This window comes from Pseudonocardia parietis, assembly GCF_017876315.1.
GTDB classification, from domain to species: domain Bacteria; phylum Actinomycetota; class Actinomycetes; order Mycobacteriales; family Pseudonocardiaceae; genus Pseudonocardia; species Pseudonocardia parietis.
In genome coordinates, this window is record NZ_JAGINU010000004.1 from 229,268 (window position 1) to 342,094 (window position 112,827).

The window sequence follows — 112,827 nt, forward strand, 5'->3', positions numbered from 1 at the left end:
CGTCGGAGTACGACTCGCTGCTGGCCAAGGTGATCACCTGGGCGCCGGATCGCGACGCCGCGTTGCGCCGGATGGACCGCGCGCTGGCCGAGACCCGGCTGCGGGGCGAGCGCATCGCGACCACCGCGGGCTTTCTCCGCGAGGTGCTCGCCGAACCCGACTTCCGGGCCGGACGGCACGACACCGGCCTGCTGGACCGCATGAAGGACCGACCTTTGGGAGGAGTGGCGGTATGACCGTGATCGAACGGCCCGAGCCGCGGAGGAAGACGATCTCGAGCCCCTACATCCACCGTTTACAGCGCAAGCACTTCCTGCTCTTCGACATCGCACCGATCATCGGGGCCGTTGCGGCGGTGGCGTTTTTGTGGGTGCACCCTTTCGGCTGGACCGAGGCTGCCCTGCTGTTCGCCGGATGGCTGGTCACCGGGCTCGGGGTGACCGTGGGTTATCACCGGTTGTTCACCCACCGCACTTTCACGGCGACGCCCGCAGTGCAGGCGGTGCTCGCCGTCCTCGGTTCCATGGCGGGCCAAGGCGCGGTCATCTCGTGGGTGGCGCTGCACCGCCGTCATCACGAGTACTCCGACCGCGAGGGTGACCCGCACTCGCCGAACCTGTCCGGCGGCGGTCTCGTCGGCGCGATGCGGGGCCTCGCACACTCGCATTTCCTGTGGATGCGCCGCCACGAATACCCCAACGTCGTCCACTACGCCCCGGATCTGATCAAGAACCGGGCGCTGGTGAAGGTCGCACGGCTCTACTACTGGTGGGTCGGGTTGGGCCTGGTGATCCCGACGGTGATCGGTGGGCTCGTCGACCTCTCGTGGCACGGGGCGGTGTCCGGGCTGCTGTGGGGTGGGTTCGTGCGGATCTTCGTGCTGGAGCACATCGTCTGGGCGATCAACTCCTTCCTGCACATGGTTGGGACCAAGCCCTTCGAGTCACGAGAGAACAGCCGCAACGGCGGCGTGTTCGCGCTGATCACCCTGGGCGAGTCGTGGCACAACAATCACCACGCCTTCCCGGAGTCCCCGTCGTTCGGCCTGGACTGGTATCGGCTCGATCCCGGGTTCTGGCTGATCAAGGTCCTTCAGGTCGCCGGTCTGGTCTGGGACCTCAAGACCCCGTCCGAGGAGCGCCGCGAGTCTCGGCGCATCCGATCTGTAGGAGCCTGACATGGGCGAAACGGTGGCTACGGACATCGCGTCGATCGTCGAGTGGTGCCGCGGGTACCTCGCCGACCTGCTCGACACACCCCTTGCCGAGATCGACCCGGATGCCGACTTCGATCGTCTCGGCGTGGACTCCGCGCTCGCGGTGTCCTTGCTGATCGAGGTCGAGGAGCGTTACGGGGTGGACATCGCCCCGGAGGAGCTCTTCGAGGACCCGACGATCAGTGCGGTGGCCGCGTACCTTCACCAGAGGTCGAGATGAGCTCTGCAGAGGCCATCCGCCGCCATTACGACGTCGGCAACGACTTCTACCGGCTCTGGCTCGACCCGACGCTGAGCTACTCCTGTGCGTGGCGGTCCGGGGCCGACTCGCTCGAACAGGCACAGGAGCACAAGCTCCGCCGCCACCTCGCAGTCGCCGGTGCCCGGCGTCGGCTGCTCGATGTGGGATGTGGCTGGGGTGGGGTCCTGGCGCGTGCCGGGGTGCCCGCGGTGGGGCTCACCCTGTCGGCCGCCCAGGGCGCACACGTCGCGGCACTAGGGTTGCCGAACGTCGAGGTGCGGGTGGAGGATTGGCGCGATCACGTGCCCGTCGAGCCCTACGACGGGATCGTGTCCATCGGCGCGTTCGAGCACTTCGCCGCACCCGGTGCCGACAAGGTCGCCATCTACCGGGAGTTCTTCACCCGGTGTCGGGAATGGCTATCCGGTGGTGCGTTGTCCCTGCAGACCATCGCCTACGCGGACATGGACCCGGCCGAGGCGAGCGCGTTCATGCAGCAGGAGATCTTCCGCGACGCTGAACTGCCCACCCTCGCTGAGATCGCTGCGGCTGCCGAGGGGGTCTTGGAGATCACGTCGATGTCCAACGGTCGTCTCGACTATGCCTGGACCTGCGCGCAATGGGCGCGCCGGCTCAAGGCCCACCGGGGCGAAGCACGCGAGTTGGTCGGTGCCGAGACGGTGGCCCGCTATGAGCGCTACCTGACGATGTCGTCGTTCGGCTTCCGGATGAGCAAGCTGGCCTTGTACCGGATCACCCTGCGGCCCTATGGCTCCCGGTGGGGCGCATGAGGTTCAACCCGTTCGCCGCGGGCTTTCGGCAGGACCCGTACCCGCACTATGCCGCGCTGCGCGAGGCCGGCCCCACTCGCTCCCTCGGCATGTGGGTGCTGGCCCGCCACGCCGACGTCCTGGCCGTCCTGCGGGACCGGAGCTTCAGCGCCGAGCTGATCCCTGCCCTGGTGGCCCGCCGCGGTGGGGAGCTCGAGCAGATCCTGCGGCTCGGCCGAGCGTCGCTCGTGTTCACCGACGACCCGGCTCATGCACGGCTGCGCGGCCTGGTGAATCGGGTGTTCACACCCGCGGCGGTCGCCGATCTGCAGCCGATGATCACCGAGATCGCCCGGCGCCGGACGGAGGGGCTGCGGGCCGATTTGATGAGCGAGGTGGCCGCGCCGCTGCCGGTCGAGGTGCTGTGCCGGTGGCTGGGTCTGCCCGCCGCGCTGCACGGCCGGGTTGCGGGTTGGACCCACGACATTCGGTCCCTCCTTGAGCCGGGGCTGCTGAACAGCGACGATCTCGCGCGCGTCGCGGACGTCGTCGAGAGCTTCGTGTCCGTGCTGGTCGCGGTCCTCCGCGATGCACCGCCCGGTTTGCTCACCGACCTTGCCACCGCCGGGACCGCTGGGGGCGATCGGCTCACCGAGGAGGAGACCGCCCTGTTGGGGATCATGTGCTGCGTGGCGGGCACCGAGACCACCTCCGCGCTGATCGGCAACGTCGCGCTCGCCGTCCTGCGTCGACCCGGCGGGATCGCCGCAGGCTCGGCCCCGACAGTTGTCCGCGAAACCCTGCGCTACGACAGCCCGCTGCAGATGACCAAGCGGATCGCTACCCGTGACGTCGAGATCGGCGGGACGCGGATCGCTGCGGGTGATCAGGTTCTGCTGTGTCTGGCTGCGGCCAATCGCGACCCGGCGGTGTTCGCGGACCCGGACACCTTCGACCCGACCCGCGAACCCTGCCCGCATCTCGGCTTCGGGTTCGGGATGCACGGCTGCCTGGGCAGCACCCTGGCCGAGATGCAGGCCTGCGCGGTGCTCGACGCCCTGGCTAAGGGGCCTGACCTGCGGCTCACGGGCACGGTGTCGTGGCAGACCGACAGCCTCATCGTGCGTGCCCCTCGAACGCTCCCGGTGGTCGCGGTCCCGGTCGGTGCGCGATGACCGCGGTGCCTGTCCGCCGCAGGCTCCGCGACACGCCACCGGTGGAGGGGACCGCGCTGGTGTGCTTGCCCCATGCCGGGGCGGGAGCGGCGTCGTTCGCGCGGTGGCTGGGGTTGTTCGATGCACCGATCGGGGTGGTGCGGGCCCAGCTTCCCGGCCGCGAGGACTGCGCAAGCGAGGAGCCGCTGCGCCGCGTCGCCGACGCCGTCGAGCTGCTTTTTCCCGAGGTGGCGGCGCTACCGCGGGTCGCGCTCTACGGGCACAGCATGGGGGCGGTGATCGCCTTCGAGCTGGCCAGGGCGCTGGCCGCAGCCGGCCGGGCGCCCGCACACCTGTTCGTCTCCGGGCGTCGCGCCCCGCACTGTCGGGCCCGGCACCGCGGCATTCACCGCCTGCCCGATGCAGAGTTCGCCGAGGCGTTGGGCAGCGCCGTCATCGGTCCACCCCACTTTCTTCGCTACGCCCTGGCGCTCACCCGCGCCGACCTCACCCTGTCCGAGGACTACTCGGGAGCAGCGGACCCGCGAGTGCCGTGCCCGATCACGGCCTTCCACGGCCGGGACGACCCGATCGTGGCCGTCGACGAGGTGCAGGCCTGGTCGGCCGCGACCACCGGCACGTTCACGCTGCACCTGCTCGAGGGCGAGCACCTGTTCCACCAGCCGCGACGCCGCGAGCTCGCGGCGCTCATGACGGGAGCGCTCACGTGATCGTGCCGGAGGTGTTGGCGAGTCGCGCCGCGCAGTCGCCCCGCCGGACCGCCTACGTGTTCGTCGACGAGGGCGGCGAGGAGACCCGGGTGCTGAGCTACGCCGAGCTGCACGATCGTGCGCTGGGGGTCGCCGCAGCGCTGCCGTGCCGTCCGGGGGAGCGGGCGTTGCTCGCATTTCCGCAGTGCCCCGAGTTCGTGATCGCGTTCCTCGGCTGCCTCTACGCCGGAGTGGTGGCGGTGCCGGTGAACCCGCCGCGGCGCAACCGGGCGCAGGAGGCGACGGCGGCCGTGGTGGGGGACTCGGCGCCATCGGTGGTGCTCACGCTGCGGTCGTCCATCCCGCCGTTGCAGCAGATACTGGCCGGTCCATTTGCGTGGCTCGCGGTCGACGAGGTCGAACCCGCCCGAGGTGCTCCCGTGGCTCGGCGGCCCGGGGACCTCGCGTTCCTGCAGTACACCTCGGGCTCGACGTCCACTCCCAAGGGTGTCATGGTCTCGCACGGCAATCTGGCCGCGAACCAGGAGATGATCGCCGCCGCGTTCGGGCACGACGAGGACTCGACCGTCGTCGGTTGGGCGCCCTTCTTCCACGACCAGGGCCTGATTGGCAACCTGCTGCAGCCCCTGTGGGTGGGCGCTCGGGCGATCATGATGTCGCCCATGGCGTTCGTGCGCCGGCCCCTGCTCTGGCTCGAAACGATCTCCCGGTATCGGGCGCACACCAGCGGCGGTCCGAACTTCGCCTTCGACGCCTGTGTGAGTGCCGCTTCCCGAGGACCGGTCCCGGCCATCGACCTGAGCTGCTGGAAGGTCGCCTTCAACGGCGCCGAGCCGGTCCGGCCGGAGACCGTGCGGGCGTTCACTGCGACGTTCGCCCCGCATGGGTTCACTGCCGCCGCGATGCACCCCTGCTACGGCCTGGCCGAGGCAACGCTGATTGTGACGAGCACCGGTAAGCTCCGCGGTCCGCGGGTTCTGCCCGCCGATGCCGCCGCACTCGAGATCGATGCCACGACTCGGGCAGCGCCCGCGGGGGGTCGGGTCCGCGAGCTCGCCGGTTCCGGGCAGGTACTTGCCGGGGAGACCGTCCGGATCGTGGACCCGCAGTCGTTGCGGCCGTGCCCGCCCACAGCGGTCGGCGAGATCTGGGTGGCCGGCCCTGCTGTGGCACAGGGCTACTGGCGTCGTCCCGAGGCGAGCGCGGACACCTTCCGCGCCCGGATCGACGGCGAACCGGACGACTACCTACGCACCGGGGATCTCGGCGTCATCGAGGACGGCGAGCTCTACGTGGTGGGGCGGGTCAAGGACCTCGCGATCATTCGTGGGCGTAACTACTACCCCCACGATGTGGAGCACACGGTCGCCTCGGCCCATCCCGCGCTGCAGCCTGGTGCCGGTGCCGCCTTTGCCGTCCCCGGCGCGGAGGGTGAACGACTCGTCGTCGTGCAGGAGGTCCGACGCGAGCACCGACGATGCGGCGATCCCCGCGAGGTCCTCGCAGCGGTGCGCGCTGCGCTCGCGCAGGAGCACGAGCTCTCCCTGGCCGAGCTCGTCGTCACCCTGCCGGGACGGGTTCCGAAAACCAGCAGCGGCAAGGTCCGCCGCGCCGCCGCCGCGGCGATCCACGCCGCTGAGGGATTCGACCGTTGGTCACCTGTTGCCCGCCCGTCGGCTACCGGAGTGCAGCAGGGTGCGCTCGTGCAGCCCGACGCCGAAGGAGTCTGATGAACAGCCCCAACCCCGACTTCGCCGAGGCTGTGCGCACGGCGATCGTCACCATGCCTGCCGCGGCCCACCTCGGATTCACCTTCGGCGCGCTGGCCCCGGGGGCGGCCGAACTGGTGCTGTCGGTACGCCCCGAGCACACCCAGCACAACGGCTACGTCGCCGGCAGCGTGATTGGCGCCCTCGCCGACTTCGCGGGTGGCTCGGCGGCGGGCACGCTCCTGCCGGTCGGCTGGGTGTCTATGACGTCGGACTACACGGTCAAGTTCCTCGCGCCGGCGACGGGCGACACGGTGTTCGCCCGAGGCCGGGTGCTGAAGGTCGGCCGGGCCATCTCGGTCGCCGCGGCGGACGTCGTCACTCTGGACGGTGGATCGGAGACCCTGTGCGCCACGGCCCTGGTCACCTTGCGGAACCTCGAGGTGAACTGAAGCCGCATCTGGAACCAAAAGGGCTCTTCCGGAAATGGAGTGCAGGTGAGGGCGTGAGCGACCGCGGGAGTCGGGTCGTGTCGCTGCACTGAGGCGGGCCCCGAGAAGTTGATGATGAAGGTTCCTACGCCGAACATCGTCGAACACCCCGGGGACCCGATGTCGCAGCCTACGTGCCCGCCTGCCCAGATCGTGGCCGACACGATCGTCCGTACCGTCGAGCTCGGTGTGCGGATCACCGACGCCGCGCTGGACGGTGAGACGACGGTGGTGTGGTGCGAGCTGATCACCGACGGGCCCGACGTGTGTCCGGGGTGCGGGTTGGTCGGGGTCTACCGGGACAGCACCGAGCGCCGCGTCTGTGACGTCCCGGTGGTCGGGCATCCTCTCGTGCTGCGGGTCCGGGTTCCGCGCTACCGGTGTGTGCATGACGGTTGCGCCCGCGAGATCTTCGCTCATGACTCGGCTCGCCTGGCCCGCCCCGGGGCCTCGACCACCCGGCGTTGCGCGGACTATGTGTTGCGCCGCTTGGCGATCGACAAGGCCACCGTCGCCGCGGTCGCCCGGGAGCTCGGCCGGAGCTGGGACACCGTGAACAGCGTCGCGGTCGCCGCGACCGAGCAGCTGCTGCTGCGCGCCGGCCCCGCCCGGCTCGACGGGGTGCAGGTGATCGGGGTCGACGAGCACAAGTGGGCCCACGTGTTCGGCGCCGCGGGCGACGGGTTCGTCACCGTGATCACCGACCTCACCGAGGTCGTCGCGGGCCGAGGACCGGCACGGCTGCTCGACGTGGTCGCGGACCGCTCGGCGGCAGCCTTGAAGACCTGGCTCGACGACCGCGACCAGGCCTTCCGCGACGGGGTCCGGGTCGTGGCGATGGACGGGTTCGGCGGCTACAAGAACGCCGCCACCGACGCCGTCCCGGACGCGGTCACCGTGATGGACCCATTCCACGTCGTCGCCCTCGCCGGCGCGAAGCTCGACCTGTGTCGCCAACGCGTCCAGCAGGACACCCTCGGCCACCGAGGCCGCACCGGTGACCCGCTCTACCGGGCACGTCGCACCCTGCGCACCCGCCTCGCGCTGCTCACCGACCGCCAACGCGCCCGGCTCGAGGCGGTGTTCGCCGCCGACGAGCACGTCGCGGTCGAAGTCACGTGGTGGGCCTACCAGCAGATCATCGCCGCCTACGCCGACCAGAACCGTCAACGCGGCAAGACCCTGCTCACCGCCGTGATCGACCGGCTGCGCACAGGACTACCGGCCGGGCTCGACGAGCTCGCCACCCTGGGAGGTCGCGTCCGCGGAGGTGGTGGATGGAGATAGCCACCGCGTGATCCTTCCCGGGGGTCAATCTAGGCGCTGATCGCGCCAGGGGACACCTCCTCGGACGCGGTCGGTCGGTCGATCGCGGCCCGGGCCTTGGCCAGAACCTCGAGCCCGATGTAGCGGCGGGCCTCGGCCCATTCGTCGGTCTGCTCGGCCAGCACGGCGCCGACCAGGCGGATCACGGCGGTGCGATCGGGGAAGATCCCGACCACGTCGGTGCGCCGGCGAATCTCCTTGTTCAATCGCTCCTGAGGGTTGTTCGACCAGATCTGGCGCCACAGCTCCCGTGGAAACGTCGTGAACGCCAGCAGGTCGGCTCGGGCCTCGGCGAGGTGCTCGGCCGCGGCAGGGAACTTCGCCTCCAGCCCGTCGACGACCCGCTCGAACTGGGCGTGCACCGACGCAGCGTCGGGCTGGTCGAAGACCGTGCGCAGCAGGGTGAGCACCCAGGGCTGGGCCGACTTCGGGACCTTCGCAGCCAGGTTGCGGGCGTAGTGGGTGCCACACCGCTGCCACGCCGCCCCGGGCAGCGTGGCCTCGATCGCACCGACCAGGCCCTGGTGGGCATCAGAGGTCACCAACCCGACCCCCGACAGGCCCCGAGCCACCAGCGAGCGCAGGAACGCCAGCCAGCCCGCACCGTCCTCCCCGGACACGACATCGAGGCCGAGGACCTCCCGTTGCCCGTCAGCGGTGACTCCGACCGCGACCAAGGCGTGCACGATCACCGTCCGCCCGTTCTCCCGCACCTTCTGAGTCAAGGCATCGAGCCAGAGGAACGTGTAAGGGCTGGCGTCGAGTGGACGTGATCGGAACGCTTCGACTTGGGCGTCGAGAGACTTGGACATCTCACTGACCTGCGACTTCGACAACTGCGTGATCCCCAGCTGCCCGACCAGCTTCTCCACCCGCCTCGTGGACACGCCCAGCAAGTAGCTGGTGGCCACGACCGACACCAGCGCCTGTTCAGCCCGTCGACGGCGTTCGAGCAGCCACTCCGGGAAGTACGTCCCGGTTCGCAGCTTCGGGATCGCCAGCTCCACCGTTCCCGCGCGGGTGTCCCAGTCCCGGGCCCGATAACCGTTGCGCGAGTTCATCCGCCCGTCGCTGCGCTCGCGATACCCGGCGCCGCACACCGCGTCGGCCTCCGCGGACATCAACGCCTCGGCGAACCCCTTCACCATCGACCGGAGCAGGTCCGGACTCGCCTCGGCGAGCCGGTCATCGAGCCAGCCCACCACATCGTTCACACTGTCTGACGCGGCCATCGCGTCTCCTCCCTCGAGAACCAGAGCACTCGAAGGATCACGCGGTGGCCGTCTCACATCCCGACGCCACGCCGTTGAACAGCAACTACGCCGTACACCACGTCCCTGGACGCAACCGGACGCGTCCGATCGTCTCGTCCATAGTGATGATGTAGCGGCGTTCCGCCTACGACGACGCTCCGTGGTGCTAACGCTGCGTTCTGCACAACCGAGGGGAGGGTTGCCGAGAAAGTGACGGTGGTCCGGGGGTCCGAAGATGACGACCGACGAGCGCGAGTCGTCCCGTGCGGTGTGCGCGACGTGTTCCTACGTCAACGACATCGGCGACCGCTTCTGCGGACGGTGCGGCCGTTCGACGGGGGCGAGCGTCCCGCCCCGCGCGGAGCCATCCCGCCGGCAGGTCGACTTCAGCACTCGGTACCTGTCGGCCGCCGCCCAGTTGGACCCGAAGTTCGCCGAGGCAGCCATCGCGGAGTCTCTGGTTGAGCGGACGCGGGCGATCGCCCCCTCCCCGGGGATCAGTTCGGCGACCGTCCTCCGCGAAGCTGTCGCCGCACGGGCGCGCCGACGGCTCCGGGACGCGATCCTCGTGGCGCTGGTGGTTGCGGTGTTCGTGACTTCTGCGCAGGCCGCGATGGTCTGGCTGGTCCTCGCGAGCGTCGGCGTCACGGTGTTCGGGATGACCGGCCGGACGCGGAGATGGCCCGTGATCGTGGCCGGCGTGCTGGCCGTGGTCGTGTTGGTCCCGCTGGTCCTGATTGGGACCGGCCTGGTGCCGGTCGACGGTGTCGACCAGCAGTTCGGGAACACTCGGCAGGTAGTCGTCCTGCTGTTCCTGGCGGCCGGGGTAGCGGCGGTCTGCCTGGTCGACGAGGCGCTGGTGGAGAGTCTGGTCCGTGACCGGTTCCGGCCGTCGACGTTCGCGCCCGCCGTCGTGCTCCCGTCCGGATGGGAACGGACGGTGCGCATGTTCGGGACCCGGCGCTGGGAGGGTGCCCTCGGCCGGGTGGCCGAGGCCGACGAGCGGTACCGGCGGGCCCACGACGAGGCGGACGTGATCGTCTACCGGGAGCGGATCCCGTTCGTTGGGTCCGGCCCGGTCGTCGACGACAAGATCGTTGCACTGCCGCTGACCCCGGGGACCGCACCAGACGGGACGAGGCTCGTGCCCCGGCCGTTCGCCGCGTCCGACCTGCACGCGCACGTGGCGGCCGTCGTCGGCGAGCTGCGCGACTCGGTGGCCCTGGCCCCGAGCCGACGGCTGTCCGCGATGACGATCCGGGAGCAGGTCCTGATCTCCGCGGAGCGTCTGGTGACGAACCTGCACCGCCAGCCGCAAGCTGCCGTGCTACCCGACGTCGCCGGCCCCCCGGTGACGCACCTGCGACTCGCCGACGTCCGTCACCTCGCGGACCGGCCCGAGGAGTGGATCCGCTACCACCGCTGCTTCCGCGTCGAGGCCTGGGACCACGACCTCGCGACGTCGACCTACTTCACCGCCGGGACCGACGCCCGGATGCTCTACCTCGAGTGGACGCACTGCGTGCTGTACCCGATCAAGGAGCGATACCGGGAGATTGACCGCACGCCGCAGTTCGGGGCCGTGCTGCGCGGGCTCGGTGTCGCGTTCGTTCTGCCGGTGACGCTGGGTGAACGAGCGCGGCGGGTCGTCCACTACTTCCGGCGGATGCCCCAGCGTCCGGGCGACTTGGTCCCGGCCAAGTACGGGGCGGGCAGAAGCCTGCGCGAGCTCGGCTCGGATCCGGGGGCGCAGGACTTCTTCCAGGACGCCGACGCTGTCCGATACGTCGGGATCATCGAGCGGGCCGTCTACCGCGCGGTGGGCCGGTTCCTGGAAGACCGCGGCTACTCCGTCGTCGACTTCATGGAAGTCGCGAAGGCCTCGATCACGAACAACACGGTGGCGGTCAGCGGTGGCACGTTCGCCGGCGGGCTGTCCGTCGGCATCGGCACCGTCACCCAGCAGAACAACCAGGGCGAGAACAGTCCGAGGGGGAGGAAGAAGCCATGACCGCGAGCACCGGGTCCTCAGGTGACTCTGTCATCCGCATCGGCGGTGGCACGTTCACGGGCGGCACCGCGATCGGCATCGGCACGACGAGCCAGGTGACCAACGTCGGCCCCCCGCCTGAGCGGGCCGACCTCCGGACCGCGCTGGAGGAGGTCCGCGAGCGGATCGTGGCCGGCGGCCGGGACGAGTCCGAGCGGATCGAGCTCCGCGCCGACGTACAGGCGATCCTGCGGGAGCTCGAGCGTGACGAGCCGCGGCCCGCCGTCGTCCGGAGCCGGTGGGACGCCGTCCGCGCCGTCCTCGGGAAGGTCCTCGACCACAGCGGTGAGCTCATGAAGATCACCGAAATTGTCGCGAACCAGTTCGCCGCTTGACGATGAGCCACTGCGAATCGTGCGGGCGCGGGCTACGCGCGGAGGCGCAGTTCTGCCCGGAGTGCGGCATACGCGTCGAGGAGACCCGCGACTTCGACGGCCACGGTGGCGGGCACGCTGATCGACCGTCCGGGCCGAGCGTCACCGGGTTGCGCCGGGGCGTCGTACCTGCGCTGGCCGCCGCGGCCGCGGTGGTGCTGGTCGCGGGCGGTGTCGGGATTTATCTCCTTGCCCGGCCCGGGCCAAGTCCCACAACCCCGACCAGCTCGCCGCCGATCGCGACCACCGCGCCGATGGCCTCGCCTCCGATCACGATGACCAAGCCGCGTACGGCGACCCCCTGGACGAGCGTGCCTTGGACGTCGACCGCACCCCCCACGTACGTCTCGGACGAGCAGTGGCTCCGGGACCAGGCCGGCTATGACTACCCGACCGCCGAAGCCTACTTGGGCTACTGGCTACCTCAGGTCTCTTCGAAGAGGATCGGGTCCGACGGCTACGACGCGGCCGCGATCGTCCAGGACTACCGTGACTCCGTGGAAAGTCGGCCCGACACGCGTTTTCTCCTCGTAGGGTCAGACGACTTCGCGAGCTTCACCGGCTCGGGGTACTGGGTCACCCTGGCCGCGCGTCCGTTCTCCACCGCGGCGGAGGCGAACGCGTGGTGCGACGCCGAGGACTACCCCGTGCAGAACTGCTACGCGAAACGACTTTCACAAACCGAGGGACCGGTCGGTAACTCCGTGCCGCGGGGATGAGCGGGGCAGGTGGCTGCGAAACCCTTCACCAATCCACGCGGCCGGGCGCGACGAGTCCCCGTCGACGGCCTCGACGAGTAGATCGCGGTGTGAGTTCAGCGGAGGGCGTGATCGGGAAATCCTGGGCACCGACGTGCCACCGGCCCACGTTGTCTCCTCCGATTCGGTGCGGCTGGTCCGGCCGCATCGATTGTGTGGTCATCAGCCTGGCAGTGACGGGGTCTGGTGGCCGGCGGGACGCGCGGCAAATGCGTTTGATCGATCGGCAGAGGGTGCTGTCTGCGGGGCAGATGGCTGTCAGTTCTGGCAGGTGACGATGGCATAGGTGTCCTCCGCAGAGATCTCTGAGATGTCGAGGCCCGCACGCTCTTCGTACGAGATCGGGGCGCTCCCGGGGTTCTGGGCGCGGAGACATCGGCGAAAGTCATGCCGCGTTCATCCGGCAGCCCTACGGTCGCCGCCATGAACGAGCAGCTGCACACTCGCCGAGCAGCTCGCCGTAGAACTCGCTGACGGTCTTGTCCTGGTTTCCCAGACGGCGATTCGGCGCGCGAGGCTCTGGTCCTTCGGCAGCTGTTCGCCCCGGGCGCGTGGCAGGGGCTCGTAGCTCGTGGACCCGGTGTTCTGGTCGTGGTCCATCTGCAGTTCCTGCCCCGCGCCACACCTCGGGGCCGGCGGGGCCCGCCCGCACGGTGGCGGGACAGGCGTCGGCGTTGGTTCCTCGGTGGTTGGTCAGACGGGGGTGGCGTCGAGATCCTGCGCCAGCAGTTCGGCCAGCGCGTCCAGTGCGGATTCGCCGTCGGCGTCGTCAGTCGAGGTCAGGACGACCTCCTCGCCGGACTGCACGCCCAGTCCCATGACGGACAGGATGGAGGCGGCGTCCACCGGTCCGCGGGTGCCGTCGGCGGTCGCGATCTGAATCTTGACGGACCGCTGCTGGGCGGCAGTGCAGAACAGCTTGGCGGGGCGGGCGTGCAGCCCCACGGACGAACCGATCTTCACACGGCGCTCTGCCATGTCGTGCTCCTCTTCGTTGCTGGGTGCGGGTCAGCCCGCGACCGGGGTGGCGGACGGGGTGGATGCGGCTGGTTCGGCGTCCTTGGCGGCGGGTGTGCGGCGGGCCGACTTCAGGCCGATCACCAGCGCGGCCGAGACGGCGGTGCCGGCGAGGATCGCGAGCAGGTAGGGGAACGGGTTACCGATCAGTGGGACCACGAAGATCCCGCCGTGCGGGGCTCGCAGGGTCGAGCCGAACGCCATCGACAGCGAGCCGGTGACCGCGGAGCCGGCCATGATCGACGGGATCACCCGCAGCGGGTCGGCTGCGGCGAACGGGATCGCGCCTTCGGTGATGAACGAGGCGCCCAGCAGCCAGGCGGCGCGGCCGTTCTCCTGCTCGATCTGGCTGAACTGGCTCCTGCGGAGGGCGGTGGCCAGTGCCAGCGCCAGTGGCGGGGTCATGCCGGCGGCCATCACCGCAGCCATGATCATCAGCGAGGTTTCGGAGCCGGTGGACAGGCCTGCGACGGCGAAGGCGTATGCGGCCTTGTTCACCGGGCCGCCCATGTCGAAGGCCACCATCAGGCCGAGTAGCGCACCGAGCAGGATCGCGTTGGTGCCGGACAGGCTGTTCAGCCAGTTGGTGAGGCCGGTCGTGGCTGCGGCGAGGGGTTGTCCGAGGAGCAGGAACATGACCGTGCCCACGATCGCGGTGCCGATCAGCGGGAGTACCAGCACCGGCATGATGCCGGCCAGCGCACGCGGTGGCTGCCACAGCTTGAGGCCGTAGATGAGGGCACCGGCCAGCAGGCCGGCGACCAGGCCGCCGAGGAAGCCCGCCTGGGTGTCGACGGCGATCATGCCGCCGACGAAGCCGGGTACCAGGGCGGGTCGATCGGCGATGGCGTAGGCGATGAAGCCGGCCAGTACCGGGACGAGGAAGCCGAAGGCCAGGGTGCCGATCTGGAATGACAGCGCGGCCCACGAGGTCAGCGAGCCCGGGTCGAAGTTGATCGAGGAGACGTTGTCCTCACCGATCGAGACGATGTCCGGTGCGTCGGAGATCTGGTAGCCGCCGAGCGCGAAGCTCAGGGCGATCAGCAGGCCGCCGGCGGCGACGAACGGGATGATGTAGGAGACGCCGGTCATCAGCCAGCCGCGTAGCTTCGCGCCGAAGCCGGTTGTGACGCCCATGTCTGCGCCGTCCGGGGCGGTCGCGGGGGCGGGGGTGTGCTTGGGCTGCTCGGTGGCCTTGGTGACGGCCTGCTCGATCAGGCCGGGCGCGCCGCCGATGGCCTTCTTGACCGGCGCGGCGACGGTCGGGAGGTGTGCGAAGCGTTCCTTGTCCCGCACTTCGACGTCGGCGGCCAGGATGATCGCGTCCGCGGCGTCGAGCTGCTGCTGGGTGAAGGGTGTGGAGCCGGCCGAGCCCTGGGTCTCGACCACGATCTCGTGGCCGGCTTCCTCCGCGGCGGCCTCGAGGGCCTCGGCGGCCATGTAGGTGTGCGCGATGCCGGTCGGGCACGCGGTCACGGCGAGGAGCTTCACGCTCCCACCTCCTGCTGGATGAACGACGCGACGGCGGCGGGATCGGTGGCACCCAGGAGCTCGTGTTTGAAGGAGGCACGGACCAGGCGGCGGGCCAGCGCGGCCAGCACGGTCATGTGGTCGGTGCTCCCGCCCTCCGGGGCGGCGATCATGAAGATCAGGTTGGCGTGGCCGTCCTCGGCGCCGAAGTCGACGCCGGTGCTGCTGCGGCCGAACGCGAGGCTCGGCTCGGTGACGGCGGTCGACCGGCAGTGCGGGATGCCGATCCCGCCCTCGAGGCCGGTCGGCATCTGGGCCTCGCGGGCCTCGATGTCGGCCAGGAACCGGTCCAGGTCGGTGACCCGGCCGGCGTCGACCAGGCGTCCGGCCAGCGCGGCGACGGTGGCCTTGCGGTCGGCCGACGGCACGTCGAGGTCGACCAGATCAGCGGTGATCAGTGCAGTCATGCGGCATCTCCCGAGAGGGCGAGGGTGACGTCGGGCGTGGGTGCCAGTTCGACGTCGTCGAGTCGGATGTCGGCCGGGCCCGGCGTGGCGGAGCCGGGCAGGCGGCAGGCGGCGGCGCCGTAGGCGACGGCGTGTCGAAGGGCGTCTGGGCCTTCTCCGCCCGCGGCCAGGAACCCGGCCAGGGTGGAGTCGCCGGCGCCGACCGTGCTGCGCACGGTGATTGCAGGGGTTCGGGCGTGGTACTCGCCGGACCGGTCGATCAGCAGGGCGCCGCCGGCGCCCAGGCTGACAAGCACCGCGCCGATGCCGCGGGCGCGCAGCTCGCGCGCGGCCAGCAGGACGTCGCCGAGGCTGCCCAGTGGGCGTCCGACGAGTTCGGTCAGCTCGGCGTGGTTGGGTTTCACGAGGTCGGGTGCGGCGGCCACCGCGTGGTGCAGCGGCGTGCCCGAGGTGTCGATCGCGATCCGCAGGCCGGGCCTGCGACAGCGCCGCACGAGCTCGGCGTGGTAGTCGTCGTCGACCCCGGCCGGCAGCGAACCGCAGCTGACCAGCCAGCTCGCGCCTGTACCCAGGGCACACGCCCGGTCGGTCAGCGCCGCGGCCTCCGCGGCCGACAGCCGCGGCCCCTGCTCGTTAATCTTGGTGGTGACGCCGTTTGGTTCGACCAGCGTGAGGTTGACGCGGGTCGCCTCGGTGATCGGGACGGTCACGGTGGTGACGTCGGTCGGTTCCAGCAGTCCGGCCAGCCGTTCGCCGGGGGTCATCCCGGCCGGCAGCAGCGCGACGACGCGGCGCCCGGCCGCGGCCAGGGCGCGTGCGACGTTGACGCCCTTGCCGCCCGGGTCGACGCGGACCGAGCTCGCCCGGTGAACCGCACCCCGGACCAGGTGCGGTAGCTCGATGGTGCGGTCCAGGCTCGGGTTCGGTGTGACCGTGACGAACAACGGCGGTGTCGCGGAACGCTCGTGGGCGGACGGGGTCATGCGCGTATCACCTTGGGTCCGGTGGCCTCCAGCGCGTCGACCTCCGCGGGATCGAGGCCGGTATCGGTGATCAGGGTGTCGATCGAGTCCAGCGTCGCGAAGCGGACGAACTGGTCGGAGCCGAACTTGCTCGCGTCGGCGACGACCACCGAGCGCCGGGAGGCGCGGAGCATCGCCTGTTTGGTGGCGCCCTCGTCCGGGTCCGGGGTGGTGAACCCGCGGGCGGCCGAGAAGCCGTTGGTGCCGAGAAATGCCACGTCGACGGTGAGGCCGGCGAGCAGGCTGACGGCCCAGTCGTCGACAGTGGCCAGGGTCGTCGCGCGTACCCGCCCGCCGAGCAGGCGCAGGTGCACGTTCGGGCGCCCGGCCAGCGACGACGCGATCGGCAGCGAGTTGGTGACGACGGTGATGTCCCGCTCTCGCGGGAGCACGTTGGCGAGGCGGGCCGTGGTGGTGCCGGCGTCGATCAGGATCGTGGCGGCGTTGCCGAGCTCGGCGAGCGCGGCCTTGGCGATCCGCTCCTTCTCCGCGCCGTACTGGGTGTCGCGCTGCCCCACGCCCGGCTCGAAGTCGAGCAAGTCCGACGGGATGGCCCCGCCGTGGACCCGGCGGACCAGGCCCTGCCGTTCGAGTCCACCCAGGTCCCGGCGGATCGTCTCGGGCGTGACGTCGAGTTCCTCGGCGACAGCGGCTACGTCGATCCGGCCCCGGTCGCGGGTTCGGTCGAGCAGCCACTGCTGACGCTCCGCTGCATACATCTTTGTTTGCCCCCGACTTGGTGCTTGCTTGTGTCTGAGTATGTGGGTTCTACTGTGTTTGTCAACGGGTCACGCCGAAGTCGCCCAGGGAGCCCTCCATGCCGAGCACGTTGAACGGAATCCCCGCGAGCCCCGGCCGCGCGGGCGGCCGCGTCGTCCGGGTCGCCGAGCCGCCGGGTGAGCCGGCCGCCGCGCCCGAGCCGGTGGACCCGGTCGCCGAGGCAGCGCGGATCGCGCCCGCCGTCGAGTTGGTGTCGCAGCGGCTCACCGCCCGTGCCGCGACCGTCTCCGGGGACGCGCGGGAGGTACTCGAGGCCACCGTGACGATGGTCGGTGACCCCGCGCTGCTGGAGAACGCGCAGCAGCTGGTCACCGGGCAGGGCCGGCCGGCCGCCCGCGCGGTGTGGGAGGCGGCCAACCAGTTCGCGCAGATGCTGAGCGCGATGGGCGGTTACATGGCCGAGCGCGCCCGTGACGTTCACGACGTTCGGGACCGCATCGTCGCCGAGCTGCTCGGGCTTCCCGCGCCGGGTGTGGCCGACCTGGAGGCTCCGGCCGTTCTGGTCGCATCCGATCTCGCGCCGGCCGACACCGCCGGGCTGCGGCCGGGCGTCGCGCTCGCGCTGGTCACCGAGCAGGGCGGCCCGACCAGCCACACCGCGATCCTCGCCCGCTCCCTGGGGATCCCGGCGGTCGTGGGTTGTGCGCGGGCGTGGAGCCTGGGCGAGGGTGCGGCCGTGACCGTCGACGGCGGTACCGGTGAGGTCCGCGAGGTCGGGACGCTCGACGAGGCGGCCGCCTTCGCGGCGGCGGCATCGGTGACCGCCGAGTGGGACGGCGTGGGTCGTACCGCGGACGGCCACGTGGTCGCGCTGCTGGCCAACGTCGGCGACGGCCCGGGGGCGGCGAAGGGCGCGGCCGACGGCGCCGAGGGTGTGGGACTGTTCCGCACCGAGCTGGCGTTCCTCGCCGCCACCGAGGAGCCGTCCGAGGTTCGGCAGCGGGAGATCTACACGGCCGTGCTGTCCGCGTTCGCCGGGAAGCCGGTCACCGCACGCACGCTGGATGCCGGCGCTGACAAGCCGCTGCCCTTCCTGTCCCTCGACGGCGAGCCCAACCCGGCGCTGGGCGTGCGCGGCCTGCGCACCGCCCGGGTCGCCGGCAATGGTTCGGGCGTGCTGGACCGCCAGCTCTCGTCGCTGGCTGCGGCGGCGAAGGAGACCGGTGTCGCGCTCAAGGTGATGGCGCCGATGGTCGCCACCGCCGAGGAGGCCGGCTGGTTCGTGCAGCGCTGCCGGGCGCACGGCATCACCGAGGCCGGCGTCATGATCGAGGTTCCGGCGGCGGTTCTCACCGGGGACGAGATCATGCGCGAGGTCGACTTCGTCTCGGTGGGCACGAACGACCTGGCGCAGTACCTGTTCGCGGCGGACCGGCAGTCCGGGCCGATGGCGGCGCTCAACGACCCCTGGCAGCCGGCGCTGCTACGCCTGGTCGGGATGCTCGGCGAATCCTCGGCCCGGACCGGGACGCCGGTCGGGGTCTGTGGCGAGGCTGCGGCAGACCCGGAACTGGCCCCGGTCCTGGTCGGGCTCGGTGTCGCGAGCTTGTCGATGGGGTCCGGCGCGCTCGCCGCCGTGGGGGCCCGGCTGGGCGGGCTGACCGTCGACCAGTGCCGGGAGCGCGCCCGGGCCGCCTGCGCAGCGGCCGACCCGATCGCCGCCCGGCGGGCCGTGGCCGCACTGGACGGCTGAGAACGGCGGACCTCGCCGGGCCATTTACCGCCAAGGGCTCGGTGCGTCCTACCGGGTCCAGGTACAGGGGCGCGGACGAGCCGCGGCCGGTGGGCAGCCGGCCGATGGTGAATCGTCCTGGGTGGGGGAGAGGCTCTGATCCAGCAAGGAGCCATGCGCGACCAGGCCCGCTCCAGCGAGCGGGCGACGATGTCCCTCGACGACCCACTGCGGGCCGCCTCGGCAGACCCGGGATCTGACCCACCGTCCCACCGAGGATCGTAGAACGGTGATCACTCTGCTCGAGCCCGCGACCTGTTCGATCTCCGAGGCGGACACCCTCACCGACCTGTGAGTCGTCACCGCGATCGACGACCCGATCGCCCTCGGAGAGGCCGCCGCCCGCGCCAGCGATCCTGGCACGACCTCGATCTCGCGCCCCGGTACGCGACAAATCGGTCGGGGACAACGGTGTCACCGGCTGCAGCCAGGGCATGAGCGGTGGCGAACCCGAGTCTCGCCGCGTCAGCGCCCCGACGCGCGGCTCGGAACAGGCGAAGCATCGCCTACCTCGGCCGCTCAAGCCGTGCGTGGGGTAGATTGTCTGCGGAGAGCGGGCGAAGCGACGTCTGGGACGAGGGAGGTACGGCGATGCTGGACCAGCAGAATCGAGCCGGTGTCTCCATTGGTCGGGCCCCGTTGCCGCCGCCGACCTGGGATCATGCAGCTCGTGACGCGATTGCGTCGGTGCGGGCGGAGGGCCTGGATCCTGGCCCCGACACGGTCGCTGCGCTGCGGGCGATCGGCGCAGGAGAGTGCAGTGCCGAGGACGCCGTCGCGGCGATCCTCGCTCCCTACCGCACGGCGTGAGCTGGGATCCCGACCTCGACCTCGAGCACGGCGTTCTCACGAACCTGCAGGGCATCACCGACCGTTGCGAGCTGTCCCGGGTCGAAGCACAGGTAACCGCAATCCGGATCGCCGAGCTCGCGGCCGATCCACCGCGCGGACGGTTCGACCTTCCGCACCTGCAGGCGATCCACTACAAGATCTTCGCCGACTTGTACCCGTTCGCCGGCCAGATCCGCCGGGTGCGACTCGGGAAGGCCGGCACTCTGTTCTGTCTGCCGGAGCAGGTCGTTGCGTACGCGGCAGTTGTGTTCGACCATCGCACCGATCCTGCACGGCTGCGGGAGCTCGAGCGGGCCGAGGTCGTCGATCTGCTCACCGCCCTGATGGCTGACATGGTGTTCTTGCACCCGTTTCGCGAGGGCAACGGGCGCGCGACGCGCGCCTACCTGCAGCTGCTCGCCACGGCTGGCGGGTGGCCACTGTCGTGGACCGGGCTGGGGCGCGACGACAACGCGCGGGCCGGCCGCGAGGCCTGCGCCGGAGATGTGAGCTTGCTTCGCGCCATTCTGGATCGTCATCTCGGAACGTGACCGGGTGAGCGCCATAGCGGTCCTTGGACGTGCCGGTGATCGGCTGGCGATGCCCGCGAGCAGCGACCTCGACGCTCCCGAGGGCCCGCCCCGAGCTGTTGTCCGAGGTCGGAGCGACACCTATCGCTATTTTCGGAGGCGCCGTGTCGGGCCTCTGGGCGTGGCATCGCGCCGTTCATCCCGCCTGCGAACGTCCGTCCCGACGGGATCGTGCTCTGGTTCCGGCATTTCTTCGCCGCGCTGGCGGCCACATACCCGGTACTGCTCCAGCACTGCGGTGAGCAGCGCCCCGATGCCATCGTCTACGACGCGACGAACTGGCCGGCTCGGCTGATCGCACGGGAGCTGGACATCCCCGCGGTACGGACGGTGCCGAACCTGGCCGAGAACCAGTCCTACTCCGAAGTCGATCAGGCTCCCGCGTGTACGGCCTCTTTGGTCGGGCGGTCGTCGTGGGCCTGAACGTAGGGAGCGGTGTTCGAACGGATCGGTGAGCTTGGCCCCCTGCGCCGGACACTGACGGAGTGGGGTCAGTGATCTTGGTCTGGCGGGATCTGGGCTGCTTCGTAGTCGACCGGGCTGAGCATTCCGATGCTGGAGTGACGCCTGATCGGATTGTACCAGCACTCTATCCACTCGAATATCGCGTTGGCAAGATCGGCGCGGGTTTTCCAGGTTCTTGAGTCGAGCAGTTCTAGCTGCAGCGTCCCCCAGAAGGACTCGACCATCGAGTTGTCGTAACAATCGCCGATCGAGCCCATGGAGCCGACGAGTCCGGCATCTATCAGCCGGCGTCCGAACGCCCAGGACGTGAATTGCGAGCCGTGGTCGGAGTGCAGGATCGCTGAGTACGGTTCGGGGCTGCGGCGAGTGATCGCCATGCCGAGCGCGTCGGTGACGAGTTCGGTGCGCATGTTGTCATCGATCGACCAGCCCACGACGCGCCGAGAATAGGCGTCGAGGACCGCGGCACAATATACTTTCCCTTCCTCGGTGGGATGTTCGGTGATGTCGGTACACCACAATTCGTTCGGGCCGTCGACCGTGAAGTCCCGGTCGACCAGGTCGGCGTAGGGCTCGGCGTGCGGGTCGCGGACTGTGCAGCCGCGGCGTCGCCGCCGGTAGAGGCCCTGGATTCCGGCCTCGCGCATCAGCCTGGCGACGCGCTTGTGGTTGACCACCTGCCCCAGTCCGAGCGTGAGCTCGGCGTGGACACGCGGCCACCCGTACGTTCCCCGGGATTCTTCGTGGATCGTGGTGATGTGTTTGAGCAGCAACTCGTTCTCCGCGGCTCGAACGGATTTATGCCCGGATCGCCATTCGTAGTAGCCCTGGCGGCGCACGCCAAGGACCCGGCAGGTCACCGCGACGTCAAATCCGTCGTCGGCGAGTTCACGGACCAGCGGGAAAACTACTTTGGGAGAACGTTCTCCCGTGCAAAATACGCGGCCGCGCGCTTGAGAATCTCGTTCTCCACCTCAAGCCGCCGCTTCTCCTTGCGGAGCTCGACCAGCTCGCGCTTCTCGGCGCTGGTCAGTCGCGATTCGGAGCCACCGGTGTCGTCGGCGTCGGCCTGGGCCATCCAGTTCCGCAAACACGACTCCGAAATCGACAGCTCTTTCGCGATCGCAGACACCGGCTTGTCGCCGGCACGAGCAAGGTCCACGGCGCGGCGCCGGAACTCCGGCGGGTGAGGTGCAGGCACGAACAACATCCTCCCTGGTGGACCGGGTCCACCTCAGGCGACGTGTCCGGCGTCAGGGGTCAAGCTCATCGGCGCGTCTGGCCGGACGCTGCACACAGCGTAGCCGCTGCTCGATGGTGGAGATTGCGAGACAGCTGCTGGTTGCGCCAGCCCTCGAGCATCAGCTGCAGCACCTGCTCCGCCGGCCGCAGGACCGGTATCGACCGCACCAGCCGGATGCGGCCGGCCCATCAAGGTGCATCGCACCTCCCGACAGTCCGGTACATCCGATGATTCAATGATGCATCTGATGAGACGTCAAGGGTGTCGCTGCAGGTCAGTCGCGAACCCGCACGGAGGCCTGCCGGTGCGTGCGGCACAGTCAGTCTCGCGGACCGACGCCGACGCGACCTGCGACCAGCAGCTCCGTCGCAGGTCAGACACCCGTCACGACCTACCTGGAGCGACAGGGCGAGAGACGGGCAGCTGATGCATCTGATGCGATACGCAGCCCAATACTGTCATAATCGTGATTATCGGCTCTAATACAACGGGAGTTGCATCAGATGCAAGAGCTCCCGTCTGGCGACGATGCAGCAGCTCTGCGAGCCAGCACCACGATGCCCGGGGCGGGTGGGCGGTAAGGCAACGGCCCCGGGGTCGAGCTCTGGCGCTGATCGCTGAAGGTCTTCTGCGTTAGATGCGGGAGACCTCGATGGTGAGGTCGCTGGGTGGATGCTGTGCCTGGGTTCGTGCGGCGGCTGTGCGACAAGGACGTCGGGCTGTTCCGCACCGAGGATCGAGTCTTCGAGGTCATGGTCGACGGTTGGCGGATGCAGATGCTGGCGCGTGGCCTGGTCACCGCGACCATCGAAACCCGGACCCGACTTGTCATAATATATCCCAACAGTTTGGCGACTACCCGTGGACATGGCCGGCCACTCTGCGGCTGGTCCGACTCTGCGAACGTACGTTCGGCGGGATTTCCGCGCAGATCTGCTTTGAGCGGAACACCCCACGCCAGACGACCGGTGACGCCGCCCCGGCGGGGCGGCGTGCCTTTAGGTCGAGCTGCAGCGCCTATTCGGTCATCTAGATGATCTCATAGGCCACGAGCACGCCGCCGGAAGCAAGCGTTGGCTGCCGTTGCTGCGGGCTCGATTGCCTTCAAGGTCTGCTGCGCCTTCGGGCTGCGGCGGCGGGAGGTCGCCATGCCCGATCTGCAGGCCTTCGGCCCAATCCGCACGTCCCCCCGATACCGACTCCATGAGCCCCAGCTGGCGTTGGTGGCGGCCACGTTGAAGTCGATGAAGCGCGCCAACAGCGGGCTGACCTGGCTCAAGCAGCCCACGTGACGACGTTGCTGTCCGAGCTGGCCATCGCACCGACGATCACCCACGAGAGCCTGGAGTAGCTACCACCGACGAAGACCCGAGGCAACGTTCGCCGCCTGCTCGCCGAGGACGGTGCGCTCCCCCTGCCGCGATGAGCTGGCCGCCCGCTATCGAGACTGCGCCAGGATCTGACCCGAGTCGTCGGCGATCACCACCGCGGGGCCATCGCACGCTGTGTGCTGGCACCCGCCCGCACCGGACAGGTCACCAACAACCCGCACCCAGCTACGGGCGACACGCCGGCGGCGCCCGGCGAACCTGTGAGCGGGCCGCACGCGGCCGGCACGGCCGGCCCCCGGATTCGCAGCCGATCCTAATCAGAGCAGGCCGCCGTCGCGGAAGCCGCTGGCTCCGACGGACAACGTCGCAACGGGCGAGGTTCTGTGGACCGGGAGCCGTCGCTCTGTCGGCGACCCGCGCTGACCGCGCCGTCGGTGAGCGTCATTGCCCAGCGGCGCCGGGTCCGCGCGGCCGACTTCGCCGCGATCCACTGCACGAGACGAGCTCACCCGCACCGCCGACCCCGGCTGCTGGCAGGTCCACGACCCCACCGGGCCGACAGCACCTCCCGGACCGGGATCTCCCCCGCCGGGGTCGGGTTGCCGCCGAGCAGGGCCAGCGCCGCACGGGTCGCGGCCACCGCGTGCCGCTCCGCCGGGTGGTGGGTCACCCCAGGGTGGTATCGGCGAGTACCTGTCGGTCGGTCCGGGTCGGCCTGACCGTGAACAGATAACGCGTTTTCGATCTTGCGCCAGCCGCCGGCGCGGTTGTTGGCGATGATCTGTCGGAACATGGCGAGCAGGGCGGGCCAGTTGGGACTGTTGATCGGCTCGCCCTCGGTGATCGCCACGGTTCGGGGCGTGTTCGGTCGCGGTTGTCGCGCCGGAAGGGGGCGGGAGGGAGAACCCCGCCCGAGGCCGGATGGCAGAGGCTGGGGCGCTCGGGCGGGGGGCTCGGTGTGCGCGCGTTCGCCGAACGAACACTGGGGACACGGGTGTCCCGGGGGAGATCTTGCGGTCGCGGCGGCGCGGCCGTCCAGTGTCATCGGTGTGCGCGTGTGCACCTGCGGTCGCGCACGCGTGCACGTGTGCGTCCGGGGCCGCCGGCTCGCACCACGGAGTATCACGTTGGGGTACGATGTGGGAGTGTGGCGGGAGATCCAATGGACCGAGCAGAGCGAGGCGCACATCGCGCGGCACGCCGTCACGCCCGACGACATCGAACAGCTGATCAACACCCGGCCGCGCTACACCACGGCCGGGCGCGAGGGCACGACGCTCGTCTACGGCACTACGACCGCAGGCCGCCACCTGCTGATCGTGCTCGCCGACGCCCCGGACGGCCGCAACTACGTCGTGACCGCCCGCGACATGGACGCCACCGAGCGGCGTCTGTTCGACCGCAAGGCCCGATGACCATCCACCCGGCGACCACCGCCCGACCCGGAGGGCAGCACACCATGGCTGAGAACAAGCTCGACGCCCTGCGCGACTACTACGACACCCACTGCACCGCCGACGAGATGGAGGACGGCACCTGGGAAACCGATGTCTACCCCAACCCGATGGTGTCGACGTCGCTGCGGCTACCCAAGGATGTCCTGGACTGGGTCCGAGCCCAGGCCGCCACCGAGGGGATCGGACACACCGCGCTGATCCGGCGCTGGATCGAGCAGCGCCGCGCGCTCGAGCAGGCCGACGCCGCCCGGGTCGATCAGCGCCTGGACGTGCTCGCCGAGGCCGTGCTGGCCGTCGGGTCGGCCGTGGCGCAGCCCAACGCGGCCCTCGCCGACGCCCTGCGCCGGGTCGCCGAGTCCGTCCCGACCCAGCAGCAGGGCGACCGCGACGCCGGTACCCCGGCGCACTGACCGCACACGTGTACGTGTGCGGTTGTGTTCACGTGCCCTCGTGCGCGTCCAGGTAGGCCGCCACGGCGTCGGTGAGCAGGTCCTGCAGGAGCGGTCCTCGCGAACGGCCTGCAGCTGCGCGCGCCGGCGCAGGCTCTTGGCACCTGCCCGGACAGATGCACCCGCGGCTCGGCGTCCTCGGCCGGCGCGGGCGGGTAGATCGCCGCGCGGCCGACGCCGCTGAGCGCGACGACGCGGTTCACGGTGACCTCCTCTCCCCGTTCGATGAGCGTCACTGCGGCCTCGAGGATCCGCTTGTCGTGAGCCTCGCAGCGGGGCCCACCGGGGCCGCGGCGAGTCGCAGCGGCCCCGGTGACCGCTTGGCCGGTGCGGGGTTCGACGGTGGTGGTCCTGCCGCCCCAGCAGCCACCGCAAGCACACCTCACCGCCCTCAGCCCAGCCCACCCTGACCGCGCGGGCGATCGCGTAGAGGCCGGGTGCCTGCGTTCGAGTGCAAACAGGTAGTTCGGGGGCGCGACGAGGGGTCCCAGGCCAGCAGTGTCGACCAGACCAGCGCCCACGCCTTCTCACGCTGCCAGCGGCGGAACAGCTCGTAGATCGACTGCCAGGGTCCGTAGCGTTCGGGCACGTCACTGAACAGTTGGCCTGCACATCGACGGACTGACGGCCCGGGGCCGCATGGCCAGGTGTTCACCGGGTTCGGCCCCGACGGTGTCCACGACTGCGCTGAGCACGGTGAGCACGGTGGTGTGGTCTGCACCCGGGCGGTTCGGCTGGGCAGATCTGATCAGCTGTTGTCGGAGGCGGGACGTTGCAGTGGTGGTTGCGGGAGCGGCCGCACGAGGGCGTCGAGCATCGCGGGCAAGCGGTGGGTGTCGCCGGCGAGTGCGTCACGGGATGCGCGCCCTGGTCCTCCAGTATGGCCGGGTCCATGCCGATGAGTCGGCCGAGGTGCAAGGCAGGATCTCGACAGCTCCGCGGCCCCACGCGTACCGTGCCGGCGGCTGGCGCGACGCCTTCCGCGCAGAGGACCGAGGTCGAGCTGTCGGGCCGAGCGCCGATGTGACCGAGGCGCATGACGTGGGCCCTATCTATCCTCAACCTTCACTTCCTGCGCTTGTGGCGCACTGAAAGATCAAGCTGAGTTGGTGTGCTCCGACGTCCACCGACCGGACTCGGTCGGTCAGTGACCGGCCCACAGCAGTCCTCCCCCGGCGTTATCGCGCTCGACAAGAACGGGTGGGCATGTGCCGTAGGCTTCGCCGTCATGGGAGCCCCCGATCCCCGCGTCGTTCGCCAGCTGCGCCACGATGTCGACGACGTCTACGACCTGCTGGACTCGACCAACCGCACAGTCACGTCGGTTGCGGGCATCCAGCGCCGCCACAGCACCCGTCTTGAGGAAATCCAGCAGGCCCTTGACCTGCAGAACGGCCGCCTCGAACGCATCGAGGACATTCAGCGGCAGGTCCTCGAACTGCTCCGTGGGCGTTCTGCCGAGTCGGAGGATTCATAGCGTCGACCCGCGAGCTCGTGCGCTGATCTTTCCGGGTGCGTTGTAGAACAGGCAGACCGGCGCTACACGCTTGAGCTGACAGGCACGCGGAGTGTGTCGGTGGCGAGCTGGCCCAGAGCACGCGGCAATGGGTCGGTACGCGTGTCGGTCACAGTGCGTTGATCTCGATGTGGGGGCCAGTCTGTCTGGGTCGGCGGCGAGCACGGGCGAGAGCCGCGTGGTGGCGATGTGCACGGCCACGTCCGGCGAGACCGTCCCACGCCCTGTGCCTGCGCGAGGAGCTCGGCGACGGCGTCGGCGACGGCGTCGTCGGCCGCTGAGTTCACCGAGGACCACCGATGGGTGGCCGAGCAACTCGGTCAGCTGTGGTCCAGCTACGGGCAGCACTGCGCGAACCTCGCCGGGTGCCAGCGACGGCGCCTACCGGGTGCGGTCCCGACCGTGCGGGGCGCTGGCGACCCAGGCGATTGCTGCACTATGGCCGCGTACTGGTGCTGCCGGCGCGGAGGCGTCGATGGCCTTCCCGCCGATCACGCGGCGTCGGTGACGGGGTGGATCCGGCGGACCTCCTCGTCGCCGGGCCACGCCACGCGGAGGTTGGCGTAGCCGGCGCGGTAGTGCTCCAGACCGGGCGCACCGTGTCGTTGCACCATGCGGGCAACGATCTTCTCGGCCCGGGTGTCGGCGTCCTCGCTGCCAGGCCGGGGGTCCGGTGCGCGATGGTCCTGCTGGGGCACGGGACCGACCATAGCCCGGGTATGCGACCCGCTGGAGCGATGCGTGTGCCGGGGTCGGTGACGCTACGTTGGCCGACGCTGTCATGGAGGGCGGTCAGTTCGTTGGCGGGACGGTGAAGCCGAGGCTTCGGTAGCCGGGACGGCGTTTGCGCAGCGACGAGGCGAGGACCGGGGTATGGGTGTCGTGGTAGTCGTGCACCTCGACGGTGTGTTTGTCGGGTGCTGCGCGCAGTACTCGGCCCACGTACTGGACCAGGCGTCCTTTGAACGCGATGGGCGCTGCCAGGAACAGGGTGTCGAGTGCGGGACAGTCGAAGCCCTCCCCCACGTACGGTCCGGTTGCGACCACGAGCAGCGGTCCCTCGCTGCTGCGGTCGAGGGCGTTCATCGCGTCACGGCGATGGCTGGCTTTCATCCCGCCGCGCAGGACGACGGGCTCATGTCCGCTGCGACGGAGCTGGTCGGCGAGGACGGTGACGTGGGTGGTCCACTGGGTCAGTAGCAGGCAGTGCCGCCCGCGGGCGAGCGCGGCGTGCACGTCGGCGACGATCTGGTGGTTGCGTTCCTCGTCGGCGAGGAGGTCGCGGTAGATCGCGGCGATCCCGCCGGGGGCTGCGGGGTCCGCGTCGCCGCGGTAGACGTACTCGGTCGGGTGCACGATCAGTGAGCGGTCCGGGGTGCCGCCGGCGGCCGCCGAGTCCAGCGTTCCCGGTTCGGGCGGGTTCATGGTGTGGCGTACCGGGCCGAGTTGCAGCGCGATGAGATCGTCGAGTCCGTCGCGACGGTAGGGGGTGGCGGTCAGGCCGAGCCAGCGGCGGGCCGGGATCTGGCGGACGGCGTTGTCGAACGCCGCTGCAGGTATGTGATGGCATTCGTCGACCACGATGAATCCGTAGCCGGCGGTCAGCTCGGGCAGGTCCTGGCGTCGCGACAGGGTCTGCAAGGTGGCGACGTCGACGGTGCCACGTAGCTTGGTGCGCCCGCCGCCCAGCTGCCCGGCGGTGACGCCGAGGTGTTCGTTCAGACGGGCGCGCCACTGATCGGCCAGCGTCTTTCGATCGACGAGCACCAGCGTCGAGGTGGCATGCTGGGCGATCAACGCACAGGCGATCGCGGTCTTGCCGGCGCCGGGCGGCGCGACCAAGACTCCCTGGTCTGCCGATCCAAGAGCGGCAACGGCGGATGTTTGGTCCTCGCGCAGCACGCAGGTGAGGGTGAACTGTTGCGGGGTGCCGGTGGCCCGCTGGTCGTCGATCTCGATGTCGCTTCCGGCCTCGCGGGCGGTGGCGATGAGCAGGTCGGCCAGCCCGCGAGGCAGGACCAGGTCGCCGTCGATGGTCTCGTCGAACGAGTGCAGGTGCCGCGGGATCCCCCAGGTGGAGAACCGGCGGCGCTGGCGGTCGTAGAACGCGGGGTTGGGCATCGATGCCGCGTGTTTGAGGGTCGCCAGCAGCGCCGGGGTCAGTGATGTCATCGCGACTGCGGCTCCCGCGTCGAGGCGCACACGCAGGACCGGAGCCGGACTCGGTCGGATGCGTGATGCGGTGGCGGGGACGAGCCGGGTCACGGCGGCGCCGACCGTCGGGCGGGTCACCCGCTTGGCGAGCTGCTCGATTTCTCGCGGTGAGAGCCGATGCAGTGAGGACAGGAAGGCCCACTGGTCGGGGTGTGGCTCCATGGTGGCCAGGTCGAGGAACACCGTGGCCCCCTGGCGTCGGGAGCGGCCGTGTAGCGGTGCGGCGATCAGGTTGCCGATGCCCTTGCCGGCGGGGAGCACGTCCTGGGAGGGGAACAGACGGTCGTAGGTGGTCAGGTTCATCGTTCCGCGCAGGGCGATTGCCTCGCGTACCAGCCCGGAACCGAGTGCGCGGGCGGTCGTGGCCGGGACTGGCCCGGTGAAGAAGATCCAGACGTGGGCTCCGAGTCCCGAGCGCGACACTTCCAGTGCCGCTGGTACGCCGATCGCTCGCGCCGCCTTGAGGTAGGCGAGCGCATCCAGCATCGCGGCAGAGCCGTCGAAGTCGACGGCGAGCCAGTGACAGGTGTCGTCGCGCAGCAGCGGGTACAGCCCGATATGGGCCTTCCCGGTCAGGTGTGCCTCGACCGCCTGGTCGGTGAGCCGCAGGTAGGGCCGCTGGGTTCCTTGTCGCCATCCGCCCTCGACGGCGGGTGACCAGCCCGTCCGGCCCGTGCGCGCGTTGTCCCAGCGGATCGCGTACACGTCGGTGCGGGCGGCGAACAGGGTCCGGAAGAACCGGACCTTGTCCGGTGCGGGTGATCGGGCGTGTACCGGTCCGGGGCGTTCGTGGAACAGCCCGGTCTGTGCTGGGGCGGGTGGGCGCGCTTGCTCGGGGGTGAGCTCCAGCAGTCGGCGCAGCCGTGTGTTCTCGGCCCGTAGTGCCGCGAGCTCGGCCTCGGGCGTGGCGAACGGCCCGTCGGTCATAGTCCGGCCCGGTCGAGGCGTTCGACGAATGAGGTCTTACGGGCGTGCTCTCGGCGTAGTGTTTTCAGTCGTTCGGTGAATACGGCCGGGTCGGTCACCTCCTCCAGATCCACCAGCAGCTCGACCGCGGCGTCGTAGTCCGAGGGCTTGCGGGCTGCGACGTGGTCGCCGACCCGTGTCCACGCATCGTCGCCGTGTGCGGCCAGTGCGGTCAGCCGTCGTTGACGGACGGCTTCGGCTCGGTGTGCGGTCTCGTGGGCTCGAGCGCGGTCACGCTCTCGCGTGCGACGCAGTCGTTCGTCGCGCCGCTGCGCGGCTCGGTCGCGGAGCTGGCCGGCGGTCCGACCGCCGCTGCCTCCGTCGGGCTGCGCAGGTTTGGCTCGGCGCAGCGTTTCTGCCCGCAGCAGTGGGTCGTCGCCCGCCAGTAGTGCCACCAGTAGCGTGTCCCGCTCCCCCGGCGGCAGTCCCGAGACCCACTGCGTCAGGTCAATCGGATCCGCGGGCGCAGGTGCCCCCGCTGCGGCGGTCTCGATCAGGTCCCGGTCGATGCGGAGGAAGTCCACCAGTGCCCGCTGGGAGCCGGTCAGGACACCGAGCGACTCCGGTACCGGCGGCTCCATCTCGTCCTCGGCGGCGTCTGCGCTCTGTACCCGCAGCAGCCACAACAGATACAGCGCACGAAGATCACCAGTGAATACCTCGGAGCGCACCGGAAGGATCGAGGCCAGTACTCCTTCCCCGCCGCGGTCGAACTCGGGGTCCTCATCGTCCGAGATGGCCGCGACCACCACGTGGTCGTCGGCCGTCCACGACGAGACGTCGTCGCCCGAGCAGTACGACTGCGCTGTCTCTGGATCCAACAGCCGGGCCGGGAATCGCAGAGCCAGTTCCCGGGTGCCCCAGTTCGCCAGGTACAGGAATGCGTCGAAATAGCGCTCGACGAGACGCTGTGGGTCGCCTTTGAAGTTGCCCCATTGGTAGGTGTTGACGAACGAGGTCGGGGTGATGTGCGCTCGTGTCGACAATGCGCGCAACGTCTGGAGTTGCGGCTGGTTCAGCGGACGGTCGAGCGCGGCAAACTCGTAGTACTGGTACTCGCTCACTCAGATCGCTCCCAGCGCTGCGGCTCGATCGGGTCACCTTATCGATCCGGAGACCCAGGCTCAGCGCGGGCGCCGCACGTTGCGTCGCAGGCTTCACCGCGAACGAATTCGGGGAGACCGTGGGTGGGGAGCGTGTGGACCTTCGGTGATTCTCCGCTCTCCTGCCGCCGAGGAGTCGTCTCGCGGCGGCGTGTCGGCCCCGTCCCCGTGGTGCGCGTTCGGCCAGGAGCGGGCACAAGATTGATCCACTCGCGGGATCGCTGGGGTGAGCAGGCGAGGGCGGCTCGCGCGCCGCTACTGGTCGCTCTGCTGGCCAGGGCACGGGGTCGTGCCCGTGTCGACGAGGAGAGATCGCCGAGGTCGCTTTCGACGGTCATGGCGGCGTAGTCGACGTGTGCCCGCGCCCAGGGTGGCCGCTGCGCGTGGGGCTGCGGTCAGCACTCTCCCGGACATCGCCGCAAAAGGTCAGCGCAGACGCGGCACCGTGATCCGCCTGTCCCGGCGGGCGGATAGGTGACGTCCTAGACCGCCCTAGACTCTCCTAGCCCGGCGACGGCGGCTGTTCTCCCCCGTTGTCACCGGCCGAGACGATGTGTCGGCTATGGCAAGGGCGAGGTTTCCGAGCGCTGTGGCGGCCTGGGATGTGCGCCCGCGCGGCTGGCCCGGTCCGGTCTGGGCTGCCCTGTGGTCCTGCCTCCAGCGAGGCGGTCGGGGTAGCCGAACGCGGGCGCCGCGCCCCTCTCCCGGCGCGGCCCCGCGGGGCCGCGCCGGTTCGATCGCGGCCGGCGCTCCACCACTGACCTCTTTCCACTTGGCGTCAGCCAGCGAGGATGAGGGTCTGGATCGCGTTGACCAGCGCGGTGGTCCGCTGCGGGCAGCACCGAATCTTCCGCAGAATCTTCCAGCTCTTGAACATCGCGTTCGCGCGTTCACCGGGGCCGCGTTGCGCCGCGTGGGCGGCGTTGACCTCCCGCTGACTCGGTGAGAGCCGTCGGCGCTCGCCGGTGTCGCGATCGGCGGGTCGGCGTCGCTGTGGGAGGTGGAACGTCGGCCCGGCGCCGCGGTATCCGCTGTCTGCGACCACCGGCACCCCGGCGGCGTTGAGGGCGTCGATGATCCCGTGCTCGCGGGCGGCACCAATGTCATGCCGCGCACCGGGCAACGCCGGCGACGCCCAGACCAGCCGCCCGGCCGGGTCGCTGATGACCTGGACGTTCATGCCGTGGCACTTCCACTTCCCCGAGTAGTACGGGCGGTCGCGCCCCGAGGCCATGGCGACCCGGTCGATCCGCAGCAGGGTCCCGTCGAGGATCACGAACGCCTTCCGCAACGCAACCGCGATCGCCTCGGCCAGGTTCGGTGCCGCGGCGGCGAGGACGTCGATCGCTTCGCGGACGTAGCGGAACGCCGTGGTGGTGCCGACTCCGAACCCGGCGGCGAGGTCGGGGTAGGTCTCGCCCTTGCGCAGATGCGCCAGGGCGAGCAGGGCGTGGCGGCCGACCGGGAGGCGCCGCCAGCGGGTACCGCGCTGGTTGCGGCTGTGCTGCAGGGCGTTGGTCAGGGTGATCAGCGCGCGAGTGGACACCGACAGCGCGGACGGGTAGGAAAGCATCGGAGCTCCTGGTGGACAACGAGTTGATCTAGGCAATCACTCGTCTACCAGGGGCTCTTTTGCTTTCCAGGCTGCCACGCCAGACACGACCAACCCGCCTGACCGCCAGGTTGGAAAAGGTTCACTGTCGGCCGAGCACGTCCCGAATGCGGTCGCGTGCTCGGTACCGACTGAGGCAGGCAGTTCGCGCGCTGTTCGACGAACGAGGACAAGGTTGCTGCTCTGTTCGGCGCCGACCCGGCTAGTACCGATCGCGTCGCTTTGACCTGCAGCTCCTCTGTGTCAGTCCCTTAAAAGTCCAGATAAATGCCGACCAGCAGCGCGCCGGGGCCACACGCCGCCGGACACTCCCGAAGGACGGGTTGGCGGTGTCGGGTGCCATCACGATGCTGGGTATCGGAGCCCTCACCACCACCTGGACCTATGTCGCACGGCGACGCGCGCCGGCATGATGCCGCATCCTGCCTGGATCTGCGCAGGCGACCGGAAGCCAACCGCCTGTAGGGCGTCCGAAGGTGCCCGCGGCGTCGTCGCCCCGGCGGGAGAGCCGCTACAGCCACTGGTGCGCGAGCGGGGGGCCAGGGGTGCCCGGTAGCACCCGTACCGCTCGCTGATCGTGCATCCCGTGGCCGATGAGGGGTCAGCTGCGAGATTGGCGGCCGAGTCGGCGCAGCACGGCGGCCTGCTGGTCCAACTCGGCGGCGATCAGCTCCGCGTGCAGGGTCTCGTCGGCCCCGTCCCGGGCGGCGAGCTTGCGGTGCCGCCGCACCAGATCGTCGATCGACTCGAGCAACCGGTGCACGGACAAGCGCTCGTGGGCGGGGACCTCTCGGATAGCAGACTCCGGCGCCGTCGACCAGCCGGGCACCGGCTGGTAGCCGGCCAGCCCCGCAGGCAGGCGACCGTATCCGTCGACGGTATCGGCGCTGATCGCGTCAGCGGGGAACGTGTCGGGCTCGGGCTCGGACATCTTGGGGTCCATCCGGTGGTGGCTGCGTTTCCTACACCCGATCAACGTCGCGCGAGGCGACGACGAGCCCGGTTGCGACACAGGACACCGTCCGGGCCTCCGAGGACCAGGAGCACACCAGGGATCGAATCCCGGCCCGAGCAGCGACGACGCTCAGCAGATCTCGACGCGTGGGACTACACCAGGCGCCGGCCTGTCACCGGCACAGATCCCCGACACAGTCGTGACGGCCCGCTCGTGGGGAGTCCTTCACCGTGACAGTCAACGGCCGCCCGGTAGCCGACGTGGTGTCACACGAGCACGACACGGGCCGCCGCAGGTTCGTACCTACCGCCGAGGTCGCTGCCATGACCGAGACCTCCCCGCTGACCACAGGCCAGGGGCAGCGGTGGCTGCGCGAGGTTCGCGAGGGCCGCGACGAGGAGCCCGAGGATCCGTGGACCCGGCAGGCGCCGAATCGCCAGCAGGAGACCGACTGGTGAGCACTGGGCCGCAGCGTCGCATGCTCGCGGACACCTCGGTGGTGATCGCCCCGAGCGCGGGGACCGACTATGCCGAGGCGGTGGCGGTGTCTGTGCTCACCATCGCGGAGTTGTAGTACGGCATCACCGCCGACGCCGACCCGATGGACCAGCAACGGCGTCGCCGCCGGATCCAGGACACGCTAATCCGGTGCGATGTGCTGCCGACCTGGCTACGGCCGAGTTCTACGGCGCCCTGGCCGCCCTGGTGCGCCAGACGGCCGCAGTCTGCGCGGGCGCCGGCTGGACCTGATGATCGCCGCGACGTCCGGTTCGACCTGCCGCTGCTCACGCGCAACGTTGGCGACTGCACCGGGCTCGAGCCCGCAGTGATCATCGTCGGCCTCTGACGCGGAGGCATGGGGATCCGGGTGCCGGTGAGGAAACGAACCACGGGTCGAGGTGCGTGCGATGTTCTGTGTGCTGACCAGGGCACGATCGTCAACTTCTCAGTTGCGGATCGCTGACCGGGAGTGGCCGGCACTGACGAGCCAGCCGACAGTCCGATTACTGGCGGTGGCCCGCTGTCGTCCCCGTGTTTGTGCCGCCGGTTGACCATCAGCGCGGTGCATTCGTTGTAGGCGGCCCAGGTTTGTCGCGGGTGCGGGTGAGCACCTGGGGTCGGCGCCTTGTCCGAGGAGGCACCGACCTCAGGTTGTCAGGGCGACGACCGGGAGCCCTCCCCCGCCGCCCCGGCTATCAGACGGGCTCAGCCGATACCCGTCCCCGCCCCGACGTCCAGCGGAACTGGCTGGGCACGGAACGGCTCGGTTCCGGGCACCAGCTCCACGGTTCCGGACAGGTCGCCGTTGTCGTTGGCGTAGTCCAGGGCCGCCCTCAGGTCGCTCACCCCGTTGGTGCCTGCCTCGGGGGCGATGTTCAGGGTCGACAGGATCCCGAACGCCGTTCCGTTGGCGGTGAGGTAGCCGCTGCCCGAGTCGCCGGGGATCCCGGGTAGGGCCGTCAGGACAGTGTGCGTGCGCCCGCCGCCACTGGTGCCCAGCGAGGTCCCGGTCTTTGGCCGCAGCGCCTCGATGCCCTGGCGCAGCGACGAGTTGCTGTAGGCGTAGACGGTGTCGCCGTTGTTCGTTCCGTCCGGCTCGACTGCGGACGGGCCGCCGTAGAACGGCATCGTCGGGTTGGTCCGGGACACGTCCGCCGGATCGAGGCGCACCAGCGCGAAGTCGTTGAACGCGCAGGTGTCAGGGTCGGTTTCCCCGGTCTCCTGCATCGACAACCAGGAACTGTAGGCCAGGGTCCCCGGACGCGACGCTCCTTCGACCTCGACCGGGGTACCCAGCGGCAGCGAGCCCGCGGTGCAGCCGTCGGTCTCGGTGCTCCCACCGGTACCGGCGCAGTGCGCGGCTTGACCGAGGAACACGTCCGTGCCGTCGGTGAATACGAAGTTCGCCGTGCACTGCGCGCCCTCGGTCCGGGTCATCACCCCGGGCTTGACCGTGGCATCCCCGGCCGAGGCGAACTCCGCCACCTCGGCGGCAGAACCCGCCGGGGCCACTGCCACCGTCAGCGCGGCTGCGGCCGCGATCCCGACGATCAGCGAGACGCATCGCCGGGAGCGCAGCCGGTTCACTAGCCGCATCAGGCGAACTCGCCCAGACCACCGTCGACGTTCATGCTGCCCTCGGCCGTGGTGTCCCCAGCGCTGCCCGACACCGACATATCGGACTCGGAGACCGAGCCGTTGCTCTGCATCTCGCTGCCGGCGAGGTCGCGCACCAGCGACTCGCCGTTGATCGGGGCGTCGTGGAGGGAGGGCAACTGGTCCGCCGACGGGGCCTGGTCCAGCGCGGGCAACTGCCCCATCGTGGGGGAAACACCCAGCGACGGCGCGTCGCCCAGCGACGGCGCGTCGCCCAGGGAGGGGACGTCCTCCAGCGAGGGGGCCGTGCTCACGGCGGGCCCGTCGTACTCCTGGGTCATCGCGGCGCCCGGGGTCATCTCCTCGGCCGGGCCGGTTTCGGCCGCGGCCAGGCCCGCCCCGCCACCCATCACAGCGCCCACGCCGGTCGCGAGCAGCAGGCCACGCCCGGCCCACACCCGGACCACGCCGCTACCGGCTGCCTTGTGTGCAACTTCGTGTCGACCCATGTCAGGCCAATCCCTTCGACGAGTGAAAACCATCCATTCAGGCCAACGTCGAGCACGCGATGAAGTTACTCGTCACTGGCGAGATCTTCTGGAGCGCCCGACCGAGTGAATAGCCTGATGTTGGCTCACTGGCTGCGATCGGGTGTCGACGTCAGTTCTGAGGACGCCACGGTCCGTGGCCGACCAGGTGGGCGGGGTGGAGCTACGCGATCCGGTTGTGCTGCTCCCGAACCTGGCTGATGTTGTGGGTGGGGTGGTCAATCCGCGCAGTGTCGCGGGGTCCGACACGGCCCGGCCGTGGTGCTGACCCCCGCGGTGTGTGCTGTTGCGGCGGGGCCGGATCGTTCGTCGCGGTCGCCGAGTGGGTTGCGTACCTGCCGTTCGATGTGGCCGCCGTATTGGGTGGCTCATCTGTGCCGGTCGGAGTCGACGATCCGCCGGATCCTGGGTCAGGTCGACGCCGACCGGTTCGACGCTGTGATCGGCGGGTCGTGCAGCGCCTGTGTGGCCAGGGCTCGGTGCGCGCCTCGGGGACGGAGGAATGGTGCGCGCGCTTCCACCTCCGCGGCCGCCGCCATCCGCAACTGCCCACACGCTGGCCGTGCCGGCCGATGAGTTCGCCGAGTCCGATCGGTCAGATCGTTGTTACCGCCTCGACCGCCGGAGGAATGCTCGTGAACGACGTCTGGAAGATGGTCCACGAAGAGCGCGCCGTGCTCGCTGATGACATGCGGGAGGTCGCGGACGAACTGTGGGACACGCCTTCCCTCTGTCCGGGGTGGACCGTTCACGATGTGGTGGCTCACCTCGTTGAGAGCGCCCGCACCAGTCGGACCAGGTTCGCCGTCAAGATGCTCCGAGCACGCATGGACTTCGATCGTCAGAACGCAGCGGGCATCGCCCGTGAGCGTGGTTCGACTCCTGCTGAGACGCTGACGCGGCTCGTGGCCTGCATACCGCTGACAGCCACTCCACCGGCTCCTTTGGACACGAGATTGGTCGAGATGGTCGTACACGGCGAGGACATCCGTCGTCCGTTGCGGATCAGCCGCACGTACCCGCACGAGGCCGTGAGGAGGGCCCTGAGGCTTCAGGCCCGCACCTCGACGTCGTTCGGAGGGGCTCGGCAATCGATCGCCGGCGTCCGTCTGTCGGCGACCGATGCCGACCTCTCGATCGGCGACGGCCCGGAGGTCGTCGGTACAGCTCTCTCGCTGCTCCTCGCGATTTCCGGCAGGCCCGTCGAGCCCGGCGAACTCGACGGTCCAGGCGTCGCCGAGCTGGTGCAGGCCTGCGGGGCGGCTTGACCTTCGGCGGACCCCGTCGACAACGTCTGTCGTACTGGCCCGCCACATGTCCTGGTTGTTCGTAGACGTGCCCGAAGCGCCGATCCCGCTCCCCGTCGGGTCGATCTGCGCCACGGCCGTTCGACGCCGACTTGGCTCGATGGACACGGCGAGCCGTGGGTGGCCGGGGACCTGAGCACACCGGGCGGACGGAGGCGCGATGATTGACAGGCAAGTAGCCGGGATCGGGGCTGACGCCGACCGGCACAGGCCCTTGCTGGTGCTGGTCGAGTCCCAGCGCCGCCACCGGCTCCCTGCCGATCGGATCGCCGAGCCCGACGCGTTCGAACTCACCGTGGCCACGCAGCATGTGTCCCGGCCCCGCCCGGGCACCCACCAACTGATCCTTGCGGTGTTGGCCAGCAACTACCGGCGACTGGCTCGCGTGGCCATCACCGCGCTGCAGCAGCACACCTTCCTCGCCGAACTCGTCCTCGACAATCAGGGGCGGATCTCGGCCCGCCCGAGCGACGCGGTGGCCTCGCGCTGCTCGCCGACGCCCCGATCGAGCCCACGAGACGGTCCTCGACGTCGCCGCGACCGAATACGGCATGACGATCACCTTCACCCGGCCCGACGACGCGGTCTCCGCCGCGGCGGCGGTGGAGCCGACTGCGCTCGAGCCCGATACCCACGCTCGGATCCAGGAGTTCCGTGATTTCCTCGATGCCGTCGAACCCGACGACTTCGACCCCGGCCGATAGGCGCGCGCCGCCGGGACGGCCGCGCTCGGAAGTCGTATGCCCCCCGGGGGGAGGGGTTGTCTCGGAGGTCGCCCACCGCGGGGCCAGCAGGTCCCGAATCGGTCGGGGCGTCGTCTCTACCTGCGGCAGTGCCGCCGAGACCGGCCTACGGTGGAGTATGGGCAGCGACTCCCACGGTGACGCGGCGGTGGCGCTAGTGCGGGTGCGGTTCACCGGCGGCTCGCTGGCCGGTGCTGTGCTCGAACTGCCGGTCGCGCTGGCCGCTCCGCACCCCGGCCAGCTGCTGCTCACCGCCAGCGGTGGGGTCTATGACGGCCACCGCAACTAGCGCCGCGCCTCTCACGCCCGGGTCCTGCGCGCGCCGTACTAGACCCGCGACATCCGCGCCATCGACCCGCGACCCGACATCGGGTAGCACCCGCATCTCCATTGATGGAGCGGCCTGACTGAGTGCTGAGGAGTCGACCTACGTCGTCCAGCGAACGCTGCGGGAGGTCATCACGGGATTCGTGACGTGGGCGCCGAGCCACAGTTGATCTCGGCGGGGCCGCTGAGGCGAAGTGCGGTCAGAGCTGGTCGGAGTCCTGGTCCTGGCTGCTCGGATCTCGGCGGCGGGCAGCGACGGCCTGCAGGGCTTCGTCGAGGATGATGTCGAGGTCGGCGTCGCTGCGCCGCTCGTGCAGGTACTCCAGCGGGGTGCGGTAGACCGGCGGTGGCGACGCGACAGGCGGGTCGTCGGGCTCCGAGCCCGCGGGACGGCCGCAGTAACAGTCCCAGGTGGGCGGTACCGGCGCGTCCACGGCAAACGTCACCTGGCAGGAGTGGCCGGCGTCGCACCCGTACTCCACTACCTGGCGCGGTGCCGGCGCGATATCGCTGTGCTGCGTGTCGGGCTCGCCGAACCGTGCTGGGCTGGACCCGCCCACCCGCACTCCCCCGATCGCGTCGCTGGCGAGTCTGGGGTGACGGTCTCTCATACGCGGCGAGGGTACGCCCGAACCCGTGGGCTTTGTACCCCGTTCGACCAGCGCGGGCGGGCCTGCGCGGATCCATACCGCGTGGTCAGAGCCTCGGGGGTCAGAGCTCGGGGGCCGGGGTGGAGCGGTGTCGGTCGGTCTGCTCCGTGTGCTTAGCCTGTCCACTCAGGTGCTTGTGCGCTCGCGCAGTCGCCGTTGACAGCCGGGACCTGCGCGGGGCTCCGGCTCCGGGCTGGCCGAGTTCGTGCAACGCTGGCCCTGTCAGCGTCTGCTGTACGGCGGGCGCCCGTTGACGCGCCGGTGGGCGCGTCGAGGCGGCCCCGCCCGGTAGCCACGGGTCCGCCACGGCGGCCACCGCAGCGTGGCCGGGCGGGGCCCGAGCCAGACCCGGAAGGGAGTGCCCGAGTGTCCGGGGTGCAGTCGGTAGACCGCGCGATCACCGTCTTGGAGCTGATCGCTGAACACGGCGAGGCCGGGATCGGCGAGCTGGCCACGGCGTTAGGGGTGCACAACTCGACCGCGTTGCGGCTGCTCGGTGTGCTGGCCGAGCACGGGCTGGTCGAGCAGGTCGGCGGCCGCGGCGTCTACCGGGCGGGGTTCGCGCTGATCCCGTTGGCCGGCCGGGTCGCCGAGCGGCTCGAGGTCACCACCCACGCCCACCCGGTCTGTGAGGAACTGGCTGCCCGGCTCGGTGAGACGGTCACCATCGCGATCCCGGATCGCGGCTACGCGGTCAACGTCGACCAGGCCCGCGGCCCGTCGATGGTCACCGCCCACAACTGGCTGGGCCGGCTCACCCCGCTGCACAACACCTCCACCGGCAAGGTGCTGCTGGCCTCGGCAGTGGCCGCCGACCCGGACTCGCTGGCCACCGCGCTGGCGCCCGGCACCCGCCTGTCCCGCCCGGCCCTGCGCACGCTGGCCGCTGAGCTGGCCCATGTCCAGGCCAACGGCTACGCCTGGGCGTTGGAGGAGTACGAGCCCGGGCTGCACGCGGTCGCCGTCCCGATCCGCGACCCCGACGGCGTAGTGATCGCGGCCCTGTCGGTGTCCGGGCCGTCCTACCGGCTCCCCCCGCAGCGCATCGCCGAGATCACCTCTGACGTCATCGCGGCCGCCCGGGAGATCAGCCATCGGATCGACCTGCACCGGCCGTGAGACCCGGCGACGGCGGGGCGCCGCAGCCCGCGGCTCCTCACTGGAACCGAGCCCGTACCGGCACGGGGGTAGTCCTCGGGCGCCGTACTCGGCACGCTGGGAGCAGCCATCGGATCCTGGCGGGCGCCGACGCGCCGGTCACCACCGTCCACGCCCGCAATCTGAACACGGGCGACACGGGTGGCTGTGCCGCTGTGCTCCGGAGGCGACCCGACCACGACAGTTCCGCGCATGACGTGGCGGTCCGGTCCGGCGCTGGGTTCAACCGAACCGGACCTCAGCCAGTGCGTCGTTCCCGGGGATGACCCGCCGACTGAGCGCGGTGCTGGAGCGCCGCCAGCAGCCCGGCGCCCCGAGGGCCGCGTCGCGCGCGGCCGCAGCGCTGAGCCCGACCAACGCCGGCACGTCCACCCCTCCAACGCCGAGGATCGCTCATGGCGCGCCTCCCTCCCGGGCGACGTCGCTGCCCACGACCGGCCGCGCAGCCGGCCCCGCAAGTGCCAGGAGCACACCCGGCGGCGCGTGGACGACTCGACCCGCGCTGGGGGCTGACGGCGAAAGGCATGTCAGCCCCGCGGCGGACCACGACGCATCCAGCCAGCGTCGGCGGGTTCCCGGTCGCCCGACACACCGGGGCCGGCCCGGCTGGCGGGACCCCGGCCGGGGTGATTGCATGTGCGGTGTTCGCTCCCCGGCGACAACGGGTGCCCGACCCGGTATCGGGTCCCGGGGCGTGCGCGGGCCGCACCACCTGGACCAGCTCGTCGAAATGGTCGGCAGAGGGCGGGGAGCCGTCCCGAGACGGCTCCCCGCCGCGCGGCCAACCGTCCGCTCCCCAGCGACGGCGGCAGTACATCCACTATGCCACCGATCCGACCCGGACCACCCAGGTCGAAATCGACCTGAGACGTGCCACGGTCCCCGCGCCGGCGGGCCCCACGAGCCTGACCGATGCGTGCATCGCAGATCCGAGGCGCGGCTCATCGTCTCTGTGGGCGGGATGTTTCGTCGGCGTCACGCGTGGCCCGGTCGAGTCGTCGCGTCGACTGCCGGTCTCACCGATTACTTCGGTACCGCTCTGACCGTGGGTGATGCGGACCTGCTGCATGAGCTCGCGCATCAACTTGAGCCCGCGGCCACAATGGCCGGGATTGACCGGGGGCTCGCGCCAGCGATCGTGGTCGCGCACCCGGATCTGCGGCTGCTGCTGGTCCGACCCGGGGGCTGTTCGACGTCGGCGGTGAGGTCCACGACCTGGTCGACGGCGCCGAGCTGGTCGCGCCCGTCCCCGGAGTGCTCCACCGCATTGGTGACCGCCTCGTTGACTGCCAGCGCTAGGTCGTCGTGGTGGTCGTGGGGCCAGTGAGCAGCCCCAGCCACTCGCGGAGATGGGTGCGTTCCCTCAGCATCGACTCCAGTGCGGCCGGCATCGACATCGCACACGTCGTGTGGTTGTGGTGCATCAACACAGTCCCGCCCGACGCCCGCCCCGTTACCTTCTTGATCAAGCCCGGTGAGGGCTTGCAGGCCACCGGCCACGGCATGACTTGTTGCCCCTGTCGTTGATGATCTGGGGGGTGTTGTCACCGTGGTCGGAGGGCGCCAACGACCGCTGATAGAGACCTGACCCGCTTGCGTGGTCTGCTCGTAACGTGGCTGCCGGCGCGGGTGCTCGAGGTCGGCCTGCCACGACGACGAGGGGAGCCGACGGGTGTCCGAACCCGGCGAGATCCAGGCGGTCCCGTTCGCAGTGTTCTGCGGGCTGGATGTGGGCAAGTCCGAACACCACGCCTGCGCGCTCAACGCCGCGGGCGAACGGGTGCACGACAAGGCGCTGCCCAACGACGAGACCGCGCTGCGCACCGTGCTCACCGCCCTGGCCGAGCACGGCCGGGTGCTGGTGGTGGTCGATCAGCCGGCCTCGATCGGCGCGCTGGCCGTCGCGGTCGCCCGCAGCATGGGCATCGACGTGGCCTACCTGCCCGGGCTGGCGATGCGCCGCATCGCCGACCTGCACCCCGGACAAGGCAAGACCGACGCCCGCGACGCCCACGTCATCGCCGAGGCCGCACGCAGCATGCCGCACACGCTGCGCCGGGTCGGCACCGACGACGAAACCCTCGCCGAGCTGTCCGTGCTGGCCGGCTACGACGACGACCTCGCCGGACAATCCACGAGGCTGACCAACCGGCTCCGCGACGCGCTTCTGCACGTCCACCCCGCCCTGGAACGCCTGCTCGGGCCCCGTCTGGACCGCGGCGGGATCCAGGACCTGCTCGCGGCCGCACCCACCCCGGCCGCGTTGCGCGAGCTCGGCGCCGAAGGCATCGCCGCGCTCATGCGACCGCGCTCGCCGCGCCTGGCCCGCACCCTGCCCGCCAAGATCCTGGACGCCCTCGACGCCCAGACCCTCGTCGTCGCGGGCACGGCCGCGTTCGCCCGCGTCATCAGCGGGGTCGCCGCGCAGCTGCGTGACGTGCACACCGAACGAGGCGACCTGGCCGCCGAGCTCGAGGCCCGCCTGGAGGCCCACCCTCTTGGATCGGTCCTGACCTCGATGCCCGGACTCGGGGTCAGGACCGCCATCAAGATCCTCACCATCGTCGGCGACGGATCCGCGTTCCCCACCGCCGGGCACCTGGCCGCCTACGCCGGACTCGCCCCCGTCACCCGCCGATCCGGCACGTCGATCAAGGGCGAGACCCGCTCCCAGCGCGGGAACCACGCGCTGAAGTCCGCGTTGTTCCTGTCAGCGTTCGCCAGCCTCGCCGACCCCGTCAGCCGCGCCTACTACGACCGCAAACGAGCCCAGGGCAAACGACACAACGCCGCCCTGATCTGCCTGGCCCGCCGCCGCACCGACGTCCTGTTCGCGATGCTCCGCGACCGCACGCCCTACGCCCCACCGACGGTCACCGAGCCCGATCCGGCGCTCGCCGCGGCTTGACAAACACATAGAGACACCCCCCGGCGCCACCATGCGGGGCGCGGCCGTGACGAAACCTGAAGTCCGTCGTAGGGCTAGGACTACCTCGAACGGTTCTCCGGATATACCTCGATGCCGCCGGGCGCCGCCGCCCGGCCGGCGCGCCATCAGTGCAGCTCCCGAGACCAACCGATTGCCGGGTCCGCGTCCGGCACACGGGCGAGGGAGCCGAAGATGCGGTAGCGGCGTACTGGCCCTAGCGTCGCGCGCCGTGACCGACTCGGCCCGCGCCATTGTCCTCGGCTTGATCGCCGACCCTGGCCTGCCCACCGAGCTGGCCCAGCGGCTCATGCGCGAGCTGCCGTCCGAGCTGGGGTGCCACGGCGAGGGGCGCTGGGAGGTGCGGATCTGTGAGGAGCCGATCGCGTTGGATCAGCAGGGCGCGTTGCCGATGCTTGCGATCGGCCGCGGCGCCTGCCAACAGGCGAGCACCGACGCGGTGGTGCTGATTACCGATCTGCCTCGGCGGGCCGGCGTCGTCCCGGTCGTCGCCGACGCCGGGACCGCCGATCGGGTGGGTCTGGTCTCGATTCCGGCTCTGGGCGCGCTGGATCAGTACCGGCGCTGCCGGGACACGATCGTCCAGCTGGTCACCCGGCACCTGTATCCCGCCGAGGACCGCGCCTCGGTCGTCGAGCAAGCACCGGTCGGGAGCGCGGGGCTCGCTCACCCGGATCGACCCCGACCAGCACACACACGAGCGCGACCAGGAGTCCGGGAGCGCCGGCGTCGAGCCCGAGGTTGATGTCCGGCTCGCGGTGGCCGGGATGCGTGGGCGGCTGCGGCTGTTGGGCGGGATGGTGCGGGCCAACCGGCCGTGGCGGCTGGTGCCCAGCCTGGCGCCCGCGCTCGCCGCCGCCGGCGCTGGTGCCGCGTTCGGCATCTTCTACTCCAACATCTGGCAGCTCGCGACGGCGCTGGGCACCGGCAGGCAGGTGACGGTCATGCTGCTCGCCCTGGTCGCCATGACCGCCTGGCTGATCGGAAACAACGGGCTGTGGGAGTCGAGCCGCCACCGCTCACTGCGCGAGGAGATGGTGCTGTCGAACCTGTCGACCGTGCTCACCGTCGCCTGCGGCGTGCTGATCATGTTCATACTGCTGCTCCTGTTCACCCTGCTCGCCGCAGCCCTGGTGATCCCACCCCACTATCTCGGCTCCACGCTGATGCAGCCGCCCGGGATCGGCGACTACGTCATGATCGCCTGGCTGTCGACCTCGATGGGCACCGTCGCTGGCGCACTCGGCTCCGGATTCGCCGACGAGAGCGCCGTCCGCCAGGCCGCCTACAGCCGCCGTGAACAGGAACGCCGCGCCCGCCTCGACCAACAGGACGAACCCGACGACACCGCCTAGAAGCACAGCGGGCCGCGCCTACGCGCTCACTCGTCGTCCCCGGCGTCCGGGGCGACGGGCCCGGCCAGGGCCCGCCGCCGACCGGCCGGGGCGTGAAGTCGGCGCGGGCCGCGTGGGTATCGCCATTGCTCATGTCGGCGGTGGATCCTTCCAGGACGGCCCGGCCGATGATCCCCCGTTCCCGGACTATGCGGGTCGCGGTGCGGCGGGTCTTGGGGGTCTGGGCTCGGTCGTGACCGCGCGGTGCGGTGGGTGTCGTCCATCGACGTGCCGGGCCGTCGCCGCGACGCTGGCGCGATCCGTCATCGGCTCGGTCCGTCGCCACCCCGCTCCGACTACGCAAATCTGCAGACGTGTGAGAGTTCCCTGAGAGGCACAGCTCACGCAACGGGGGTTGCTATAACTTCGAAGGGCCTCTGACCTGCTGTGTTGCTCTGCGGTTACGCCGTTTGGCCGGTCGCGAACTCTGCTATGACGTAACGGTAGTGTTCGTCGTGTCGCGGAGTTCTGCACGGTCCGCGTTCAGAGGGGATGTTCGTGAGCACATTGGCTGGCAGCTTCGATCCGCGGCGTAACGCGTTCGATGTCCTGCGCCTGATCTTCGCCGTGACCGTGGCGGTGATCCACGGCATGGATATCCACACCGGAAGTCAGCCCTTCTGGGGCAACACCTCGGTGGGCAACCTCGCGCTGGACGGCTTCTTCATCCTCAGCGGCTTCTTGGTGACGCGCAGTTACCTGCGGCTCGGTTCCCCGCTGCGGTATGCCTGGCACCGGTTTCTGCGCATCATGCCGGGGTTCTGGGTCTGCCTGCTCGTGGTCGCGTTCGTCGCGGCTCCGCTCGCGGCCGTGCTGCAGGGCATGCCGGCGGCGACGGCGTTCACCGAGGCCCCGTCGGCGCTGCGTTTCGTGCTGGTCAACTCGGGACTGGTGATGCTGCAGTACGAGATCGGCGGCATTCTCGATCCGAGCGTGGCGGACGGCAGTTTCAACGGTGCGCTGTGGACCCTGTTCTTCGAGGCAGCGTGTTACGCGCTGGTGCTCGGGTTGGGTGTGCTCGGTCTGCTTCGGCGCCACCGGTGGACGGTGCTGGCTGTAGCGGGTGTCTTCGTGGTGTTGACGGTGCTGCAGGAGGCCGGCGTCGAGACGATGGTCAATGACCGCGTGCTGCGTCTGGGTTTCGTGTTCGTGCTAGGGGCGGTGGCCTACCGGTTCGGCGATCGCATCCCGACGCGGGGCGCTCTCGTGCTCGTGGCGGTCGCGGTGTTCGGCATCAGCTTGTTCCTGTTCCAGGACTACCGTGTCCTCGGTGCGGCGCCGCTGGCCTATGTCTTCTTCTGGCTGGGGACCCGGCGTCGGCTGTCCTGGTCGATGCGCCACGACGTGTCCTACGGGATGTACATCTACCACTGGCCGGTACAGCAGGTTCTGAACCTGACGGTGGTCTCCGCCGTCCCGACGGCGTTGTTCGTCAGTGCCGGGCTCCTTACGACGCTTCCGCTCGCGGTGGCGTCCTGGTTCCTGGTCGAACGCCGGGCGATGACGTGGAAGAACGTGACTCCGCGGATCGGGCGTCGCCGGGCAGAGGGGCACGGGCCTAGTGCTTCCACGGTCGTGCTCCCAGCACCGCCGCAGGATCTCCGAAGTGCTCGAGAGCCCACTGGTGATCGGTCTTCGGTCCATGTCACCGACGGCCTCCCCACGGAGAGGATGCGAGTGTCCTGTCGGCTGGACGACACCGTGCCCATCAGTGTTCCGGTGGGCCGGGATCGGCTGCCACCACAGCGCGGCGGGCAGTGATCGAGGCTGAATCAGGCCGAATGGCAAGTCAATCATCGCCGAGGTGAGCTGGGTAGGTGAGCAGTCACATCGGGCGGCGCGCAGTGGCTGTTGCACAAGCCTAGGATCCGCTCGCAGCTTACGCGAGACGCGCATCAGCTTTGGTGTGGTTGCCGCCGTAACCTGCGCGTCCATCAGTGGGCCCAGCGCTCACGGGACGATACGCAAGATTGTGGATCTTTGCCCTCGTGACGGGCGTACGAGAGCCCGGAGCCCGATCCTGGGCCGGTGCCGCACCATCGCTCCGGCGTGCCCCGCCCGGCCACCGCGCGCCCCCGCGGTTATGCCGCACTTGCGCTCGGGGCTCTCGGGGCCGCTTTCGTCGCGGTCGCGATCGTCCTCGCGATCGGCACTCCGCTGGCCGTGGCCGGACTGGTCGCGTCCTCGCTCGGGGTGGTGCTTACCGGCGCGGGGCTGGTGCTCGGCACGCGCAGCGTGGCGTGCGGTCGGGCCCGCGGCGACCGCACCGCGATCGCGGCGGCCGGGATCTCGGTCGCGGGGCTGGCCTGTGGGCTGACCTGGCTGGCGGTCTTTGTCCTGACCGCGATGAGCGGCGGCCCGGTCGGTCCTGACCTGATCGGGGTCGAGCAGCCGGCCTGCACGCCTCTGGAGGTCCACGCGCATCGCTGACTGGACATGGCTCCCGGCGTCCGGAAGGGCGGTCGGCCGGGTGCCCGCCGAGCCGCAGCCACCCGAGGACACCAGCGCATTGCTGGGATGCCTGCTGCAACCTCGCGGGGTCGAACCCCAGTCCGATCCGGATCGCCGGCAGCGCATCGTCAATCACCGACGAGCACGACCATGAGCGCATCGAGCACGACCGTGAGCTCGGCTGTGCAGGCGAGCATCAGCATTAGCCCCTGTCTAGTACTGCAACGGCGGTTCGGCGTGTCGTGAGAGGCTGGTCCGGGTTCGGCGGTGATGATCGTCGTGTGGTGGATCTTGCTGGGTGGGTGGCGGCGTTGGACGAGGTGATCGCGTCGATCGGGCCGCGGTTCTTCCGTCGGGAGCCTCGCGGCCGGGCCGGCACCTACGTGCGTGGACTGCTCGCGGGGTTGGAACGCAAGAACGGCTGGACGCTGGCCGAACATGCGGGTGCAATGTCGCCGGACTCGACACAGCGGCTGTTGCGGACCGCGGACTGGGACGTCGACGGGGTCCGTGACGACGTCCGCGACTATGCCCTGGATGCGCTCGGCGACCCGGCGTCGGGGGTGTTCGTGGTCGATGAGACCGGGTTCGTCAAGAAGGGCGTGCGCTCGGCCGGGGTGCAGCGACAGTACACCGGCACCACCGGGAAGATCGACAACTGTCAGCTCGGGGTGTTCCTGGCCTACGCCAGTTCGCGGGGGCGGGCGCTGATCGACCGGGAGCTCTACCTGCCGACGTCGTGGACCGAGGACCGCGATCGCTGTGCGAAGGCCGACGTGCCCGACGAGGTGGGGTTCGCGACGAAACCGCAGCTCGGGTTGGCGATGCTCGACCGCGCCCACGCCACCGGGCTGCTCGCCCCCGGATCGTGGGTGACCGCCGACGAGGCCTATGGGCAGAACCCGACCTTCCGAACGTGGCTCGCCGACCGCGAGATGCCGTTCGTGCTGGCCACCCGCAACGACGACGTGTTGCGCAGTCCCGACGGGCACCGCCGCCAGGCCAAGATCCTGGCCAGCATCGCCGGGGCCCGTGACCCCGATACCGGCCGCAGTGGCTGGGAGCGGCGCTCGGTCGGCGCGGGCGCGCACGGCGACCGGGACTACGACTGGACCGTGGTCACTCTCGACCCCGCCGGGCTACCCGCCGGGTGGGGACACTGGCTGCTGGTCCGTCGCCAGACCGAACCTGGCGAGGGCAAGACCCTGCGGGAGTTGGCGTTCTACCGCTGCGCTGCACCGTCCGGGACGCCGCTGCGGGAGTTGGTTCGGGTCGCCGGCGCCCGGTGGGCGATCGAGGAATGCTTCCAGACCGCGAAGAACGAAGCCGGCCTCGACCAGTACCAAGTGCGCTCCTACCGAGCGTGGTATGCCCACATCACCCTGGCCATGCTCGCCGCTGCCTACCTCGCCGCCACCCGCACCCGGGAGGCCGAAAAGGGGGGCCTCCACCCGACAACGATCAGTTGATCCCCTTGAGCGGCAACGAGATCCGCCGCCTACTCGCCCGGCTGGTTCTCACTCCAGCGGCCTGCGTGGCGACCACGATCGCCTGGTCGGTTTGGCGCCGACGCCGACAACATCAGGCCCGGACCTGCCACTACCGCCGCCGCGGCCAACGCCCACCTACCTGACGAACCGCCGTTGCAGTACTAGGCCGGCGGCTACCGGGAGGGCGTCCCTGCTCCTGCGCACAGGCGGGGGGCGTTGGCCCGCCCATCGTTGTCGAGGCGGTCGTGGCCAGTCTGGCCGCGCTGGCCGACGGTTGGCCCGTCTCCGTCTCGCGGCTCGTGGGCACGCTCGACATGAACAGTTCTGGTCCAGGCGGTCATCCTCGCCCATGAGGCCGGGTGGGTCCGACCACATGACACGCTCAGCCGAGGGCCGGGATCCACTGTCCGTCGCCGTCCTCGATCTCGGGCAGCGAGCGGCGCAGCTCAGCGAGCAGGTCCGGGACGAACAGCAGGACCGTGTCGGGGCGTCGGTGTGTCAGCTCGTCGGGGCTGATCACGGGGATGTCGGTGCCGGGCATCCGCAGATCGTGCTTGGCGGGCGAGGCGTCGGCGACGGCCGGAAGCAGATCGGCGCCGATCCCGGCGAGTACGAGCAGCGGCACGGCCCGCGAGGCGGCCCCGTAGCCGAGGACGACCTCACCGCGGCCGCGGGCTTCGCGCAGCATGTCGGCCAGCGCGTCGGCGCCGGGTCGCACGTGGCTTTGCAGTTCACCCACCCGTGCGGCGTCGCCGACACCGATGACCTGCTCGTAGCGCGACAGGGTGTCCACGCTGTTGTTCCCGCTCACTCCGGCGCGCGATGCGACGAGGGTGACCGTCCCGCCGTAAAGGGAGAAGTCGCGCGCGGCGACCGCGGAGAGCCCGACCCGGGCGAGCATCTCGACCATTGCGGGCGTCGAGTAGTAGGCGAGGTGGCCGAGCCGGATCGCGTTCCACTGGCGCAGCCGCACGATCGCGGCCAGGGAGTGGAACTGCACCACCAACCGCCCACCGGGTCGCAGCCGTGCGGCACGCTCGCGCAGCGCGGCCTGCTGGTCGGCGGCGTGCATCATCGCGAAACAGCCGTCCACCACGAGATCAGCGGCTTCGCCGGGGCCGGCGACGCGACCGATGAGTCCGGCCTCGCGCAGCTGCGGCAGCCAGCTCCCGCCGTGTGGGCTGTCGTATTCGGCGACGGCGCCTCCGGGCGGGATCAGGCCCGATTCGGCGAGCCAGCCGGCCGACTCCTGGCGTTGCACGCGCAGGGCCTCCGGCTCGAGGCCAACGACCTCCTCGGGGACGTCGTCGTGGTCGGCGAGTTGCGCGAGGCCACACGCCTGGCATAGCCACAGACGTACCGGAAACGTCGGATCCGGACCCGGATCAGTACGGGCGGGGAAGAGTTCGGACGACGGCTGGTGGCCCAGATCGACGACGACATCACCCTGGTCCGACCCACAGAAGCGGCAGCTGATCACATCGCTCGTCACTCGCTAGACTCTACCTCTCGGTGAGAGTTACTCGTTCGATGCCCCGGTGGTTTCACCGTGCCGGCCATCAGCTCGGTGTCCCCGCGCACAACGACGCCGTGCCCGGCTGCCCTGCCCGGGAGACGGTCACGCCCGGAAACAGCAGTCGGGTGGTGCCTGGCGCTCGTCCGGCGAGCTTGCTGTGATGCGCCCCACGCGAGCGCGAGCGCGAATTCGGGATCGGCGATCCCCGCCGCGACGGGGGCGTCGTCGACGTGCGCACGTGGGCGCCGTCGACGGTGGACGTGACGAGCGGACGCGGGGGCTGGACGCCAGCGGTCGGCGAACACGGGCGGGTGTGACCAGGCGGCCGGCCATCGTGGGTCCGCGGGTGAAGGCGGGAAGCCGCCAGCGATACACCGGCGGCCGGGGCCGATTTCGGACCGGGTCGGGGCGCTCGGAGACGATTCGAGCGCGGCATGTGTCGGCCCGGGCCGGTCGCCGCCGCGGTGCACCAGCCCGGTATTGGTGGTGCCTGTGCCTCCCGCCCCGATGGCCTCGCAGAGCGTTGCCCGTACGCCCCCACCCAGAAGAGGCCCACTGGCGGCCGGCTCCCGCCGCCCCACCCTCGGTGGTCCGATCCGTCCCGAACCGCCGGTTCCGGGGCGTAGCACGGTCTGGCGCGACGCCCGTGTCCGCTGGGCCGTTGGCGCGCTCATGTGGGCGTCGTTGTTGCTGGTGGCGTACTGGTGGGCCACCGGTGGGGGCCTCACCGGTGTCAGTGCCGGTGGACTCTCGGCCGTCGCCGAGGTCGGCCGGCTCGCCGGCCTGCTCGCCTCGGTGCTGCTGCTGGTGCAAGTCCTGACCACTGCCCGGGTTCCCGTGCTGGAACGGTGCTTCGGGCAGAACCGCTTGGTCGTGCTGCACCGGCGGGCCGGTGTGGTCTCGTTCAGCCTGATGGTGCTGCACGTCGTTCTTGCGTGCTGGGCCAGAGCCCCCGGGGGGCTGGTCGCGGCGCCGCAGATGTTGTGGCACCTGACCTGGACCGAGCCGGGCATGGTGGCAGCGACGGTGGGCACCGTGCTGCTCGTGCTGGTCGTGGCCACCAGCGTCGGCCCGATCCGGGCCCGGTTACGTTACGAACGCTGGCATCTGCTGCATCTCTACGCCTACCTCGGTGTCGGCCTGGCGTTGCCGCATCAGCTGTGGACCGGGCGCGAGTTCACCTCCTCGACCGCGCGCACCGTGTTCTGGTGGGGGCTGTGGGCCGTGGTGCTCGTGGCCGTCGTGGTGTGGCGGATCGGGCTGCCCGTTGCCCGAACGCTGCGGCACCGGATCACCGTGGCCGCGGTCCTGCCCGAGGGTGACGGCAGTGTGTCGGTCCACATGACCGGTCGCCGCCTCGACGTCCTCGGCGCGCGGGCGGGGCAGTTTCTGATCTGGCGGTTCCGGGCCGGGCGGGGCTGGACCCGGGGGCACCCCTACTCGCTGTCCGCTGCTCCCGACGGGCGCTCGCTGCGCATCACGGTCAAGGAGCTCGGTGACGGCAGCGCTGGGGTGCCGAACCTTCGGCAGGGGACGCGGGTGTTGATCGAGGGGCCGTACGGGCGTCTGACCGGCCGGGCGCGCAGCAGCCCGCGGGTCGCGCTGATCGGTGCTGGGGTCGGTATGACCCCGATTCGGGCTCTGGCTGAGCAGTTCCTCGCCGAGTCGGCGGACGTCGCCGTGGTGCACCGTTTCAGCCGTGAGCCGCTGTTCGCCCGGGAGTTCACCCGGTTGGCCCGGGAGCGGGGGTTGCGGCTCGTCGTCTCCCCCGGTCCGCGGCGCGGTACGGGTTCCTGGTTCGGGCGCGGCGCCGGCCGGGTCGACGATGTCACCGCGTTGCGGGCCCGCATTCCTGACATCGCGGTGCGCGAGGTCTACATCTGTGGTCCCGTCGGGTGGACCACGATGGTTCGGCGGACCGTGGTCGCTGCCGGTGTCCCGGATCGCCGCGTCCACGTCGAGAACTTCGGATGACCACCACCTCACCCAGAGCGTCGTCGAGCCGGTCCCCTTCCTGCTCGTGACGGCCGTGACCGCGGCGGCGAACCGGCCCGGGCGACGCGTGCCGGCTGACGCGACTCAGCTGCTGTTTGTACAGGCGGGGGCGGCCGTTGCGGGTTCGCGGACGACGAGGACCGTGACCGCCAGGGCCGCCGGGAGAACGATCAGGGCCAGTAACAGCGGCCGGTAGGTGTGCGCGATGTCGTGTCCGAGTGCCAGCAGGACGGGTCCGATGGCGGAGCCGCCGACGGTCACCGCGTGGACGAGCCCGCGGACGGCACCGATCCGTGCGGTGCCGAAGTAGCGGGGCAGGGCGGCGGCCTCGACGGTGCGGAAGGTGTTGCCCGCGACGCCGAGCAGCCCGCCGTAGAGCACGGCCTGCCATCCCGGCACCAGGTATCCGCCCAGGGCCAGAGCACCCGCCATCGCGGCCATCGACCCGAGCATGACCGGACGAGGGGAGGACCGGTCCAGCAATCGGCCCGCGGCCAACGTGGCGGCCATGCCGGCGATCGTCTGCGGGAGGAACGTGGCGGCTGCCGCGGCCGGGCTCAGCCCGCGTTCGCCGAGCACATCGACCTGGTGGAAGGTCAGCGCGGTGCTGACCAGCGCGAGCACCCCGACCCCTGCGGTGATCACCCAGAACATCGGCTCGCGGAGCACCGGCCCCAGCGAGGCATGCTGCGAGGTGCCCCCTTGGGGCTCGGACACGGCGACGACGGGGCGGCGGGGCAGGCCCCACAGCGCCAGCGGAACCACCACCACCCAGACCGCGACGCCCTGGACCGCCCACGCGGTCCGGACGCCCTCGGCTGCGACGATGCGTTCCAGCAGCAGCGGGATCAGGGAGATTCCCGCGGACCCGAGCGCGGTCACCCAGCCGATCACCGAGCCCAGGCGCTCGGTCACGTAGTAGGCGACCAGGGTGGTGGCGGCCAGGGTCAGCGCGCCCTGTCCGGCCAGGCGGATCCCGACGAAGCCCGCGGTCAGCCCGACGACGCCGGTGGCCGGCTAGAGGTCGCGCGGATAGGGGGGTGACGCACGCCCTTCGAAGGCACACAGGTGCTCGCTGCTAGTGTTTGCGGCATGTCTGCCGCTTCGTGCTCGGCCGCTTGCGCGGCAGTGACCAGGACGTCCCGCTAGCGGCGGGACGTCCAGTCGAAGACCAACATCCACCTGGAACGTCCAGCTGCTTCGTGATCCATCCGGAGCGGCCCTTTGTGCTGCTCGGAAACTCTTCTGAGTGACGGAGCAATTGATGCTTTCAGGCACTTCTTCTCGCGGGCATCGCCCCGCCCCCGTGCGCGCATGGCTGGTGCTGTGCGCGATGTCCATGCTGCAGTTCTTCATCGCGGTCGACGTGACCGTGGTCAACATCGCGCTGCCCTCGATCGGCACGGACTTCGGCGTCGCCGGCCACTCGCTGACTTGGCTCGTGGTCGGCTACACCATCACCGGCGGCGGGCTGCTCATGCTCGGCGGCCGGCTCGGTGACCTGCTGGGCCGCCGCCGCACCCTGCTGGTCGGCACGATCCTGTTCGGCGCAGCGTCCCTGCTGGCGGGCCTGGCCCCGTCGTTCCCGGTCCTGGTCGCCGCCCGCCTGCTCCAGGGCGCGGGCGAGGCTGTCGCGCTTCCCGCGGCGATGGCCACCATCGTGCTGCTCTTCCCCGAGGGTCCTCGCCGGTCGCGCGCCCTGAGCGTGTGGGCCGCGGTAGCCAGCTGCGGTTTGGTGCTCGGGTTTGCTCTCTCGGGGATCGTCACTGCCCACCTGGGCTGGCGATGGATCTTTCTGATCTCGGTGCCGTTCATTCTGGTCGTGATCGTGGCCGCGCTCTTCCTGGTCCCGCCCGACCGGCTGGCCTCTCGTGAGCGGGTCCGCCTGGACCTGCCGGGCGCACTCCTGCTGACTGCGTGCCCGTTGCTGTTCACCTATGCCGTCGTCGAGGCGGGCGAGCCCGGGACGAGCCTGTGGGTGAGCCTGGCTGCGCTGGTCGGCGCAGTGTTGGCCGTTGTCGGGTTCGTGCGGGTCGAGTCGAGGTCGCTGAACCCGCTGGTTCCGCTGACCTTCTTCGCCGACCGGGCCCGGGTGCGGGCGAACCTGACCACGATGCTGCTCAGCGGCGCGTTGTCGACCTCGTTCCTGCTGTTCACCTTCTACCTGCAGGACAGGCTTGAGATGGGGCCGCTGGGAGCCGGTCTCACGATGCTGCCGCTGGCCGTGGCGCTGATCGCGGCCTCGGTGCTCGTGCCTCGCTTGCTGGGACGCTGGGGCGCACGCGCGTGCGTGCTGGTCGGGCTCGCGGCTGCTGCAGGCGCGATGGCAGTGGTCGCACTCGTGGCTGTCCTGGGTGGCGGGGCAGCGTGGCTGCTCCCGGCGATGCTGCTGATCGCAGCGGGCATGGGCTTTGGAATCGTGGGTCTGCAGTACATCGCGGTCAGCGGGACCACTGAGGAGGACGCCGGGATCGCCTCCGGCGTCCAGCGAGCAGCCGACCAGCTCGGAGGAGCCAGCGGTGTAGCCGTCTATGTGGGCCTCGGGTTCGCCCCAGCTCTGCACGCCGGCGACCCCTTCCTGATCGCCGCGGCCTTAGCCATCGCCGGCCTGATCATCGGTGCGGTGGTCATCAGTGGCTCTCCGGCCACCACGGTGGCGCAGCCGCAGGCCACATAGCAGTCCGCGCCGCCACGCCGCTGTCTGTTCAGCAGCGGCGTGGCGGCGGCCCCCTGCCTGTTTGCTCCGCCGGGAAGACAGAAACACTCGTGCCCGTCCGTCCTGCCCACCTTCATCACAGACCCTCTGTGGGAGCAGTTTCCAGGCGCTGCTTCCCGCACGGAACATCACCCACCCTGTGGGCTGCCACCGGCCCCGCATTCCTGACCGGGTCGTCTTCGACAAGCTCCTGGCGCGCCTCGTCCTGGGCGGCACCCATTAGCAGCACGCCGACGGGTCCGGCTCGGCCACCACGATGCGCGCCCGGCGCGACGAGTGGATCCGCGCCGGCGTCTTCGAGCAGCTCCACCACCTGCACTGGAGGCCCACGACCAAGCCGTCGGCCTCGACCTGCACAATCTCGCGGTCGACGGATGCATCGTCAAAGCACCGTGTGGCGGAGAGAACGCCGGCCGCAGCCCCGTCGACCGCGGCAAGTCAGGCCTCAAGAGATCGGTGCTCGTGGACGGTGGCGGCATTCCGGTCGGATGGGTCCTCGCCGGGCCAACCGGAACGCGCTCCCTGCTCCTGCCTCCCACGCTGAAGACTCTCGCCGTGCTCGGGTTCCGGCTTCCAGCGGCCATCACCGTCCACCTGGATGCAGGCTAGGACTTGGCTCGCACCCGGGAACGTCTCCTCGACCGTCCTGCGCTCGGAGCCGAACACCGGCTGCGCGTACTTGGTGGCGACGGTTTGCCGGTCGTGGCGTGGGTCAGCACCATCCCACGCTCGAACCGGCCCGAACAGATCCGCAGGAACGCCATCCGGTCCCGGTGCGCCTTTGTCCATCCCGGCCTGCACCTTGAACACCAGACCGGCGGTCGGGGCGGCGAGCGGCCGCTCGCACTGGCCGGCGTCGGGGTCGTGGTGTGGCTGGTGTCGCGTTCACAGGTTTGTGCCCGATGCAGCGCGAGTGAGTACCAGCGTCGACGGCCGCGCTGAGCAGACCGTAGTGCACCATCGTTTCCCTCTTCCGACAAACCCCTGCTGGCATGATCGGACGATGACTTCCAGCGGGCCGCGATGAGCGCCGGACCCAAGTTCCCCCAGGTCGAGTACGCCGAGTCGAGCGGCGCGCTGCGGCGATGCTATGACGACATGCAGTCGGTCCTGCGGGTGCCGTGGGTGATGTTCGCCGCGCGCAGCCTCGCCGTGTTCGGCGGGTTCGTCCCGGCCGCCTGGCAGGCGGCCGCACCCGTCTTCGGCACCGACCGGGTCGAGCGGGCCGCCGACGAGCTGCGAGCATTGGCGGTGCTGCCAGCCGCCGATCCGCCCGACCCGCGCCCGCGATTGGCCGAGCTCGATTTCGACGAAGCCAGGATCGGTGAGGTCCGCCGCGCACTGGATGCGCTGAACTACGGCAACGTCAAGTATCTGCTCTTGATTACCGCGTGGTGCGAGGGCATCCAGGGACGCTCCAGCGGGGGCACGGCGCCAGACGGGCCCGAACCCGCGACGCTGCCGGCGGGGCCGCCGGAGTCGATGGCTGCGCTGCACCTGGTGGACCCCCGCGGCGCGGACAAGCGGGTGCTCCAGCTGCTGACTCGGGTCACCGACATGCACCTGCACCACGGCCCGTCCAGCGACTTCCGAGTGCTTGCCGGCTGGCCGGACTTCCTGGAGGTCGCCCTGGACGACGTCCTGGGCCCGGTGGTGCGCAGCGCCTGCTACGAGACCACTGCCCTCGCCCTCCTGGAACGCGCCCGCGCCCATGTCCGGAGATTCCCAGGCCCGGCGGGGCTTACCCCCGAGCAGGCGCTCGCGGTCTGCACCGAGACCGAGGTCGCGGCGATCACCGGGCTGCTGTTCCTGTTCCAGCGCTTCATCCTCGACGTCACCATCGACATGGTGCGCTGCTCACAGGCTCTCGACGGGCGCGACGCCGCGGCGTCCTCGCCGTTCTCAGCGCGGTAACGCGGCGGGTCAGCACGGCCAGCTCGGTGGCTGCCAGCCCGAGCTCCATTCCGACGGCCCGACCGATCGAGGCCGCTGCTGCCCGACGGCCAGCCGAGCCGGCACGTCGCTCCGCCAACAGCGCGACATCCAGCTCAGCGGCCGACCATCGGGCCGTTCCTCGGCGCTCAGGCAGCCCGGTCGAGCTCACCGGTGCTCGGGGTTGGCGGGGTCGAACCGGCATCCGCGCGGTCCGGCTCGAGCGCCTTGACCGCGCCCGGGTCGCGCGTCACGAGCACGACCGAGCCCCTCGAACCGGCGCAGCGCGTCGAGCACCGGCTCGCGGCTCGCGGGGTCCAGGTGGTTCGTCGGCTCGTCGAGCAGCAGCGTGGTCGCCGACTGGGAGCCGCCGTCGGAGGCGGCGAACAGGATCCGGGCCAGCTCGACGCGGCGGCGCTGGCCGCCCGACAGCGTCCGCATCGGCTGCTCGAGCACCCGGTCCGGCAGACCGAGGTGGGTGCAGATCCGGGCCGCCTCGGACTCGGCGGCGTAACCGCCGAGCGCGGAGAAGCGCTCCTCGAGCCGGCCGTACTCGCGGACGGCCTTCTCGTTCTCCGGGCCGTCGACCAGCTCGGCCATCGCCGTCTGGGCCTTCTCCATCTTCGACAGCAGCACGTCCAGCCCGCGGGCGGAGAGCACCCGGTCCTTCGCGGTGACCGAGAGGTCACCCTCGCGCGGGTCCTGCGGCAGGTAGCCGACCGGGGTGTTCGAGCGGACCTCGCCGGAGTAGGGCTCGCCCTCCCCCGCCAGCACCCGCATGGTGGTGGTCTTGCCTGCGCCGTTGCGGCCGACCAGGCCGATCCGGTCGCCGGACTGGACCCGCAGGTCGGCACCGGAGAGCAGGATCCGGGAGCCGGCGCAGCTCGAGGTCGGTCGCGGCGATCACGGCGATGAGCTCCGTAGGAATGAGGAGGCGGAGGGGACCAAGCTCGGGCAGCCATCGCCACTGCGCCCGATCCGAACGAGCGGCCGCATGGCAGTGCTGTGGCTCGGCGTGCCGGGCCCGCGCACGTCAGGTAGTGCGGGAAGCGCTCTTGTTCGAGCGGGTGGAGCCCTCGAGGTTCTTCAGGTCGCGCGACAACGACTCGAGGCTGTCGACCTGGTATCGCAACGCCTCGAGCCGGCTGTCCACCGCCGCGCGGAACATCGACAGTCGACCCAGGAGGTCGTCGACCCGGACCGACTCCAGATCGTCGTGCTGCGCCAAGACGTCGACCGCGGCGAGCAACTCCTTGATCTGCTCGAGGCTGAAGTCGAGCGGCTTGAGCTGCTTGATCAGCGCCAGGCGATCGACGTCAGCCTCGGTGTAGAGGCGAAAACCTCCCGCCGAGCGCGCCGACGGAGTCACCAGATCCATCTCGTCGTAGTGGCGGATGGTGCGCAGCGACAGGCCGATGCGCGTCGCTACCTGGCCGATCTGCATCAGCTCATCGCTCATCAGGTTGTCCACCTCTCGCGACGGTTCGGTCGACGATGTCATCCGTCGAGGTCGTCAGCAGTTCGATCGAACGCTGCGGCGCGTCCACTGACCCGCACCACCACAACTAACCCTTACGTAAGGGTACGCTACCGTTCACTTGGCGATCGCGAGCGCAGGATACTGCAAGTGGGGGCCAGATAGCGCGACGCGGGAGCAGTACACTCCCACACCCTTCTCTCACGTGAAGGTAATGTAGCCATCACCTGACGCTCTCTGCCGATGAGGTCTGATGCATTTTCGATCCACGTCCCTGCCGGGGGTGCTGCTGTTCACGCCAACACCGCACCACGACGAGCGGGGTTTCTTCAGCCGTACCGCCGACGCCCGCACGCTGATCAATGCAGGTATCGATCCGGCCGGGTTCGTGCAGGACTCCCAGTCGCGCAGCCGCCAGGGTGTCGTGCGCGGCATGCACGGACGCACCGGGACCGGGGAGGCCAAGCTGGTGCGCTGTTCTCACGGCGCGCTCTTCGACGTCGTGGTGGACGCGCGCCCGGACTCACCGACCTTCGGGCAGCGGGCGCAGTTCCGGCTCGACGACGACCATCTCTGGTCGCTCTACCTGCCGCGCGGGGTGCTGCACGGTTTCCAGGCGCTGACCGAGACGGCCGATATCTGCTACCGCATCGACGCCGAGCACGACCCCCGCGACGATGTCGCGGTCCGCTACGCCGACCCCGACCTGGCAATCCCCTGGCCGCTCCCGGTGTCGTTGATCAGCGATCGGGACGCGGCCGCGTCGTCGTGGCGCGATGCCGTGCCGCATCTACGCCGCCACGGCAGCCGGTTGACCCCGGCCCCCTGAGCCGGTCCGGACGACGTCCGGGGCCTTCCAGCCCTCCGGAGGTCTCCGGACCGCACACGACGGTGCCCGCCCAACCCCCTCCCGGCGGGCGCCGTCGTCGTGGCCCCTCCGTCGGTGACCACCGATGTCAGTGACTGTTGGCCTACGTCAGTGACCGGTGGTGAGGTGGCCGGCGAGTCGCTCGTGGCGGGTGCTGCTGTCCTGGTTCATGCCGGTCACGGTCACCTCGACCCCGCGTGCGGCGTACTTGGTGGTGATCGCATCGAGAGACGCGACCGTCGAGGCGTCCCAGATGTGTGCGGCGGACAGGTCGATGACCACGTGCTGCGGGTCGTTCGCGTAGTCGAAGGAGAAGACCAGGTCGTTGCTGCTGGCGAAGAACAGCTGGCCGCTGACCCGGTAGACCTTGCTGCTGCCGTCCGGATCGAGCACCGCACTGACCTCGACCAGGTGCGCGACCCGGTGGGCGAACAGCACCATCGCGACCAGCACGCCGACCCCGACACCGTAGGCCAGGTTGTGCGTGCCGACGGTGACCGCGACGGTCGAGACCATCACCGTCGTCTCGCTCTTCGGCATCCGGCGCAGGACCGAGACCCGGACGCTGTGCCGGTCGAACGTCGAGATCGCCACCATGATCATGACGGCGACCAGGGCCGCCATCGGGATCAACGTAACGAGCTCGCCCAGGGCGACGACGAGGATCAGCAGGAACAGCCCCGCAAGGAGCGTCGACAGACGGGTGCGGGCGCCGGACTTCAGGTTGATCATCGTCTGGCCGATCATGGCGCAACCACCCATGCCGCCGAAGAAGCCGGTGACGACGTTTGCCACACCCTGGCCCCACGATTCGCGAGTCTTGTCCGAGTGGGTGTCGGTGATCCCGTCGACCAGCTTGGCCGTCATCAACGACTCGATGAGCCCGACCAACGCGATCGCGAGCGCGTACGGCGCGATGATCGCCAGCGTCTCACGGGTGAACGGCACCACGGGGAGACCGAGCACGGGCAGGGTGTCGGGCAGCTCGCCCTGGTCGCCGACGGTCGGGACCGCCACGGCCGCGAACACGGTGAAGGCGGTCAGGGCGACGATCGCGACCAGCGGCGCCGGAACGGCCGTCGTCAACCGCGGTAGCCCGACCATCACGGCGAGTCCGACCGCGGTGAGGGCGTACACCTGCCACGGGACGTCGACCAGGTGAGGCAGCTGCGAGGTGAAGATGAGGATCGCCAACGCGTTGACGAAGCCGACCATGACGCTACGCGGCAGGAACCGCATCAGCCGCGCGAAGCCGGTCACCGCGAGCAGCACCTGGACCAGCCCGCCCAGGACGACGGCCGCGAGCAAGTACTCGACGCCGTACTCACGCGAGAGCGGGGCGACCACCAGGGCGACGGCACCGGTGGCTGCGGTGATCATCGCCGGCCGGCCACCGCAGAACGCGATGACGACGGCCATCGTGAACGACGCGTAGAGGCCCACCTTCGGGTCGACCCCGGCGATGATCGAGAAGGCGATCGCCTCCGGGATCAGCGCCAGCGCGACGACGAGGCCGGCGAGCACCTCGGTGCGCAGGACGCGCGGCGCAGGCATGCGGATTTCGGACAGGAACCTGGGCAGGGCAGGACGCGACATCGCCACTTTCTCAGGGAAGGGGGAGGGGCAGCCACGACGGCGGGGCCGCGAATCAAGCGGAACTCTACTGTCACGTTATAGGAGAGTCATGCCGGTGTGACCATGGCGACCCTCCCGCGGCGCACACATCGAGATCCTGCTGCCCCACGGGCGACGGCCACTCCAGGCGTCGCTTGCTCGATCGCACACGCGCTCCGGCGTCGCGCAATCGCCCGCGCTCCAGCAGCGGACAGCCCTGCCCGACAAGGACCCTAACTCTGCCGTGTTGGCAACACATCGCAGTACCGTGACGAACTTACAAAGCAGCATCCCAGCAGTTCATCGACGCGCCCTCCGAGCGTCGCATCACGAACGAGACACCACACACCCTCACATTGGGGTAGAGTATGTCCGTGCCGGTTGCCTGAGCGACAGCACCTGCCCCCGGACCCATCGCCACGTTGGGCTTCGCCCACGACACCGCGCAATGAGGGAGACGGATAGTGGACCATCCCCCATCCACGGCGCCCGAGGCCGGCACGAGCCTCGATCCGGGTGAAATCCTGGCCATCGCCGAGCAGTCGGATGCACCGCACGAGGTCCTTGCTGCCATCGACAGACTCGACCGTTCGGAGAGGTTTTACTTCCTCGTCGATCTCTGGTCGGCGCACTAGCAATCAGCGACACTGCCGGTGCAGCGCTCCCCGGCGCCGACCCGGCGCCACAGCCGCGACGCGCGAGCCCGGCCATCGTCGCCCCTCCGCAGAGGAGTCTTCATGACACACGACGACGTGCAGAATCTGGTCGAACGGTTCTGGCAGGGAAAAGCCCGCGGCTTGTTGCTAGGTCAGGCATGTGCCGATGGGCTGGCCACCCTATTCGATGGACGAGCAGCCCTCGGCCCAGCAGAGTTCGACGACCTCTCCGCCGCCGGTGAGCGGCCGTTCCGGCACACTGCGCCGACCGAGTTAGCCCTCGGGATCGCGGAGTACCTGGCCAACCACGGGATCGTCCGGCACGCCGGCGCCTGGGTACTGCAAACCTATCTGGCCAACACCTGGTGGGCCGGCCAGCAGCGCGCCGGCTTCGGCCTCGACGACACCGGATTGTTCAAGGCCGTCCTCGAAGGGCGCGACCTGCCTCGCGCCGCCACACCGCGCATGGGGGTCGACCCAGCCGCCGTCGTCGCCCCGTTCGCCCTCACCGCCCTCGGTGGTCCGGACCTGCCCGAGGCAGCGCGCATATGCTCCGGGCTGCTCACCGGCGATGCCACCGCCCATGCCGCAGCGGCGTTGTTCGCCTCCGCGGTGGCGCTGGCGCTCGCCGGTGATTCCGGCCGCCCGATCCGCACCGATCTCCTGCTCCGCCGGCTGCACGACGCAGCCGGCCCGGACGCGGCGCCTGCCATCGCGCTGCTGCAACAGCTTGCCGCCGACGGAGCACCCCCGTCGACAGCTCGGCGAGTGCTACTCACCGAGGGCCTCGGCGCCGCCGGGCCGGCCGCAGCAGGGGTGCTCGCGTTTCTGAGCCACCCGGACAACCCCCACCAGGCCGTCCGCTACGCCGTGCACATCGGGGGACCGAGCGCGACGATCGCCTCGATGACCGGCGCGCTCGCCGGCGCCCGGCACGGCGTGCAGGGGCTACCCCTCACGTGGCGCTCGCGCCTCGACGGAGCCGACAGGATCGAGGAACTCGCCGACCGCCTGGCACAACAGCACACCGCCGCCCTGAGCACCGGCGCGTGAGCGCCGAGCTCATGCGCCCGCGCTCCCCGCGCCTGGCACGCACCCTGCCGGCCCAGATCCTGGCCGCGCTCGACACCCAGACACTGGTCGTTGCGGGCACGGCCGCGTTCGCCCGCGTGATCGCCGGCGTCACCGCCCAACTGCGCGACGTCCAAGCCGAACGCAACGACCTTGCTGTCGAACTCGAAGCCCGCCTGGAGGTCCACCCTCTTGGGCTGGTTCTGACCTCGATGCCCGGACTCGGGGTCTCCGACCGCCATCAAGACGACCCACCCCCGCCGTAGATCCCCGAGATGTTGCCGTGGGCCGGAGCGCACGCAGACGAGGCGGCTCAGGAGGAGCGCGAGGCGTTCCCCGACCGACTCGAGATGTCGAGGTTCTTCAGGTCACGTGACAAGAATTCGAGGCTGTCGACCTGGTGGCGCAGGGCGTCGAGCCGACTGTCCGTGGCCGCCCGGAACATCGCCAGACGACCGAGCAAATCCTCGAGCCGCTCCGGGGTGAGCTCGTCCTGCAGCCCGTCCACCGTCGCCAGCAGCTCCTTGATCTGCTCGAGGCTGAAGTCGAGTGGCTTGAGCCGCTTGATGAACGCCAACCGATCGACATCCGACTCGGTGTAGAGCCGGAATCCGCCCGCCGAACGTGCCGACGGGGTCACCAGCCCCACTTCGTCCCAGTGGCGGATGGTGCGCAGCGACAAGCCGATACGCGTCGATACCTGACCGATCTGCATCAGCTCATTGCCCATCGAGATGGCCCACCTTCCGTCACCGCCCGTCGCAGGCGTCCTCGGTCGAGGATAGTCAGCGGCGCGGACGATAGGTGCACGACGCGCCCATCGCTGCGCGCCGTCTCCCATAACACTTACGCAGGGCGCACCAGGCCCCCTTGGACGCGCGGACCCCACGACCCTATATCTGCACGTAAGTTCAGTATAGTGCGTTCCAGATTCGACTGCTCACATTCTCGCTACGTTAGGGTAGAACTCGTGCGGGTCACCACTTCCCTGATGTGGCATGATGCGCCGTTCCACAACCCTGCCGGTGTGCTGCTGTTCGTGCCCACACCGCACCGACGAGCACGGCTTCTTCAGCCGCACCGCCGGGTCCCGCACACTGATCAATGCCGACATCGACCCTGCCGGCTTCGTGCAGGCCTCCCAGTCCCGCAGGCGCCAGGGTGTCATGCGCGGCGCACACCGGGACCGGCGAGGCCAAGCTCGTGCGCTGCTCACACAGCGCGCTCTTCGATGTCGTGGTGACCTGCCCCCGGACTCGCTGAGAGCAGGTGGGGCCTGGGGGTCTGCTCGTTCGACCGCTCCAGGGCGTCGAACCGGGCGCCCTGGGCGTCGAGTCGGGCGCTCGTGCTCTGTGTGAGCTGGTCGACCGTGCTTCGATGCGGGAACTGACCTCGTACACGGAGTCGACGTCGGCGCCCTGCTGCTCCAGCCGGCGCTCCGCCTCGGGAGGACATGGGGTGGAGCGCGCGGCACCGGGCGGCGCGCAATGATGGCGAAGAGTTGCCAGAAGGCACCCTGCCACCGCGCGGGGGCACTGTCCTCGCACACGTGAGCTGGCGCGGAGCCGCCTCGTTGAGCCGCGGTGTGCGAGATCGGTTCAGTCGGCGCGCCGATCCTGAGCGCAGTGGACCTGGCACGTGGAACCAGTCCACCGCCCCAGCGCGGGCCCGGCCAAAGCTACGTGTTGGCGTTGGCCAGGCCGCCGAGGTCGGCCCTGCCGACACTCGCTCGGTCCATGACCGGCCCGTCCCTCGGGCCGTTGCCGTTCTGCGACATTCCCGCTCCTCCCCGTCCGGGTGACAGATGGGTCCGCGCCGCCGGAATCCCACAGCCGAGCGCACGCTGGCCCGATGAGCCAGGAAGCCGACCAGCCGGTCGTCATCCGCTCCCTGTGCGCCGGCTGCCCAGTCCTGTCCCGCCTCGATCGACACGACCTCGCCGACGACGTCACCTGGGTCCTCCCCGATCTGTTGCCGGAGCTGGACGAGTTCGGCGGTGTGTCGCTGACGGGCGCTTCGGCGGGGCCGGGCCACGCGTGGACTACGTGCAGGGCGAGCGCGGACAGCGGACCGTGGTCAGCACCGCCGCGCTCGGGAGGGAGCCCACCATGGGCGGGAGTCCGCGGGCTGTCGAGGTACCGGGACTGGTCGGGCTTTGGTCACCGCGGTCTGCAGGCTGGTCGATCAGCGTGGCCTGATCGGCGTCGCCGGTGCCGCCTTCATGGAGACGGGACAGTCCGCTCGGCGGTGTAGCTGACGCGGCGCCGGACCGGACTCGCGGCCGACGCCGCCCTGATCGCGGCCCGCGACATCGTCCTCGAGGCGCACCGTGCCGGCCGTGCCGTCGACCGTCAGCCGGTCCCCGGTCCGGATCCGGCGGGTGGCCTCCCGCAGGCAGATCACGGCTGGGATGCCGTACTCGCGCGCTACCGTGGGGCCGTGCGCGATGGGCGACCCGGTCTCGGTGACCAGCCCGGCGGCGGTCATGAACAGTGGTGTCCATCCGGGGTCGGTGGTCGAGGTCACCAGGATCTCGCCCGGCTCCAAGTACGCGCCCACCGGGTTGTGCACCACACGGGCCCGGCCGCTGACCCGCCCGGGAGCGGCACCCATGCCGACCATGGCACCCTGCTCCGGCGGAGGGGCCGGTATCAGAGTCTCCACGTCGGTACCGTCCGAGAGCAGCAGCCCGGGCACCTGCGGACGGCGCAGCTCGCGGCGGTGGACGGCGCGGCGCTCGGCGACCCGCTCCCGCTGGTCGGTGCCGACCGTGACCGCGCAGCGCAGTTCGGGTAGCTCCAGGAACATGATGTCGTCGGCGTCGTCGAGGAGCCCGCGTGTGGCCAGGTCCTCGCCGATCAGGATCAGCTGGCGGCGCATCTCCCAGTACGGGATGAGCCAGGCGAACTTGGCGAGCTCTCGCAGACCGGCCAACTCGCGCGCGCGCCGCATGAGGAACACCCCGAGCCGACCGCGCAACGAGCGCCGGCGCCGGGCGCGCCGGTCCACCTCGGTGATCATCGCTTCCGCACGTTGGGCGGCGCGGGCGAAGCGTCGGGGCGGGGCCTGCTCCGGATCATCCACCCGTAGGTAGTTGGCGATGGTTCCGAACAGTGGTGACGGGTCGTCGCCCCACCGCGGCACGCCGATGTCCACCTCGGCCGCCGTCCGGTGTCCGTAGCGTTCCAGGAACACGTCCATCCCGATGTCGGGCAGCGTCCCGGCCCGGTACTGCTGGGCGAGTTCCTCGGGCGGGGTCTCCAGAAACAGCGCACGGTGGGCGGCGGCCCGCTCGGCCACCCGCCACAGCTCCAGGTCCATCTCGGTGGTGACGTTGTGCGGCATGCCCCCAGAGCGATGTCGGTCTCCTCCTCGGTGGCGATGCCCTTGAGCACCGCCGCGGGTAGTCCGGTGAGCACGAGCGCGGCCGACAGGGGCCACATCACCTGCATCAGGCCCCTGTAGAAGGCCTCGTCGCCGAGGCGGCCCTCCACGAAGCGCAGCCGCTGGGCGGCGGAGGCGGCCGCGGGCGGGATGGCGGTTCCTTCTCCCAACGTGCGCACACCGCGGAAAGCCCTGTCTCTCGCGGCTACGGGCTTGGCCAGGGCGTGCATGATCCCCGCTGTCGCGGGCAGCGCCCACTTCAGCGTGAGGCGCATCATCGGCCACAGGTTGAGTGACATGCCCCGCCGCGGGGCGAAGCGCGGGTCGGCCAGCAGGTAGTCTATGGCCGACTTCACCCGAGGGCCGTAGACGTCGGCCGCCGACGACAGTCGCGACCGCAGCGCCCTGCTGCGCAGGAAGTCGGTGATGTCGATGTAGAGCCGGCCCCCGATTCCCACCATGAGCGCGGCCGGGGTGCCACCCCGGGTGCTGGGCTTCATGAACGCGCCCAGCCAGTCCTGCGCGACCACGTTGAGCAGGGACATCCCCATCGGAGGTGGCCGGGCGTAGGAGCCCCTGGATGTGCCCTGCTTCCATATAGGCCCGCGGGCGGGGCAGATGCGCATCATCAGGGAGCGGGAACAACGTGGTGATCGGCCGCGACTGCAGCAGCCACAACACCCCCTGGGCGTCGTAGGCCCACTCGATGTCCTGCGGGGCACCGAAGTGCCGCTGCAGGCGCTCGCCCGCCGCCCTCAACTCCTCGACCCTGGCATCGCTCAGGCACCCGCCGTCAGGGCCGACCACCCCGGCCGTACCCAGGGTGTAGTGGTCAGGCGCGACGCTGCCGGGGCGGCCAGTGCCCTGCTGTGGCGCCGTGAGCTGGTCTGTGAGCTAAGACCTGTTCAGCCCGCAGCCACCACACCCCGAGCAGCTCAACGCCTTCGCCGGTTGCCGTTCCCGGACCAGCGCGTTGCGGTGCTTGCCCAGGGCCACGAGCAGGTCGCTGACGAGGATCGGCCATGTGGCACCGGGACTCGGGTGGCAGACGTCCGACCGCCGCGAGGGACCGGTCCATCCGTGATGGCGCCGGCGCCCGCGCTGCGGGCGGACGCCGGGCGTCATCCGCCGGGGCGCACGAGTCCGGTCTCGTAGGCGAGCACCACGAGCGCCGACCGGTCGCGCGCGCCGAACTTCGTGAGCAGGCGGCTGACGTACGTCCGCGCCGTCGCGGGGCTGAGGTGCAGCGCCTGCGCGATCTCGTCGTTCGTGTGGCCTGACCCGACCTGCTCCAGCACCTCGCGTTCGCGGGTGGTGAGCGAGGCGAGCCTGCCGTCGTCCGTGCGCAGGTGGAGCCGGTCGGCGACCGCCCGCATGACGGTCGCCGTGACTGATGGGGACAGAAGGGCGTCGCCGCCCGCGACCGTCCGGATCGAGCGGCGCAGTTCCTCGGGCACGATGTCCTTGAGCAAGTAGCCGGCCGCACCGGCGCGGATGGCCTCGAAGACGTGGTCGTCCTCGTCGAACGTGGTCAGAACGAGGACGCGGACGGCCCCCAGGTCTGAGTCGGCGACGATGCGCCGAGTCGCCTCGAGGCCGTCCATCTCGGGCATGCGGATGTCCATGAGTACGACATCCGGGCGGAGCTCCCGCACGCGGGACAGGCCGGACAGGCCCGTCGCCGCCTCGCCGACGACCTTGATGTCGCCGTCGTTCTCGGCGAGCGTGCGCAGCCCGGTACGGACGAGTTCCTGGTCGTCGACCAGCACGATCCGGATCACGATTCCAACCTCACCGGTAGATCGGCGGTCACGACGAACCCGCCGCCGGGGGCCGCCCCGGCGTCGAGCGTGCCGCCGAGCAGCGATGCCCGCTCACGCATCCCGGCGATGCCCTGTCCCTGGTCCGTGCGGCCCCGTGCGGGCCCGCGGCCGTCGTCCTGGATGCGCAGGTGCACGCGGTCCTCCTCGATGCCGATGGTGACGGTCGCCCGCGTGGCGTTCGCGTGGCGCACGAGGTTCGTCAGCGCCTCCTGGACGATCCGGTAGGCGGCCGCGTCGATCGTCCCGTCCATTGCGTCCGGTGGGACGGCGATCTCGGTGCCGACGTCGATCCCCGCCTCCTGCAACGGCGCGACCAGCGCGGCGATCCCCGCGAGGCTCAGTGCGCCACGTGGGATGTCCCCGGGGAGCGGGCCGCGCAGGACCTTCACGGTCATCCGCAGCTCGCGCAGCGTCGCCGACGTCGCCTCGCGAACCTTGGCGATCGCGTCGCGCGCCGCCTCGTCGTCCCGCCCTGTCTTCTCGGCGGCGACACCGGCGTGCAGGGCGATCACGGACAGGGTGTGCCCGACCGAATCGTGCAGGTCGCGGGCGATGCGGACTCGTTCGGCCGCGAGCCTGCGGTCCGCCTCGAGGGCCTGCTCGGCGGCGGTCAGGGCGCGGATCTGTGTGGCGTGCGTGCGCGACTCCCGGTAGAGGCGGACGGCCACGCCGAGCGCGAGCGCCGCCGCCGCGAGCGCGACGTTCGTGACGAGGTCGTATGCGGTGACCGCGGCCTCCGTCTCGTCCCCCGTCAGCCGGAAGTAGGTCGACGTGCCCACCAGCACGACGCCCGCGCCGACCGCCCAGCCGGTCCGGCGCTGCTCGGCGGCGGAGTACAGCGCGGCGATGGCGGGCAGCGCCTGCCCGATCGGCGCCAGCCCGATCGCGTAGTAGACGAAGATCCCGAGCACCGTCAGCACGAGCATGAGGCGCGGCGTCCGGCGTCGCAGCAGGATCAGCGCGCCGAACGCGACCGCGAACAGGTACGCGAGCGGTCCGGTGTGGCCGAGCCGCTCGACGTCGGCCGCGATCACGACCGCCACCACGAGCGCCATCGCGACCGCGAGTACCCCGTCGACCAGCCGCGGGTCGGGGTGCGCTGTCGAGGCGGGCACGGCGCCAGCATATTGCGGGTGCGGGCGGCGGAGGATCCGTCCGCACGCGATCGGGGGTGTCGCTCGGGAGCGACACCCGGCGTCGTCCGGACGCGATCATGTCGACGATCCCGCGCCGATGTGCCCGACCCGGTGGCCCGGCCACCGTGATCCCATGACCACCCAGCACCCGGCCAGGACGTTGTCATGGCCGCTCATCCTCGGGATGTCGGCCCTGGCGCTGCTCTGGCCGCTGAGCGGCTTGACCGGCATCGGCGGCACCGGCGCGCCCCGCGCGTTCGTGATCATCGGGATCACTCTTGCCGTCTGGATCGGGGTGGTGGGATTCGGCCGGCTCCCCCGGCCCGTCCTCACGCTCGTCCTCACCGGCCTCGGCTACGGGCTCGTCTCACACCTGCTCGGCGTTGCTCTCGGCGGGATCACCCTGGACTGGACGCTCGTCCCCGGGCTCCTGATGAACATCCTCTGGGGACTGATCGCGGGGGCCATCGCGGCGGCCGTTCAGCGCGCGCGTGGTCGGTGATGATCCGGCGCCGCCTGCTCGCCGCGCTCGGCAGCGTGCTCGTCCTTTCCGGGTGCGGCGCGGTCGGTCTCTCCGTCACTCCGGTGACCGTCCAGGATTTCACGAACGAGCTCGTCGTCCCGCCGCTCGCCGAGTCCCGCGTGGTGGACGGCACGCGGATCTTCACGCTCACCGCGAAGCAGGGCCGGAGCCGATTCCTCCCCGGCACCGACACACGGACCTGGGGGTTCGACGGCGCCCATCTCGGCCCGACACTGCGCGCGGAACGCGGAGAACGCGTCGCGGTCGAGGTGACGAACGCGCTCCCGGAGCCGACCAGCGTGCACTGGCACGGCATGCACCTGCCCGCCCGCATGGACGGCGGCCCGCACCAGGAGATCCCGCCCGGTGACACCTGGCGTCCGGAGTGGACGGTCGATCAGCCTGCGGCCACGCTCTGGTACCACCCGCATCCGCACGGTGTGAGCGAGGAGCACGTGTACCGCGGGCTGGCCGGGATGTTCTTGATCGACGACGACGCGCCGGTACAGCTCCCGCACACCTACGGCGTGGACGACATCCCCGTCATCGTGCAGGACAAGCTGTTCGACACCGCCGGGCAGCTCGAGCTCGCCGACGACGGCAGTGAGCCGGGCACGCTCGGGAACGTCGTGATGGCGAACGGGACGGTCGGCGCCTACCGGGACGTGACGACCGAGCGGGTGCGGCTGCGCCTGCTCAACGGCTCGACCGCGCGCACTTACTCCCTGGGGTTCACCGACCGGCGGATCGACCTCGTCGCGACCGACGGCGGCCTGCTCGACGCCCCTCTGAGCGTGGAGCGTGTCCGCCTCGCCCCGGGCGAGCGGGCAGAGATCGTCGTCGCGCTGACACCCGGGGATACGACCCGGCTCCGGTCGTTCCCGGTCGACCTCGGCGACGTCGCGGCACCGTTCGCGATGGGCGGCAACGACGCGTTCGACGTCCTGGAGCTGCGCGCCGCGCCGGAGCTGGCGAGCACGCCACCGCCGTCGTGGGGCCCGTCGGCGCACGCGCCGAACGATGCGCTGGACGAGACCGCGGTCGCCACGACCCGCACGTTCGAGCTACAGGAACGCACGATCAACGGGCAGCGCATGGACATGAGCCGCATCGACGAGGTCGTCACGATCGGCCACACGGAGATGTGGGAGGTGCGCAACGCGCTCCCGATGCCGCACAGTTTCCACGTGCACGACGTGCAGTTCGCGATCGTGTCGATCGACGCGTCACCGCCGCCGCCCGACCTCGCCGGGCGCAAGGACACCGTCTACCTCGAACCGAACCGGACGTACCGGCTCCTGATGCGGTTCGACGACTACCCCGACCCCGCGACGCCGTACATGTACCACTGCCACATGCTGCTGCACGAGGACGAGGGAATGATGGGGCAGTTCGTAGTCGTGCTGCCGGGGATGCCGGCCGCCGCTCCCGCTCCTGGCGTGGGGCACGGGGGACACCACGACTGAGCACGCCGGCCCCCGACTTCTCGCGGCGAGCAGCGTTCGCGCTGAACCCCGGATCCGACGGCGCTGTCATCCTGGTCGCGCGCCAGCGCTGTCGTTCTACCGTCGTTTCACAACTGGTGACCCTGTGAGTGTCCTCGGGGTCATCAGCGGGTGACCTCGGTCAGGCTTGTGATGGTCAGATGAACCGCAGAGGTGGGGCGCGTTGGCGGGTAAGGGCAGGACGAAGACGGACCGGCAGGTCCGTCGGATCGCCTCCCGCAGCGAGGAGGCTGGGGATCGGTGTCCGGACTCCCTGGGGTGGACGAAGAACGGATCGTCGTCGGTGGCTCCGCGCCCGACTCGGTAGGCCCGGTGCGCCGCTGGCATGCTCGCCGGACGTGAGCCCCGATCCGACCGTGCACCCCGAGACCCCGCAGGCCGACCCGCGAGATCTCGATCTCGCCCTGCGCCTGGCGGATCTCGCCGATGCGATCACGCAGCCCCGGTTCCGCGCCGCAGACCTGCGCGTGACCAGCAAGCCGGACCGCACCCCGGTGACCGATGCCGACACCGCCGCCGAGGACGCGATCCGCGCCGCGATCGGCCACGAGCGCCCGCACGACGCGATCCTCGGTGAGGAACGCGGCGGCTCCGGCTCGTCGCGCCGGAGCTGGGTGATCGACCCGATCGACGGGACGAAGAACTTCTCCCGTGGCCTCCCGGCCTGGGCGACGCTGATCGCGCTGGTCACCGACGGCGTCCCCACCGTCGGGGTGGTGAGCGCACCGGCGCTGCACCGCCGCTGGTGGGGCTCGTCGGGTGCCGGGGCGTGGGCGCGGGACCTGCCGTCGGGGACCCCGCGCCGGATCGCGGTGTCCGGGGTGACCGACGTCGCGGACGCCTACGTGTCCACCACGAACACCGACACGTTCCGGTCCGAGCCCGGGCCGGTCCACCGCGACGGGTGGATCGCGCTCACCGAGGCGTGCTGGGAGTCGCGGGCGTTCGGCGACTTCTGGCAGCACGTCCTGGTCGCCGAGGGGGTGCTCGACGTGGCCGTGGAGCCGGCCGCGAACCCGTGGGACCTGGCCGCGCCGACCGTCGTCGTCACGGAGGCGGGTGGACGGCTGACCGACCTGACGGGTCACCCGACGTTCTCCGGCGGGCACGGGTTGACCAGCAACGGCCTGCTGCACACCCGGGTGCTGGAGGTGCTCGGTGGCTGGGCTGGACGTCGGCGACGCTGGCCGCGGTGATCGCGACGACGTCGGTAAGCGAGTCCACCACATCCCTACCGGTCCGACGTGCTCGGCGAACTGGAGATGCGGTAACTGCCCACGCAGCAGACGGTAAACCGTCGAGTCGAGTCGAAGGTCAACGTTGAACGAATGGTCGGGAGTCGACTGAACCGCCGGCCGCCCGGGTGATCGTTGGGGGCGGTAGACTCGAGGCGTGATGGTGGGGGTCGACGTGACGCTGCGCAGGACTGCGCTGGCGCCGTTGCTGCCTCGTCTCGCGACTGGTGCCGACCGCCATCCTGGCACCAACGGGTGGGTCAGCTCGTGGGGTACGAACGCGCACGGCGAGATCGCCGGCTGCCCGCCGCCGCACCTGGCCTGACCCCGTTCTCCTCGCTTTCTCTTTGCCAGAGCCTGGCGTTGTCGGGCGGCGTCGTATGCGTCCTGGTGCTCACGTGCGAAAGGCCCTCGGCTCCTCATGCCCTCTTCTAGTGTGTCCGCGTGTGCGCGCGCCCTGACTGGCCGCGCGGCGGCGGTGATGCGCAGTGAACCCCTCGGTGGCGTGCTGTTGCTCGTCGCGACCGTCTCAGCCCTGTTGTGGGCGAACTCGCCGTTCGCCGACTCGTACTTCGCGGTGCGCGACACCGCCTTCGGACCGGCTGCCCTGCACCTGGATCTGAGCATCGGACAGTGGGCCTCGGATGCGCTGCTGGCCGTGTTCTTCTTCGTCATCGGGCTGGAGCTCAAACGCGAGTTCGTCACGGGCGACCTTCGCGATCCCCGCCGGGCACTGGTGCCGATCGCCGCCGCAGTCGGCGGCGTGGTGGTGCCTGCCGCGTTCTACGTGCTGGTGGTGCTCAGCAGCGGCGCGCCCGACGCGCTCAGCGGGTGGGCGGTCCCGACCGCGACCGACATCGCGTTCGCGCTCGCCGTGTTGGCGGTCGTCGGTCGCGGGCTGCCGCCGGCGGTGCGGACGTTCCTGCTGACCCTGGCTGTGGTCGACGACCTGATCGCGATCACGATCATCGCCGTCGGCTACACCGCCGGAGTGGTGGTACTGCCGTTGCTCGCGGCCGCCGTGCCGCTGGCAGCGTTCGCCGTGGTGACCAGGCGCGGCTTCACCGCCTGGTGGGTGCTGGTGCCGCTGGCCCTGCTGACGTGGGGGCTCGTGCACGCATCCGGTGTGCACGCCACGGTGGCCGGTGTGCTGCTCGGGCTGGTGGTGCCCGCCCGGGAGGTCGCACCTCGCCTGGAGCACCTGCTGCAGCCGTTCTCCTCGCTCGTCGCGGTCCCCGTGTTCGCCCTGTTCGCCGCCGGGGTCGCCATCGGCGGGCTCTCGGGCCTGCTCAGCGCCCTGACCAGCCCGATCGGCCTCGCGGTCGCGGGCGGCCTCGTGATCGGCAAGACCCTCGGTGTGTTCGGCGCTGCCTTCCTGGCGACCCGACTACCCGGTGTCCGGCTCGACGGTTCGATGCGATGGTCGGATGTCGCGGCGCTGGCGCCGCTGTCCGGGGTCGGATTCACCGTCGCGCTGCTGATCGGGGAGCTCGCCTTCGGCGGATCCACCTTGGCCGATGACCACGTCAAGATCGGCGTGCTCGCCGGGTCGCTCCTCGCGGCGTTGCTCGGCGCGATTCTGCTGTGGCTGCGTGCGCGGTCGAACAAAGCCGACAGCCTCCCCACAGCTACCCAGGCTCCGACAACGAAGGGACGAGGCCGATGATGCGCGGAACCCGCCAGGAGGCTCCCGACCGCAACCTGGCTATGGAGCTGGTACGGGTCACCGAGGCCGCAGCCATGGCAGCGGGCCGATGGGTGGGCAGGGGCGACAAGCTCCGCGCCGACGGCGCGGCGGTGAACGCAATGCGCCAACTCCTCGGCAGCGTCTCGATGCGGGGCACCGTCGTGATCGGCGAGGGCGAGAAGGACCAGGCGCCCATGCTCTACAACGGCGAGCAGGTGGGCAACGGCGAGGGTCCGTGGTGCGACGTGGCCGTCGACCCCGTGGAGGGCACCACCCCGACTGCCAAGGGCATGCCCAACGCCATGGCCGTGCTCGCCGTCGCCGAGCGCGACGCGATGTTCGACCCCTCCGCGGTCTTCTACATGGACAAGATCGCTGTGGGCCCGGACGCCGCGGGCGCCATCGACATCACCAAACCCGTAGGGGACAACATCCGGGCGGTCGCGCGGGCCAAGGAGATCGACGTCCGAGACGTCACGGTCACCGTCCTCGACCGGCCACGGCACGAGCAGTTGATCCGCGACATCCGCGACACCGGTGCCCGGATCCGGTTCCTCTCCGACGGGGACGTGGCCGGCGCGATCGCCGCCACACAACCGGCCAGCGGCATCGACATGCTGGTCGGCATCGGAGGCACCCCGGAAGGGATCATCGCCGCGGCCGCGCTGAAGTGCACGGGCGGTGAGATCCAAGGCCGGCTCTGGCCCAAAGACGACGAGGAGCGCGCCACAGCCGTCGCCGCCGGCCACGACCTGGACCGGGTCCTCACCACCAGCGAGCTCGTGACCGGTGAGAACGTGTTCTTCGCCGCCACGGGCGTCACCGACGGCGACCTGCTGCGCGGCGTACACCACCGCGCGGGCGGCTACACCACCCAGTCCATCCTCATGCGGTCGAAGTCCGGCACCGTACGACTCATCAACAGCGAACTCCCAACTGGCCAGAAATGAGAACCCCATGCCGCCAGCGGCCCAGGGCTGGCGGCTGACACAGAACACGCGGATCGCCGGCCAAGGCTGGAACCGGTCAATCACCCGGATATCCGATGAACACTGTCACCTTGGTGGCGTGCCAACGCTGTCATTCTACCGTCGTTCCACAATCGGGTGAATGTGTGCAGCGGACGTGTGCGTGGCGAACTCGGCGACGCGGGTCGGCGTCAACAATGGATCAACGCTGCTCAGTAGAAGCGTAGCGAAGCACTAGTGTCGCGTGTCGGAAGTTGGTTTACAGTTCTGCAGGTGGAATCATGGGCGCATGTCGACTGCGGCGCGACTCGAGGTGCGAACCAAGGACGTGAAGGTGTTGCAGCGCTGGTTGCGATCGACCTCGATCCCGGCGGGTCTGGCCCAGCGGGCCCGGATCGTGCTGTTGGCCGGGGAGGGGATCTCGAATGCAGAGATCGGCCGGCGGGTCGGGGCGTCGCGGCCGACGGTGCTGCACTGGCGGGGCCGCTACCTCGAAGGCGGGGTGGCCGCCCTGCGTGATCGGCCCCGGTCGGGGCGACCGCGCGAGGTCGACGAGCTCGCGGTCGTGACCACGACGTTGAGCAACGACGGGCGACCGCCCGAGCGGCTCGGAGTCACGCACTGGTCGGCGCGACTGCTGGCCACCGAGCTGGGGACCTCGTTCGCCACGGTGGCCCGGATCTGGCGGGACTGGGACATCGCGCCCGGTCGGATCGAGACGTTCAAATTCTCCACCGACCCGCAGCTCGAAGCCAAGGTCCGCGACATCGTCGGGCTCTACCTGCACCCGCCCGAGAACGCCGTGGTGCTCTGTGTCGACGAGAAGTCGCAGGTCCAGGCCTTGGATCGGACCCAGCCGACGCTGCCGATCCGGCCTGGGGACCCCGAGCGGCAGACCCACGACTACATCCGTCACGGCACCACCACGTTGTTCGCCGCGCTGGAGGTCGCCACCGGGCGGGTCACCGACGCCTGCTTCCACCGACACCGCCACCAGGAGTTCCTCAAGTTCCTCAAGCAGGTCGCCAAGGCCTACCCGCGGGTGCCGCTGCACGTGGTGTGCGACAACTACTCCACCCACAAGCACCCCCGGGTCAAGGCCTGGCTGGAGCGCAACCCGCGGATCACGCTGCACTTCACCCCCACATCCGGGTCGTGGTTGAACATGATCGAGATCTTCTTCGGGATCATCACCCGCCAAGCCATCCGCCGCGGCAGCTTCGGCTCGGTCCGCGACCTCGTCGACGCCATCCGCCGGTTCATCGACGGCTGGAACGACCGCTGCGAACCGTTCACCTGGACCAAGGACGCGGACACCATCCTGACCACAGCCGACCGTCAAACAACTTCAAACACGCGACACTAGGCAGAGCGGAAGCGACAGGGTCTGTCGGTGGCCGTGCTGGTGCAGCGGTCTCACGCTGCCAGCGGGCACGCTGCGGAGCGCGTGGCCCGGGGAAAGGAGAGAACGTGGGCGTCGTACACCTGACACCGGCAGAGATGCAGCATTGGGCGTCGCTGCCCGAGGACCATCCCGTCGCGGTGAACGACCGACAGGTCCGCGTCTACGCGGAACAGCAAGGAGGGCTGACTCTCCGATACTGGAAGCTCGCCCTCGCCAGAGTGTGGGATGATCCGTTCATGATGACCAACGACGAGGTCGCGAAACGCCTCGGCGTACCGGAATCGGAGCTTGAAAAGATCGTGGCCGACACCAGCGCCGCACTGGGCTGGGACGGCCCTAATTGCCACGTCGAGTAGAGAAACGGTCGTGAGTGGCACGTGGCTTCGGTGACACGCCTGGTGACTTTCGTCGATATCGATGATGCCGCCGCATCCGCGCGGCGAATGTCGGTATCGGCACGCCACGAGGCCGTCCTGACGAACGGCCGCCACGTCCTACTCCTCAACGACCGCGGCTGGAGCGCATCGGGGCCGCCTGACATCTGGGCACTGACATCGGTCGCAGACATCGTGGCCACCGCCCGCGTGGTGGTCGGACCCGACGAGCCCGGCGACGGGCGCTCGCACGAGGACATGGAGGCAGGCCACTGGGCTCAGCTGACTGAGGTCCTCCGGCAGCACGGGATCGCCGTGGATGCTCGGCAGCTGCAGCGGCGACCACACGGCGTGGCACTCAGCCGGCGGCTGTTCGCGCGCGTCCACCGATGACCCACGAGTGAACCTGCCCTGGGACACGTCGCCACGACAGCCATCTCGCTAGCGGTCAGCGCTCCTCATCGGCAGCCGGCCCGGTGGTGATGCCGGTTCGATCGGTTCTGGCCACCGCTGCTGTCGATGCGGGCGCGGGCCAGGGCGTTGAGCAGTGAGGCGGCGAGGCCGGTGGCGGCGACCACGGGTGCGATGGCGAACGCCGCGGTGGGCCCGTGGGCGTCGGCGAGCAGACCGGCGGCGAACTGTCCGGCCGCGGTCCCAACGGGTCCTCCCGCACAGAGCACAGCCATCGCGGTGGCCATGGCCGGCAGCGGGGTTTGGTCTTCGGTCAGCGCGTACAGAGTGACCATGTATGGGCCGACGGTCAGCCCGGCGATCGCGATCGCGACCGGTAGAAGGTGCTGGGCGGCTCCCCATAGCAACAGACCCATGCCGGCCGTGAGCGCGAGGGGGAAGATCCACCGCCGCAGGGCGAGCCCGAGTCGGTCCGGCAACCACGCGCACGCCGCCCCGGCCAGCGCGCTGCCGACGCCGAGCTCGGCGAAGTACAGGCCAGCCAGCTGCGGAGCACCGACCGCGGCGGCGTAGGCAGTCGCTCCGGTCTGGACCGCGCCGAAGATCGCGCCCACGCTCACCATCGCCACCGTCAGCGTCCCCAACGACGGCCAGTGCACCGCCGCAGCGGTCCGCTACCCGGAGCCGGACGCGGGTTCCTCGTGGGAGGGCAGGTCGGTGTAGCGGCGAGCCAGCGGCGCCGCCGCGGCCACGAGCAGAACCGCGGCGCCGACCAGCGGGCCGCCCTGCGCGACTCCCAGCGCCGCGGTCGGGACAAGAAGCAGCGCCCCGACCAACGCCGGGCCCAGGACGAAGCTGGCCTCGTCGGCGGCGCCCTCATAGGACATGGCCGTACGCGCCAGGCGGGGATCGGCGCCCCGGAACCACCTGGACCAGTGCACTCTCACCAGGGGCCCGACCTGGGGCTGCGTCACTCCGACCAGCACCGCTGCCGCCACGACGGTGGCCGGTCCGCCGGCACGGCTGGCCACCAGCAGCAGCACGATGGCGGCCGCGTTAGCCACGGCGGCCCAGAACCCGATCCGGCGAGGCCGAATCCAGCGGGCCGCGGTGCCGAGCACGAGGCCACCGGCGGCGATGGCCACGGTGAGCGCGCTACGCGACAGAAGCAGGGTTATGTTGCGTAGGTGCTAGCAGTGGGAGCCTGCCTCTAAATGTCAGAGACTCCGCGGCTCTGACAGGTCACGATAAATTTTCGTGCTAGGCTGTCATCGTGTCGGATCGCGTGGAGGGTGGCGGACCAGCCGAGGTCATCGTCAATCGGGACGGTCGGATCCTGATCCCGGCGCAGGTGCGTCGGGATCTGGGACTGAGTGCCGGGTCGACGCTGCTGTTGTCGGTGGAGGACGGGCGGGTGGTGATGGAGTCCCGCCAGCAGTTGGTCGCCCGGGTACGGCGGGAGATCGCCGAGTCCTGGCAGGGCGACCCGCAGACCTCCGTCGTCGAGGAGCTGCTCGCCGACCGCCGCGCCGAGGCTGCCGCCGAGGAGGACCGGTGACTCCCGGCGACGCCAGTCCCACACCGTTGGACCCTGCGGATGGGCCGGCGGTACTCGACGCCTCCGCCGTGCTCGCCTGGCTGCGCGACGAACCCGGCGCCGGGGTCGTCGACCGCTACCTCGACACCGCGGTGCTCGGCGCGGTGAACCTCGCCGAGGTCCACCAGAAGCTCGCCCAGCACGGCGTCGACGCCGACCGCGCCACCCGCCAGCTCCGCACCCTCGGGGTCCGGATCGAGCCGCTCGACACCCCCGACGCGATCGCCGCGGCGAAGCTGTGGCCGGCCACCCGCTCGGCCGGACTGTCGCTGGGCGACCGGTGCTGCCTGGCCCTGGCCGCCCGCCTCGGCGGGCCCGCGGTCACCGCCGACACCGCCTGGACCGCCCTCGACATCGGAGTAAGTGTCGTACCCATCCGATAGAACAGAGGTGCCCACCCAGGGCCCCACCCCCCGGCCCGGGGTTACGGCACACGCGAGCTCGAGCCCCTGGAATCGGGTGCACCCCAGCATGAACCCTCGGTCCGGCTCGGACGTGCTGCGGTCCCTGGCCGACTTCTGGCGCGGCGCGAGCGCGGCCCGGATGCTGAGTGTGGGTCAAGTGATCTGGCCCGATTCATAGTCCTCGTGTCTGGCCCCGCTTGCGTCGTCGGGAGCCTACGGAAGCGGCTGCGGGGCGATGGTGAGTCGGCTCAGGTGGTCCGGGTCGGCGATGACGTCAAAGCTGTGGATGAGGTTGTGGGCGATCACGAAGGTGATTGCGAGGACGGGGCGCCCGTCACGCTCCACGGCTGCGCCAAGGTCGCCGTCGATGAAGGCGGGGCCGGCGTCATGGGCGGGGCGGGAGAAGCTGCGTGCTTCTTCGACGATCGCGTGGGCGCCGCTGACGGTCGCCTTCTGCCCTGGTGTGAGCAGGGCGGGGTCGACGTGGCGTGTGGCGTCGGGAGCGAGAATGTCGAGCATCGCGTTCGTGTCGCCCTCACGGATCGCGTTGAGGAATCGGACGATGATGGCGCGGCGACCTGCCAGATCGGGCGGGGCGTCCGCGGCTCCCAGTCGAGCCCTGTCGCGGGCCCGGGCAGCAAGCTTCTTGGTCGCTTCGGTGGAGCGCTCGAGCACGGGTGCGATCTCCCGGAACGGGATCGCGAAGACGTCGTGGAGCACCAGGGCGACCCGTTCTGCGGGCGAGAGATTCTCGAGGACTACGACCAGAGCCCTGCCGACCGAGTCGGCAAGCGCCGCGTCGCCGGCGGGGTCGTCGGAGTTCGCGCGCAGGAGATCGTCAGCGTCGAGGGGCGATTCGGGTCGTGCTTGCCGTGCCCGCAGACGGTCCAGACACAGTCGTGAGGTGACCGTGGTCAACCAGCCGCCGAGGTTGTCGATCCCGCGAGCATCTGCGTGAGCGAGCCGCAGCCAAGCGTCCTGCACGGCGTCCTCGGCGTCGACAGCCGAGCCGAGCAGGCGCGCGGCGAGCGCCTGCAGGCGCGGACGGTGCTCGGCGAAGCGTCCAGCGATGTCATCGTTCTCGTCATTTCTCGCACGGTGATCCATGTGTCCCCTCTCGGCTGCGTGCTCCGTCATAAGTGATGACGGCTCGCGCAGCGGCTGCGGGACGCAGGACTCGACCCCCGATCGGGTCCGGGCGCCAACCCATGGGAAACGACATGACGGTGTTGATGGTCCAGTTCTCAGTCGAACCGGCCAATGTCGGCGAGATCGAGTCGGCCGCCGAGACGATGTGCGCCGCGCTCAAGGACGCCAACCTGTCCGGGGTCAGGTTCGCGGCCTGCAAGCTGGCTGACGGGGTCTCCTTCCTCAACGTCGTCCAGCTCGAGAATCAGACACCCAACCCGCTGCCCGGCCTCCAGGCCGCTCGTGAGTTCCAGCAACTCATGGCAGCCCGCGCGCTCGGCCACCAGCCCCCGGTGGCTGCCCAGGTGACCGTACTGGGCTCGCACCACCTGTTCTGACACCCATCTTTCCTTTTCTGGAGTTGCTCGCATCATGGTTCTTGCCTATGTCGGTGTGACGGTCGCCGCGATCGTCGCGAACGCCTTCATCGCCGCCGCGGACTTCACCCGCGCCAGATTCGTCCTCGCCAACTCCGCGTCCGTCGGGGTGCCGGAGTCGTGGCTGACCCCGTTGGGGCTGCTCAAGGCCGCAGGAGCCGTGGGGCTGCTACTGGGACTACTCGGGGTCCCGTTCGTCGGCCCCCTCGCCGCGACCGGACTCCTGTTGTTCTTCATCGGGGCAGTCGTCACTCACTTGCGCGCCGGGGACTACTCGGTCTCCCTCGGGTTCCCTGCCTTCTATCTGCTCCTCGCAGCCGCGTCACTCGTCCTCGACATCGCGGTGGGCTGACAGCGTCGCCCGCGGGTCGATCGACGCTGAACCGCGACCAGGGCCATCACGGATCCGCACCGTCGGGGGCGGGCGACGCGGAACGAGGCGTCGGTCGGCCTCCCACCTCTGCGGGGCGTGCGCGGTTACGGTCGGCGACCGTGACCGACAGTCCCTCGGTCGAGCAGGGCGAACTGCTCGTCGACCCCACCGACAGCCGCCGGCGGTGGCCCGAGCTCACGCCGCCGGCCGGGGAGGCGCCGCTCACCCCCGACGAGGCCAGCTACGTCCGTGCCGCGCGGGCCGACTCGACCGTCACCGCCTACCGCGCGGACTGGGCTGAGTTCTGCGACTGGTGCGACCGCGAGAACCACGACTGCTTACCGGCGCCGGCCGCGGCCGTCTCCGGCTACCTGGTCACCCTCGCCCGGGCCGGAGCCAAGATCTCCACGATGAGCCGGCGGATGGCCGCGATCCGGTTCTTCCACGCCGTGCGCGACCTGCCCGACCCGACCAGCCCGGCCCGGGTCACCACGGTCTGGGAGGGCATCCGGCGCGAACACGGCGCCCCACCGGACCAGGCCCGGCCGCTGATGCCGCCGCAGCTGTTCGACCTCGTCGCCGCCACCGGCACCACCCGACAGTTCCGCGGTCGACCGGCCGAACCGGACCTGGCCGGCGCGCGGGACCGCGCCCTGCTGCTGGTCGGGTTCTGGTCGGCGCTGCGCTGCTCGGAGCTGTGCGCGCTAACCGTCGACAACGTGCTCCCCCACGACCGCGGCCGGACCCTGACCATCCCCAGCTCCAAGACCAACCAGCGCGGCGAGCACACCGAGCTCGTCGTGCTGCCCTACGCCGCGCACCCCGATGCCTGCCCCGTCCGCGCCCTCACCACCTGGCTCAAGCTGGCCGCCATCACCGAGGGGCCGGTCCTGCGCCGCGTCTCCACCGGCAACCGGGTCACCCCCGGGCAGTTGCATCGGGCCTCGGTCAACCGCCGGATCACCGCACTCGCCGCCGCGGCCGGCCACGACGACGCCGGGTACAGCCCGCATTCGCTGCGGGCCGGGTTCGTCACTTGGGCCCACCTGCGCGGCGCTTCCGACCGCGAGATCGCCGCCCAGACCCGGCATCGCTCGCTCGCCTCGGTCGGCGGCTATGTGCGCGTCGAGAATGCCTGGACCGCGAACGCCGCCACCAACATGGGCATCTGAGGACCTTTTCCGACGACAGACTCGTGTGCTGCCGCCACGAGCGGCGCGGCGGGCCGCGGCCGTCACCGTGGTAGTGGCAGATCCGTCGGCCACCGCGAGAGGAAGCTGATCGGTGATCTCGTCGCTGACCAGCGTCGACTGCCCTGGGACCGCCACTTCCCGTAGCCCTCCGACCGCACTGGCGGGATGATCACAGGGCCGGGCGTACCACCGAACGTGACGGCCCGCGGCACCAACGCACCGGTGCCCGCGCCGTGAGCGGCCATCCCCGCGCCGCGCCGCCGGCAGCTCGCCCGCGGCCTGGTGTGCGGTTCGTTGTCGGGGGCCCGTGCCAGGCTGCCGGTGGCAGCCGTATAGCGGCGGGCGAGACGAGGAGGACACCGCGGCGATGAAGGCGCTACAGCTGGTCCCGCGCCCGCGTGTGGACCCGGAAGAGTTCGCCGGGCAACAGACCCGACGGTTCACCGACCACCGGCTGCGGATCGGGCGGTCCGGCGTCGTGCACGAGGTCGCCTGGCGCAGCTGGCTGGGTGATCTGGTGCTGCCCGTGCCGGCGTGTCACCAAGGCTGGTCGGGGTTCGCCGCCGCCGACGACCTCACCGCGACCGACGACCCGGCGACCTGCCGCAAGTGCGCCCACGGCACGGGCCTGCGTCGCGGCGAGGTGCAGCCGGCCCTGTTCGAGCTGGACCAGGATTGATCACCACTGAAGCCACTCCGCGTCACCACGGACGCTGGTGAGGCATTACTGACACGCGACGCGGCTGCTGGACGGGGCGGACCTCGACGGTACCGGGCAGGCACCGGCGGTAACAGACTTGATCACGGCGTGCAGCAGTCTGGACTGATCGACCGGGGGAAGCCGCACGCATCTCTGGGTGGCTGGTCAGACGGAGCAAACCCGGAGCGGGCCGCCTACGACCGGTCGGCACGCACGACGACCCTGCGACACGAGAGAACTCCCGGGCGTGTACTCACCGAGTCCGTTGCGTCGTTCAACGGGGCCGGCCGCGGTCGACACCGCTCTGGTTCGGCTCTGACCTGCTGGCGCTGGAGTCCGCCGGTCGAGCAGGGGCACGCGAGATGGTGTGGGGTGCCGGACCGGCGGGAACGTCATGGGGGCAGCATCGTCGCGCTGCAGAGGGACGGTTGGGATGAAGCATCGACAAGCCCAAATCACCGTGGAGCGCTCGGAACGGGCCCTGCTGATCCGCGCGAATGGGCTGCTGGACCGCCGCGGGGCTGCGGCGTTGTTGCGCCTGGTCGACCTCCACGCCGATCTGATCACCGCCGGCCGACGAGCGCCGATCGCGGTCGTGATCGATCTGCATGGCATCTCGCAGTTCGAGCCCGCCGGGCTTCGCCTGCTGCGAGATGCCCGATCCCGGGCCCGCCACGGTGGGTTTCGGCTGCTGGTGACCGGCTGCAGTGGGCGCGTGCATCTGCTCCCGTTCCCGGTCCAGCAGCTGCTCGCCGAGCGCGGCCCCGTTGCGACCATCGACATGGCGCTGGCGACGCTGCCGACGCCACCGCTGGCACCCGCCGGTGCCGCAGCTGCCGCATTGCGGCGCATCGAGGACCCGGAGCCCGCCGCGGTGCCGCAGCCCCGAACAGCCACAGCCGGCGCCGGCTACGGCACCTCCTTCGCTTCCGGACCGAACCGGCTGACACATCCGGTCACTACCAGCTCGTCCCGCCCCGCCCAGCGCCCGGGCCGGCCGCCGACCCGGGTAGGCGTTGCCCCGGCGTAGGAAACGACCACGCTTCCCCGCCGCCGTGCTGGCCGTGGCGTTGTCCGAGGATGCAGTGGCGCTAAGAGCGTCCGGCAAATGATGTTCAGCGGAGTCGGCGGGTGGTCGGCCGGGTGGGCCAGCGGTAGAGCACGCGTGCGCGGTTGATCAGGCGGCGGATCACGGTCAACGCGGCGGCGAGGTTGAGGTAGAACTCGGCGATGTCGCGGCGCTTGTCGGTGAACCGGCGCAGCTTGCCGAACCCGTTCATCCACGCGTGCAAGCGCTCGACCGGCCACCGCCGCCCAGCCTGGATCGGGGCGGGTTCGCCCTTGAGCGCGATGTGGGCGTCATAGCCGAGGACCTCGAGCAGGTCGCGAGTCTTGGCCGAGTCGTAGCCCCGGTCCAGATGCATGCCCGGCAGATCGGGCAACGGACCGATCATGTCGCAAACCCCGGCCAGGGTGGGTTCGAGCAACGGCGAGTCGTGATCATTGGCGCGGGCGGCGACCAGGTGCAGCGGGATCCCGTTCCCGTCGCCGGCCACCGAGCGTTTGGTGCCCTGTTTGCCCCGGTCAACCGGGCTGCGCCCGGATACCTCACCGCCGCACGGGGACTTGGTGATCGACCCGTCCACGGACAGGTCATCGAGGTCGAGTCCGATCATCTGGTCGTAGCCGGCCAGGGCCTGGCGCAGCGTTTCTCGACCGACGCCGGCCCGGGCCCAGTCGTCAAGGCGGCGGCGGATGGTGCGGTCCGAGCAGCCCGGTGAGGCGAGGCGTTCGTAGCCGCTGCCGTGCACCAGCGCGGCGAGCACGTGTTCGAACACGACCCGGTCCGGGATCCGGCGACGATGACAGCCCCACGGATGGGTCGGGGAGAACTCGGGCCGTCGTTCGGACCCGATCAGGTCAGCGAACTCGACCCACAGCGGCTCGATCAGGGATGCTGGCAACAGAGGCACGGACCCTCCAGGCGATCACAGGACTTCAGCAATCCCATGATCACTTCTGGGTCCGTGCCTCTACCTGCAACGACACGCGGCGACCTCATTTGCCGGACGCTCTAAGTCGCGCCCGCGCGGGCGCAAGCCGCCGTTAGCGGGACCGGAGAACGGCTACATCACGGCGCGAGGTGGACGCCGGATGGCGACGCCGTTTCGACCACGCCGCGCGCTGACACCTAGCTCTGCCCGCACGTAGCGGTGTCTTCTCGGGTCGCTCAGACCAGCATTGGCCGTACGTCGCTCCGAGTGCACCCGAGTTCGAGCAACTCGCTGCGTGCGGTCGAAATCCTCACCTCCGGGCGACCCGGTCGGATACCGAGTTCAGCGGACATATCCGCTGCCGGGCGGGTGATGTTGCCAGCGGGTCATCCGGTGCCGGCATCACGCCGCAGTCGGCTCCGACCGCTGTGGTCTCAACCATCGAAGCCTGGAGCTGCACGGTCCCCGCCGCGAGCGTACGCGCCATCGCCGGTCCGCTCGGTGTTCCGAAGTAGACCGCAGCCGCATGGTGTTCGCGGCCGCGACGAGGCGGTATCGCCCGGCGACGCGGGTGTAGCGTGGCACGCAGGTCGAAACAACGGCTTGCTCCGACACGGGCGCAGGTACTCATTGCCGCGCGTTCGGTATTCGTCGTGGGCACCTCGGCTACCCCCGAAGGTGGCGGGAGCGCAGTGCATGCCGCCTCGGCTCTGCCGTACAGCACAAGGTTGTCCTGCTGCACCCGTACCCCACTCGTCGCAAGGGCGGTACTCGTACATGCAGCCAGAACAGACCGACCAGCTGGTCGTCTCGCTCCGCCGAGCCGCACACGATCTGGTGGCGCGGCGCAGCATCAGCGATCTCGAACAGACCCTCGGCCAGATCGTGGCCGCGGCGGTCGACACCGTCCCTGGAGCCGACGCCGGCGGGATCTCGATGACCGAGGACGGCCACGTGGGCTCGCGGGTTCCGGTCAGCGAGGACGTGCGCAAACTCGACGAGCTGCAGGCCCAGCTCAACGAGGGCCCCTGCATCACCGCCGCGCAGGAACCGCCCGCCGACGGGATCGTCTACGCCCGCGACCTGGCCTGCTCACCTGACGCCGATCGGTGGCCGAACTACGCCCCGCAGGCGGTCGGGCAGGGCTACCGGTCGATGCTGTCGACCCAGCTCTCGACCAACGGGGGCACCCGCGCCGCGCTGAACCTCTACTCCCACCAGCCCGAGGCCTTCAACGAGGTTTCCCGCACCATCGCCGGACTGTTCAGCGTGCAGGCTGCGCTGCTGCTCTACGGTGCCGAGCACGCCGCCCACATGCAACAGGCGTTGGGCAGTCGCGACGTGATCGGGCAGGCCAAGGGCATTCTGATGGAACGCTTCGACGTCGACGGCGACCGTGCCTTCGAGATGCTGGTGCGCTCCTCGCAGGACACCAATATCAAGCTCGTCGACGTCGCCCAGTGGCTGACCAGCGCCGAGGGCCGGCACAAGCCGGATTCTCAATCTTCGGGTCGTTAAGACCCGGCGGGTCGAGGCCAGCCCCCATGACAACCGGCGCACGGATGCTGACCACGGTCCCGGGTGTCAGACGGCGCCCCCTCGGTACGGTCCGGCCGAGCTGCCGGTCGGGGAACCTACGGATCGGCGTCGATCTTCGAGCCGACGATCCGCCCCGCCCGCCCGGGCGCAGGCGCTACCTCCGGGCGCCGAGGACGTCGGTGACCGCACTGGCCCGGCCGGCCCATGCCGCGCCGCGTCGTCCGGCGACGCTCGCAGCAGGCTGGTGTCGGATTAGCGTGTGCGGCGCCCGACCCGGGCGCGCAGCATTTGCCCACCACCGTCGTCTATCGACGTGGCGCCGAGCAGCGCCAGTCCGGCCAGCAGCACCACCGCACCGGCGATGATGTTGGTCAAAAGTGCACCGAGGCCGGGTGTGGGACCGCTGACCGCCCAGAACGCCACGATCGTCCACGCCCCGAGGACTGGGCAGACCCACGCCAGTCGATGCGTACTGCCATACGCGGCGCCGAACCCGAACCCGAGCACCGCGATCGCCATCCCGACGATCAGGTTGTGGGTCTGCAGCGGGCCGGTGAACCCGACGATCCACCCGGACAGCGCGATGTAGAGCCCGGCGAGCAGGATCGTGCCCTCGAGCAGCTGCCCGGTGACCGTCTCGGCGGCGCGCTCGTAGCGCATCCGGACCTCTTGCAGTTCATGGCCCCGTTGCACCTCGGCGAGATCGGGGTGGTCGGCCATGGACGGGTTCTGAGGAGTGGACATGCTGCTCACCTCCATGAGACGACTGTGGTCCACCTCACCGCCATTATCGATCCGCTCCCGCCCGCAGTACAGAGGCGGATGGCGCGAGTTCGCACGCTTCAGACTCGCTCTGCTCGATCGGTCCGAGACCGATCTCACCAGGTCGATCGCCGAGGCCATGAGGAGGCCGACCTGGCCCGCCTCCTGGTTCCCGGGCGTCTATCACCGGCGAACGCCCGGGCTCGCCGCGGTGCGCGGCTGCCAGGGTGGGCCGGCGCGCGCGGGGTCCTCGGCCGCAGCCGGTTCAGTGCGGGCCGCCTCCGTGCACCCAGCGCTTCCGTCCGTGGTGGCGTGGGGGCACGGCGCGGGCACGGCCAGGGCGTGCAGCGCAGCGTCGAGGTCGGGAAATCCGCCGATACCGGCCAACAGCGCGCGCTCGGGCGGCCCGAGCTTCGAGGCCAGGTGCCCGCCCCCGATCAGGTGGAATCCGATCCCCCGGCGTCTGGTGGCGTAGTGGCCGTGTGGCAATGCACGTAATCCTTGCGGCGTCGCTGCGGCGACCTCACTGAGATCGATCATCACGTGCCGAGTCTGGACCGAGCCGTCATCGACCAGCTGCAGACGGAAGTCGACCTGGCGCAGCACCCGCGCCCCGACCCTGGTGTTCAGTATCCCGCACGGCTGGATCCGATAGAGGTCGGCGCGCGGGCTGTCCACCTTCACCCGAAGCTCATCGCTCACGTCTGCTCCTTCCCCACCACGACGGGTCGCGGGTCCCCGTTTCCGCCACCCGCCGAACATCGCACCGAGCACGGATTGACAGAAAAAACTACAGTAACCAAGATAGATATCTCTCAGGAGAGGATGCATCTATGCGGGAGGAGGACAGACGTGATGCCCGAGACGATCGATCCGCTGCGCGAGCTCGACCCCCTAGTCGCCAAACTCTGCCCCCCGCAGCCACACCACGGGGGCGACGACGTCGCTACCCCGATCTCCAGCGCGCCAGAGTCGTCGCCGCGTCCCGGCGATCCCGACCCGGGCCCACCGGCTGCGGAACCGGCCCAGCGCGAACGCGCCCGCCGCGACCGGGTCAGCGCCGGCGCTGCTTCGATCATCCCGCGTGCCATCGACGTGTGAGCGCGCAGCTCACGACGCGACGCGTCACCCGTCGGGTCCACTTGGTCGGGCCGGATGCGGGTGCGGCACCGAGGACGAAGCCGCCGCGCTGCGCACCATCGCCGGTTGGTACCGGAGGGTCGCCAGCGCGCCGACGCCCGGCTGATGGTGGTGGTCCAAACGGGCGGACCGGGTCGGGCCGGCGACCGCCACGTACCCGGTCAGCGCCCGGGTCACCGTCGTGGCATGCACAGCCTGGGCGCGTTCTGCACCCGTGAAATGCATGCTCATCGCCCTGCCCGGCACTGACCTCTTTCCACTTGGCGTCAGCCAGCGAGGATGAGGGTCTGGATCGCGTTGACCAGCGCGGTGGTCCGCTGCGGGCAGCACCGAATCTTCCGCAGAATCTTCCAGCTCTTGAACATCGCGTTCGCGCGTTCACCGGGGCCGCGTTGCGCCGCGTGGGCGGCGTTGACCTCCCGCTGACTCGGTGAGAGCCGTCGGCGCTCGCCGGTGTCGCGATCGGCGGGTCGGCGTCGCTGTGGGAGGTGGAACGTCGGCCCGGCGCCGCGGTATCCGCTGTCTGCGACCACCGGCACCCCGGCGGCGTTGAGGGCGTCGATGATCCCGTGCTCGCGGGCGGCACCAATGTCATGCCGCGCACCGGGCAACGCCGGCGACGCCCAGACCAGCCGCCCGGCCGGGTCGCTGATGACCTGGACGTTCATGCCGTGGCACTTCCACTTCCCCGAGTAGTACGGGCGGTCGCGCCCCGAGGCCATGGCGACCCGGTCGATCCGCAGCAGGGTCCCGTCGAGGATCACGAACGCCTTCCGCAACGCAACCGCGATCGCCTCGGCCAGGTTCGGTGCCGCGGCGGCGAGGACGTCGATCGCTTCGCGGACGTAGCGGAACGCCGTGGTGGTGCCGACTCCGAACCCGGCGGCGAGGTCGGGGTAGGTCTCGCCCTTGCGCAGATGCGCCAGGGCGAGCAGGGCGTGGCGGCCGACCGGGAGGCGCCGCCAGCGGGTACCGCGCTGGTTGCGGCTGTGCTGCAGGGCGTTGGTCAGGGTGATCAGCGCGCGAGTGGACACCGACAGCGCGGACGGGTAGGAAAGCATCGGAGCTCCTGGTGGACAACGAGTTGATCTAGGCAATCACTCGTCTACCAGGGGCTCTTTTGCTTTCCAGGCTGCCACGCCAGACACGACCAACCCGCCTGACCGCCAGGTTGGAAAAGGTTCACTGACCGGAGGCGTTGAGGCGATCACAGATCCGTACCACGCCGTTCCCTCAGTACCCCCGAGCGGCAGCGTCTCGCGGACGAGAGTCGATGACGGGCGCGATCGGTGGGCGGGCCGGAGTGGAGGAGGCCGGGGCGTCGGGCACGACGCCCCGGCCTCGGTGGCTACTCAGCGGCTCCCTGTCGATGAGTACAGAAACATGTACTCGCCTCGCCGGGCTGGGTTCGAGCATCGGCGCCGGTCACGGGCGCAGCACGTCCGGGCCGTGCGGTGTTTCTGCCGCGGCGCGGCAGCGCTACGTCGATGGTGAGTCGTCGGGGGTGGGGGCGCGGTCGCGCACGGCGATGGGGGCGCCGGCGAGGTCTTCCTCGTTGCAGAGCAATTTCACCTCGTAGTAGACGGCCTCGGGTCCGTCGTCGTAGTCGAGGTGGATCGCGAGCACATCGACTGGCTCACCGAGCCAGTCCTGGCTGCGGCGCAGCCAGCGCGCGGCCCGTTCCAGAGCCGTGGGCAGGTCGTTGTCCGAGAACACGACCGGACGGAACGGGACCTCACCGACCTGATCGCGGCGGTCGGTGGGCCGGGGCAGGCCCTGAGCCAGCCCTGCGTCGTCCAGATCGAGGGCAACCGGTTTCTCACTCATATCTCAAGGATCCCGAGCGGTGACCACACGCGGCAATCAGGTTCGCCGCGCCGAGGTGCCGAGCTCTCGCAGCATGCCGAGGACCGACTGCGGTATGTGGCGGCGTGAGCGCGACCGCGGGCGCCCCGGGTGCCGTTGCCGGTCAGCTGTTGAGGCGGCCGGAGAGCCGGTCGCGCATCCGGTCGATCATGCCCACCCCGGGGCCTGCCAGCTTGTGGAACACCTCCGAGTTCGGCGCATCCGGGTGCGGGCGGGTCGGCGCGATCTGCTTGGCCCGGTCCACCTGTTCCCGCATCTTCTGCAGCGTGTCGGGATCGACGTGCGCGCGCAGCCGGGGGAACTGTTCGTTCTCCTCATCCTCGGCGTGATGGCGCAGTGCCTCGGTCATCTCCCCGACGAGCTCGTCGAACCGGCCCTCACCGGGATCGGTCTTCTCGAGCTCCTGCATCACCCGCTCGAGCTGCGCGTGCTCGTCGGCATCGTGGTCGACCATCTCGGCGCCGTCGTCGAACCGGTCGCGCATGACCGGGTAGACATACATCTCCTCGGCCACCGAGTGCCGCACCACCTCCCCGATCACGGTGTCGACCAACGTGCGGCGTTCCTGCAGGTTCGTGCTCTCGCGGGAGACTTGGGCGAGGGTGTCCAGCGCCTCGCGGTGGTCCCGGGTCAGCTCGTCGACCACATCGCCCGCAGTCCCGCCCTGTGCCTGTGCCACGGTTGACCTCCTTCACGGTCAGTTCGGGTGCACTGGCCTACCCCGCCCGGACGCGCATAATCGGTGGTCATCGTGTCTCCGGTAGACGCACGCACCCGGGACACTCGCCGCACCGGTCTACGTCGACACGTGCGCCGGGGGTTGCGGGACGGACCTGTGGCAGCTGGGTGTTCACCTGACGCGGTTCGGGCTTCGGGCCCCGGGTAGGAGAGGCACCGCCGCCAGGGGAGCTGGTGACCCGATCGACCCAGGAGCGCGAATGTTTCGGCACACCAAGTTGCTGCAGTGCGAGGCCAAGCCCGACGGGCCCGATGCGGTGCTGGCCCGCAAGATCCAGGAGCTCATCGGCGGGGCGTGGGGTGAGATGACCGTGGCCACCCAGTACCTGTTCCAGGGGTGGAACTGCCGCGTCGAGGGCAAGTACAAGGACCTGATCATGGACACGGCGACCGAGGAGATCGGGCACGTCGAGATGCTGGCGACGATGGTCGCCCGGCTGCTGGAGAACGCCCCGGCCACCCAGGTCGCGCACGCGGTCACCGACCCGGCCGTGGCCGCGGCGATCGGCGGCATGGATGTGCAGCACGCGATCGTCGGCGGGGGTGGTGCGCAGCCACGCGACTCCAATGGTGTGCCGTGGAGCGGTGGTTACATCGTGGCCTCGGGCAACCTGCTGGCTGATTTCCGCACCAATGTGGCGGCCGAGTCCCAGGGTCGGTTGCAGACCGCACGGATCTACAACATGACCGACGATCCGGGTGTGCGGGAGATGCTCAAGTTCAATCTCGCCCGTGACACCGTGCACCAGAAGCAGTGGCTCAAGGCGATCGAGGAGCTGCAAGCTGACGGGATCGAGGGCGAGATCGTGCCGGACGACCTGCTCGACGTCGAGGACCAGGTCCACAACAACACGATCTGGCAGCTCTCCGACGGCGGCTCCGGCCCCAGCGGCGGGTGGAGCAGTGGCGAGGACGCCATCGAGTACCTCACCGACCCCAGCCCGCTCGGCGGGCCGGCCACAGCACCCAAGCCGGACCCGAAGCTCTACGGCAGCTACGCCGGCGGACAGAACGCTGCAGGCACGGTGAAGGGCAAGGCTCAACAGGCCGCCGAACGGCTGCGCTGAGGCCGGTCCGACGGGCCCCGCCACGGCGGGGCCCGTCGTTTCCGCACCGGCTGGTAGCCGGCCCTGCGGGGTGAGGGCCGGTCTGGATTCCATGGCGATGCACGACCGCTCCGCGACGGTGGGCGCTGCTCGCCGCGCCCGGGTGTCGCCGCAGAGGCGCGCGGTCGGGGAAGTCCGCCGTCACGAGTTGGGGGATCGAGCGGGCGGGTTCAGCCGCCGAGCTCCTCCCGTAGCCGCGCGACGGTCCGGCTCAGCAGCCGCGAGACGTGCATCTGGGAGACGCCGATCTCGGCGGCGATCTCGGACTGGGTGAGGTCGCCGAAGATGTCGACGACGCGCTGAGACTGACCCTCTAGCGACGGGTTGGGACTGACCCCTCCATCGAGGCTGGAGGGGTGATCACGTTGGAAGAGTGGGCTGAGGTCCGTCGTCTGCACCGCGCCGAGGGCGTGCCGATCAAGGAGATCGTCCGCCGGCTGGGACTGGCGCGAAATACGGTGCGGGCGGCGTTGCGGGCCGACGCGCCGCCCTCGCGGGAGCGTGGACCGCGCGGGTCGTTGGTGGACAAGGTGGAGCCGCAGGTCCGGGCCCTGCTGGCCGAGTATCCGAGGATGCCGGCGACGGTGATCGCCGAGCGGATCGGCTGGACACACTCGTTGACCATCCTCAAGGACCGGGTGCGTGAGCTGCGGCCGTTGTTCGCCCCTCCCGACCCGGCGGACCGGATCGAGTACGCCCCCGGTGAGCTCGCGCAGTGCGACCTGTGGTTCCCGCCGGTCCCGATCCCGGTCGGTGCCAGCGGGGCGCGGGTCCTGCCGGTGTTGGCGATGACCTGCGGCTTCTCCCGGGTGACGGACGCTGTGATGATCCCGTCCCGCAAGGCCGGCGACATCCTGGCCGGGATGTGGGAGATCATCGCAGGGTGGGGCCGCTGTCCCCGCACGCTGGTCTGGGACCGCGAGGCCGCGATCGGCGGCACCGGGCGACCCGGCGTCGAGGCAGCTGCGTTCGCCGGGACGCTCGGGGTGCGGATCAAGCTCACCCCGGCACGGGACCCGGAGTCGAAGGGACTGGTGGAGCGGCGCAACGGCTACTTCGAGACCTCCTTTCTGCCCGGACGCAGCTTCGTCTCGCCGTTCGACTTCAACGCCCAGATCGAGACTTGGTTGACCGAGGTGGCGGGCGCCCGGCACCTGCGCTCGATTGGGACCACCCCCGCCACGCGGTGGCCGATCGACCGGGCCGCGATGGTCGCCCTGCCGCCGGTGGCGCCGCAGGTCGGGCTGACCGGGCGGGTTCGGCTGGCGCGTGACTACTACGTGCGCGTCGACGGCAACGACTACTCGGTCAACCCGGCCGCGATCGGCCGGTTCGTCGACTGGATCGCCACTCCCGCCCTGGTCGCGGTCACCTGCGCCGGGCAGATCGCGGCCACCCACGAGCGGGTCTGGGCCAGCGGCGCCACGGTGACCGATCCCGAGCACCGGGCCACCGCCCGCGCCCTGCGCACTGCGTTCACCGCCGCCCGTGACCGCGCCCGCCATGACACGCGCTCCCACACCGATGGGCACGTCGTGGCCCTGCGCGCGCTGCCGGATTACGACGCGCTCTACGGCGTGAACTTCGACCCCGCACCCGACCCGACCGCCACCGCTGAAGGGCAGTAGATGACCACCCCGAAGACGACCGCGACGACCAGCACGACAGCAGCCACGGAAGCCACGAAGACCGGTGGCGTGAGCACCGAGCTCGGCTCGAAGCTGGCCTACCTGACTCGCGTGTTGAAGACGCCCACGATCGCCCGCGTCTGGGACGACCTCGCCGCCCAGGCCCGCGACCTGAACTGGTCGCACGAGGAGTACCTGACCGCGGTCCTGGAGCGCCAGGTCGCCGACCGTGAGTCCGCCGGCACCACCATGCGCATCCGCACCGCCCACTTCCCGGCCGTGAAAACGCTGGAGGAGTTCAACCTCGACCATCTGCCCTCTCTGCGCCGAGACCTGCTCGCCCATCTGGCGACCGGCACGTTCGTGGCCAAGGCCGAGAACGTGATCCTGCTCGGACCGCCCGGGATCGGGAAGACCCACCTCGCGATCGGGATCGGGGTCAAAGCCACCCAGTCCGGGCACTCGGTGCTCTTCAACACCGCCGGCAACTGGATCACCCGCCTCGCTGCCGCGCACCAGGCCGGGCAGCTGGAGGCCGAGCTACGCAAGATCCGCCGCTACAAGCTGATCATCATCGACGAGGTCGGCTACATCCCCTTCGACCACGACGCGGCGAACCTGTTCTTCCAGCTCATCGCCTCTCGCTACGAACAGGGCTCGGTCATGGTCACCAGCAACCTGCCCTTCGGACGCTGGGGCGAGGTCTTCGGCGACGAGATCGTCGCCGCCGCGATGATCGACCGCCTCGTCCACCACGCCGAGGTCCTCACCCTCTCCGGCGACTCCTACCGCACACGCGCCCGCCGCGAACTCCTCGCCAAAGACCGCGACAACTAGCACGAACCGGGCACACAGGGGTCAATCCCAAACCGTCGCCAGGGGGTCACTTCTAACCCGCCGTTGACAGAAGAAGCGCAGCAGCAGGATGCGCCGTTCGCGTGGGGGCAGGACGTCGATCCGGTCGCGCAGTTCGTCGCGCATCGACGCTGCCTCGAGGTCGGGGTCCTCGTCGCCGAGCCGGTCGCCGAGGGTGAGTTCGCCGTCCGAGCCGGGCACGTCGAGTGAGGACGCGCGGTAGGACTCGAGCGCGCCGAGCGCCTCGACGACGTCGGCCGTGGTGGTGCCGAGTTCTTCGGCGAGTTCGCTAGGCCGGGGTGCCCGCCCGAGCTGCTGGGTCAGCGTGACCGTGGCGCGGTTGATGCCGATGCTGAGTTCCTTGAGGTCGCGGGGAACCCGTAGCGCCCAGCTGTGGTCGCGCAGGTAGCGCAGGATCTCGCCGCGGATGCTCGGGATGAGGTAGCCGAGCGGGCCGCCGGTGGCGGCGTCGGGGTTGTAGCGGTCGAGGGCTTTGATCAGCCCGAGGGTGGCGACCTGCAGGATGTCCTCGGCGGAGTGGGTGGCGGTGAGGTAGCGGCGGCTGAGGTTGCGCACCAGGGGCAGGAACTCGCAGATCAGCCGTTCTCTTAACGGCCCGCGGGCCGGGTCGTCGGGTTCCATCCCGGCGAGCCGGCGCAGGTCCGGCTCGAGGTCGTCGTAGCCGTGGGGCCCGTCGCGGTGTGTCGGCTGGGGCCGTTGGGCGGGCAGTCGCGTCTGTGTGCGCACGGAGAACCCCCGGGGCGTGTACTCACCGAGTCCGCTGCGCGTTCAACGGGGCCGGACGCGGTCGAGACCGCTCTTGTCCGGTGAGGACTACGGTAGAAACGGGTCGGCCGCGCCGCAACCGCGGCGGCCGGACCCGCGCAGCGACTCTGTATTCGTGCCGTGCTCCAGCTGCGTTACGTCATCGCCGTCGAGCGGCGGCGGTAGCTGTCGGTCCATGGCATGGCGGGCAGCGTGTGCCCGGGCGCCTCCCACGATGCGGAGCTGGGTTCCACGGTGGGTCGCCACGCGCTTGAGCTTCACGAGTGCCTCCACCCCGGCCGGAGTCAGCGCTGTCACCCCACTCAGGTCGAGCACGACGTGCGCGGCCGCATCGAACGAGGCGCTGATCTGCTGTACAAGGACATCCACCCCTGCGCTGTCCACCGTGCCGGCCACCCGGGCGAGCACCTCGTGCGGTCGCGGCGCGTGCAACCGCACACTCATCGTCGCGTTCGTGCGCTTCGCCTTCGGTTGCACGCGCCACCTCCACACCAACCGGCCGCGCTACCGGCCAGGGATGACGGGATACCCCTGGTAAGGCGCGCGGAACCCGGGTGCGGGGCGAGCCCGTGGCGTGGTGTCTGCAACATCACGCCTCAGCCGCTTCCAGGCGCCACGGCAGCGAGGGTCAGCGCCTCGCATGCGCGATCTCGTGCACGACATTACGGCGGCAGCCGCGTCGGGGTACCGCCCCGCCGATCCGCGTGGCCGGGTCCGCTGGCCTAGTTTCGTCGGCCAGCGGACCGTCCTCGGCACCTTGGCGAATGCTATGGCCCGGACGAGTGGCGCGCCATGGAGCGGTACTACTGCTGAGCCTTCTAGTACTACAGTCACAGTTATGGTGCTCGGGAGCGGGCGTTGTAGTGGCAGTGTTGCGCTCGGGCTTGATGGCGTCGTCGCCATCGTGACCAGCTCAGGACACTGGCCAAGCAGGGTGTGGGAGTCCAGATCAGCCCGGCGAGTAGGCGGCGGATCTCGGGCAGGGTGAGTGGGATCAGCTCTGCGGCCTGGCGTGATCGTTTTTTTGGGCGTCGGCGCGGGTGACGGTCAGGAAGGCGTGGGCGAGCATGGCCAGGGTGATGTGGCGGTACCAGCCGTCGTAGCGGCGGACCTGGTAGTGATCAAGCCCGACCTCGCCTTTGGCGGTCTGGAAGGATTCCTCGATCGCCCACCGGGTCCCGGCGATGCGCGCCAGCTCGCGTAGTGGGGTTCGGGCCGGCGCCGAGCACAGGTAGTAGGCGATGTCGGTGGGGTCGGTCAGGCTCCGCCGGGCGAGCAGCCAGTAGCCGGGCCCGGCCAGCGGGCGGACCGCCGCTCGGGCCCATTGGTAGACCCGGGGGCCCTTGGCTCCGGCGCCGGTCGAGACGGTGCTCCAGGCCTGCGGCGCGAGCCCGGCGATCACCTCGTCGGCGCGCACGTCGATCCCGCCACCGGCTGCGGTAGTCGGGTGCACCCGCTGGCTGCAGGGCACGGCCACCACGTAGGACAGGCCGCGGTCTTCGAGCATCAGGCGCAGGCGACTGACCTGCCCGTAGGCTTCGTCAGCGGTCACCCACGACGCCGGGATCCCGGCGTCTACGGCGCGGGCGAGCATGTTCATGGCCAGCTCGGGTTTGGTGGCGAACCCGACCGCGTCGGGTACTCCGGCTTCCCGGCAGCGCGCCCGGTCGTCGGTCCACGAGGCGGGCAGGTAGAGCTCGCGGTCGAGGAAGGTGCGCCCGCCCGGGGCGGCGTAGCCGAGGAACACCCCGATCTGGCAGTTCTCCACCCGCCCCGCGGTGCCGGAGTACTGGCGCTGCACGCCGGCGGACTTGGTGCCCTTCTTCAGGAACCCGGTGTCGTCGACCACCAGTACCCCACCGGGATCGCCCAGGTGCTCGATGACGTAGTCGCGCAGGTCATCGCGCACCAGATCGGGGTCCCAGTCCGCGCCGACCAGCAGCCGCTGCATCCCCGCCGGGCGGGACTCACCGGCGGCTTCGGCCAGCGTCCAGGCGTTCTTGCGTTCCAACGGCGCCAGCAGGCCCCGCACATACTCACCGACACGCTCGCGGGGCTCGCTACGGGCAAACCGCGGCGCGATCCGCGCCTGCAGCTCCTCCAGTCCCGCTGCCCAGGTCGCTACCTCGGTCACGTAGACCCGGGGGCCCTTGGCTCCGGCGCCGGTCGAGACGGTGCTCCAGGCCTGCGGCGCGAGCCCGGCGATCACCTCGTCGGCGCGCACGTCGATCCCGCCACCGGCTGCGGTAGTCGGGTGCACCCGCTGGCTGCAGGGCACGGCCACCACGTAGGACAGGCCGCGGTCTTCGAGCATCAGGCGCAGGCGACTGACCTGCCCGTAGGCTTCGTCAGCGGTCACCCACGACGCCGGGATCCCGGCGTCTACGGCGCGGGCGAGCATGTTCATGGCCAGCTCGGGTTTGGTGGCGAACCCGACCGCGTCGGGTACTCCGGCTTCCCGGCAGCGCGCCCGGTCGTCGGTCCACGAGGCGGGCAGGTAGAGCTCGCGGTCGAGGAAGGTGCGCCCGCCCGGGGCGGCGTAGCCGAGGAACACCCCGATCTGGCAGTTCTCCACCCGCCCCGCGGTGCCGGAGTACTGGCGCTGCACGCCGGCGGACTTGGTGCCCTTCTTCAGGAACCCGGTGTCGTCGACCACCAGTACCCCACCGGGATCGCCCAGGTGCTCGATGACGTAGTCGCGCAGGTCATCGCGCACCAGATCGGGGTCCCAGTCCGCGCCGACCAGCAGCCGCTGCATCCCCGCCGGGCGGGACTCACCGGCGGCTTCGGCCAGCGTCCAGGCGTTCTTGCGTTCCAACGGCGCCAGCAGGCCCCGCACATACTCACCGACACGCTCGCGGGGCTCGCTACGGGCAAACCGCGGCGCGATCCGCGCCTGCAGCTCCTCCAGTCCCGCTGCCCAGGTCGCTACCTCGGTCACATTGACATCATCGACCACCTGCCAGACGTGATCTCATCCGCAGGTCATCACCAAGCCGACACGCCGATCGAGATCGTATTAACTGTGACTGTAGTACTAGTCCGCGGTGCCTACCAGGTTCGGCACTTCTCCGCGCGCGGCCTCGTGTGTAGCGACGGACTGTGGGTAGCTGCTCGGGTATGGCTGAGAACGACGAGACCGTCACGCTCAAGCCCGGGCAACGTGCTCCCGTGTCTGGGTTCTACGACTGCGACGCCAGGTGCGGGCATCGGTGGAGCACCGACGTGAAGGGCCACCCGATGCCGCCGCTTCCCCAGGAGTGCAAGGGAACGGTCTGGCGGCTCGCCCAGCGGCGTCCGACCTCGTGAGTACAGCGGCCGCGTCATCGGATCGTGCCGATACCTGCGAGAGCCACGAGATCGTTGTCGGTGTGCTGGCCGATCCCGACCTCCCGACCGCGGTCGCCGACCGGCTGGAGGGCACCTTGGAGGCCAAGCTGCCCGAACAGCTGGCGCATGTGCCGGTGCGGTGGCGGATCGAGATCGCCCGCGACGCGTTCGAGATGCACTCCGGCTACGAACGGCTACTCGACCGGGCCCGCGAACGGGTCCGGACCACCGACTGGGACCTGGCCATCTGCCTGACCGATGCGCCACTGCGTGACGACCACAGCGTGGTGCTGGCCGAGATCGGGGCCGAGGACAGCAACGCGGTGGTGTCGCTGCCCGCCATCGGCGGCGTCGACGTGGTGCGCCGGACACGCCGGCTCGTCGCGCTCCTGGTCGAACACCTGGCCGCCGGCGTCCTAACCGTGGACGGCACCCGCTCGGAACTGCGTGACGACCCGCGCCTGCGCCGCGCCCGCACCCTGCACGTGGTCAACCCGAGCGAGACCGACATCGGCAGCAAGATCGTGCTCGGCTACCGGCTCGGAATGGCCCGGCTGCTGCTCGGCATGACCCGCGCCAACCGGCCCTGGCGCCTGGCATGGGGCCTCTCGGCCGCGCTGGGCGGCTCCCTGGCCGGCTCCGCGTTCGGAGTGCTCTACTACAGCATCTGGATGCTCGCCGACTCCCTGTCCGAATGGCGGATCGCCCTCGTGTGCGCCGGCGCGATCGCCATCTACGTCCTCTGGCTCATCACCAGCCACGGCCTGTGGCAGGCGGACACCACATCGACCCGTCGCGACGACGTCCCCACCTCGCTGCGCAACGTCAGCACGGTGCTCACCGTCACGCTCGGCGCCCTGGTGTTCTTCACCGTCCTGTTCACCGGCGTCCTGGTCGCGTGCCTGCTGGTCATCACCCCGGACTACCTCGCCACGAACCTCGGACATCCGAGCGGGTTCGGCGACTACCTCGACACCGCACTGATGGCGACCGTGATGGGGATGGTCGCCGGCGCGGTCGGGTCCGGCCTCGAAGACGACACCACCATCCGCCACGCCACCTACGGCTACCGCGAGCGGCAACGCATGGACACCTGAGCCGGCCGGCTCAGACGAGCGCCTACGGCGCACTCGATGGTCATCGACGCGCGCGGACGCAGACGTCCCGAGTCCCGGTGCGTAGCCGCTGCCGGAGGCGTACGCGGTCGGCAAAGTATGCGCGGACCCGCTACGACGGTCGCGCAGCCGACCGGCGGCGGGTGCTGCTGGGTTCAGCGTTCCGGCTGGTGCGAGCTGTGCTCGGCGTTGATGCGCCGGGCCTCCTCGAGCTGATCTTCCAGGATGACGATGCGGCACGCTGCCTCGAGCCCGGTGCCCTCGTCGACCAGCGCCCGAACCCGGGTGGCCAACCGCAGCTGATAGCGAGAATAGCGGCGGTGCCCACCCCGCGAGCGTTGCGGGACGAGCAGTTTCACCTCGTCAAGACTGCGCAGGAACCCGGGTGTGGTGCCCAGCATCTCCGCTGCGCGGCCCATGGTGTAGGCGGGGTAATGCTCGTCCTCGAGCTTGTCTGTCGCGGTTTGTAGCTCTTCGGCCATTGCACCTTCACAGGTCGAGGGGCCCCGGCGCAGTCGCACCGGGGCCCCTGGGTTTGTCTCTCACACCATCGACCGGCTCATCGCCGGCTTCCTCGACCCCGCAGGACTCGGATACCAGCTCCTGCGGAATCGCATGTGCGTAGTAACCGAAGATCACCTTCCGTTCCAGACGAGGCGGAACCCATCCCGGCCCAGACGGGCAGCGGTGGGTCGGACAGTGCGCGAGGTCCCTTCTCCTCAGTGTTGCTGATCTTGCAGTGTTGCGGTGTTGCTGTGTCGCTCGCGGGTAGTTACGTCATCTCCCGCGCTTCTCAGACTTTCTCTTCCCTGACAGGACGGACACTACACACGCCTGTCGACGGATGTCTACCCCAGCTGCGTAAGGTTTTGTGTGCGGCGCGGACCAGCCGTGCCGTCGGCATCAGGCTTGTCGGCGGCCGAGGTGGCAGTTCGGCGCCACGGGTGAGCCACCGGCGCTCGACGAGCCCTGAACGGCGCTGACCCGCGGGTGCTTCGGTGTCGCGGAGCGCCGTCGGCGCTCCACCAGTACCGGCTGGGCGATGGGGGCACCGTGGTGTCGTCGACTCACGACCGCGGCGCGGTGCCGACGAGTCCCTCGGCCGGTCGGGCTACATGGCGTAGCCCAGTCCCCTGAGCGCCGCCGACGTCGCCGACCGCTCGTCCGAAGCACGGCACGGCGACGGATTCTCACTCTGGGGCGGCGCCGTGCTCGTGTTCTGAGCCAGCCGGTGTGCATCGTTGTCGCCCATGGCGGCTGTAGGCGGCTGGCGGACCGTCGGTGTCGGCGCGGGTTCTACGTTCGCCGTTGCCTGGTGTGCCAGGTGGCTGTGCGCTGGACGGGCGCCACTGTGTCGGACCGGGTGAGACGATGAGGGGACCACGGTTGCCGTAGGAGAAGGGACGGTGACGGTGATGGACAGCCACCATCCTCCGGAGGGCACACCGGAGGGCGCGGCGCTGGTGCTGGCCGTGGTGACCGCCCGGGCAGCGCGTGGCGAGGCGGTGGGGGTGCTGCGCTGCTGGGGGCAGTGCGGCACCGTGCAGGCGTGTCGAGCGTTGCGTGCTTGCGGCGACGCCCGGGCCCAGGAGGTCGAGGCGGCGCGCGTGGTGGCGCTGGTTGATGCCGTCGCTCAGCTCGGCGCCGACCCTGACTGGGACTGACCCGGCTGATCCTGGTGGTGTGTGGCGGCCAGGTCGGCGGGGTTCAGGGTGCCGGCGATCAGTGCCCGGACGACGTCGCGCACCGGGACCTGCTGGTGGCGGGCGTGGGCCCACAGCAGCTGCCAGGCGGTGTCGACGTCCACGCCGGTCCCGCCGGCCACGATCCCGACCGCCTGGCCGGTGGTGACCCGCTCGTGCAGCACGGTGATGGTGTGGCTGGCCAGGCGCGCTGAGCGCTGTTGCGGGTCGGGTTCGGCCAGCAGGGCCAGCACCGCCAGATCGGCCAGTATCCGCGCGAGCTGCGCGGACGCGGGGGTCAGTGCGCGGGGCGTGGGGTAGAGCAGGTTCACCCCGCCGACCGCGGTGTGATCGAGCTGCATCGGCACCGCGTGCACGGCGCGATATCCCGCCTGCAGCGCCGCCGGGGTGAACTCGGGCCAGCGCTCGCGCGCACCGTGCAGGTCCGCGGCGACCACGGGCTGGGCCTGGGCGATGCAGTCCACACACGGCCCCTGATCGATCTGGGATTGCAGCAGCTCCAGGAACTGCGAGCGCTCATCCGAGGCCGCGCCGACCTGCAACCCCCCGCGGGGGTCGACCAGGACGATCCCGACCGCGGCACCCGCGAACAGGCGCGTGCCCGCCTCGATCACCAGGGCGAGGGTGGTAGCGGGGTCGGGATCTTCGAGCAGGCTGGCGGTGATCTCGGCCAGCAGCGTGGCCGGCTGATCGTGCGGCTCGATCGCCTCGTCGAGCATGGGGGTCACCTCTTCGGGTCCGGGCGTCACCAGCGGCCGCATCGTCTGGCTAGCGCTGTGGGCTCAGCACTGTGGGCGCTGGTCACTCTGCCAGCTGGTCGAGATCGATCCGGCGATGCACGAGATCGTGGGCCAACTCCAGTATCGACCGGTCCTGACCGTAGGCATGCGCCCGTAGCCGGGTGAACGCGTCGTCGAGGCTCAGGCCCAACCGGGCGGCGAGCATGCCGGTCGCGATGTGCACATCCTGATACGACACCAGCGGGCGCGGCGCGTCCCGCCCGGCGCGCTGGGCCCGGGCGAACTGGTCGATGACCACCGCGGCCGCCAACTCGGCCAGCACCGCCGCGTCCAGGGCCTCGCTCACCCCCAATCCGCCCGGGCGGCGCCGATACAACGTCAGCGTGCCCACCCGGATCGCCCCGGCACGCAGCGCGAACGCGAACACCGCGCCCAGCCCGGCCTGGCCGGCCTCCCCGACGAAGCCCGGCCACCGGGCCGCCTGCTCGGACAGGGTGTCGATCAGGACCGGCTCCTCGGCCGTGAGCGCCTCCATTCCGGGGCCCTCGCCGAGGGTGTACTGCAGCTGCTCCAGGCGTGCGGCCCACTCGTCGCTGGCGCCGTGCAGTTCCTCCGAGCGCGACGCGGTCCGCAGACTCAACGCCGCCGCATCCACCGACGCCAACTCCGCCACGCAGGCCACACACACCGCGTGGGCGCAGCCGTCGGAGCCCGTGGCGCCCCCGGCGGCGAGCACCTCGCGCCACAGCTGCTGCCGACGTTGCCTGTCCACAACGACCCCTCGATCGATCACCAGCCGAGGCCTGGGGCACTCCACCGCCGCGACGCCCGGCCTCTGGCTGGCGTCAGCCTACGAGCCCTGTCTTCGTACCATCCGCCCCGACCGCCCGCGGGGCGGATGAAGGGCACGCTCGTGCCGTCCGTGGCGCACTCGCCCGCCGATCACAGCCGTGGTGGCGAGGCGGCGGTAGCGTTGTGCGGCGCGGTCGAGCAGGCGGCCGCGGATCCGACCGGAACGGGGCGCAGGTCGTGATGACTGTGCGCACCCGGTACCCGGAGGCCATGCGGCGCCCTCATCGCGCCTCAGATGGGGAGCGCATGCCGCTTCGGCTCTGCCGTGCCAGCATGCGGCCCGACCCGCGCTGGCCCCGGATATGGTTTTGCTCGTGGTGGGAGTCCGCGCATGCACCCTGAACAGAACGACCAGCTGGCCACCGTCCTGCGCAGGACCGCCCGCGACCTGATCGCCCATCGCAGCATCAGCGACCTGGAGCAGTCCCTGGAGCAGATCGTGGCCGCGGCCGTGGACACCGTGCCCGGTGTCGACGCGGGCGGGATCTCGATGACCGAGCACGGCCACATCACCTCGCGCAGCCCCACCACCGACGACGTCCGCAAACTCGACCAGATTCAAGCCGAGCTGCACGAGGGTCCCTGCATCTCCGCCGCCGAACACCCACCCGCCGACGGGGTCGTCCTCGCCGCGGACCTGGCCGAGGAGCCCGACACGAGCCGGTGGCCGCGCTTCGCCCCGAAGGCCGTGGAGCAGGGCTACCGCTCGATGATGTCGACTTCGCTGTCGGCCAACGGCAGGATCCGGGCCGCGCTCAACCTCTACTCCCGCACCGCCGGGGTGTTCGACGAGTCCGCGCGGACCCTGGCCGGGCTGTTCGGGGCCCAGGCCGCGGTGCTGCTCTACGGCGTCGATCACGCCGCGCAGATGGCCCAGGCCCTGGCCACCCGCGACATGATCGGCCGGGCGAAAGGCATCCTGATGGAACGCTTCGGCGTCGACGACAGCCACGCCTTCCAGATGCTGGTGCGTTCCTCGCAGCACACCAACCTCAAACTCGCCGACATCGCCGCCTCGCTCACCGCCGACACCGGTCGCGAACACCGCCTCTGACCCACGCTCCCCGCGCCCCGCCAGCAGGGCGCCGTTCGTCCCGAGCCCCGGGCCCCGGGGCCCGGATCGCGGGGCGCCGGCCTCGGGGCCACCGTGGAGATCCCAGGGGGTGTTGCCTGCCTGACGGTCATGGTTGCGGCCGTGGACTCACGGGTATCCAATGCCCGAGTCGCACCGCGATCGGCACCCGGCGCCGTAGGCGAAACGCTGGGTGGATCGCATGTGGCGGGTCGAGCCACCGGCCGCCGTATCCTTTCCGTTCCCGCCGCCACCACAGCGCGGGCGGGAACTGCGAGCCAGGGGGTGTGGATCCCATGACCCAGGTATCGGCCCAGCTCACCGTCCGGGCCACCCGGCCCAATCCACGCAGCGTGCTGGTCACCGTCGGCGGCGAAATCGATCTGGCCACGGCGCCGACGCTGACCACCGCGCTACGCGACCTGGTCGCCATCCCCGGCGGCGGCCACACCGTGATCGATCTACGCGCAGTGTCGTTTCTCGCAGCATGCGGGGTTCGCGCACTGGCCGTGACCCGCGATCACGCCGCGACCACCGGCACCACCATGAGCACCACAGCGGGCACCCATAGCGTGGTCGGGCGCGCGCTCGCCCTGCTGGGCTGGGTGCATGATCCCTGCTGCACGCTCGACACGACCCCGACTCAGCTCGGGCTCGGCGCGCACCGCGACGAACCGACCACCGTCCCCTGCCTTGCGCGCCCGACACGAGCCGACCAGTACCGGCCCAGCGCCGCCGCCCCGCGGGAACCCACAGCACCTCTCACCGCGCCGTAAGCGGGTAACCCAGCACAGTAGCCGCCACCAGCTACACCGGGCGCAAGGCGATCAGATGGACCGCCGCCAGTCCTGCGGATCGGCCAACAGCAGAGCGGGCGCGTCGGTCTCGAGCAGCCCCGCAGCGGTCGCAGTGCCAGAATTTATCCCCCGCACCTGGAGCACGGCGCCCAGGCAGCCGGCCACGATCGCGCCGTGGAGGAAGTCTCGGACGGCGCCAGATCCGCGGGAGCCGATGTCGAGGTGATCTCCGCGTTTCGGGGGATGGCACGATGACGCGGCGCGTGACCAGTTGTGGGCGCCTTGCAGGTGGGTGTCTGCTCGCCGTCACCCCGGACCACAGCCGAGACTGATCGCGTCCGCAACTGGAACCTCTACGGCGCTCGGTCAGTCCACTGCCGGCACCATCCGAGACACCAGCGTCACCTCGGTGCCGGGATCAGCGGGCACGATCGCCATCTGCTCGACCAGCTCACGCATCAACGGGATCCCCATCCCGCGATACCGCGCCCACTGCGGGTCGGCGTCCGGTTCGCGCCACCGGCCCCGGTCGCGCACCTGGATACGGATTCGCCGTCCCTCGGTCGTCACCGTCACCTCGGCGGTGATCTGCACGGTCTGCTCGTCGTCATTGGCGCCGCGGGGAGCGGCCCCGGCATGCTCGATGGCGTTCGTGACCGCCTCGCCGACCGCTAGCAGCAGGTCGTCGCCACTGGTATCCGGCCAGGCCAGAAATTTCAACCAGTCGCGAAAGTGGCCCCGGGCCACCGGGATCGAGCCGGGATCCACTGACACCGTCACCGTGCACGCCGTGTCGCTACAGCACACCGGGCGCTCCCTCCTCGGCGCCCAGGGGCGCCTGCCAGCATTGTCATCACACCAGCGGCGGGCTACCCACGGTGGGACTCGGTCAACCGGGCTCGCCGCTGCCCCCAGCTGGCCTAACCTCCGGCGGTCCTCGGCTGTGTCCACGCGCTCGATCGCGGACCACAGCCGTCCATTCGTATCTGAAGCAACGATCGGATTCTTGATCGCGTCCCGAGCTGCTGCTCCCGATTGATCCGGATGCGCCCGGATTGACCAGCCCGCGGAACAGCTTCTGTTCGGCATTGGCGCGCCGGTGCCCCACACTCGGTGGCGTTGCTGCTCGACCACGAGGTCAGGGGCCATGGCCGCGACACGCGCGGACCCCGGCTGGTCCGATCTGGTCCGAGCCCGCCCGCGGCGCAGCATTCGGTGCGGACTCCCCAGTTACGGACATCCGATCTCGTTGTATCCCGAGGAAGCGCACGCAAACGCATCCCCGCCTACCCTGGGGTCCGGTTAGTACTGCAACGGCGGTTCGTCAGGTAGGTGGGCGTTGGCCGCGGCGGCGGTAGTGGCAGGTCCGGGCCTGATGTTGTCGGCGTCGGCGCCAAACCGACCAGGCGATCGTGGTCGCCACGCAGGCCGCTGGAGTGAGAACCAGCCGGGCGAGTAGGCGGCGGATCTCGTTGCCGCTCAAGGGGATCAACTGATCGTTGTCGGGTGGAGGCCCCCCTTTTCGGCCTCCCGGGTGCGGGTGGCGGCGAGGTAGGCAGCGGCGAGCATGGCCAGGGTGATGTGGGCATACCACGCTCGGTAGGAGCGCACTTGGTACTGGTCGAGGCCGGCTTCGTTCTTCGCGGTCTGGAAGCATTCCTCGATCGCCCACCGGGCGCCGGCGACCCGAACCAACTCCCGCAGCGGCGTCCCGGACGGTGCAGCGCAGCGGTAGAACGCCAACTCCCGCAGGGTCTTGCCCTCGCCAGGTTCGGTCTGGCGACGGACCAGCAGCCAGTGTCCCCACCCGGCGGGTAGCCCGGCGGGGTCGAGAGTGACCACGGTCCAGTCGTAGTCCCGGTCGCCGTGCGCGCCCGCGCCGACCGAGCGCCGCTCCCAGCCACTGCGGCCGGTATCGGGGTCACGGGCCCCGGCGATGCTGGCCAGGATCTTGGCCTGGCGGCGGTGCCCGTCGGGACTGCGCAACACGTCGTCGTTGCGGGTGGCCAGCACGAACGGCATCTCGCGGTCGGCGAGCCACGTTCGGAAGGTCGGGTTCTGCCCATAGGCCTCGTCGGCGGTCACCCACGATCCGGGGGCGAGCAGCCCGGTGGCGTGGGCGCGGTCGAGCATCGCCAACCCGAGCTGCGGTTTCGTCGCGAACCCCACCTCGTCGGGCACGTCGGCCTTCGCACAGCGATCGCGGTCCTCGGTCCACGACGTCGGCAGGTAGAGCTCCCGGTCGATCAGCGCCCGCCCCCGCGAACTGGCGTAGGCCAGGAACACCCCGAGCTGACAGTTGTCGATCTTCCCGGTGGTGCCGGTGTACTGTCGCTGCACCCCGGCCGAGCGCACGCCCTTCTTGACGAACCCGGTCTCATCGACCACGAACACCCCCGACGCCGGGTCGCCGAGCGCATCCAGGGCATAGTCGCGGACGTCGTCACGGACCCCGTCGACGTCCCAGTCCGCGGTCCGCAACAGCCGCTGTGTCGAGTCCGGCGACATTGCACCCGCATGTTCGGCCAGCGTCCAGCCGTTCTTGCGTTCCAACCCCGCGAGCAGTCCACGCACGTAGGTGCCGGCCCGGCCGCGAGGCTCCCGACGGAAGAACCGCGGCCCGATCGACGCGATCACCTCGTCCAACGCCGCCACCCACCCAGCAAGATCCACCACACGACGATCATCACCGCCGAACCCGGACCAGCCTCTCACGACACGCCGAACCGCCGTTGCAGTATTAGGTCGTGGAGGGCCTCGAGCAGGGCGCGGTGGAGCTGGTCGACGCGGTCGTCGTCGCGTTCGCGTTGCTCGGCCTGCGCTTGGTCCGGGTTGGTAATGGCGTCCTGGACGCTGCGGGCCAATCCGACGGCCAGGCGACACATCTCGGTGAACTGATCGGCCACCGGGTCGGGGATCGCGGATTCGGGATGGCGCAGGCGGACGGTCTCGGCGATGTGACGGGCCAGTCCCCATCCGTTCGGTCTTGTCGGCGATCTGGAGGCCGGTGACGACCTGGCGCAGGTCTCGGGCGACCGGGGCCTACAGCGCCAGGAGCTGTTCGGCGTGTCCGGCCCAGCGTGCGCGGTGGGTGTCGATCGTGTCGTCGTTGTCGATGACCTGTTCGGCCAGGGCCAGGTCGGTGTGGAGCAGGGCGCGGGCAGCGTTGTCGAGGGCGTCGGCGGCCAGCCCGCACATGGTGGCCAGCCCGCTACCCAATTGTTCGAGGTCGCCGTGGAAGAGCTCTCGCACCTGGCCAGTGTGACCGGTGCCGTCGGGCCGGCGTGCTGCGGCCGCTCCGGCGCGGTGGTCCCCGCTGAGCGACGGTTGTGCGGCCTTCGAGGCTCGCGGGCAAGGCGGCTCCCACAAGGGTCGTCGCACGAACTCGTCGATCGAGGCAGATGTGCACCGCGTGATGGCCGTCGACTGCGCTCCTCCTGTTGGGTTGCTACAGCGGCCGCGCGATCGGGCGAACACGCCGGCGAGCGCGGGTCGGGTCGCGGTCCTGCTCGCCCCCCTGTGCGACGACGCTCGCGTCCCAGCGATCCACCAGGTCTGAGTAAACCATCGGCGTGCGTTGACCAACTCTCGCTCCTGGCCACTTCATTGAACCGAGACTCTTGACGAACATAAACCTCCAGTGCACACTACAGATATGCGTTCGGGCGCTACCGAGAGCGGCCGGACGTCGGGTTGTAGGACATGGCGTCATGGGGGGCTCGCCGCTGCACGAGACCCCGTCGACCGCCGGATACGGAGGGAGTGAGCTTCCATGCTGATGAGGACTGACCCGTTCCGTGCACTGGATCGGCTGGCTCAGCAGGCATTCGACTCGCCGGGCGGCACCTGGTCGCGGCCCGCGGCGATGCCGATGGACGCCTGGCGGCACGGCGACGAGTTCGTGGTCGAGTTCGACCTGCCCGGGATCGACCCGGATGCGGTCGAGCTGTCGGTGGAGCGCAACACGCTCACGGTGAAGGCCGAGCGTCGCCCGCGCGCCGGTGAGGAGCCGGTGGAGTGGGTCGCCTCGGAACGGCCCTATGGCGTGTTCTCGCGTCAGCTACTCCTCGGTGAGGGCCTCGACACCGACCGGGTCCAGGCTTCCTACGACGCCGGGGTGTTGCGTATCCGGGTCCCGGTCGCCGAGGCGGCCAAGCCGCGGACGATCTCCATCGCCTCCGGGACCGATCACGACCGCACCCAGATCGAGGCCTGACGGCCCGGGCGCGGCGCGCCGCCGGAATCGTTCGCCGGCGCGCCGGGCCCGGACGACTCAGGGGGTGATATCGGTGCTCGTCGACGTCGACCTTGCCGGGGAGGTCGATGCGGTGTTCGACGAGGTGTTCGTCGAGCTGATGCTCGACAACGGGATGGCCGAACCGCAGGAAGAGCTTGCGCAGCCACCCCGCAGCTCGTCGCTCGGGTGTTGTCACGCACGACGTGTCGCACCGGGCACGGGCAGGGAGGCAGCTGCCTCGGCAGCAGTAGAAGCACCGTCGCCGCAGCGACTTCGACCGACCCAACGCTCACCTCCGCCCGTCGGCGACCCGACGCGGTGAAGAAGCCGAAGGGGGTGAGCTAGCCGGCGCACGATCGAGGCTGGGAGCGGCCATCGCCGCTCCCAGCCTCACTGATGCCACGTCTACTTCCCGGCCCTGGCAGGCGCTTGAAGCCGCCTCAACGGCGTGCAGAACGACGTCCGCTCTCACCAGCTCCACCTATGACCGATCCGATCGCGGCTGCCGCGATTGTTCGGTGCACCGAAGCTGATCTGTGAGCTGATCTGCGCCAGGGTCCCGGCGGTGACAGCGGTCGGTCCCCGGGTGTTGGCGCGGCACCTCATGCAGTAGACGGCGCGCTTTCCTTTGATCCGGCCGTGTCGAGCGTGGGCGTACTCTTCGTGTCGCGCCCCGTGCGGCCCGCGGGAGCAGCAATACGGCGGCGAGGCCCCCATCACTGCAGCGTCGGTCTCCGCTCAGCGTCGCTCCACCGACCCGACCGACGACACCGACGACATGGTCGCAGGCGACTCGGCTGGGCTCACTCGTCCCGCGCGCCTGCTCGCCACCCACTGATCGTGGACGACCATTCCGGCCCCGGCCAGCGGCAACGCCATCAGTGCGACCACCGCCCAAACGACGTCATAGGTGCGGCCGACCCAGTCGGCCAGAACCACTCCCCCCAGGACCACACCGAGCACCGCAACTGCGGCCCCGAGCGCACGACCCGTCCGGAGAACTGCCCGTAGCAGCACGCCCATCCCCCTCTCCATTACGTCGTCGAGTCCTTTCCCGTCGGCCTCCGTCACCCCGTTTCAGCGCGGGCGCCGCTCGGATCCGCCGCCGGTTCGAGAGCCCGCAGCGCCGTGTCCAGATCTGGATAGGTCCGCAGCCGGCGCAGCACGGCCCGCTCCCCTGGAGTGACGCGGGGGCCGAGGTGGTCGGTGCAGACCAGATGAAGCCCCAGTCCCCGCCGCTGCTCCACGGCGTGGCGGGCGTATTGCAGGGCGCGAATGCCGCGGGGCGTGGTCGTGGCGCCCGCCAGGTCCACGACGACGTGCCGCGTGGCCGCCCAGCCGGACGCCAGAAGGTGCAGGTGGGCATCGAGCAGCCGCAGCAGGTGTCCGCCGGCCTCCGCGTCCAGCACCCCGTCGACACGGATCCGATACACCCCCGCGCGCGGCTGATCACCCTTCACCCGGCTCATGCCCACGACTCCCGAAACTTGTAGTTTTCAGTGTAGGATATTGGTCATAGGCTGGTCAACATAGAGAGAGGTGGGTGCCGCACTAGTCAGCGCACCGGTCAAGGCTGAGATGGATCTTGAGGTGTGGGGCTGCACCTCGCTCAGACCGGCTTCGAGCACAAAAGTTGTCGTCACAGCGTTATTATTTGTAGGTGAACGGCGTGCGACACACGTGGTACGTCGCGACCGAGAGGAGGCTCCGATGGGAGTGGAGCGACTCGACGACCCCGACTACCCGGCGATGGCGATGGGGCAGGCCGCTCACCTTCTCGACGTCGAGCCGGCGTTCCTGCGCAGCCTCGACAACGCCGGCGCGGTCAACCCGCACCGCTCGACCGGCGGGCACCGTCGTTATTCGCGTCGCCAGCTCGAGCAGGCAGTGCGGCTCCGCGAGTTGCTCGACGACGGACACTCGTTGGAGTCGGCCGCAACGATCGATCAGCTCCGTGCTGATCTGAGCGCGAGCGAGTCCCGGTTGACCGCTGCGAACGCCGAGGTCGAGCGCCTACGCAACGAACTCGACAACCTCACCCGCCCGCCGTCGAACGAGGACGAGCCGACCGCGCGTGAGACGGCGGAGGCAGATCCGACCGCGACCGCGGTCTCCAGCGAGGACGCGACCCAATGAGCGCCTCCCCGATCACGAGCGTCGCCCCGCGAGCACCGGGCGCGGACGATGCTCGTGTCCGGGACGATGCCGTCCGGCGTCTGATCGGCGAGCATGCGCGCGAGCTCGTGGATGGTCGGCTCTCGACCCACGACATCGTCCAGGCCGTCGAGGACAGCTGGACCGATCTGCGCCTCGCCGGCGCCCCACCGGCCTGCCTGCCTGAGCTGATCGAGCGGCTCGCTCGGGTCCGCCTCACCGACACCAGCAGTCACGCCCTGCTCGCGGAAGACCCCTGCCGCCACTGAGCGCGCCGCGCAGCACCTTCCCTTTTCGACCCGCTCCATTGGCGACGCCGGTTCATCACGACGACCCGACGAAGAGTGGCGAGCACAAGACCCGCGCCGCGAACGGCTCCGCGGGCGGACGGGCACCGACGCTCGATATCGAGCCTTCGTGCTCATCCCGGCGCGAGAACGTCCAGCGCCTCTCGATCAGCGACGCCAGGGCTCAGCACGTAGCGGCCCCCAGCATGACCGACCGCAGGCACTCCTCCCGTGGGCCTTACCGGCAGCGATCCGGCTCGGTTTCGCCGTCGCCCCGCGCGCGTTCGTCCCCAGTCCTGTCTGGCGCTCCGACCGTGTCCCGTACCCGGTGCAGGAGGTCATCAAGAGTGTCGGCCTGTGGCTGGCTGAGCCCGAGCGTCGCGGGGGCGTTGAATTTCCGTACCTGGGGCCATGCAGCGGCGAGGAGTGCCCGACCGGCGTCGGTGAGTCGGATCCCGACGCGTCGTCCACGCCCACCCGGCCCGTCGCGCGCTATCAGTCCGCGTGCGAGTAGCGACTCCACCAGCTCACCCATGCTCTGCGGGCGCAACAGTACCCCGCGTGCCAGGTCGGCCTGTGTGCGCGGCTCGTGGTCCTCGAGCTGGGCCAGCACCCCGAACTGGGTCGGGGTGAGCCCGACCTCGGCGAACACCCTTCTCCAGTAACAGGCTCCTGATACACATTCTGACGAGCGCGCGAGGTGGAAGATGACCGTGCAGTGGTGAACACACCGGCTGTGGCTCGTGTATGTGCTCGGCGCGGGAGCGTGGCCGCCCGGATCGGGGCGGGCGCGTATGTCCTCTGGGGTGCCCTGCATCTGGGCGTGGGCGTGAGCATGGTGGTCAGCGCCCTCACGGACAGCTCCCGTGCGACCGCAGGCGAGCTCGGCGCCGAGAGCACCATGTTCTTCGTCTGTGCCGCCGTGCTCGGCGCTCAAGCGATCGGGGTCGGCGTCACTCTTAACCGGCGCAACGATCGGGCCGGCTACTGGATCAACCTGCTCACGCTCGGCGTGGTCGACGCGGCTTTTGTCCCGATCCTGGTGGTTCCTGGCCATGTCGACCTGATCGGCGGCCTCAGTGGTCCGGCGCTGTGGCTCGTCGCGGCAATTGCCACCACGACGGCCCGGCTGCACGACCAACGAGGGGTGCTGCTCCGCACCCCTCGGCGCAACCCTGCTGTTACCCGCTCGCGCTGAGCCTGCTGGGCCTGCTCCTGGCCCGGCCGGCTATGGCGGCGTCCACGGAGCGCCCGCGATCTTCCACGAAAGGGCAACGACATGACCGTGCTGCATTTCGCCGACGGACAAGTGATCACCATCGAGGAGTCGACTACGACGCTCGCGTTCTCAGCCGTGCTACCGCCAGGGCATGTCGGACCACCAGCGCACCGTCACCGATTCGAAACCGAGACCTTCACCGTCGAGGACGGGCGACTCCAGATGCGCATCGGACGTCGTCGATACGAGCTCGCCCCCGGCCAGTCACTGGTCGTGCCGCCCGGAACCACCCACTGCTTCGCGAATCCGTTCGACGAGCCCGCCCGGATTCGGACCGTCGAAAGTCCCGTCGGTCCTCTGCAGCCACTGCTGCG

General features: G+C 70.3%; 115 protein-coding genes and 7 pseudogenes (2 of these 122 only partly in view). 71 read left to right on the forward strand and 51 right to left on the reverse strand.

Annotation, left to right across the window (positions count from 1 at the left end; genetic code table 11):
* From JOF36_RS37200 to JOF36_RS37240, 9 genes and pseudogenes are all read left to right on the forward strand, one after another.
* Positions 1–236 carry the 3' portion of an acetyl-CoA carboxylase biotin carboxylase subunit gene (locus tag JOF36_RS37200; RefSeq protein WP_210036921.1) on the forward strand. It extends 1,132 nt beyond the left edge of the window, so 236 of the gene's 1,368 nt are visible here — the last part of the coding sequence; the start codon falls outside the window, past its left edge; its stop codon occupies positions 234–236.
* Positions 233–1,177 carry an acyl-CoA desaturase gene (locus JOF36_RS37205; RefSeq protein WP_210036922.1) on the forward strand — a complete coding sequence of 315 codons (945 nt, stop codon included), beginning with the start codon at positions 233–235 and terminating at the stop codon, positions 1,175–1,177. The genes JOF36_RS37200 and JOF36_RS37205 overlap by 4 nt, the downstream gene beginning before the upstream one ends.
* A gap of 1 nt (position 1,178) precedes the next feature.
* The gene (locus JOF36_RS37210) at positions 1,179–1,436 is read left to right on the forward strand and encodes an acyl carrier protein (RefSeq protein WP_245353246.1); all 258 of its coding nucleotides are present in this window, start codon (positions 1,179–1,181) and stop codon (positions 1,434–1,436) included.
* On the forward strand, positions 1,433–2,248 hold the full coding sequence (locus tag JOF36_RS37215) for an SAM-dependent methyltransferase (RefSeq protein ID WP_210036923.1): 816 nt from the start codon (positions 1,433–1,435) through the stop codon (positions 2,246–2,248). The genes JOF36_RS37210 and JOF36_RS37215 overlap by 4 nt, the downstream gene beginning before the upstream one ends.
* Entirely contained in the window at positions 2,245–3,402 is a 1,158-nt protein-coding gene (locus JOF36_RS37220) for a cytochrome P450 (RefSeq protein ID WP_210036924.1), read from the forward strand. The genes JOF36_RS37215 and JOF36_RS37220 overlap by 4 nt, the downstream gene beginning before the upstream one ends.
* The gene (locus JOF36_RS37225; protein ID WP_210036925.1) at positions 3,399–4,112 is read left to right on the forward strand and encodes a thioesterase II family protein; all 714 of its coding nucleotides are present in this window, start codon (positions 3,399–3,401) and stop codon (positions 4,110–4,112) included. Before JOF36_RS37220 ends, JOF36_RS37225 begins: the two co-directional genes overlap by 4 nt.
* On the forward strand, positions 4,109–5,842 hold the full coding sequence (locus JOF36_RS37230; RefSeq protein ID WP_210036926.1) for a fatty acyl-AMP ligase: 1,734 nt from the start codon (positions 4,109–4,111) through the stop codon (positions 5,840–5,842). The genes JOF36_RS37225 and JOF36_RS37230 overlap by 4 nt, the downstream gene beginning before the upstream one ends.
* Complete coding sequence (locus JOF36_RS37235; RefSeq protein WP_210036927.1) at positions 5,842–6,273, forward strand: PaaI family thioesterase; 432 nt, start codon at positions 5,842–5,844, stop codon at positions 6,271–6,273. Before JOF36_RS37230 ends, JOF36_RS37235 begins: the two co-directional genes overlap by 1 nt.
* 114 nt (positions 6,274–6,387) lie before the next feature.
* Positions 6,388–7,566 (forward strand): annotated as a pseudogene (locus JOF36_RS37240) (ISL3 family transposase); the annotation flags it as partial.
* Positions 7,567–7,628: 62 nt separating this feature from the next.
* Here the strand turns inward: JOF36_RS37240 and JOF36_RS37245 are convergent.
* Complete coding sequence (locus JOF36_RS37245; RefSeq protein WP_210036929.1) at positions 7,629–8,870, reverse strand: IS256 family transposase; 1,242 nt, start codon at positions 8,868–8,870, stop codon at positions 7,629–7,631.
* Positions 8,871–9,126: 256 nt separating this feature from the next.
* On the opposite strand from JOF36_RS37245, the gene JOF36_RS37250 reads away from it, so the two are divergent.
* Genes JOF36_RS37250 through JOF36_RS37260 form a run of 3 tightly spaced genes read left to right on the forward strand, consistent with a single transcriptional unit; the run spans position 9,127 to position 12,034 of the window.
* On the forward strand, positions 9,127–10,902 hold the full coding sequence (locus JOF36_RS37250) for a zinc ribbon domain-containing protein (protein ID WP_210036930.1): 1,776 nt from the start codon (positions 9,127–9,129) through the stop codon (positions 10,900–10,902).
* Complete coding sequence (locus JOF36_RS37255; protein ID WP_210036931.1) at positions 10,899–11,276, forward strand: hypothetical protein; 378 nt, start codon at positions 10,899–10,901, stop codon at positions 11,274–11,276. The genes JOF36_RS37250 and JOF36_RS37255 overlap by 4 nt, the downstream gene beginning before the upstream one ends.
* Positions 11,273–12,034, forward strand: a complete 762-nt coding sequence (locus JOF36_RS37260; protein ID WP_210036932.1) for a zinc ribbon domain-containing protein — start codon at positions 11,273–11,275, stop codon at positions 12,032–12,034. The genes JOF36_RS37255 and JOF36_RS37260 overlap by 4 nt, the downstream gene beginning before the upstream one ends.
* Before the next feature lie 732 nt (positions 12,035–12,766).
* Here JOF36_RS37260 and JOF36_RS37265 read toward each other — a convergent pair.
* Genes JOF36_RS37265 through JOF36_RS37285 form a run of 5 tightly spaced genes read right to left on the reverse strand, consistent with a single transcriptional unit; the run spans position 12,767 to position 16,768 of the window.
* Positions 12,767–13,051, reverse strand: coding sequence for an HPr family phosphocarrier protein (locus tag JOF36_RS37265; RefSeq protein ID WP_210036933.1), 285 nt, complete (start codon positions 13,049–13,051; stop codon positions 12,767–12,769).
* Positions 13,052–13,081: 30 nt separating this feature from the next.
* Entirely contained in the window at positions 13,082–14,581 is a 1,500-nt protein-coding gene (locus tag JOF36_RS37270) for a PTS fructose transporter subunit IIC (protein WP_210036934.1), read from the reverse strand.
* Positions 14,578–15,027 (reverse strand): PTS sugar transporter subunit IIA, encoded by a 450-nt coding sequence (locus JOF36_RS37275; RefSeq protein WP_210036935.1) that lies wholly within the window; start codon positions 15,025–15,027, stop codon positions 14,578–14,580. The genes JOF36_RS37270 and JOF36_RS37275 overlap by 4 nt, the downstream gene beginning before the upstream one ends.
* Positions 15,024–15,971: a 1-phosphofructokinase gene (pfkB, locus tag JOF36_RS37280; RefSeq protein ID WP_210037137.1), complete on the reverse strand. Its 948-nt coding sequence runs from the start codon at positions 15,969–15,971 to the stop codon at positions 15,024–15,026. Before pfkB ends, JOF36_RS37275 begins: the two co-directional genes overlap by 4 nt.
* Before the next feature lie 35 nt (positions 15,972–16,006).
* Positions 16,007–16,768, reverse strand: a complete 762-nt coding sequence (locus JOF36_RS37285; protein WP_210036936.1) for a DeoR/GlpR family DNA-binding transcription regulator — start codon at positions 16,766–16,768, stop codon at positions 16,007–16,009.
* Between the two features lie 98 nt (positions 16,769–16,866).
* Between JOF36_RS37285 and JOF36_RS37290 the strand changes: the two genes are divergently transcribed.
* From JOF36_RS37290 to JOF36_RS37305, 4 genes are all read left to right on the forward strand, one after another.
* Positions 16,867–18,522, forward strand: a complete 1,656-nt coding sequence (locus JOF36_RS37290; protein ID WP_210036937.1) for a phosphoenolpyruvate--protein phosphotransferase — start codon at positions 16,867–16,869, stop codon at positions 18,520–18,522.
* A 630-nt stretch (positions 18,523–19,152) separates the two neighbouring features.
* Positions 19,153–19,371, forward strand: a complete 219-nt coding sequence (locus tag JOF36_RS37295) for an antitoxin VbhA family protein (RefSeq protein ID WP_210036938.1) — start codon at positions 19,153–19,155, stop codon at positions 19,369–19,371.
* Positions 19,368–19,943, forward strand: coding sequence for a Fic/DOC family protein (locus JOF36_RS37300; RefSeq protein ID WP_210036939.1), 576 nt, complete (start codon positions 19,368–19,370; stop codon positions 19,941–19,943). The genes JOF36_RS37295 and JOF36_RS37300 overlap by 4 nt, the downstream gene beginning before the upstream one ends.
* A 210-nt stretch (positions 19,944–20,153) precedes the next feature.
* Positions 20,154–20,405 (forward strand): hypothetical protein, encoded by a 252-nt coding sequence (locus JOF36_RS37305; RefSeq protein WP_210036940.1) that lies wholly within the window; start codon positions 20,154–20,156, stop codon positions 20,403–20,405.
* Between the two features lie 68 nt (positions 20,406–20,473).
* Here JOF36_RS37305 and JOF36_RS37310 read toward each other — a convergent pair whose 3' ends face one another.
* Together JOF36_RS37310 and JOF36_RS37315 are read right to left on the reverse strand one after the other, a co-directional pair.
* Complete coding sequence (locus tag JOF36_RS37310) at positions 20,474–21,307, reverse strand: IS3 family transposase (RefSeq protein WP_307862810.1); 834 nt, start codon at positions 21,305–21,307, stop codon at positions 20,474–20,476.
* A 47-nt stretch (positions 21,308–21,354) separates the two neighbouring features.
* Positions 21,355–21,648, reverse strand: coding sequence for a transposase (locus tag JOF36_RS37315; RefSeq protein ID WP_210036941.1), 294 nt, complete (start codon positions 21,646–21,648; stop codon positions 21,355–21,357).
* Between the two features lie 1,115 nt (positions 21,649–22,763).
* Between JOF36_RS37315 and JOF36_RS37320 the strand changes: the two genes are divergently transcribed.
* Positions 22,764–22,982: a hypothetical protein gene (locus JOF36_RS37320; protein WP_210036942.1), complete on the forward strand. Its 219-nt coding sequence runs from the start codon at positions 22,764–22,766 to the stop codon at positions 22,980–22,982.
* A gap of 544 nt (positions 22,983–23,526) precedes the next feature.
* Here the strand turns inward: JOF36_RS37320 and JOF36_RS37325 are convergent.
* Positions 23,527–23,871, reverse strand: a complete 345-nt coding sequence (locus JOF36_RS37325) for a hypothetical protein (RefSeq protein WP_210036943.1) — start codon at positions 23,869–23,871, stop codon at positions 23,527–23,529.
* A gap of 295 nt (positions 23,872–24,166) precedes the next feature.
* On the opposite strand from JOF36_RS37325, the gene JOF36_RS37330 reads away from it, so the two are divergent.
* From JOF36_RS37330 to JOF36_RS37340, 3 genes are all read left to right on the forward strand, one after another.
* Positions 24,167–24,436 (forward strand): BrnT family toxin, encoded by a 270-nt coding sequence (locus JOF36_RS37330; protein WP_210036944.1) that lies wholly within the window; start codon positions 24,167–24,169, stop codon positions 24,434–24,436.
* A 44-nt stretch (positions 24,437–24,480) separates the two neighbouring features.
* Entirely contained in the window at positions 24,481–24,888 is a 408-nt protein-coding gene (locus tag JOF36_RS37335) for a hypothetical protein (RefSeq protein ID WP_210036945.1), read from the forward strand.
* A gap of 1,267 nt (positions 24,889–26,155) precedes the next feature.
* Entirely contained in the window at positions 26,156–26,404 is a 249-nt protein-coding gene (locus tag JOF36_RS37340) for a hypothetical protein (RefSeq protein ID WP_210036946.1), read from the forward strand.
* A gap of 530 nt (positions 26,405–26,934) precedes the next feature.
* On the opposite strand, the gene JOF36_RS37345 is transcribed toward JOF36_RS37340, so the two are convergent.
* The 5 genes from JOF36_RS37345 to JOF36_RS37365 all read right to left on the reverse strand — a co-directional run bounded on the left by JOF36_RS37345 (position 26,935) and on the right by JOF36_RS37365 (position 33,269).
* A complete protein-coding gene (locus tag JOF36_RS37345; protein WP_210036947.1) occupies positions 26,935–27,141 on the reverse strand; it encodes a hypothetical protein in 207 nt (68 codons plus the stop codon).
* Positions 27,142–27,235: 94 nt separating this feature from the next.
* Positions 27,236–29,584, reverse strand: a complete 2,349-nt coding sequence (locus JOF36_RS37350) for a DEAD/DEAH box helicase (RefSeq protein ID WP_210036948.1) — start codon at positions 29,582–29,584, stop codon at positions 27,236–27,238.
* A complete protein-coding gene (locus JOF36_RS37355; RefSeq protein ID WP_210036949.1) occupies positions 29,581–30,687 on the reverse strand; it encodes a hypothetical protein in 1,107 nt (368 codons plus the stop codon). Before JOF36_RS37355 ends, JOF36_RS37350 begins: the two co-directional genes overlap by 4 nt.
* Before the next feature lie 817 nt (positions 30,688–31,504).
* Positions 31,505–32,299 (reverse strand): transposase family protein, encoded by a 795-nt coding sequence (locus JOF36_RS37360; protein ID WP_210036950.1) that lies wholly within the window; start codon positions 32,297–32,299, stop codon positions 31,505–31,507.
* A gap of 640 nt (positions 32,300–32,939) precedes the next feature.
* Positions 32,940–33,269, reverse strand: a complete 330-nt coding sequence (locus JOF36_RS37365) for a hypothetical protein (RefSeq protein WP_210036951.1) — start codon at positions 33,267–33,269, stop codon at positions 32,940–32,942.
* Between the two features lie 347 nt (positions 33,270–33,616).
* Here JOF36_RS37365 and JOF36_RS40585 point away from each other — a divergent pair, with 347 nt between their 5' ends.
* Positions 33,617–33,751, forward strand: coding sequence for a hypothetical protein (locus JOF36_RS40585; RefSeq protein WP_281072851.1), 135 nt, complete (start codon positions 33,617–33,619; stop codon positions 33,749–33,751).
* 748 nt (positions 33,752–34,499) lie between these two features.
* On the opposite strand, the gene JOF36_RS37375 is transcribed toward JOF36_RS40585, so the two are convergent.
* Together JOF36_RS37375 and JOF36_RS37380 are read right to left on the reverse strand one after the other, a co-directional pair.
* Positions 34,500–35,390: a serine protease gene (locus JOF36_RS37375; RefSeq protein WP_245353248.1), complete on the reverse strand. Its 891-nt coding sequence runs from the start codon at positions 35,388–35,390 to the stop codon at positions 34,500–34,502.
* A complete protein-coding gene (locus tag JOF36_RS37380; protein WP_210036952.1) occupies positions 35,390–35,899 on the reverse strand; it encodes a hypothetical protein in 510 nt (169 codons plus the stop codon). Before JOF36_RS37380 ends, JOF36_RS37375 begins: the two co-directional genes overlap by 1 nt.
* 674 nt (positions 35,900–36,573) lie before the next feature.
* Here JOF36_RS37380 and JOF36_RS37385 point away from each other — a divergent pair.
* The 4 genes and pseudogenes from JOF36_RS37385 (at position 36,574) to JOF36_RS37395 (ending at position 38,277) form a co-directional block, all read left to right on the forward strand.
* Positions 36,574–37,206 (forward strand): maleylpyruvate isomerase family mycothiol-dependent enzyme, encoded by a 633-nt coding sequence (locus tag JOF36_RS37385; protein WP_372447489.1) that lies wholly within the window; start codon positions 36,574–36,576, stop codon positions 37,204–37,206.
* Between the two features lie 199 nt (positions 37,207–37,405).
* Positions 37,406–37,714, forward strand: a pseudogene (locus JOF36_RS41565) (bifunctional nuclease family protein); the annotation flags it as partial.
* An 82-nt stretch (positions 37,715–37,796) separates the two neighbouring features.
* Entirely contained in the window at positions 37,797–37,949 is a 153-nt protein-coding gene (locus tag JOF36_RS39840; RefSeq protein WP_245353249.1) for a hypothetical protein, read from the forward strand.
* A 157-nt stretch (positions 37,950–38,106) separates the two neighbouring features.
* Positions 38,107–38,277: a hypothetical protein gene (locus JOF36_RS37395; RefSeq protein ID WP_210036955.1), complete on the forward strand. Its 171-nt coding sequence runs from the start codon at positions 38,107–38,109 to the stop codon at positions 38,275–38,277.
* A gap of 238 nt (positions 38,278–38,515) precedes the next feature.
* Here the strand turns inward: JOF36_RS37395 and JOF36_RS37400 are convergent, their stop codons facing one another.
* The gene (locus JOF36_RS37400; protein ID WP_210036956.1) at positions 38,516–38,926 is read right to left on the reverse strand and encodes an RNA polymerase-binding protein RbpA; all 411 of its coding nucleotides are present in this window, start codon (positions 38,924–38,926) and stop codon (positions 38,516–38,518) included.
* 405 nt (positions 38,927–39,331) lie between these two features.
* Here JOF36_RS37400 and JOF36_RS37405 point away from each other — a divergent pair, with 405 nt between their 5' ends.
* From JOF36_RS37405 to JOF36_RS37435, 7 genes are all read left to right on the forward strand, one after another.
* A complete protein-coding gene (locus JOF36_RS37405) occupies positions 39,332–40,084 on the forward strand; it encodes an IclR family transcriptional regulator (protein ID WP_307862818.1) in 753 nt (250 codons plus the stop codon).
* Positions 40,085–41,795: 1,711 nt separating this feature from the next.
* Complete coding sequence (locus JOF36_RS37410) at positions 41,796–43,031, forward strand: IS110 family RNA-guided transposase (protein ID WP_210036957.1); 1,236 nt, start codon at positions 41,796–41,798, stop codon at positions 43,029–43,031.
* Between the two features lie 250 nt (positions 43,032–43,281).
* Complete coding sequence (locus JOF36_RS37415; protein WP_210036958.1) at positions 43,282–43,815, forward strand: hypothetical protein; 534 nt, start codon at positions 43,282–43,284, stop codon at positions 43,813–43,815.
* Between the two features lie 22 nt (positions 43,816–43,837).
* Positions 43,838–44,425 carry a hypothetical protein gene (locus JOF36_RS37420; RefSeq protein ID WP_210036959.1) on the forward strand — a complete coding sequence of 196 codons (588 nt, stop codon included), beginning with the start codon at positions 43,838–43,840 and terminating at the stop codon, positions 44,423–44,425.
* A gap of 537 nt (positions 44,426–44,962) precedes the next feature.
* Positions 44,963–46,225: an acyltransferase family protein gene (locus tag JOF36_RS37425; RefSeq protein ID WP_210036960.1), complete on the forward strand. Its 1,263-nt coding sequence runs from the start codon at positions 44,963–44,965 to the stop codon at positions 46,223–46,225.
* Positions 46,226–46,492: 267 nt separating this feature from the next.
* Positions 46,493–46,894, forward strand: a complete 402-nt coding sequence (locus tag JOF36_RS37430) for a hypothetical protein (protein ID WP_210036961.1) — start codon at positions 46,493–46,495, stop codon at positions 46,892–46,894.
* 302 nt (positions 46,895–47,196) lie between these two features.
* Positions 47,197–48,384 (forward strand): IS701 family transposase, encoded by a 1,188-nt coding sequence (locus JOF36_RS37435; RefSeq protein WP_372447481.1) that lies wholly within the window; start codon positions 47,197–47,199, stop codon positions 48,382–48,384.
* Positions 48,385–48,787: 403 nt separating this feature from the next.
* Here the strand turns inward: JOF36_RS37435 and JOF36_RS41275 are convergent, their stop codons facing one another.
* Positions 48,788–49,897 (reverse strand): class I SAM-dependent methyltransferase, encoded by a 1,110-nt coding sequence (locus tag JOF36_RS41275; protein WP_307862819.1) that lies wholly within the window; start codon positions 49,895–49,897, stop codon positions 48,788–48,790.
* Between the two features lie 696 nt (positions 49,898–50,593).
* Between JOF36_RS41275 and JOF36_RS37445 the strand changes: the two genes are divergently transcribed.
* Positions 50,594–51,895, forward strand: coding sequence for a ferredoxin reductase family protein (locus JOF36_RS37445; RefSeq protein ID WP_245353250.1), 1,302 nt, complete (start codon positions 50,594–50,596; stop codon positions 51,893–51,895).
* 105 nt (positions 51,896–52,000) lie between these two features.
* Here JOF36_RS37445 and JOF36_RS37450 read toward each other — a convergent pair whose 3' ends face one another.
* The gene (locus tag JOF36_RS37450) at positions 52,001–52,912 is read right to left on the reverse strand and encodes an MFS transporter (protein WP_372447493.1); all 912 of its coding nucleotides are present in this window, start codon (positions 52,910–52,912) and stop codon (positions 52,001–52,003) included.
* 310 nt (positions 52,913–53,222) lie between these two features.
* Between JOF36_RS37450 and JOF36_RS37455 the strand changes: the two genes are divergently transcribed.
* The 3 genes and pseudogenes from JOF36_RS37455 (at position 53,223) to JOF36_RS37465 (ending at position 56,546) form a co-directional block, all read left to right on the forward strand.
* Positions 53,223–54,593, forward strand: a complete 1,371-nt coding sequence (locus JOF36_RS37455; RefSeq protein ID WP_307862820.1) for an MFS transporter — start codon at positions 53,223–53,225, stop codon at positions 54,591–54,593.
* A gap of 102 nt (positions 54,594–54,695) precedes the next feature.
* Positions 54,696–55,367, forward strand: a pseudogene (locus JOF36_RS39845) (transposase); the annotation flags it as partial.
* 288 nt (positions 55,368–55,655) lie between these two features.
* Positions 55,656–56,546 carry a halocarboxylic acid dehydrogenase DehI family protein gene (locus JOF36_RS37465; protein WP_210036963.1) on the forward strand — a complete coding sequence of 297 codons (891 nt, stop codon included), beginning with the start codon at positions 55,656–55,658 and terminating at the stop codon, positions 56,544–56,546.
* A gap of 285 nt (positions 56,547–56,831) precedes the next feature.
* Here JOF36_RS37465 and JOF36_RS37470 read toward each other — a convergent pair.
* Positions 56,832–57,471 (reverse strand): annotated as a pseudogene (locus JOF36_RS37470) (ATP-binding cassette domain-containing protein); the annotation flags it as partial.
* Positions 57,472–57,597: 126 nt separating this feature from the next.
* On the reverse strand, positions 57,598–58,023 hold the full coding sequence (locus JOF36_RS37475; protein WP_245353251.1) for a MerR family transcriptional regulator: 426 nt from the start codon (positions 58,021–58,023) through the stop codon (positions 57,598–57,600).
* Positions 58,024–58,294: 271 nt separating this feature from the next.
* On the opposite strand from JOF36_RS37475, the gene JOF36_RS37480 reads away from it, so the two are divergent.
* Entirely contained in the window at positions 58,295–58,870 is a 576-nt protein-coding gene (locus JOF36_RS37480) for a dTDP-4-dehydrorhamnose 3,5-epimerase family protein (RefSeq protein WP_210036964.1), read from the forward strand.
* A gap of 147 nt (positions 58,871–59,017) precedes the next feature.
* On the opposite strand, the gene JOF36_RS37485 is transcribed toward JOF36_RS37480, so the two are convergent.
* The gene (locus tag JOF36_RS37485; RefSeq protein WP_245353252.1) at positions 59,018–60,463 is read right to left on the reverse strand and encodes a SulP family inorganic anion transporter; all 1,446 of its coding nucleotides are present in this window, start codon (positions 60,461–60,463) and stop codon (positions 59,018–59,020) included.
* A gap of 524 nt (positions 60,464–60,987) precedes the next feature.
* Here JOF36_RS37485 and JOF36_RS37490 point away from each other — a divergent pair.
* The 3 genes from JOF36_RS37490 to JOF36_RS37500 all read left to right on the forward strand — a co-directional run bounded on the left by JOF36_RS37490 (position 60,988) and on the right by JOF36_RS37500 (position 62,516).
* The gene (locus JOF36_RS37490; RefSeq protein ID WP_210036966.1) at positions 60,988–61,158 is read left to right on the forward strand and encodes a hypothetical protein; all 171 of its coding nucleotides are present in this window, start codon (positions 60,988–60,990) and stop codon (positions 61,156–61,158) included.
* A 102-nt stretch (positions 61,159–61,260) separates the two neighbouring features.
* Positions 61,261–62,232, forward strand: coding sequence for an ADP-ribosylglycohydrolase family protein (locus JOF36_RS37495; RefSeq protein WP_210036967.1), 972 nt, complete (start codon positions 61,261–61,263; stop codon positions 62,230–62,232).
* The gene (locus JOF36_RS37500; RefSeq protein ID WP_210036968.1) at positions 62,229–62,516 is read left to right on the forward strand and encodes a hypothetical protein; all 288 of its coding nucleotides are present in this window, start codon (positions 62,229–62,231) and stop codon (positions 62,514–62,516) included. The genes JOF36_RS37495 and JOF36_RS37500 overlap by 4 nt, the downstream gene beginning before the upstream one ends.
* Positions 62,517–62,563: 47 nt before the next feature.
* Here JOF36_RS37500 and JOF36_RS37505 read toward each other — a convergent pair whose 3' ends face one another.
* The 5 genes and pseudogenes from JOF36_RS37505 to JOF36_RS37530 form a co-directional block, all read right to left on the reverse strand.
* Entirely contained in the window at positions 62,564–62,980 is a 417-nt protein-coding gene (locus JOF36_RS37505; protein ID WP_245353254.1) for a MerR family transcriptional regulator, read from the reverse strand.
* 1,454 nt (positions 62,981–64,434) lie between these two features.
* A complete protein-coding gene (locus JOF36_RS37515; protein WP_210036969.1) occupies positions 64,435–65,595 on the reverse strand; it encodes a PEP-utilizing enzyme in 1,161 nt (386 codons plus the stop codon).
* Positions 65,596–66,291: 696 nt separating this feature from the next.
* A pseudogene (locus JOF36_RS40600) lies at positions 66,292–66,441 on the reverse strand (PEP/pyruvate-binding domain-containing protein); the annotation flags it as partial.
* Positions 66,442–66,755: 314 nt separating this feature from the next.
* Complete coding sequence (locus JOF36_RS37525; RefSeq protein WP_210036970.1) at positions 66,756–67,415, reverse strand: response regulator transcription factor; 660 nt, start codon at positions 67,413–67,415, stop codon at positions 66,756–66,758.
* Entirely contained in the window at positions 67,412–68,572 is a 1,161-nt protein-coding gene (locus tag JOF36_RS37530) for a sensor histidine kinase (protein ID WP_307862821.1), read from the reverse strand. Before JOF36_RS37530 ends, JOF36_RS37525 begins: the two co-directional genes overlap by 4 nt.
* A 154-nt stretch (positions 68,573–68,726) precedes the next feature.
* Here JOF36_RS37530 and JOF36_RS37535 point away from each other — a divergent pair, with 154 nt between their 5' ends.
* The 9 genes from JOF36_RS37535 (at position 68,727) to JOF36_RS37575 (ending at position 76,683) form a co-directional block, all read left to right on the forward strand.
* Positions 68,727–69,095 (forward strand): hypothetical protein, encoded by a 369-nt coding sequence (locus JOF36_RS37535; RefSeq protein ID WP_210036971.1) that lies wholly within the window; start codon positions 68,727–68,729, stop codon positions 69,093–69,095.
* Positions 69,095–70,582 carry a multicopper oxidase family protein gene (locus JOF36_RS37540; RefSeq protein WP_210036972.1) on the forward strand — a complete coding sequence of 496 codons (1,488 nt, stop codon included), beginning with the start codon at positions 69,095–69,097 and terminating at the stop codon, positions 70,580–70,582. Before JOF36_RS37535 ends, JOF36_RS37540 begins: the two co-directional genes overlap by 1 nt.
* A gap of 377 nt (positions 70,583–70,959) precedes the next feature.
* Positions 70,960–71,817 (forward strand): inositol monophosphatase family protein, encoded by an 858-nt coding sequence (locus JOF36_RS37545; RefSeq protein WP_307862822.1) that lies wholly within the window; start codon positions 70,960–70,962, stop codon positions 71,815–71,817.
* Positions 71,818–72,013: 196 nt separating this feature from the next.
* Positions 72,014–72,181: a hypothetical protein gene (locus JOF36_RS37550; RefSeq protein ID WP_210036973.1), complete on the forward strand. Its 168-nt coding sequence runs from the start codon at positions 72,014–72,016 to the stop codon at positions 72,179–72,181.
* A 156-nt stretch (positions 72,182–72,337) separates the two neighbouring features.
* On the forward strand, positions 72,338–73,522 hold the full coding sequence (gene nhaA / locus JOF36_RS37555; protein WP_307862823.1) for a Na+/H+ antiporter NhaA: 1,185 nt from the start codon (positions 72,338–72,340) through the stop codon (positions 73,520–73,522).
* Positions 73,519–74,493 carry a class II fructose-bisphosphatase gene (glpX, locus tag JOF36_RS37560; RefSeq protein ID WP_372447490.1) on the forward strand — a complete coding sequence of 325 codons (975 nt, stop codon included), beginning with the start codon at positions 73,519–73,521 and terminating at the stop codon, positions 74,491–74,493. Before nhaA ends, glpX begins: the two co-directional genes overlap by 4 nt.
* 307 nt (positions 74,494–74,800) lie before the next feature.
* Positions 74,801–75,877 (forward strand): IS630 family transposase, encoded by a 1,077-nt coding sequence (locus tag JOF36_RS37565; RefSeq protein WP_210036975.1) that lies wholly within the window; start codon positions 74,801–74,803, stop codon positions 75,875–75,877.
* A 104-nt stretch (positions 75,878–75,981) separates the two neighbouring features.
* Positions 75,982–76,272 (forward strand): hypothetical protein, encoded by a 291-nt coding sequence (locus JOF36_RS37570; RefSeq protein WP_210036976.1) that lies wholly within the window; start codon positions 75,982–75,984, stop codon positions 76,270–76,272.
* A gap of 30 nt (positions 76,273–76,302) precedes the next feature.
* Positions 76,303–76,683, forward strand: coding sequence for a hypothetical protein (locus JOF36_RS37575; protein WP_307862824.1), 381 nt, complete (start codon positions 76,303–76,305; stop codon positions 76,681–76,683).
* 65 nt (positions 76,684–76,748) lie between these two features.
* Here JOF36_RS37575 and JOF36_RS37580 read toward each other — a convergent pair whose 3' ends face one another.
* Together JOF36_RS37580 and JOF36_RS37585 are read right to left on the reverse strand one after the other, a co-directional pair.
* Complete coding sequence (locus tag JOF36_RS37580) at positions 76,749–77,330, reverse strand: MFS transporter (protein WP_210036978.1); 582 nt, start codon at positions 77,328–77,330, stop codon at positions 76,749–76,751.
* Between the two features lie 45 nt (positions 77,331–77,375).
* Positions 77,376–77,846 (reverse strand): hypothetical protein, encoded by a 471-nt coding sequence (locus JOF36_RS37585; protein ID WP_210036979.1) that lies wholly within the window; start codon positions 77,844–77,846, stop codon positions 77,376–77,378.
* 128 nt (positions 77,847–77,974) lie between these two features.
* On the opposite strand from JOF36_RS37585, the gene JOF36_RS37590 reads away from it, so the two are divergent.
* Both JOF36_RS37590 and JOF36_RS37595 read left to right on the forward strand, forming a co-directional pair.
* Entirely contained in the window at positions 77,975–78,259 is a 285-nt protein-coding gene (locus JOF36_RS37590) for an AbrB/MazE/SpoVT family DNA-binding domain-containing protein (RefSeq protein WP_307862825.1), read from the forward strand.
* A complete protein-coding gene (locus JOF36_RS37595) occupies positions 78,256–78,681 on the forward strand; it encodes a type II toxin-antitoxin system VapC family toxin (RefSeq protein WP_210036980.1) in 426 nt (141 codons plus the stop codon). Before JOF36_RS37590 ends, JOF36_RS37595 begins: the two co-directional genes overlap by 4 nt.
* Before the next feature lie 234 nt (positions 78,682–78,915).
* On the opposite strand, the gene JOF36_RS37600 is transcribed toward JOF36_RS37595, so the two are convergent.
* Positions 78,916–79,809, reverse strand: a complete 894-nt coding sequence (locus JOF36_RS37600) for a sigma-70 family RNA polymerase sigma factor (protein ID WP_210036981.1) — start codon at positions 79,807–79,809, stop codon at positions 78,916–78,918.
* A gap of 113 nt (positions 79,810–79,922) precedes the next feature.
* Here JOF36_RS37600 and JOF36_RS37605 point away from each other — a divergent pair, with 113 nt between their 5' ends.
* The 5 genes from JOF36_RS37605 to JOF36_RS37625 all read left to right on the forward strand — a co-directional run bounded on the left by JOF36_RS37605 (position 79,923) and on the right by JOF36_RS37625 (position 83,563).
* The gene (locus JOF36_RS37605) at positions 79,923–80,228 is read left to right on the forward strand and encodes a hypothetical protein (protein ID WP_210036982.1); all 306 of its coding nucleotides are present in this window, start codon (positions 79,923–79,925) and stop codon (positions 80,226–80,228) included.
* Between the two features lie 34 nt (positions 80,229–80,262).
* Complete coding sequence (locus JOF36_RS37610; protein WP_210036983.1) at positions 80,263–80,619, forward strand: DoxX family protein; 357 nt, start codon at positions 80,263–80,265, stop codon at positions 80,617–80,619.
* A gap of 140 nt (positions 80,620–80,759) precedes the next feature.
* Positions 80,760–81,812, forward strand: a complete 1,053-nt coding sequence (locus tag JOF36_RS37615; RefSeq protein WP_210036984.1) for a site-specific integrase — start codon at positions 80,760–80,762, stop codon at positions 81,810–81,812.
* A gap of 388 nt (positions 81,813–82,200) precedes the next feature.
* The gene (locus JOF36_RS37620; protein WP_210036985.1) at positions 82,201–82,512 is read left to right on the forward strand and encodes a hypothetical protein; all 312 of its coding nucleotides are present in this window, start codon (positions 82,201–82,203) and stop codon (positions 82,510–82,512) included.
* Between the two features lie 415 nt (positions 82,513–82,927).
* Positions 82,928–83,563 (forward strand): STAS domain-containing protein, encoded by a 636-nt coding sequence (locus JOF36_RS37625; protein ID WP_210036986.1) that lies wholly within the window; start codon positions 82,928–82,930, stop codon positions 83,561–83,563.
* Positions 83,564–83,648: 85 nt separating this feature from the next.
* Here the strand turns inward: JOF36_RS37625 and JOF36_RS37630 are convergent, their stop codons facing one another.
* On the reverse strand, positions 83,649–84,506 hold the full coding sequence (locus tag JOF36_RS37630) for an IS5 family transposase (protein WP_210026896.1): 858 nt from the start codon (positions 84,504–84,506) through the stop codon (positions 83,649–83,651).
* 798 nt (positions 84,507–85,304) lie between these two features.
* Here JOF36_RS37630 and JOF36_RS37635 point away from each other — a divergent pair.
* Positions 85,305–86,045, forward strand: a complete 741-nt coding sequence (locus tag JOF36_RS37635) for a GAF and ANTAR domain-containing protein (protein WP_210036987.1) — start codon at positions 85,305–85,307, stop codon at positions 86,043–86,045.
* A 273-nt stretch (positions 86,046–86,318) separates the two neighbouring features.
* Here the strand turns inward: JOF36_RS37635 and JOF36_RS37640 are convergent, their stop codons facing one another.
* Positions 86,319–86,810 (reverse strand): SPW repeat protein, encoded by a 492-nt coding sequence (locus JOF36_RS37640; RefSeq protein WP_245353258.1) that lies wholly within the window; start codon positions 86,808–86,810, stop codon positions 86,319–86,321.
* 201 nt (positions 86,811–87,011) lie between these two features.
* Positions 87,012–87,530 carry a hypothetical protein gene (locus tag JOF36_RS37645; protein ID WP_210036988.1) on the reverse strand — a complete coding sequence of 173 codons (519 nt, stop codon included), beginning with the start codon at positions 87,528–87,530 and terminating at the stop codon, positions 87,012–87,014.
* 153 nt (positions 87,531–87,683) lie between these two features.
* On the opposite strand from JOF36_RS37645, the gene JOF36_RS37650 reads away from it, so the two are divergent.
* A complete protein-coding gene (locus tag JOF36_RS37650) occupies positions 87,684–87,929 on the forward strand; it encodes a hypothetical protein (RefSeq protein WP_210036989.1) in 246 nt (81 codons plus the stop codon).
* Between the two features lie 305 nt (positions 87,930–88,234).
* Here JOF36_RS37650 and JOF36_RS37655 read toward each other — a convergent pair whose 3' ends face one another.
* From JOF36_RS37655 to JOF36_RS37665, 3 genes are all read right to left on the reverse strand, one after another.
* The gene (locus JOF36_RS37655) at positions 88,235–89,029 is read right to left on the reverse strand and encodes a transposase family protein (RefSeq protein ID WP_210036950.1); all 795 of its coding nucleotides are present in this window, start codon (positions 89,027–89,029) and stop codon (positions 88,235–88,237) included.
* A gap of 418 nt (positions 89,030–89,447) precedes the next feature.
* Entirely contained in the window at positions 89,448–89,795 is a 348-nt protein-coding gene (locus JOF36_RS37660; protein ID WP_210036990.1) for a hypothetical protein, read from the reverse strand.
* Positions 89,796–89,937: 142 nt separating this feature from the next.
* Positions 89,938–90,513: a hemerythrin domain-containing protein gene (locus JOF36_RS37665; RefSeq protein WP_210036991.1), complete on the reverse strand. Its 576-nt coding sequence runs from the start codon at positions 90,511–90,513 to the stop codon at positions 89,938–89,940.
* 259 nt (positions 90,514–90,772) lie between these two features.
* On the opposite strand from JOF36_RS37665, the gene JOF36_RS37670 reads away from it, so the two are divergent.
* Positions 90,773–91,639, forward strand: coding sequence for a manganese catalase (locus tag JOF36_RS37670; protein ID WP_210036992.1), 867 nt, complete (start codon positions 90,773–90,775; stop codon positions 91,637–91,639).
* Between the two features lie 209 nt (positions 91,640–91,848).
* Here the strand turns inward: JOF36_RS37670 and JOF36_RS41280 are convergent, their stop codons facing one another.
* Positions 91,849–92,076 carry a sigma factor-like helix-turn-helix DNA-binding protein gene (locus tag JOF36_RS41280; RefSeq protein WP_307862826.1) on the reverse strand — a complete coding sequence of 76 codons (228 nt, stop codon included), beginning with the start codon at positions 92,074–92,076 and terminating at the stop codon, positions 91,849–91,851.
* On the opposite strand from JOF36_RS41280, the gene istA reads away from it, so the two are divergent.
* A complete protein-coding gene (gene istA, locus JOF36_RS37680; RefSeq protein WP_210026967.1) occupies positions 92,035–93,306 on the forward strand; it encodes an IS21 family transposase in 1,272 nt (423 codons plus the stop codon). The genes JOF36_RS41280 and istA overlap by 42 nt on opposite strands.
* Complete coding sequence (istB, locus tag JOF36_RS37685) at positions 93,307–94,143, forward strand: IS21-like element helper ATPase IstB (RefSeq protein WP_245350810.1); 837 nt, start codon at positions 93,307–93,309, stop codon at positions 94,141–94,143.
* 21 nt (positions 94,144–94,164) lie between these two features.
* On the opposite strand, the gene JOF36_RS37690 is transcribed toward istB, so the two are convergent.
* From JOF36_RS37690 to JOF36_RS39860, 4 genes and pseudogenes are all read right to left on the reverse strand, one after another.
* Entirely contained in the window at positions 94,165–94,908 is a 744-nt protein-coding gene (locus tag JOF36_RS37690) for a sigma-70 family RNA polymerase sigma factor (protein WP_210036993.1), read from the reverse strand.
* Between the two features lie 87 nt (positions 94,909–94,995).
* Positions 94,996–95,424 carry an STAS domain-containing protein gene (locus JOF36_RS37695; RefSeq protein WP_210036994.1) on the reverse strand — a complete coding sequence of 143 codons (429 nt, stop codon included), beginning with the start codon at positions 95,422–95,424 and terminating at the stop codon, positions 94,996–94,998.
* Between the two features lie 538 nt (positions 95,425–95,962).
* Positions 95,963–97,081 (reverse strand): annotated as a pseudogene (locus JOF36_RS39855) (IS701 family transposase); the annotation flags it as partial.
* Positions 97,082–97,888, reverse strand: a pseudogene (locus JOF36_RS39860) (IS701 family transposase); the annotation flags it as partial.
* 430 nt (positions 97,889–98,318) lie between these two features.
* On the opposite strand from JOF36_RS39860, the gene JOF36_RS37705 reads away from it, so the two are divergent.
* The gene (locus tag JOF36_RS37705; RefSeq protein ID WP_210036996.1) at positions 98,319–99,374 is read left to right on the forward strand and encodes a hypothetical protein; all 1,056 of its coding nucleotides are present in this window, start codon (positions 98,319–98,321) and stop codon (positions 99,372–99,374) included.
* A 173-nt stretch (positions 99,375–99,547) separates the two neighbouring features.
* Here the strand turns inward: JOF36_RS37705 and JOF36_RS37710 are convergent, their stop codons facing one another.
* Complete coding sequence (locus JOF36_RS37710) at positions 99,548–99,874, reverse strand: MerR family transcriptional regulator (protein ID WP_210036997.1); 327 nt, start codon at positions 99,872–99,874, stop codon at positions 99,548–99,550.
* A 924-nt stretch (positions 99,875–100,798) separates the two neighbouring features.
* Between JOF36_RS37710 and JOF36_RS37715 the strand changes: the two genes are divergently transcribed.
* Entirely contained in the window at positions 100,799–101,056 is a 258-nt protein-coding gene (locus JOF36_RS37715) for a hypothetical protein (RefSeq protein WP_210036998.1), read from the forward strand.
* Here JOF36_RS37715 and JOF36_RS37720 read toward each other — a convergent pair.
* Both JOF36_RS37720 and JOF36_RS37725 read right to left on the reverse strand, forming a co-directional pair.
* The gene (locus JOF36_RS37720; RefSeq protein WP_210036999.1) at positions 101,026–101,814 is read right to left on the reverse strand and encodes a GAF and ANTAR domain-containing protein; all 789 of its coding nucleotides are present in this window, start codon (positions 101,812–101,814) and stop codon (positions 101,026–101,028) included. The genes JOF36_RS37715 and JOF36_RS37720 overlap by 31 nt on opposite strands.
* Positions 101,815–101,896: 82 nt before the next feature.
* Positions 101,897–102,607, reverse strand: coding sequence for an ANTAR domain-containing protein (locus tag JOF36_RS37725; protein WP_307862827.1), 711 nt, complete (start codon positions 102,605–102,607; stop codon positions 101,897–101,899).
* 411 nt (positions 102,608–103,018) lie between these two features.
* Here JOF36_RS37725 and JOF36_RS37730 point away from each other — a divergent pair, with 411 nt between their 5' ends.
* Together JOF36_RS37730 and JOF36_RS37735 are read left to right on the forward strand one after the other, a co-directional pair.
* Positions 103,019–103,741 carry a GAF and ANTAR domain-containing protein gene (locus JOF36_RS37730; RefSeq protein ID WP_210037000.1) on the forward strand — a complete coding sequence of 241 codons (723 nt, stop codon included), beginning with the start codon at positions 103,019–103,021 and terminating at the stop codon, positions 103,739–103,741.
* A 371-nt stretch (positions 103,742–104,112) separates the two neighbouring features.
* Positions 104,113–104,535: an STAS domain-containing protein gene (locus JOF36_RS37735; RefSeq protein WP_210037001.1), complete on the forward strand. Its 423-nt coding sequence runs from the start codon at positions 104,113–104,115 to the stop codon at positions 104,533–104,535.
* Positions 104,536–104,922: 387 nt separating this feature from the next.
* On the opposite strand, the gene JOF36_RS41285 is transcribed toward JOF36_RS37735, so the two are convergent.
* The 4 genes from JOF36_RS41285 to JOF36_RS37755 form a co-directional block, all read right to left on the reverse strand.
* Positions 104,923–105,336, reverse strand: coding sequence for an ATP-binding protein (locus JOF36_RS41285; RefSeq protein WP_210037002.1), 414 nt, complete (start codon positions 105,334–105,336; stop codon positions 104,923–104,925).
* Between the two features lie 708 nt (positions 105,337–106,044).
* Positions 106,045–107,232: an IS701 family transposase gene (locus JOF36_RS37745; RefSeq protein ID WP_372447481.1), complete on the reverse strand. Its 1,188-nt coding sequence runs from the start codon at positions 107,230–107,232 to the stop codon at positions 106,045–106,047.
* Between the two features lie 35 nt (positions 107,233–107,267).
* The gene (locus JOF36_RS37750; RefSeq protein ID WP_210037003.1) at positions 107,268–107,462 is read right to left on the reverse strand and encodes a PhoU domain-containing protein; all 195 of its coding nucleotides are present in this window, start codon (positions 107,460–107,462) and stop codon (positions 107,268–107,270) included.
* Positions 107,463–107,598: 136 nt separating this feature from the next.
* Positions 107,599–107,808 carry a PhoU domain-containing protein gene (locus JOF36_RS37755; protein ID WP_210037004.1) on the reverse strand — a complete coding sequence of 70 codons (210 nt, stop codon included), beginning with the start codon at positions 107,806–107,808 and terminating at the stop codon, positions 107,599–107,601.
* Positions 107,809–108,328: 520 nt separating this feature from the next.
* Between JOF36_RS37755 and JOF36_RS37760 the strand changes: the two genes are divergently transcribed.
* Both JOF36_RS37760 and JOF36_RS37765 read left to right on the forward strand, forming a co-directional pair.
* Entirely contained in the window at positions 108,329–108,772 is a 444-nt protein-coding gene (locus tag JOF36_RS37760; RefSeq protein WP_210037005.1) for an Hsp20/alpha crystallin family protein, read from the forward strand.
* Between the two features lie 73 nt (positions 108,773–108,845).
* Positions 108,846–109,115 carry a hypothetical protein gene (locus JOF36_RS37765; protein WP_210037006.1) on the forward strand — a complete coding sequence of 90 codons (270 nt, stop codon included), beginning with the start codon at positions 108,846–108,848 and terminating at the stop codon, positions 109,113–109,115.
* 416 nt (positions 109,116–109,531) lie between these two features.
* Here JOF36_RS37765 and JOF36_RS37770 read toward each other — a convergent pair whose 3' ends face one another.
* Together JOF36_RS37770 and JOF36_RS37775 are read right to left on the reverse strand one after the other, a co-directional pair.
* The gene (locus JOF36_RS37770; protein WP_210037007.1) at positions 109,532–109,816 is read right to left on the reverse strand and encodes a hypothetical protein; all 285 of its coding nucleotides are present in this window, start codon (positions 109,814–109,816) and stop codon (positions 109,532–109,534) included.
* A 44-nt stretch (positions 109,817–109,860) separates the two neighbouring features.
* A complete protein-coding gene (locus tag JOF36_RS37775; RefSeq protein WP_210037008.1) occupies positions 109,861–110,262 on the reverse strand; it encodes a hypothetical protein in 402 nt (133 codons plus the stop codon).
* Between the two features lie 241 nt (positions 110,263–110,503).
* Between JOF36_RS37775 and JOF36_RS37780 the strand changes: the two genes are divergently transcribed.
* On the forward strand, positions 110,504–110,929 hold the full coding sequence (locus tag JOF36_RS37780) for a helix-turn-helix domain-containing protein (RefSeq protein WP_210037009.1): 426 nt from the start codon (positions 110,504–110,506) through the stop codon (positions 110,927–110,929).
* Complete coding sequence (locus JOF36_RS37785; protein ID WP_210037010.1) at positions 110,926–111,216, forward strand: hypothetical protein; 291 nt, start codon at positions 110,926–110,928, stop codon at positions 111,214–111,216. Before JOF36_RS37780 ends, JOF36_RS37785 begins: the two co-directional genes overlap by 4 nt.
* Before the next feature lie 256 nt (positions 111,217–111,472).
* On the opposite strand, the gene JOF36_RS41570 is transcribed toward JOF36_RS37785, so the two are convergent.
* Positions 111,473–112,051 (reverse strand): MarR family winged helix-turn-helix transcriptional regulator, encoded by a 579-nt coding sequence (locus JOF36_RS41570; RefSeq protein ID WP_372447491.1) that lies wholly within the window; start codon positions 112,049–112,051, stop codon positions 111,473–111,475.
* Between JOF36_RS41570 and JOF36_RS37795 the strand changes: the two genes are divergently transcribed.
* Together JOF36_RS37795 and JOF36_RS41575 are read left to right on the forward strand one after the other, a co-directional pair.
* On the forward strand, positions 112,001–112,432 hold the full coding sequence (locus JOF36_RS37795) for a hypothetical protein (RefSeq protein WP_210037012.1): 432 nt from the start codon (positions 112,001–112,003) through the stop codon (positions 112,430–112,432). The two genes, JOF36_RS41570 and JOF36_RS37795, sit on opposite strands and share 51 nt — an antisense overlap.
* 81 nt (positions 112,433–112,513) lie before the next feature.
* Positions 112,514–112,827: the 5' portion of a cupin domain-containing protein gene (locus JOF36_RS41575; protein ID WP_210037013.1), read on the forward strand. 283 nt of this gene lie beyond the right edge of the window; 314 of the gene's 597 nt are visible here — the first part of the coding sequence; its start codon is at positions 112,514–112,516; the stop codon falls past the right edge of the window.

Bases quoted from the DNA above. Each gene is read 5' to 3' on its own strand.
- JOF36_RS37205 (WP_210036922.1), top strand. From the start codon at position 233: ATGACCGTGATCGAACGGCCCGAGCCGCGGAGGAAGACGATCTCGAGC.
- JOF36_RS37210 (WP_245353246.1), top strand. From the start codon at position 1,179: ATGGGCGAAACGGTGGCTACGGACATCGCGTCGATCGTCGAGTGGTGC.
- JOF36_RS37215 (WP_210036923.1), top strand. From the start codon at position 1,433: ATGAGCTCTGCAGAGGCCATCCGCCGCCATTACGACGTCGGCAACGAC.
- JOF36_RS37220 (WP_210036924.1), top strand. From the start codon at position 2,245: ATGAGGTTCAACCCGTTCGCCGCGGGCTTTCGGCAGGACCCGTACCCG.
- JOF36_RS37225 (WP_210036925.1), top strand. From the start codon at position 3,399: ATGACCGCGGTGCCTGTCCGCCGCAGGCTCCGCGACACGCCACCGGTG.
- JOF36_RS37235 (WP_210036927.1), top strand. From the start codon at position 5,842: ATGAACAGCCCCAACCCCGACTTCGCCGAGGCTGTGCGCACGGCGATC.
- JOF36_RS37245 (WP_210036929.1), bottom strand. From the start codon at position 8,870: ATGGCCGCGTCAGACAGTGTGAACGATGTGGTGGGCTGGCTCGATGAC.
- JOF36_RS37250 (WP_210036930.1), top strand. From the start codon at position 9,127: ATGACGACCGACGAGCGCGAGTCGTCCCGTGCGGTGTGCGCGACGTGT.
- JOF36_RS37255 (WP_210036931.1), top strand. From the start codon at position 10,899: ATGACCGCGAGCACCGGGTCCTCAGGTGACTCTGTCATCCGCATCGGC.
- JOF36_RS37265 (WP_210036933.1), bottom strand. From the start codon at position 13,051: ATGGCAGAGCGCCGTGTGAAGATCGGTTCGTCCGTGGGGCTGCACGCC.
- JOF36_RS37275 (WP_210036935.1), bottom strand. From the start codon at position 15,027: ATGACTGCACTGATCACCGCTGATCTGGTCGACCTCGACGTGCCGTCG.
- JOF36_RS37285 (WP_210036936.1), bottom strand. From the start codon at position 16,768: ATGTATGCAGCGGAGCGTCAGCAGTGGCTGCTCGACCGAACCCGCGAC.
- JOF36_RS37290 (WP_210036937.1), top strand. From the start codon at position 16,867: ATGCCGAGCACGTTGAACGGAATCCCCGCGAGCCCCGGCCGCGCGGGC.
- JOF36_RS37295 (WP_210036938.1), top strand. From the start codon at position 19,153: ATGCTGGACCAGCAGAATCGAGCCGGTGTCTCCATTGGTCGGGCCCCG.
- JOF36_RS37335 (WP_210036945.1), top strand. From the start codon at position 24,481: ATGGCTGAGAACAAGCTCGACGCCCTGCGCGACTACTACGACACCCAC.
- JOF36_RS37340 (WP_210036946.1), top strand. From the start codon at position 26,156: ATGGGAGCCCCCGATCCCCGCGTCGTTCGCCAGCTGCGCCACGATGTC.
- JOF36_RS37350 (WP_210036948.1), bottom strand. From the start codon at position 29,584: ATGACCGACGGGCCGTTCGCCACGCCCGAGGCCGAGCTCGCGGCACTA.
- JOF36_RS37360 (WP_210036950.1), bottom strand. From the start codon at position 32,299: ATGCTTTCCTACCCGTCCGCGCTGTCGGTGTCCACTCGCGCGCTGATC.
- JOF36_RS37365 (WP_210036951.1), bottom strand. From the start codon at position 33,269: ATGTCCGAGCCCGAGCCCGACACGTTCCCCGCTGACGCGATCAGCGCC.
- JOF36_RS40585 (WP_281072851.1), top strand. From the start codon at position 33,617: ATGACCGAGACCTCCCCGCTGACCACAGGCCAGGGGCAGCGGTGGCTG.
- JOF36_RS37375 (WP_245353248.1), bottom strand. From the start codon at position 35,390: ATGCGGCTAGTGAACCGGCTGCGCTCCCGGCGATGCGTCTCGCTGATC.
- JOF36_RS37380 (WP_210036952.1), bottom strand. From the start codon at position 35,899: ATGGGTCGACACGAAGTTGCACACAAGGCAGCCGGTAGCGGCGTGGTC.
- JOF36_RS39840 (WP_245353249.1), top strand. From the start codon at position 37,797: ATGACGATCACCTTCACCCGGCCCGACGACGCGGTCTCCGCCGCGGCG.
- JOF36_RS37395 (WP_210036955.1), top strand. From the start codon at position 38,107: ATGGGCAGCGACTCCCACGGTGACGCGGCGGTGGCGCTAGTGCGGGTG.
- JOF36_RS37400 (WP_210036956.1), bottom strand. From the start codon at position 38,926: ATGAGAGACCGTCACCCCAGACTCGCCAGCGACGCGATCGGGGGAGTG.
- JOF36_RS37420 (WP_210036959.1), top strand. From the start codon at position 43,838: ATGCGTGGGCGGCTGCGGCTGTTGGGCGGGATGGTGCGGGCCAACCGG.
- JOF36_RS37445 (WP_245353250.1), top strand. From the start codon at position 50,594: ATGTGGGCGTCGTTGTTGCTGGTGGCGTACTGGTGGGCCACCGGTGGG.
- JOF36_RS37465 (WP_210036963.1), top strand. From the start codon at position 55,656: ATGAGCGCCGGACCCAAGTTCCCCCAGGTCGAGTACGCCGAGTCGAGC.
- JOF36_RS37475 (WP_245353251.1), bottom strand. From the start codon at position 58,023: ATGAGCGATGAGCTGATGCAGATCGGCCAGGTAGCGACGCGCATCGGC.
- JOF36_RS37480 (WP_210036964.1), top strand. From the start codon at position 58,295: ATGCATTTTCGATCCACGTCCCTGCCGGGGGTGCTGCTGTTCACGCCA.
- JOF36_RS37485 (WP_245353252.1), bottom strand. From the start codon at position 60,463: ATGCCTGCGCCGCGCGTCCTGCGCACCGAGGTGCTCGCCGGCCTCGTC.
- JOF36_RS37495 (WP_210036967.1), top strand. From the start codon at position 61,261: ATGACACACGACGACGTGCAGAATCTGGTCGAACGGTTCTGGCAGGGA.
- JOF36_RS37505 (WP_245353254.1), bottom strand. From the start codon at position 62,980: ATGGGCAATGAGCTGATGCAGATCGGTCAGGTATCGACGCGTATCGGC.
- JOF36_RS37515 (WP_210036969.1), bottom strand. From the start codon at position 65,595: ATGCCGCACAACGTCACCACCGAGATGGACCTGGAGCTGTGGCGGGTG.
- JOF36_RS37535 (WP_210036971.1), top strand. From the start codon at position 68,727: ATGACCACCCAGCACCCGGCCAGGACGTTGTCATGGCCGCTCATCCTC.
- JOF36_RS37540 (WP_210036972.1), top strand. From the start codon at position 69,095: ATGATCCGGCGCCGCCTGCTCGCCGCGCTCGGCAGCGTGCTCGTCCTT.
- nhaA (WP_307862823.1), top strand. From the start codon at position 72,338: ATGCGCAGTGAACCCCTCGGTGGCGTGCTGTTGCTCGTCGCGACCGTC.
- glpX (WP_372447490.1), top strand. From the start codon at position 73,519: ATGATGCGCGGAACCCGCCAGGAGGCTCCCGACCGCAACCTGGCTATG.
- JOF36_RS37565 (WP_210036975.1), top strand. From the start codon at position 74,801: ATGTCGACTGCGGCGCGACTCGAGGTGCGAACCAAGGACGTGAAGGTG.
- JOF36_RS37600 (WP_210036981.1), bottom strand. From the start codon at position 79,809: ATGGATCACCGTGCGAGAAATGACGAGAACGATGACATCGCTGGACGC.
- JOF36_RS37605 (WP_210036982.1), top strand. From the start codon at position 79,923: ATGACGGTGTTGATGGTCCAGTTCTCAGTCGAACCGGCCAATGTCGGC.
- JOF36_RS37610 (WP_210036983.1), top strand. From the start codon at position 80,263: ATGGTTCTTGCCTATGTCGGTGTGACGGTCGCCGCGATCGTCGCGAAC.
- JOF36_RS37620 (WP_210036985.1), top strand. From the start codon at position 82,201: ATGAAGGCGCTACAGCTGGTCCCGCGCCCGCGTGTGGACCCGGAAGAG.
- JOF36_RS37625 (WP_210036986.1), top strand. From the start codon at position 82,928: ATGGGGGCAGCATCGTCGCGCTGCAGAGGGACGGTTGGGATGAAGCAT.
- JOF36_RS37635 (WP_210036987.1), top strand. From the start codon at position 85,305: ATGCAGCCAGAACAGACCGACCAGCTGGTCGTCTCGCTCCGCCGAGCC.
- JOF36_RS37640 (WP_245353258.1), bottom strand. From the start codon at position 86,810: ATGTCCACTCCTCAGAACCCGTCCATGGCCGACCACCCCGATCTCGCC.
- JOF36_RS37650 (WP_210036989.1), top strand. From the start codon at position 87,684: ATGCCCGAGACGATCGATCCGCTGCGCGAGCTCGACCCCCTAGTCGCC.
- JOF36_RS37655 (WP_210036950.1), bottom strand. From the start codon at position 89,029: ATGCTTTCCTACCCGTCCGCGCTGTCGGTGTCCACTCGCGCGCTGATC.
- JOF36_RS37660 (WP_210036990.1), bottom strand. From the start codon at position 89,795: ATGAGTGAGAAACCGGTTGCCCTCGATCTGGACGACGCAGGGCTGGCT.
- JOF36_RS37670 (WP_210036992.1), top strand. From the start codon at position 90,773: ATGTTTCGGCACACCAAGTTGCTGCAGTGCGAGGCCAAGCCCGACGGG.
- istB (WP_245350810.1), top strand. From the start codon at position 93,307: ATGACCACCCCGAAGACGACCGCGACGACCAGCACGACAGCAGCCACG.
- JOF36_RS37710 (WP_210036997.1), bottom strand. From the start codon at position 99,874: ATGGCCGAAGAGCTACAAACCGCGACAGACAAGCTCGAGGACGAGCAT.
- JOF36_RS37720 (WP_210036999.1), bottom strand. From the start codon at position 101,814: ATGCTCGACGAGGCGATCGAGCCGCACGATCAGCCGGCCACGCTGCTG.
- JOF36_RS37730 (WP_210037000.1), top strand. From the start codon at position 103,019: ATGCACCCTGAACAGAACGACCAGCTGGCCACCGTCCTGCGCAGGACC.
- JOF36_RS37760 (WP_210037005.1), top strand. From the start codon at position 108,329: ATGCTGATGAGGACTGACCCGTTCCGTGCACTGGATCGGCTGGCTCAG.
- JOF36_RS37770 (WP_210037007.1), bottom strand. From the start codon at position 109,816: ATGGGCGTGCTGCTACGGGCAGTTCTCCGGACGGGTCGTGCGCTCGGG.
- JOF36_RS37775 (WP_210037008.1), bottom strand. From the start codon at position 110,262: ATGAGCCGGGTGAAGGGTGATCAGCCGCGCGCGGGGGTGTATCGGATC.
- JOF36_RS37780 (WP_210037009.1), top strand. From the start codon at position 110,504: ATGGGAGTGGAGCGACTCGACGACCCCGACTACCCGGCGATGGCGATG.
- JOF36_RS37785 (WP_210037010.1), top strand. From the start codon at position 110,926: ATGAGCGCCTCCCCGATCACGAGCGTCGCCCCGCGAGCACCGGGCGCG.
- JOF36_RS41570 (WP_372447491.1), bottom strand. From the start codon at position 112,051: ATGCAGGGCACCCCAGAGGACATACGCGCCCGCCCCGATCCGGGCGGC.